At 73.1% G+C, this 113,171-nt stretch carries 96 protein-coding genes and 2 pseudogenes (1 of these 98 running past the window's edge); 41 read left to right on the top strand and 57 right to left on the bottom strand.

Annotated elements, in window-relative coordinates; translation table 11 throughout:
• The 4 genes from ACFC0G_RS32140 to ACFC0G_RS32125 form a co-directional block, all read right to left on the bottom strand.
• Nucleotides 1-191: the 5' end (the start) of a LacI family DNA-binding transcriptional regulator gene (locus ACFC0G_RS32140; RefSeq protein WP_376410082.1), read on the bottom strand. Its footprint begins 907 nt before the window's first position; the window shows 191 of its 1,098 coding nt (coding positions 1-191); it begins with the start codon at nucleotides 189-191; the stop codon falls past the left edge of the window.
• Between the two features lie 118 nt (nucleotides 192-309).
• Nucleotides 310-1,317 carry a hypothetical protein gene (locus ACFC0G_RS32135; RefSeq protein ID WP_376410080.1) on the bottom strand — a complete coding sequence of 336 codons (1,008 nt, stop codon included), beginning with the start codon at nucleotides 1,315-1,317 and terminating at the stop codon, nucleotides 310-312.
• A 126-nt stretch (nucleotides 1,318-1,443) separates the two neighbouring features.
• The gene (locus tag ACFC0G_RS32130; RefSeq protein WP_376410078.1) at nucleotides 1,444-2,514 is read right to left on the bottom strand and encodes a zinc-binding dehydrogenase; all 1,071 of its coding nucleotides are present in this window, start codon (nucleotides 2,512-2,514) and stop codon (nucleotides 1,444-1,446) included.
• Complete coding sequence (locus ACFC0G_RS32125) at nucleotides 2,511-3,665, bottom strand: mandelate racemase/muconate lactonizing enzyme family protein (RefSeq protein ID WP_376410075.1); 1,155 nt, start codon at nucleotides 3,663-3,665, stop codon at nucleotides 2,511-2,513. The genes ACFC0G_RS32130 and ACFC0G_RS32125 overlap by 4 nt, the downstream gene beginning before the upstream one ends.
• A gap of 161 nt (nucleotides 3,666-3,826) precedes the next feature.
• On the opposite strand from ACFC0G_RS32125, the gene ACFC0G_RS32120 reads away from it, so the two are divergent.
• Nucleotides 3,827-4,609, top strand: a complete 783-nt coding sequence (locus tag ACFC0G_RS32120) for an IclR family transcriptional regulator (protein WP_376410072.1) — start codon at nucleotides 3,827-3,829, stop codon at nucleotides 4,607-4,609.
• Nucleotides 4,610-4,736: 127 nt separating this feature from the next.
• Here the strand turns inward: ACFC0G_RS32120 and ACFC0G_RS32115 are convergent, their stop codons facing one another.
• Nucleotides 4,737-6,146: an ROK family protein gene (locus tag ACFC0G_RS32115; RefSeq protein WP_376410069.1), complete on the bottom strand. Its 1,410-nt coding sequence runs from the start codon at nucleotides 6,144-6,146 to the stop codon at nucleotides 4,737-4,739.
• 154 nt (nucleotides 6,147-6,300) lie between these two features.
• Here ACFC0G_RS32115 and ACFC0G_RS32110 point away from each other — a divergent pair, with 154 nt between their 5' ends.
• From ACFC0G_RS32110 to dgoD, 5 genes are all read left to right on the top strand, one after another.
• Nucleotides 6,301-7,206: an SMP-30/gluconolactonase/LRE family protein gene (locus tag ACFC0G_RS32110; protein ID WP_376410066.1), complete on the top strand. Its 906-nt coding sequence runs from the start codon at nucleotides 6,301-6,303 to the stop codon at nucleotides 7,204-7,206.
• Between the two features lie 128 nt (nucleotides 7,207-7,334).
• Nucleotides 7,335-8,036 (top strand): bifunctional 4-hydroxy-2-oxoglutarate aldolase/2-dehydro-3-deoxy-phosphogluconate aldolase, encoded by a 702-nt coding sequence (locus ACFC0G_RS32105; RefSeq protein ID WP_376410063.1) that lies wholly within the window; start codon nucleotides 7,335-7,337, stop codon nucleotides 8,034-8,036.
• Nucleotides 8,033-8,995, top strand: a complete 963-nt coding sequence (locus ACFC0G_RS32100) for a sugar kinase (protein WP_376410060.1) — start codon at nucleotides 8,033-8,035, stop codon at nucleotides 8,993-8,995. The genes ACFC0G_RS32105 and ACFC0G_RS32100 overlap by 4 nt, the downstream gene beginning before the upstream one ends.
• Before the next feature lie 52 nt (nucleotides 8,996-9,047).
• On the top strand, nucleotides 9,048-9,800 hold the full coding sequence (locus tag ACFC0G_RS32095) for an SDR family NAD(P)-dependent oxidoreductase (protein WP_376410057.1): 753 nt from the start codon (nucleotides 9,048-9,050) through the stop codon (nucleotides 9,798-9,800).
• On the top strand, nucleotides 9,797-10,942 hold the full coding sequence (dgoD, locus tag ACFC0G_RS32090) for a galactonate dehydratase (RefSeq protein WP_376410054.1): 1,146 nt from the start codon (nucleotides 9,797-9,799) through the stop codon (nucleotides 10,940-10,942). Before ACFC0G_RS32095 ends, dgoD begins: the two co-directional genes overlap by 4 nt.
• An 88-nt stretch (nucleotides 10,943-11,030) precedes the next feature.
• Here dgoD and ACFC0G_RS32085 read toward each other — a convergent pair.
• Nucleotides 11,031-12,608: pseudogene (locus ACFC0G_RS32085) on the bottom strand (arabinogalactan endo-beta-1,4-galactanase).
• Between the two features lie 186 nt (nucleotides 12,609-12,794).
• Entirely contained in the window at nucleotides 12,795-14,819 is a 2,025-nt protein-coding gene (locus ACFC0G_RS32080; protein ID WP_376410051.1) for a beta-galactosidase, read from the bottom strand.
• Nucleotides 14,820-15,025: 206 nt separating this feature from the next.
• Here ACFC0G_RS32080 and ACFC0G_RS32075 point away from each other — a divergent pair, with 206 nt between their 5' ends.
• The 4 genes from ACFC0G_RS32075 to ACFC0G_RS32060 are packed head-to-tail and all read left to right on the top strand — an operon-like array spanning nucleotide 15,026 to nucleotide 19,247.
• On the top strand, nucleotides 15,026-16,351 hold the full coding sequence (locus ACFC0G_RS32075) for an ABC transporter substrate-binding protein (protein ID WP_376410048.1): 1,326 nt from the start codon (nucleotides 15,026-15,028) through the stop codon (nucleotides 16,349-16,351).
• A complete protein-coding gene (locus ACFC0G_RS32070; protein WP_376410045.1) occupies nucleotides 16,348-17,280 on the top strand; it encodes a carbohydrate ABC transporter permease in 933 nt (310 codons plus the stop codon). Before ACFC0G_RS32075 ends, ACFC0G_RS32070 begins: the two co-directional genes overlap by 4 nt.
• Entirely contained in the window at nucleotides 17,277-18,191 is a 915-nt protein-coding gene (locus tag ACFC0G_RS32065; protein ID WP_376410042.1) for a carbohydrate ABC transporter permease, read from the top strand. The genes ACFC0G_RS32070 and ACFC0G_RS32065 overlap by 4 nt, the downstream gene beginning before the upstream one ends.
• Before the next feature lie 30 nt (nucleotides 18,192-18,221).
• Nucleotides 18,222-19,247, top strand: coding sequence for a LacI family DNA-binding transcriptional regulator (locus ACFC0G_RS32060; protein WP_361971654.1), 1,026 nt, complete (start codon nucleotides 18,222-18,224; stop codon nucleotides 19,245-19,247).
• A 136-nt stretch (nucleotides 19,248-19,383) separates the two neighbouring features.
• Here the strand turns inward: ACFC0G_RS32060 and ACFC0G_RS32055 are convergent, their stop codons facing one another.
• Genes ACFC0G_RS32055 through rhaI form a run of 3 tightly spaced genes read right to left on the bottom strand, consistent with a single transcriptional unit; the run spans nucleotide 19,384 to nucleotide 24,138 of the window.
• The gene (locus ACFC0G_RS32055; protein WP_376410037.1) at nucleotides 19,384-20,886 is read right to left on the bottom strand and encodes a rhamnulokinase family protein; all 1,503 of its coding nucleotides are present in this window, start codon (nucleotides 20,884-20,886) and stop codon (nucleotides 19,384-19,386) included.
• Nucleotides 20,883-22,928 (bottom strand): bifunctional aldolase/short-chain dehydrogenase, encoded by a 2,046-nt coding sequence (locus tag ACFC0G_RS32050; protein ID WP_376410034.1) that lies wholly within the window; start codon nucleotides 22,926-22,928, stop codon nucleotides 20,883-20,885. Before ACFC0G_RS32050 ends, ACFC0G_RS32055 begins: the two co-directional genes overlap by 4 nt.
• A 43-nt stretch (nucleotides 22,929-22,971) precedes the next feature.
• Nucleotides 22,972-24,138: an L-rhamnose isomerase gene (rhaI, locus tag ACFC0G_RS32045; protein ID WP_376410031.1), complete on the bottom strand. Its 1,167-nt coding sequence runs from the start codon at nucleotides 24,136-24,138 to the stop codon at nucleotides 22,972-22,974.
• A 161-nt stretch (nucleotides 24,139-24,299) separates the two neighbouring features.
• Between rhaI and ACFC0G_RS32040 the strand changes: the two genes are divergently transcribed.
• Complete coding sequence (locus ACFC0G_RS32040) at nucleotides 24,300-24,629, top strand: L-rhamnose mutarotase (protein ID WP_376410028.1); 330 nt, start codon at nucleotides 24,300-24,302, stop codon at nucleotides 24,627-24,629.
• Between the two features lie 228 nt (nucleotides 24,630-24,857).
• Nucleotides 24,858-25,895 (top strand): LacI family DNA-binding transcriptional regulator, encoded by a 1,038-nt coding sequence (locus ACFC0G_RS32035; RefSeq protein WP_376410216.1) that lies wholly within the window; start codon nucleotides 24,858-24,860, stop codon nucleotides 25,893-25,895.
• A gap of 21 nt (nucleotides 25,896-25,916) precedes the next feature.
• Here ACFC0G_RS32035 and xylA read toward each other — a convergent pair whose 3' ends face one another.
• Entirely contained in the window at nucleotides 25,917-27,086 is a 1,170-nt protein-coding gene (gene xylA / locus ACFC0G_RS32030; protein WP_376410025.1) for a xylose isomerase, read from the bottom strand.
• 152 nt (nucleotides 27,087-27,238) lie between these two features.
• Between xylA and ACFC0G_RS32025 the strand changes: the two genes are divergently transcribed.
• The 3 genes from ACFC0G_RS32025 (at nucleotide 27,239) to ACFC0G_RS32015 (ending at nucleotide 30,574) form a co-directional block, all read left to right on the top strand.
• Complete coding sequence (locus ACFC0G_RS32025; protein ID WP_376410022.1) at nucleotides 27,239-28,873, top strand: FGGY family carbohydrate kinase; 1,635 nt, start codon at nucleotides 27,239-27,241, stop codon at nucleotides 28,871-28,873.
• 83 nt (nucleotides 28,874-28,956) lie between these two features.
• Nucleotides 28,957-29,187 carry a hypothetical protein gene (locus ACFC0G_RS32020; RefSeq protein WP_376410020.1) on the top strand — a complete coding sequence of 77 codons (231 nt, stop codon included), beginning with the start codon at nucleotides 28,957-28,959 and terminating at the stop codon, nucleotides 29,185-29,187.
• A 202-nt stretch (nucleotides 29,188-29,389) separates the two neighbouring features.
• Nucleotides 29,390-30,574 carry an FG-GAP-like repeat-containing protein gene (locus ACFC0G_RS32015; RefSeq protein WP_376410017.1) on the top strand — a complete coding sequence of 395 codons (1,185 nt, stop codon included), beginning with the start codon at nucleotides 29,390-29,392 and terminating at the stop codon, nucleotides 30,572-30,574.
• Between the two features lie 190 nt (nucleotides 30,575-30,764).
• Here the strand turns inward: ACFC0G_RS32015 and ACFC0G_RS32010 are convergent, their stop codons facing one another.
• Entirely contained in the window at nucleotides 30,765-30,980 is a 216-nt protein-coding gene (locus ACFC0G_RS32010; RefSeq protein WP_376410014.1) for a DUF6243 family protein, read from the bottom strand.
• Nucleotides 30,981-31,258: 278 nt separating this feature from the next.
• On the opposite strand from ACFC0G_RS32010, the gene ACFC0G_RS32005 reads away from it, so the two are divergent.
• Nucleotides 31,259-31,639 carry a VOC family protein gene (locus ACFC0G_RS32005; RefSeq protein WP_376410010.1) on the top strand — a complete coding sequence of 127 codons (381 nt, stop codon included), beginning with the start codon at nucleotides 31,259-31,261 and terminating at the stop codon, nucleotides 31,637-31,639.
• Nucleotides 31,640-31,831: 192 nt separating this feature from the next.
• A complete protein-coding gene (locus tag ACFC0G_RS32000) occupies nucleotides 31,832-32,230 on the top strand; it encodes a VOC family protein (protein ID WP_376410006.1) in 399 nt (132 codons plus the stop codon).
• A 100-nt stretch (nucleotides 32,231-32,330) separates the two neighbouring features.
• On the opposite strand, the gene ACFC0G_RS31995 is transcribed toward ACFC0G_RS32000, so the two are convergent.
• Nucleotides 32,331-32,867, bottom strand: coding sequence for a hypothetical protein (locus ACFC0G_RS31995; RefSeq protein WP_376410004.1), 537 nt, complete (start codon nucleotides 32,865-32,867; stop codon nucleotides 32,331-32,333).
• A 67-nt stretch (nucleotides 32,868-32,934) separates the two neighbouring features.
• Complete coding sequence (locus ACFC0G_RS31990; RefSeq protein ID WP_376410000.1) at nucleotides 32,935-33,801, bottom strand: GNAT family N-acetyltransferase; 867 nt, start codon at nucleotides 33,799-33,801, stop codon at nucleotides 32,935-32,937.
• Nucleotides 33,802-34,035: 234 nt separating this feature from the next.
• Between ACFC0G_RS31990 and ACFC0G_RS31985 the strand changes: the two genes are divergently transcribed.
• Nucleotides 34,036-35,313, top strand: a complete 1,278-nt coding sequence (locus ACFC0G_RS31985; protein WP_376409997.1) for a serine hydrolase domain-containing protein — start codon at nucleotides 34,036-34,038, stop codon at nucleotides 35,311-35,313.
• 19 nt (nucleotides 35,314-35,332) lie between these two features.
• On the opposite strand, the gene ACFC0G_RS31980 is transcribed toward ACFC0G_RS31985, so the two are convergent.
• Nucleotides 35,333-36,256 (bottom strand): ketopantoate reductase family protein, encoded by a 924-nt coding sequence (locus ACFC0G_RS31980; protein ID WP_376409994.1) that lies wholly within the window; start codon nucleotides 36,254-36,256, stop codon nucleotides 35,333-35,335.
• Nucleotides 36,253-36,846, bottom strand: coding sequence for a winged helix-turn-helix transcriptional regulator (locus tag ACFC0G_RS31975; protein WP_376409991.1), 594 nt, complete (start codon nucleotides 36,844-36,846; stop codon nucleotides 36,253-36,255). Before ACFC0G_RS31975 ends, ACFC0G_RS31980 begins: the two co-directional genes overlap by 4 nt.
• A 90-nt stretch (nucleotides 36,847-36,936) precedes the next feature.
• Between ACFC0G_RS31975 and ACFC0G_RS31970 the strand changes: the two genes are divergently transcribed.
• Nucleotides 36,937-38,157, top strand: a complete 1,221-nt coding sequence (locus ACFC0G_RS31970; protein ID WP_376409988.1) for an ROK family protein — start codon at nucleotides 36,937-36,939, stop codon at nucleotides 38,155-38,157.
• A gap of 7 nt (nucleotides 38,158-38,164) precedes the next feature.
• Here ACFC0G_RS31970 and ACFC0G_RS31965 read toward each other — a convergent pair whose 3' ends face one another.
• Nucleotides 38,165-38,983 (bottom strand): MBL fold metallo-hydrolase, encoded by an 819-nt coding sequence (locus tag ACFC0G_RS31965; protein WP_376409985.1) that lies wholly within the window; start codon nucleotides 38,981-38,983, stop codon nucleotides 38,165-38,167.
• A 195-nt stretch (nucleotides 38,984-39,178) separates the two neighbouring features.
• Between ACFC0G_RS31965 and ACFC0G_RS31960 the strand changes: the two genes are divergently transcribed.
• From ACFC0G_RS31960 to ACFC0G_RS31950, 3 genes are all read left to right on the top strand, one after another.
• Nucleotides 39,179-40,708: an ABC transporter permease gene (locus ACFC0G_RS31960; RefSeq protein WP_376409983.1), complete on the top strand. Its 1,530-nt coding sequence runs from the start codon at nucleotides 39,179-39,181 to the stop codon at nucleotides 40,706-40,708.
• Nucleotides 40,709-40,752: 44 nt separating this feature from the next.
• A complete protein-coding gene (locus ACFC0G_RS31955) occupies nucleotides 40,753-41,451 on the top strand; it encodes an ABC transporter ATP-binding protein (protein ID WP_376409980.1) in 699 nt (232 codons plus the stop codon).
• Nucleotides 41,452-41,574: 123 nt separating this feature from the next.
• On the top strand, nucleotides 41,575-42,447 hold the full coding sequence (locus ACFC0G_RS31950) for an alpha/beta fold hydrolase (RefSeq protein ID WP_376409977.1): 873 nt from the start codon (nucleotides 41,575-41,577) through the stop codon (nucleotides 42,445-42,447).
• A gap of 13 nt (nucleotides 42,448-42,460) precedes the next feature.
• On the opposite strand, the gene ACFC0G_RS31945 is transcribed toward ACFC0G_RS31950, so the two are convergent.
• Nucleotides 42,461-43,441: a M23 family metallopeptidase gene (locus tag ACFC0G_RS31945; RefSeq protein ID WP_376409974.1), complete on the bottom strand. Its 981-nt coding sequence runs from the start codon at nucleotides 43,439-43,441 to the stop codon at nucleotides 42,461-42,463.
• Nucleotides 43,442-43,449: 8 nt separating this feature from the next.
• A complete protein-coding gene (locus tag ACFC0G_RS31940) occupies nucleotides 43,450-44,667 on the bottom strand; it encodes an SPFH domain-containing protein (RefSeq protein ID WP_376409971.1) in 1,218 nt (405 codons plus the stop codon).
• A gap of 174 nt (nucleotides 44,668-44,841) precedes the next feature.
• Here ACFC0G_RS31940 and ACFC0G_RS31935 point away from each other — a divergent pair, with 174 nt between their 5' ends.
• Nucleotides 44,842-45,318, top strand: coding sequence for a hypothetical protein (locus ACFC0G_RS31935; RefSeq protein ID WP_376409968.1), 477 nt, complete (start codon nucleotides 44,842-44,844; stop codon nucleotides 45,316-45,318).
• Between the two features lie 68 nt (nucleotides 45,319-45,386).
• Nucleotides 45,387-46,415 carry a S66 peptidase family protein gene (locus ACFC0G_RS31930; protein WP_376409966.1) on the top strand — a complete coding sequence of 343 codons (1,029 nt, stop codon included), beginning with the start codon at nucleotides 45,387-45,389 and terminating at the stop codon, nucleotides 46,413-46,415.
• 12 nt (nucleotides 46,416-46,427) lie between these two features.
• Here ACFC0G_RS31930 and ACFC0G_RS31925 read toward each other — a convergent pair whose 3' ends face one another.
• From ACFC0G_RS31925 to ACFC0G_RS31915, 3 genes are all read right to left on the bottom strand, one after another.
• The gene (locus ACFC0G_RS31925) at nucleotides 46,428-46,850 is read right to left on the bottom strand and encodes a DUF350 domain-containing protein (protein ID WP_317601289.1); all 423 of its coding nucleotides are present in this window, start codon (nucleotides 46,848-46,850) and stop codon (nucleotides 46,428-46,430) included.
• 156 nt (nucleotides 46,851-47,006) lie between these two features.
• Complete coding sequence (locus ACFC0G_RS31920; protein WP_376409962.1) at nucleotides 47,007-47,609, bottom strand: HdeD family acid-resistance protein; 603 nt, start codon at nucleotides 47,607-47,609, stop codon at nucleotides 47,007-47,009.
• A 42-nt stretch (nucleotides 47,610-47,651) separates the two neighbouring features.
• Nucleotides 47,652-49,028, bottom strand: a complete 1,377-nt coding sequence (locus tag ACFC0G_RS31915; protein ID WP_376409959.1) for a dipeptidase — start codon at nucleotides 49,026-49,028, stop codon at nucleotides 47,652-47,654.
• 176 nt (nucleotides 49,029-49,204) lie between these two features.
• Between ACFC0G_RS31915 and ACFC0G_RS31910 the strand changes: the two genes are divergently transcribed.
• Nucleotides 49,205-49,765, top strand: a complete 561-nt coding sequence (locus ACFC0G_RS31910; RefSeq protein ID WP_376409956.1) for a DoxX family membrane protein — start codon at nucleotides 49,205-49,207, stop codon at nucleotides 49,763-49,765.
• A 32-nt stretch (nucleotides 49,766-49,797) separates the two neighbouring features.
• Nucleotides 49,798-50,709: a glucose-6-phosphate dehydrogenase assembly protein OpcA gene (gene opcA, locus ACFC0G_RS31905; RefSeq protein ID WP_376409953.1), complete on the top strand. Its 912-nt coding sequence runs from the start codon at nucleotides 49,798-49,800 to the stop codon at nucleotides 50,707-50,709.
• 42 nt (nucleotides 50,710-50,751) lie between these two features.
• On the opposite strand, the gene ACFC0G_RS31900 is transcribed toward opcA, so the two are convergent.
• Nucleotides 50,752-51,978, bottom strand: a complete 1,227-nt coding sequence (locus tag ACFC0G_RS31900; protein WP_376409950.1) for a cytochrome P450 — start codon at nucleotides 51,976-51,978, stop codon at nucleotides 50,752-50,754.
• Nucleotides 51,979-52,226: 248 nt separating this feature from the next.
• On the opposite strand from ACFC0G_RS31900, the gene ACFC0G_RS31895 reads away from it, so the two are divergent.
• Nucleotides 52,227-53,417, top strand: coding sequence for a cytochrome P450 (locus ACFC0G_RS31895; RefSeq protein WP_376409948.1), 1,191 nt, complete (start codon nucleotides 52,227-52,229; stop codon nucleotides 53,415-53,417).
• A gap of 187 nt (nucleotides 53,418-53,604) precedes the next feature.
• On the opposite strand, the gene ACFC0G_RS31890 is transcribed toward ACFC0G_RS31895, so the two are convergent.
• The 3 genes from ACFC0G_RS31890 to ACFC0G_RS31880 all read right to left on the bottom strand — a co-directional run bounded on the left by ACFC0G_RS31890 (nucleotide 53,605) and on the right by ACFC0G_RS31880 (nucleotide 57,992).
• Nucleotides 53,605-54,435 (bottom strand): aldo/keto reductase, encoded by an 831-nt coding sequence (locus ACFC0G_RS31890; RefSeq protein ID WP_376409945.1) that lies wholly within the window; start codon nucleotides 54,433-54,435, stop codon nucleotides 53,605-53,607.
• 119 nt (nucleotides 54,436-54,554) lie between these two features.
• Nucleotides 54,555-55,757, bottom strand: a complete 1,203-nt coding sequence (locus tag ACFC0G_RS31885; protein ID WP_376409942.1) for an MFS transporter — start codon at nucleotides 55,755-55,757, stop codon at nucleotides 54,555-54,557.
• A gap of 345 nt (nucleotides 55,758-56,102) precedes the next feature.
• Nucleotides 56,103-57,992 carry a CAP domain-containing protein gene (locus tag ACFC0G_RS31880; protein ID WP_376409939.1) on the bottom strand — a complete coding sequence of 630 codons (1,890 nt, stop codon included), beginning with the start codon at nucleotides 57,990-57,992 and terminating at the stop codon, nucleotides 56,103-56,105.
• A 163-nt stretch (nucleotides 57,993-58,155) separates the two neighbouring features.
• Between ACFC0G_RS31880 and ACFC0G_RS31875 the strand changes: the two genes are divergently transcribed.
• A complete protein-coding gene (locus tag ACFC0G_RS31875; RefSeq protein WP_376409936.1) occupies nucleotides 58,156-58,848 on the top strand; it encodes a phosphatase PAP2 family protein in 693 nt (230 codons plus the stop codon).
• A gap of 57 nt (nucleotides 58,849-58,905) precedes the next feature.
• On the opposite strand, the gene ACFC0G_RS31870 is transcribed toward ACFC0G_RS31875, so the two are convergent.
• From ACFC0G_RS31870 to ACFC0G_RS31765, 22 genes are all read right to left on the bottom strand, one after another.
• The gene (locus ACFC0G_RS31870) at nucleotides 58,906-60,231 is read right to left on the bottom strand and encodes a glutamate-1-semialdehyde 2,1-aminomutase (RefSeq protein ID WP_376409933.1); all 1,326 of its coding nucleotides are present in this window, start codon (nucleotides 60,229-60,231) and stop codon (nucleotides 58,906-58,908) included.
• A gap of 7 nt (nucleotides 60,232-60,238) precedes the next feature.
• Nucleotides 60,239-60,790 (bottom strand): dTDP-4-dehydrorhamnose 3,5-epimerase, encoded by a 552-nt coding sequence (gene rfbC, locus ACFC0G_RS31865; protein ID WP_376409930.1) that lies wholly within the window; start codon nucleotides 60,788-60,790, stop codon nucleotides 60,239-60,241.
• Nucleotides 60,787-62,007, bottom strand: coding sequence for a polysaccharide pyruvyl transferase family protein (locus tag ACFC0G_RS31860; RefSeq protein ID WP_376409927.1), 1,221 nt, complete (start codon nucleotides 62,005-62,007; stop codon nucleotides 60,787-60,789). Before ACFC0G_RS31860 ends, rfbC begins: the two co-directional genes overlap by 4 nt.
• Complete coding sequence (locus tag ACFC0G_RS31855) at nucleotides 62,004-62,951, bottom strand: glycosyltransferase family 2 protein (RefSeq protein WP_376409924.1); 948 nt, start codon at nucleotides 62,949-62,951, stop codon at nucleotides 62,004-62,006. The genes ACFC0G_RS31860 and ACFC0G_RS31855 overlap by 4 nt, the downstream gene beginning before the upstream one ends.
• A complete protein-coding gene (locus ACFC0G_RS31850; protein ID WP_376409921.1) occupies nucleotides 62,948-64,330 on the bottom strand; it encodes a hypothetical protein in 1,383 nt (460 codons plus the stop codon). The genes ACFC0G_RS31855 and ACFC0G_RS31850 overlap by 4 nt, the downstream gene beginning before the upstream one ends.
• 5 nt (nucleotides 64,331-64,335) lie before the next feature.
• Complete coding sequence (locus tag ACFC0G_RS31845) at nucleotides 64,336-65,610, bottom strand: DUF4910 domain-containing protein (RefSeq protein WP_376410213.1); 1,275 nt, start codon at nucleotides 65,608-65,610, stop codon at nucleotides 64,336-64,338.
• Nucleotides 65,611-65,627: 17 nt separating this feature from the next.
• Nucleotides 65,628-66,653 carry an NAD-dependent epimerase/dehydratase family protein gene (locus ACFC0G_RS31840; RefSeq protein ID WP_376409918.1) on the bottom strand — a complete coding sequence of 342 codons (1,026 nt, stop codon included), beginning with the start codon at nucleotides 66,651-66,653 and terminating at the stop codon, nucleotides 65,628-65,630.
• Nucleotides 66,654-66,656: 3 nt separating this feature from the next.
• The gene (locus ACFC0G_RS31835; protein ID WP_376409915.1) at nucleotides 66,657-67,304 is read right to left on the bottom strand and encodes a PIG-L deacetylase family protein; all 648 of its coding nucleotides are present in this window, start codon (nucleotides 67,302-67,304) and stop codon (nucleotides 66,657-66,659) included.
• Complete coding sequence (locus ACFC0G_RS31830; protein WP_376409912.1) at nucleotides 67,301-68,110, bottom strand: glucose-1-phosphate cytidylyltransferase; 810 nt, start codon at nucleotides 68,108-68,110, stop codon at nucleotides 67,301-67,303. The genes ACFC0G_RS31835 and ACFC0G_RS31830 overlap by 4 nt, the downstream gene beginning before the upstream one ends.
• A complete protein-coding gene (locus tag ACFC0G_RS31825; RefSeq protein ID WP_376409909.1) occupies nucleotides 68,107-69,342 on the bottom strand; it encodes a class I SAM-dependent methyltransferase in 1,236 nt (411 codons plus the stop codon). The genes ACFC0G_RS31830 and ACFC0G_RS31825 overlap by 4 nt, the downstream gene beginning before the upstream one ends.
• Nucleotides 69,343-70,617 (bottom strand): glycosyltransferase, encoded by a 1,275-nt coding sequence (locus tag ACFC0G_RS31820; protein ID WP_376409906.1) that lies wholly within the window; start codon nucleotides 70,615-70,617, stop codon nucleotides 69,343-69,345.
• Nucleotides 70,618-70,624: 7 nt separating this feature from the next.
• Nucleotides 70,625-71,935, bottom strand: coding sequence for an O-antigen ligase domain-containing protein (locus ACFC0G_RS31815; protein ID WP_376409903.1), 1,311 nt, complete (start codon nucleotides 71,933-71,935; stop codon nucleotides 70,625-70,627).
• 1 nt (nucleotide 71,936) lies between these two features.
• Nucleotides 71,937-73,520 carry a right-handed parallel beta-helix repeat-containing protein gene (locus ACFC0G_RS31810; RefSeq protein WP_376409900.1) on the bottom strand — a complete coding sequence of 528 codons (1,584 nt, stop codon included), beginning with the start codon at nucleotides 73,518-73,520 and terminating at the stop codon, nucleotides 71,937-71,939.
• A 10-nt stretch (nucleotides 73,521-73,530) separates the two neighbouring features.
• Nucleotides 73,531-75,534 (bottom strand): alginate lyase family protein, encoded by a 2,004-nt coding sequence (locus tag ACFC0G_RS31805; RefSeq protein ID WP_376409897.1) that lies wholly within the window; start codon nucleotides 75,532-75,534, stop codon nucleotides 73,531-73,533.
• Nucleotides 75,531-77,738, bottom strand: a complete 2,208-nt coding sequence (locus ACFC0G_RS31800; protein WP_376409895.1) for a bi-domain-containing oxidoreductase — start codon at nucleotides 77,736-77,738, stop codon at nucleotides 75,531-75,533. Before ACFC0G_RS31800 ends, ACFC0G_RS31805 begins: the two co-directional genes overlap by 4 nt.
• Before the next feature lie 29 nt (nucleotides 77,739-77,767).
• The gene (gene asnB / locus ACFC0G_RS31795; protein WP_376409893.1) at nucleotides 77,768-79,702 is read right to left on the bottom strand and encodes an asparagine synthase (glutamine-hydrolyzing); all 1,935 of its coding nucleotides are present in this window, start codon (nucleotides 79,700-79,702) and stop codon (nucleotides 77,768-77,770) included.
• Nucleotides 79,703-79,704: 2 nt separating this feature from the next.
• Nucleotides 79,705-81,249, bottom strand: a complete 1,545-nt coding sequence (locus ACFC0G_RS31790) for a Wzz/FepE/Etk N-terminal domain-containing protein (protein ID WP_376409890.1) — start codon at nucleotides 81,247-81,249, stop codon at nucleotides 79,705-79,707.
• Nucleotides 81,246-82,643, bottom strand: a complete 1,398-nt coding sequence (locus tag ACFC0G_RS31785) for a Wzz/FepE/Etk N-terminal domain-containing protein (RefSeq protein ID WP_376409887.1) — start codon at nucleotides 82,641-82,643, stop codon at nucleotides 81,246-81,248. The genes ACFC0G_RS31790 and ACFC0G_RS31785 overlap by 4 nt, the downstream gene beginning before the upstream one ends.
• A complete protein-coding gene (locus ACFC0G_RS31780; RefSeq protein WP_376409884.1) occupies nucleotides 82,640-83,899 on the bottom strand; it encodes a glycosyltransferase family 4 protein in 1,260 nt (419 codons plus the stop codon). The genes ACFC0G_RS31785 and ACFC0G_RS31780 overlap by 4 nt, the downstream gene beginning before the upstream one ends.
• Nucleotides 83,889-85,205, bottom strand: a complete 1,317-nt coding sequence (locus ACFC0G_RS31775; protein WP_376409881.1) for a nucleotide sugar dehydrogenase — start codon at nucleotides 85,203-85,205, stop codon at nucleotides 83,889-83,891. Before ACFC0G_RS31775 ends, ACFC0G_RS31780 begins: the two co-directional genes overlap by 11 nt.
• A gap of 73 nt (nucleotides 85,206-85,278) precedes the next feature.
• Nucleotides 85,279-86,757, bottom strand: a complete 1,479-nt coding sequence (locus ACFC0G_RS31770) for a sugar transferase (protein WP_376409878.1) — start codon at nucleotides 86,755-86,757, stop codon at nucleotides 85,279-85,281.
• Nucleotides 86,758-87,224: 467 nt separating this feature from the next.
• Nucleotides 87,225-88,196, bottom strand: a complete 972-nt coding sequence (locus ACFC0G_RS31765) for an acetylxylan esterase (protein ID WP_376409875.1) — start codon at nucleotides 88,194-88,196, stop codon at nucleotides 87,225-87,227.
• Nucleotides 88,197-88,442: 246 nt separating this feature from the next.
• On the opposite strand from ACFC0G_RS31765, the gene ACFC0G_RS31760 reads away from it, so the two are divergent.
• Nucleotides 88,443-88,724, top strand: a complete 282-nt coding sequence (locus ACFC0G_RS31760) for a hypothetical protein (protein ID WP_376409872.1) — start codon at nucleotides 88,443-88,445, stop codon at nucleotides 88,722-88,724.
• 105 nt (nucleotides 88,725-88,829) lie between these two features.
• Here the strand turns inward: ACFC0G_RS31760 and ACFC0G_RS31755 are convergent, their stop codons facing one another.
• Nucleotides 88,830-90,059, bottom strand: a complete 1,230-nt coding sequence (locus ACFC0G_RS31755) for a PP2C family protein-serine/threonine phosphatase (protein WP_376409869.1) — start codon at nucleotides 90,057-90,059, stop codon at nucleotides 88,830-88,832.
• 365 nt (nucleotides 90,060-90,424) lie between these two features.
• Complete coding sequence (locus ACFC0G_RS31750) at nucleotides 90,425-90,979, bottom strand: helix-turn-helix domain-containing protein (RefSeq protein WP_376409866.1); 555 nt, start codon at nucleotides 90,977-90,979, stop codon at nucleotides 90,425-90,427.
• A 217-nt stretch (nucleotides 90,980-91,196) separates the two neighbouring features.
• Between ACFC0G_RS31750 and ACFC0G_RS31745 the strand changes: the two genes are divergently transcribed.
• The 6 genes and pseudogenes from ACFC0G_RS31745 (at nucleotide 91,197) to ACFC0G_RS31720 (ending at nucleotide 96,885) form a co-directional block, all read left to right on the top strand.
• The gene (locus tag ACFC0G_RS31745) at nucleotides 91,197-92,321 is read left to right on the top strand and encodes an aryl-sulfate sulfotransferase (RefSeq protein WP_376409862.1); all 1,125 of its coding nucleotides are present in this window, start codon (nucleotides 91,197-91,199) and stop codon (nucleotides 92,319-92,321) included.
• Nucleotides 92,318-93,742, top strand: a complete 1,425-nt coding sequence (locus ACFC0G_RS31740; protein WP_376409859.1) for a uracil-xanthine permease family protein — start codon at nucleotides 92,318-92,320, stop codon at nucleotides 93,740-93,742. Before ACFC0G_RS31745 ends, ACFC0G_RS31740 begins: the two co-directional genes overlap by 4 nt.
• A 25-nt stretch (nucleotides 93,743-93,767) precedes the next feature.
• Nucleotides 93,768-93,941, top strand: a pseudogene (locus tag ACFC0G_RS31735) (sulfite exporter TauE/SafE family protein); the annotation flags it as partial.
• Nucleotides 93,942-94,252: 311 nt separating this feature from the next.
• The gene (gene panD, locus ACFC0G_RS31730; protein WP_361971772.1) at nucleotides 94,253-94,678 is read left to right on the top strand and encodes an aspartate 1-decarboxylase; all 426 of its coding nucleotides are present in this window, start codon (nucleotides 94,253-94,255) and stop codon (nucleotides 94,676-94,678) included.
• Nucleotides 94,679-94,697: 19 nt separating this feature from the next.
• Nucleotides 94,698-95,042, top strand: coding sequence for a GNAT family N-acetyltransferase (locus ACFC0G_RS31725; protein ID WP_376409854.1), 345 nt, complete (start codon nucleotides 94,698-94,700; stop codon nucleotides 95,040-95,042).
• A gap of 409 nt (nucleotides 95,043-95,451) precedes the next feature.
• Nucleotides 95,452-96,885 (top strand): transglycosylase family protein, encoded by a 1,434-nt coding sequence (locus tag ACFC0G_RS31720; protein WP_376409851.1) that lies wholly within the window; start codon nucleotides 95,452-95,454, stop codon nucleotides 96,883-96,885.
• Here ACFC0G_RS31720 and ACFC0G_RS31715 read toward each other — a convergent pair.
• The gene (locus ACFC0G_RS31715; protein ID WP_376409848.1) at nucleotides 96,766-97,809 is read right to left on the bottom strand and encodes a DMT family transporter; all 1,044 of its coding nucleotides are present in this window, start codon (nucleotides 97,807-97,809) and stop codon (nucleotides 96,766-96,768) included. The two genes, ACFC0G_RS31720 and ACFC0G_RS31715, sit on opposite strands and share 120 nt — an antisense overlap.
• A gap of 251 nt (nucleotides 97,810-98,060) precedes the next feature.
• Here ACFC0G_RS31715 and ACFC0G_RS31710 point away from each other — a divergent pair, with 251 nt between their 5' ends.
• From ACFC0G_RS31710 to ACFC0G_RS31700, 3 genes are all read left to right on the top strand, one after another.
• The gene (locus ACFC0G_RS31710; RefSeq protein WP_376410210.1) at nucleotides 98,061-98,774 is read left to right on the top strand and encodes a (2Fe-2S)-binding protein; all 714 of its coding nucleotides are present in this window, start codon (nucleotides 98,061-98,063) and stop codon (nucleotides 98,772-98,774) included.
• A gap of 66 nt (nucleotides 98,775-98,840) precedes the next feature.
• Complete coding sequence (locus tag ACFC0G_RS31705; RefSeq protein WP_376409845.1) at nucleotides 98,841-100,325, top strand: SDR family NAD(P)-dependent oxidoreductase; 1,485 nt, start codon at nucleotides 98,841-98,843, stop codon at nucleotides 100,323-100,325.
• A gap of 279 nt (nucleotides 100,326-100,604) precedes the next feature.
• Nucleotides 100,605-100,775 carry a hypothetical protein gene (locus ACFC0G_RS31700; protein WP_376409843.1) on the top strand — a complete coding sequence of 57 codons (171 nt, stop codon included), beginning with the start codon at nucleotides 100,605-100,607 and terminating at the stop codon, nucleotides 100,773-100,775.
• Between the two features lie 189 nt (nucleotides 100,776-100,964).
• Here the strand turns inward: ACFC0G_RS31700 and ACFC0G_RS31695 are convergent, their stop codons facing one another.
• Genes ACFC0G_RS31695 through ACFC0G_RS31685 form a run of 3 tightly spaced genes read right to left on the bottom strand, consistent with a single transcriptional unit; the run spans nucleotide 100,965 to nucleotide 103,835 of the window.
• Entirely contained in the window at nucleotides 100,965-102,371 is a 1,407-nt protein-coding gene (locus tag ACFC0G_RS31695; protein WP_376409840.1) for a lipase maturation factor family protein, read from the bottom strand.
• Nucleotides 102,372-102,393: 22 nt separating this feature from the next.
• Nucleotides 102,394-102,945: a DUF1990 family protein gene (locus ACFC0G_RS31690; RefSeq protein WP_376409838.1), complete on the bottom strand. Its 552-nt coding sequence runs from the start codon at nucleotides 102,943-102,945 to the stop codon at nucleotides 102,394-102,396.
• Nucleotides 102,942-103,835 carry a YndJ family protein gene (locus tag ACFC0G_RS31685; RefSeq protein WP_376410207.1) on the bottom strand — a complete coding sequence of 298 codons (894 nt, stop codon included), beginning with the start codon at nucleotides 103,833-103,835 and terminating at the stop codon, nucleotides 102,942-102,944. The genes ACFC0G_RS31690 and ACFC0G_RS31685 overlap by 4 nt, the downstream gene beginning before the upstream one ends.
• A 240-nt stretch (nucleotides 103,836-104,075) precedes the next feature.
• On the opposite strand from ACFC0G_RS31685, the gene ACFC0G_RS31680 reads away from it, so the two are divergent.
• The 3 genes from ACFC0G_RS31680 to ACFC0G_RS31670 all read left to right on the top strand — a co-directional run bounded on the left by ACFC0G_RS31680 (nucleotide 104,076) and on the right by ACFC0G_RS31670 (nucleotide 109,298).
• Complete coding sequence (locus ACFC0G_RS31680) at nucleotides 104,076-105,323, top strand: DUF6777 domain-containing protein (RefSeq protein ID WP_376409836.1); 1,248 nt, start codon at nucleotides 104,076-104,078, stop codon at nucleotides 105,321-105,323.
• Nucleotides 105,324-105,694: 371 nt separating this feature from the next.
• Nucleotides 105,695-107,674, top strand: coding sequence for a SpoIIE family protein phosphatase (locus tag ACFC0G_RS31675; protein WP_376410204.1), 1,980 nt, complete (start codon nucleotides 105,695-105,697; stop codon nucleotides 107,672-107,674).
• Nucleotides 107,675-107,939: 265 nt separating this feature from the next.
• Entirely contained in the window at nucleotides 107,940-109,298 is a 1,359-nt protein-coding gene (locus tag ACFC0G_RS31670; RefSeq protein WP_376410201.1) for a wax ester/triacylglycerol synthase family O-acyltransferase, read from the top strand.
• Nucleotides 109,299-109,309: 11 nt separating this feature from the next.
• Here ACFC0G_RS31670 and ACFC0G_RS31665 read toward each other — a convergent pair whose 3' ends face one another.
• Genes ACFC0G_RS31665 through ACFC0G_RS31655 form a run of 3 tightly spaced genes read right to left on the bottom strand, consistent with a single transcriptional unit; the run spans nucleotide 109,310 to nucleotide 113,067 of the window.
• The gene (locus tag ACFC0G_RS31665; protein WP_376409834.1) at nucleotides 109,310-111,013 is read right to left on the bottom strand and encodes an alpha/beta hydrolase; all 1,704 of its coding nucleotides are present in this window, start codon (nucleotides 111,011-111,013) and stop codon (nucleotides 109,310-109,312) included.
• Between the two features lie 42 nt (nucleotides 111,014-111,055).
• Entirely contained in the window at nucleotides 111,056-112,399 is a 1,344-nt protein-coding gene (locus ACFC0G_RS31660) for a sensor histidine kinase (RefSeq protein ID WP_376409831.1), read from the bottom strand.
• The gene (locus ACFC0G_RS31655; protein WP_376409828.1) at nucleotides 112,396-113,067 is read right to left on the bottom strand and encodes a response regulator transcription factor; all 672 of its coding nucleotides are present in this window, start codon (nucleotides 113,065-113,067) and stop codon (nucleotides 112,396-112,398) included. Before ACFC0G_RS31655 ends, ACFC0G_RS31660 begins: the two co-directional genes overlap by 4 nt.
• Nucleotides 113,068-113,171 lie beyond the last annotated feature (104 nt).

Raw genomic sequence — 113,171 nt, 5'->3', positions numbered from 1 at the left:
AGCGCGATGATCCGCGAACGGCTGCTCGCCAACGCCCGTGCGCCCGCGTGTGGTTGGTAGCCGAGCTGCTCGATGCTGGCCCGTACCCGCAGCCGGGTCGGGCCGGAGATGGGACGCTTGCCGCTGAGCACGTAGCTGACCGTGCTCGCCGACACACCGGCGTGCCGGGCGACGTCGACAAGGGTGACCATCCGTTCTCCCCGCGGCCCGTGACAGTGGTGAAACGCTTCGACGAAGACCGTCGAGTGATCGCTTCGGCGACCCAGCGAGACCGTAACGTGACCGTGCTGACGTGTCCAGGGTGCAGGATCAGGAATATCGAAGCGCTTCGACATCGAGCCTGGCCGAGGGAGCGTCGTCGGTGACGGGGAAGCGGCGCAGCTCGCCGGGGTCCCGGGAGCCGAGCGGGGACATCCCGCCGTCCGCCCCGAGCCGGGCGAGCAGGTCGAGGACGAGCCGCCCGCGCCGTACCCGCTCGCGCGCGGTGGCGAGGGCCTGGTCCCGAAGGTGCGCGCCGTAGGGGTAGATCCCGGCCGCCCGGCTCAGCCCGAACTTCAGGTACAGCGGCGCGCCCCGCCGGATCAACTCGGCCGCCTCGTACATCCGGACGTACCCTCCGAGGTCGTCCGGGGCCTCGACGTAGAGGTCCATGGGTGCCCGGCTGACCCGGCGGATCTCCGTGAGGTGCGCGAGGGTCAGATCCGAGGGCACGTTGAGGGAGTCGGCGCCGAGCCGCTCGTGCACGGCGAACGCCGCTGGATTGACCGGGCCGATCAGCGCGGACACCTTGAAGGTCGTGTCGCCGGGCAACACCCCTTCGGTACGCAGCCGGTGCAGCGTCCACAGGACGCCCTCGTCGGCGACGAGCAGACAGCGGACGCCCAACTCGGCGGCGCGCAGGGCGTCTTCGACACAGCCGGCGAGTCCGTCATGGCCTCGGGCGCGGAGCCCGGCGCCGCCGGATTCGGTGCGGGTGGCGGCCCCGGTGTCCCAGGTGCCTCGCGGTCCGGTGAACAGGCAGAGCTCGACGGAGCGTTCGGCGCAGGCGTCGACCATCTCGGTGATCTCCGCGTCGGTGAGCATCCAGACGCCGCTGCCCTGGCTGACCCGGTGCACGGGAACGCCGAGCCGCTCGCTCTCCGCGAGGACGACGGCGAGGGCCTCGGGGCCCTCGACGGACGGCAGTTCGGTCCGCCACAGCCCGCCGTCGGGGAAGGCGTGCGGGGAGGTGGCGGCGAGGTCGTCCGCCGGTACGGGGTGGCCGATGCGGCGGAGCGCTTCGCCGCCGGGTCGTCGGGGTGCCGGTCGCGTGGTCATCGGGATCCTCTGATTCGGGAGGTCGGACGAGGTGCGGAGCGGGAAGGGCCGGCCGGGAGAGGCGGGAGAGGTAGGAGGGTGGGAGGGGCGGGATGGCCTGGCCGGGAGGGGCGGGCCGGGCGGTTCTCAGGGGAGCAGCAGGACCTTGCCGGTCCCCGCCGCGCCGCCGCCCATCAGGGCGAGCGCCTCGCCGAACCGCTCCAGCGGGAACGTGTGCGTGACGAGGGGCGCCGGGTCGAGGATCCCGGCCGAGAAGGCGCGCACCGCGTCCGCCCAGGCGGCGGAGGAGGCGCCGAAGACGGAGCGGAGCTCCAGTTGGCTCACCGACAGATGGACCGGGTCGATCCCGGTGGCGCCCGCCGTGAACATGCCGGTCAGCACCACCCGTCCGCCCCGCCGCGCGAGGAGGCAGGAGGACGCGGCCGTCGTGGGCGCCCCGGCGGTCTCCACGACCAGGTCGTAGCGCCCGGACACGCCGTCCGCCGCCGCCTCCGCCGGGGAGAGCGCACGGTCGGCGCCGAAGACCAGGGCCTGCGCGGCCCGCTCCGTCCGGGGGTCGACGACGGCGAGCTCGGCGGGGGAGGACGCGGCGAGCCACTGGACGGCGAGCAGGCCGAGCGTCCCGGCGCCGACGACGGCGATCCGCTCGCCAGGGCGCGGCCGCCCGGCCCGTACGGCTGCCGCGACGACGGCGGCGGGTTCGAGAAGGGCGGCGGCCCGCAGGTCCACGCCGTGGGGGAGCGGGTGCAGCAGGCGTGCCGGGACCAGCAGATGGTCGGCGAAGGCACCCGGTTCGGTGAAGCCGGTCTCCGCGTACCCGGCGGTGCAGAGGCTGGTCTCCCCGTACCGGCACCGCTCGCACGTGCCGCAGGCCCGGAAGCCCTCGGCGACGCACGGCCGGCCCACCAGCGCGGGGTCCACCCCGGAGCCGACGGCCTCCACGGTGCCGGACCACTCGTGCCCCGGCACCACCGGATAGCGGACGTACCCCGGGGCGCGGTGACCGTCGTACAGCTCGCGGTCGCTCAGACAGATCCCGGCGGCGGCGACCCGCACCCGGACCTCACCCGGTCCCGGCTCGGGCAACTCCTGCTCGACGAGGCGATGTTCGCCGGGGCGGTCGACGACGATCGCGCGACTGGGACTGGGACTGGGACTGGGACTTGCCGGTCCTCGGCTCGCGTGTCCTTCGCTCATCGGGGCCTCCTCTTCTCCCAGCCCTCGGCCCACAGGTCGAACCGGGCCCGCTGCTGCGGGAATTCGGCCGCCGCGTCCACGTCCAGCTCGACGCCGAGTCCCGGCTCGTGCGAGACCGTGAAGCAGCCCGTCTCCGGATCGACCTCCGGCGCCCCGCGCACCACCTTCTTGATCTCGGCGTCCGCGAAGTCGTTGAAGTGCTCCAGGACCTTGAAGTTCGGTGTGCAGGCGGCGAGCTGGAGGGAGGCGGCGGTGAGGACCGACCCTCCGACGTTGTGCGGGGCGACGAGCACGTAGTGGGTCTCGGCGGTGGCGGCGAGCTTCCTGGCCTCCAGGATGCCGCCGATGTGCCCGACGTCCGGCTGGACGATGTCGGCCGCCTGCGACTCGAACAGCTCCCGGAACTCGATCCGGTCGTGGATCCGTTCCCCGGTCGCGATCGGCAGGTCGACCTTCTCGGCCACCTTCCGCAGGGCCTTGAGGTTCTCCGGCGGCACCGGCTCCTCCAGCCACGCGGGCCGGAACGGGGCCAGGTCGCGGGCGAGCCGGACGGCCGTCGCGGGGGAGAAGCGGCCGTGCATCTCGACCATCAGCTCCGTGTCCGGGCCGATCGCGTCCCGCACGGCCTCGATGAGCGAGACCGCGTACCGCGAACGCTCGGCGTCCAGCTCGAACCGGCCGTTCCCGAACGGGTCGATCTTCAGCGCCCGGTAGCCGCGGGCCACGACCTCGCGGGCCGCCGCGTGGTAGGCCTCCGGGGTCCGCTCGGTCGTGTACCAGCCGTTCGCGTACGCCGGCACCCGGTCGGTCACCTGCCCGCCGAGCAGCTGCCACACCGGCACGCCGAGCGCCTTGCCCTTGATGTCCCAGCAGGCCGTCTCCACGACGGCGATGCCGGACATCACGATCTCCCCGGCCCGCCCGAAGTCGCCGTACTTCATGCGGCGTACGAGATCCTCGACCGCGAACGGGTCGGAACCGGCGATGTGACGGTCCTCCGCCTCGCGGAGATAGCCGATCAGGGCGTCGGTGTGCCCGAGCATCCGGGTCTCGCCGACCCCGGTCAGGCCCTCGTCGGTGTGGACCAGGACGTAGGTCAGATCGCGCCAGGGCGTTCCGACGACATGCGTGGTGATTCCCGTGATGCGCACGGTGGTTGCTCCCCGGGGACGCTGGCGTGATGTTCGAGATATCGAATACTGTTCGGTGGATCGGCGAGACCGTAGGCAGCGGCCCGCCGACGTGTCAATGGGAGCGCGTCCACGCGGACGCCTCCCGGAATCTCGCACGAGCAGAGGGTGGGGTGGGCCTCGTGGGACGACTCGTTCCGGCGGTGACCAGGGCTTTCGACATACTGGAGCTCTTCCTCCAGGGCGACGGGACGCTGTCCGCGCCCGAGATCACCCGCAGGCTCCAGCTGCCGCGCACGACCGTGCACGAGCTGGTCGCCACCCTGACCGCCCGCAACTACCTCGTCCCGGTGCCGGAGCAGCCCGGCCGCTACCGGCTCGGTGTCCGCACGTACCAGCTCGGCAGCCGGTACGCGGAGCAGCTCGACCTCGCCGCCGAAGGCCACCAGGTCGCCCGCGAGGTGGCCGACACCTGCGGGGAGACCGTCCACGTGGCCCTCCTGGAGGGCATGGACGTCATCTACATCGCCAAGGTCGACTCCACGCACGCGGTGCGGATGGTCTCCGCGACGGGCCGCCGGCTCCCCGCCCACTGCACCGCCGTCGGCAAGATGCTCCTCGCCTCCCTCCCCGCGGCCGAGCTCGAAGCGCGCCTCGAAGAGCGGCTCGAAGAAGGGCCGTTGGAGTCCATGACGCCGAACAGCCTCAGCGATCCGGACGTGCTGCGGGCCGCGCTCGCGGAGATCGGGATCCTCGGTGTCGCCGTCGAGCTCCAGGAGTCCAACCCGGACGTCAGCTGTGTCGCCGCGCCCGTACGGGACCGGTCGGGGCGCGTCGTCGCGGCGCTGTCCGTCTCGGTGCCGGTCCACCGCTGGAGCGAGGACCGGGAGAACGAACTGACCGCCCTCGCCGCGCGGGGAGCCGGCGACCTCTCGGCCAGGCTGGGGCACCGGGGCGGGCGCTGAAGCAGGCGCTGAAGAAGGTACTGAGTCGGGCGCTGAGTCGGGCGGTGAATCGGGCGGTGAGCCGGGAGCTGAGCCGGGAGCTGAGCCGGGCGGTGAGACCCGCCGGCCCGCTCCGGTCCGGGGCCCGTCAGGCCTCCGCATCGGCGGACCCGGCGCGCCGGCCGTCCCGGCGCTCCCGGGGCTGACGCATCCGGCTGACCGGCCCGAAGACCTCCCGGTCGTTGAGGAAGCCCTCCAGGGCGAAGGTGGCCGCCCCCCGGGTGACCGCGTTGTGCGGGACCGCGCTGCGCCGCAGGGTCGCGGCCCGGTACGGCAGCGGGAGCGCGTGCCGCGTCACCGCCTCGTACGTGGCGGTCAGCAGCCGCTCCCCGAGCAGGTCGACGACCTGATTGCCGAGGACGAGCACCCGGGGGTTGAAGAGGTTGACCAGATTGGCCACCGCCGCACCCAGATAGCGCCCGGTCCTGTCGATGACGGCGGCGGCCGTCGGGTCCTGCTCCGCCGCCGCGCGCGCCAGGGCGGCGACCGTGGCCGCGTCGTCCTGCCCGGGTCCCGGCCCCGTCCCCGGTCCCGGCCCTGTCCCCGGTCCCGGCTCTGTCCCCGGTCCCGGCTCTGTCCCAGAGCCTTCCCCCGGTCCCACCGCCGTCCCCGTGCTCGCGCCCGTCCCCGGCCCCGTCCCCGTCGCCCGCTCGTCGTCGGCCGCGAGTTCGCGCCAGGTCTGCGCGATCCCCCGGGTGCTCACGTACGCCTCCACACAGCCCCGGTTGCCGCAGGTGCACAGGCGGCCGTCGAGGGCGATGCAGGTGTGGCCCCACTCGCCCGCGCTGTTGGTGAAGCCCCGGTAGAGCTGCCCGTCGATCGCGATCCCGGCGCCGACACCGGCCCGCAGGGTGAGCACCACCAGGTCGTCCACCTCGCGCCCGGCGCCGAACCACAGCTCCGCGACCGTGCTGGCCCGCAGCGGGTTGTCGAGCCACAGGGGCAGCCCGAGGCGCTCGTCGAGCAGGGCGCGCAGGGGCACCTCGTGCCAGGACCAGTACGGGGAGAAGGACGAGACGCCGCCCTCGCGCTCCACCATGCCCGGCACGCTGACCCCGGCCCCGAGCACCCGCTCGCGGGGCACCCCGGAGGCGCTCAGCAGCTCCTCCACGCAGCCGGCGAGGACGTCGACGACGTCGGAGGGGCGGACGTCACCCGGCGGGAGCGGGCGCTCGACCGAGTGCCGGACCTCAAGGGCCAGGTCGAAGAGCTCGGCGTGCACCGAGGTCTCGGCGATGTCGACACCGATCAGCGCGCCCCGCTCGGCGTTGACGGCGAGGCGTGCGCGGGGCCGGCCGCCGCTGGAGTCCTCGTGGCCGGCCTCGACGAGGACGCCGGCCTCCAGGAGCTCGGCGGTGAGGTTGGCAACGGTGGCGAAGGAGAGCCCGGTCGCCGCCGCGATGTCCTGGCGGCTCATCGCGCCCGGGCCCGCGTAGACGCGCCGCAGGACCTCGAAGCGGTTGAGGCGTCGGATGTCCTGCGACGTCCGCTTGATCATCTGTGCTGTCCTCCGGTCGACGGGGCACGACGCGGCCGCGCTGTCCCGGCGATCTTATTCGAAGGGTTGGAAGAAGCGGTGCAGGGGTTATTTACAACCGTTAGACGAAGCCCTAGCTTTTGTGGAGCCAGCCGAGGACAACCGTGGAGGACAGATGCTGCACCTCAGGGCCGTGCCCTGCTCCCCCCTGCCCGGACGCCTGACGGAAGGACCCCTCTGGGACGACCGGCGCCAGGAAATGCTCTGGGTGGACATCCCGGACGGCCTGGTCCACCGCGCCGGCCTGACCGACGGAGAGGACGGGCCCGACCTGGAGCCCCTCGCCACCCTCCGCTTCGACCGCCCCGTCGGCGCCGTCGCCCTGTGCGCCTCCGGAGCCCTCCTCGCCGCCGCCGGCACCTCCGTCCTGCACCTCGCCGAGGGCCGCCCGGTCGCCGAGGCCGTCGAACTCGCCGCGCCCGTCCTCCCCGACGACGGCCTGCCGCGCCGCATGAACGACGCCGCCGTCGACCCCGCCGGCCGGCTCCTCGCCGGCACCATGGCGTACGACGAGAGCCCCGGCGCGGGCACCCTCTACCGCCTCGACGACGACGGACTCGCCCCCCTGCTCGACTCCGTCACCATCTCCAACGGCCTCGGCTGGAGCCCCGACGGCAGCCTCCTCTACTACGCCGACAGCCCCACCGGCCGCGTCGACGTCTTCGCCTACGACCCCGAGAACGGCGCCCTGAGCGACCGGCGCCCCTTCGCCGTCCTCGACCGGGGCGTCCCCGACGGACTCACCGTCGACAGCGCGGGCCGCGTCTGGGTCGCCGTGTGGGGAGGCGGCGAAGTCCTCGCCTTCACCCCCGACGGCACCCTCCACGCCCGCGTGGAGGTACCCGCCTCGCACGTGACGAGCTGCGCCTTCGCCGGCCCCGCACGCGACGTCCTGGTCATCACCACGGCGACCGAGGGCCTCGACGAGGAAGCCCGGCTCGCCGAGCCCCACGCCGGCCGCCTCTTCGTCTGCCGCCCCGGCGCCACCGGCCTGCCCACCACTCCGTACGCCGACCACTGACCCCCGGCACTCGGTACGCCGACCAATCACTCCCGGCATTCGGTACGCCGACCACTGCCCCCCGGCACTCGATACGCCGACCACTGACCCCGGCGGAACGCGCCCAGACCGCAAGGAAGCACCGCACCATGACCACCCCACACCACGACGCCACCCCGAGTGCCACCCGGACAGCCAACCCGCGTGCCACGCCGAGCGCCGCGCACGAAGGCCTGCGCGCCGCGCTGGCCGCCGCTCCCGTCATCGCGATCCTCCGCTCCGCCTCCGCCGCCCGCTTCGCCGAAGTCACCGACACCCTCCGGGCCTCCGGCGTCCGCGCCGCCGAGTTCACCCTCACCACCCCCGGAGTCCTCGACGCGCTCCGCGAGTACGCCGCCGACGCCCCGCCCGGGCTCGCGCTCGGCGCGGGCACGGTGACCACGCCCGCCGAGGCCCGGGCCGCCGTCGAGGCCGGAGCCACCTACCTCATCACCCCGACCACCTCCACCGAGGTCATCGCCGAGGCCGTCCGCCTGGACGTCCCGGTGCTCCCCGGCGCCTACACACCCACCGAGATCCTCACCGCCTGGCGCGCCGGCGCCACCATGGTGAAGCTCTTCCCCGCCGCGACCGGCGGACCGGAGTACCTCCGCGCCGTCCGCGCCCCGCTGCCCGACATCCCGCTCGTCCCGACCGGGGGCATCGGTGCCGCCGATGCCCCCGCCTACCTCGCCGCCGGCGCCACCGCCCTCGGCGTCGGCAGCCCCCTCGTCGGGGACGCCTGCGAGGGCGGCTCCCTCGCGGCCCTCGCCGACCGCGCGGCCGCCTTCCTCGACGGCATACGCCGATGACGCCGGCAGCGCCCGAACTGGTCACCCTCGGCGAGGTCATGGCGGTCGCCGCCGCCACCGCGCCCGGCCCGTTCGCCACGGGAGCACCCCTGCGGCTCGGCTGGGCGGGCGCGGAGGCGACCGTCGCCATCGGCGTCAGCCGGCTCGGTCACCGCGCGGCCTGGACCGGCCGCGTCGGGGACGACGCGACGGGCGCGATGGTCCTCGCCGGACTCCGCGCCGAGGGCGTCGACGTCTCCGGCGCCCGTACGGACCCGGCGGCCCCCACCGGCCTGATGCTCCGCGAACGCCGCACCGCCGACCGGCTCCGCGTCACGTACTACCGCGCCGGACTCGCCGGCTCCCGGCTCGCTCCCGCCGACCTCGACGAAGCACATCTCACCGGGGCCCGGATCCTCCATGTCACGGGCATCACCCCGGCGTTGAGCACCACGGCCCGCGCCGCCGTCGAGCACGCCGTCGCGGTCGCCCGGGCCGCCGGGGTCACCGTCTCCTTCGACGTCAACCACCGCGAACGCCTCTGGAGCCGCACCGAGGCCGCCAATGTCCTCGCCCGCCTCCTCCCGTACGCCGACATCGTCTTCGCCGGACCCGAGGAGGCCTCCCTCTTCGTGCCCGAGGTGCCCGAGGACGAGCCGGAACGGATGGCCCGCGCCCTGACCCGGCTCGGCCCCGCGCAGGCCGTGCTCAAGCTCGGCGCCGACGGGGCCCTCGCGGTCGCCGACGGCGAGCTCCACGTCCAACAGGCCGTACCCGTCACGGCCGTCGACCCCGTCGGTGCGGGCGACGCCTTCGTCTCCGGCTACCTCGCCGCCGTCCTCGACGGCTCCCCGGCACCGGAACGTCTCCGTCTCGCCGCGCTCTGCGGAGCCTTCGCGGTCTCCGTCCCCGGCGACTGGGAGGGCCTCCCGCGCCGCGCCGAACTCGGCCTGCTCGCCGCCCAGGACATCAGCCGCTGAGCCTCCGAACCCGACCGCCCCGCTCCGTACGACCACACAGGAACCCACCACCATGAACCGTTTCTCCGGACAGACCGCCGTCGTGACCGGCGCGGCCTCGGGCATCGGCGCCGCCAGCGCGGCCCGCCTCGCCGCCGAGGGCGCCGCGGTCCTCGTCTCCGACATCGCCGACGAGGCGGGCGAGGCCGTCGCCGCGGCGATCCGCGCCGACGGCGGCCGCGCCGCCTACGTACGCTGCGACGTCTCCTCCGAGGAGGACTGGACCGCACTGCGCGAGGAGGCCCACACCCGCTTCGGCCCGGTCGGCATCCTCCACAGCAACGCCTTCACCCACACCACGGCCGCCGCCCATGAACTCCCCGTCGCCCTCTGGGACCGGGAGATGGCGGTCAACCTGCGGGCCCTCTACCTCGCCACCCGCACCTTCCTCGACGACCTGCGCGCCGAGCGCGGCAGCGTCGTCGCCACCTCCAGCGTCCACGCCGACTTCGGACTCCCCGGCTACCCCGCGTACGCCGCCGCGAAGGGCGGAATGTGCGCGCTGGTACGGCAGTTCGCCGTCGAGTACGGGCCTGACGTGCGCTTCAACTCCGTCCTGCCGGGACCGATCCTCACCGACGTGTGGAACGACGTCGACGAGGAGGGCCGGCGGATGTCCGCCGCCGCCACGGCACTCGCCCGGCTCGGCCGCCCCGAGGAAGTGGCGTCCGCCGTCGCCTTCCTCGCCTCCGCCGACGCCGCCTACATCACCGGAACGAACCTGGTCGTCGACGGCGGCTGGACCGTGAAGAAGGACTCCAAGTGAAGATCACCTCCCTGCGCACCTACCTCGTCGCCCCGCGCTGGTGCTTCCTGCGCATCGAGACCGACGAGGGCATCACGGGCTGGGGCGAGCCCGTCGTCGAGGGCCGCGCGCACACCGTCGCCGCCGCCGTCGAGGAGCTCTCCGACTACCTGATCGGCCGGGACCCGATGAGGATCGAGGACCACTGGCAGGTCCTCACCAAGGGCGGCTTCTACCGCGGCGGCCCCGTCCTCTCCAGCGCCGTCGCCGGCATCGACCAGGCCCTCTGGGACATCACGGGCAAGGCCCTCGGCGTCCCCGTGTGGCAGCTCCTCGGCGGCAACGTCCGCGACCGCGCCCGGGTCTACAGCTGGATCGGCGGCGACCGGCCCGACGAGGTCGCCTCCGAGGCCCTCGCGCGGAAGAACGAGGGCTTCACCGCGATCAAGATGAACGCCTCCGCGCAGCTGCGGCTCATCGACACCCCGGCGGCCGTCCACGGCATCGTCGAGCGCGTCGCCTCCATTCGCGAGGCCGTCGGCGACGAGTTCGACATCGCGATCGACTTCCACGGCCGTCTCACCGCGCCCATGGCCCGCCGCGTCCTGCCGCTCCTGGAGCCGTACCTGCCCTTCTTCGTGGAGGAGCCGGTCGTCCCGGAGATGAGCGACCACATCGGCGACATCGTCCGCTCCACCTCGATCCCCATCGCCACCGGCGAACGCCTCTACTCCCGCTGGGACTTCAAGAAGGTCCTCGACCAAGGCATCGCGGTCGCGCAGCCGGACCTCTCGCACGCGGGCGGCATCTCGGAGGTGCGGAGGATCGCCGCGATGGCGGAGGCGTACGACGTCTCCCTCGCCCCGCACTGCCCGCTGGGTCCGATCGCGCTCGCCTCCTGCCTCCAGGTCGGCTTCGCCGCGCCGAACCTGCTGATCCAGGAGCAGAGCCTCGGCATCCACTACAACACCGGCTCGGACCTGCTCGACTACCTCGTGGACCCGTCGGTCTTCCGGTACGAGGACGGGCACGTGGGGCTGCCCACCGGCCCGGGGCTCGGCATCGAGGTCGACGAGAAGGCGGTCGAGCGGGCCGCCGAGGTCGGTCACCGCTGGCGCAACCCGGCGTGGCGGCGCGACGACGGCTCGCTGGCCGAGTGGTAGCAGGGCATGCCGAAGGGGCCGGACTCGCGGACGAGTCCGGCCCCTTCGGGGTCTGTGTGCGGTGCGTCAGCGGTACGACAATGGTGCGTCAGCGGTGGGCGAGCCAGCCGGCCGCCGGGAGCAGCTTGCTGTCGTAGTCGAACAGGGCCTGGTTCTCCCAGCCGTTGCCCGAGGTGGAGTCGGCGGGGTCCCAGCCGTTGCCGGTGACGGCGGTCCAGGCCGGTTCCCAGTAGACGGCCCCGAGACCGCGGCCGTTCGGCACGGCCTCGACGACGTTCATGACGTCCCGCAGCCAGGCCGACTGGCCGGCGCTGCTCGCCGGGTAGCCGGTGACCAGCTCGCTCGACAGGTCGATGATGTTCTCGTGGCCGTCCTCGCTGTCGAGGCGGAACGGGTACGCGGTCTCGGCGACCATGACCTTCTTGCCGTAACGGGCGGAGACGTCATCGAGGTTGGTCTGGAGCGCGGAGAGCGCGCCGTGCCAGTAGCCGTAGAAGGAGAGCGCGATGACGTCGTAACTCACGCCCTGTGCGGTCGCGTTGTCGAACCACGTCCGGTAGAGGGCGTTGTCGCCGCCGTGGGCGAGGTGCAGCGCGATCTGCGTGTTCGACGAGACCGCCTTGGCGGCGGAGATGCCGGACTTCAACAGCCCGCCGAGCTGCGACCAGTTCGACGTCGAGCCCTCGGGCCAGAGCATGCCGGTGTTGATCTCGTTGCCGATCTGCACCATGTCGGCCGTGGTGCCCTGTGCCTTGAGGGCGTTCAGGACGTCGTAGGTGTGGTTGTAGACGTCGGTCTTGAGCTGGCTGTACGAGTGGCCGGACCAGGCGGCGGGCTTGGTCTGGGCGCCGGGGTCGGCCCAGATGTCGGAGTAGTGGAAGTCGACGAGGAGCTTCATGCCCTGCGCCTTGATCTTCTGGGCGGTGGCGAGGACGCGGGCCTTGTCGTTGTAGCCGTCCGCCGGGTTCACCCACACCTTGAGGCGGCCGTAGTTCGCCCCCGCGTTCTTGAGGAGGGCGACCGCGTCGCCGGTGGCGCCGGTGCTCGACTTGTAGGTCCCGCCGAGGTCCTCGCTCTTCTTGAGCGCGGAGAGGTCGACGCCCCGGACCGTGAGCCCGGTAGTGCCGGACGTGAACGTCAGGTCGTCGACGTTGAGCCAGTTCCCGGCATTGGCATCGGAGTTGACGCTGACGGTGCACGCGCCGCCCGAGACGGTGACGGGGGTGACGATCCGTATCCAGGTGGACGTGACGGGCAGGTCGGTGCGCTGTTCGGCGGAGCCGCAGTTGCGCAGGGCCAGATAGGCGGAGTTCTGCCCGCCGCCGGAGCGGACCCAGGCGCTGAGCGTGTACGTGCCGTCGGCGAGGCCGGAGAGGTACTGGTACGTCTCGACCTTGTACGCGGACCCCGACCAGTGACTGAGGCGGTAACCGCCGCCGTGGCCCCCGGCCTCGGTGAACGAGGAGGCGTTCTGGCCGGCGGCGGAGTAGGTGGACTAGCCGGCCGGGGTGGCGGTGCCGGCCGCGTCGCTCTCGAACCCGGCGTTGGTGAGCGTGGCGGCTGCCTCGGCGTGCGGGGCGGCGGGCAGCGGGGCCAGGAGCAGAGCGGCGAGCGCCGCGGCGACGGCCGCGGCTCGCAGGCGGATGCGGCTTCGTACGGGGTGCATCGTCGAGTCCCTTCGACGGTGGCCAATGTGAGGTGTGGTGCGGGTGGTTCCTTACGGGTGGCACGGCTCACCCGGGGGCGGCGCAGCGGGTTCCGCCGCCCCCAGGGAGATCGGGGGCCCCGGCGGCAGGCCGGGGGAGGGGTGGGCCGGTGAAGCGGTGGGACGCCCGGTGGGGCTGTGGGGAGGTCAGGCGTTCAGGCGGACGACGCCGACCGCACCGGCGGGGACGGTGACCTTCCCGTCGACCGGCGTACCGGCGAGGAGTTCCACGCCGGAGCCGTCCAGCGGCACCACGGCGTCCTCGGCGGAGTGGTTGAGCGCGAAGAGGTACTGCTGCCCGCCCTCCCCGGCGCGGCGCACGACCTCCACGTCCCGCGGGAGCGCGGCCCGGGCCGCGACTCCGGCGTCCACGCAGGCGGCGGCGACGATCGCGTCCAGCGAGGCCGCGTCGAGCCGGGTGGAGACGTACCAGGCGGTGCCCCGGCCGAGCCGGTGCCGGGTGACCGCGGGCCCGCCGGCGGCCGGCCCGTCCGCGTACGTCCACACGGTCTCGGCGCCGCGCGGCCGGACGAACTCCGTCCACACGTCGCCGGTGAGGGAGCCGCCGTCCGGGCCCGCGATCCGGACGCGCTGGTCGTCGAGGAGCGGCGACCACTCCTCGACGGTGAGGCCGAGGACGTCGCGCAGGGCGCCCGGGTAGGCGCCGGGGTGCACGGCGTCGTGCTCGTCGACGATCCCGGAGAAGTACGAGACGACGAGCGTGCCGCCGTTCTCGACGTACTCGCGGAGGTTCTGCCCGGCCGCCTCGGTCATGAGGTAGAGCGCGGGGACGACGACCAGCGGGTGGGCGGACAGGTCGGCCTCGGGGTGGGCGAAGTCGACCGTGAGGTGCCGGTCGTAGAGGGTCTCGTAGAAGCTGTCGGCGCGCTCGCGGGCGTCGTGGGCCTCGTTCGGCCGCCACTCCAGGTTCTGCGCCCACCAGGAGTGCCAGTCCCAGAGCATGGCGACGTCCGGGACGGTCCGGGTGCCGCGTACCTCCTCCAGGGCCTCCAGACCGGCGCCGAGGGCGACGACCTCGCGCCAGACGCGGGTGTCGGTGCCGCCGTGCGGGACCATCGCGGAGTGGAACTTCTCGGCGCCGCGCCGGGACTGGCGCCACTGGAAGAACATGGCGCCCTCGGATCCGCGGGCGACGTGGGCGAGGGAGTTGCGGGCCATCTCGCCGGGGCGCTTGGCGGGGTTGCGGGCCTGCCAGTTCACGCCGGACGTGGAGTGCTCCAGGAGCAGCCAGGGCGCGCCGCCCGCGACGGAGCGGGTCAGGTCGGCGGCCATGGCGAGGTTGACGTGGGTGCGGCGGCCGTCGGTCATCAGGTAGTGGTCGTTGGTGACGAGGTCGACCTCGCGTCCCCAGGCCCAGTAGTCGATCGAGTCGCACTGGCTGAGCGCGGTCATGAAGTTGGTGGTGACGGGGATGCCGGGGGCCAGCTCGTGCAGGATGTCCCGTTCCGTCCGGAAGTTCTCGCGGATGGTGGTGTCGGCGAAGCGCCGGTAGTCGAGCTGCTGGGCGGGGTTGCCGACGGTGGGGGTGACGCGGGGCGGGTCGATCTCGTCGTACGAGGCGTAGCGCTGCCCCCAGAAGGCGGTGCCCCAGGCCTCGTTCACGGCCTCCACCGAGCCGTGGGTCTCGTGGAGCCAGCGGCGGAAGTGGGCGGCGCAGTGGTCGCAGTAGCAGGCGCTGACGGGCACGCCGTACTCGTTGTGGACGTGCCAGAGGGCGAGCGCGGGGTGGCTGCCGTAGCGGCGGGCCAGTTCGGTGGTGATGCCGGCGGCGGCCGCGCGGTAGGCGGGCGAACTGTGGCAGATCGCCCCGCGTGAGCCGTACGAGTAGCGGACGCCCTCGGCGGTGACGGGCAGGGCCTCGGGGTGGGCGCGGTAGAACCAGGCGGGCGGTGCCACGGTGGGCGTGCCCAGGTCGACGCGGATGCCGTGCGCGTGCAGCAGGTCGAGGAGCCGGTCGAGCCAGCCGAAGTCGTACCGGCCCCGCTCGGGCTCCAGGAGGGCCCAGGAGAAGATGCCGACGCTCACCATCGTGACGCCGGCCTCCCGCATCAGCCGGACGTCCTCCTGCCAGACGCTTTCCGGCCACTGCTCGGGGTTGTAGTCGCCACCGAACGCGAGCCGGTGCAGGCCCTTGGGAGTGGTCTGCGGCATGAGTCTCTCCTGAACCATCGGAAGATAAAAGCTTTGTTCGTTGGGAACGTGCACACACCCGATCTCGATGTGGCAACGCAACATAACCGCACACGAACAACCATTGACAAGTGTCCGGAACGTTTCTCTACTGTGAACGCTCACAGATGCATGGTCGGCCTCTCCGTCTGCGAGAGAGGCCCCTTTCGGTCAGGGAGAAGTACCCCATGCCCCACATCACGCGCCGCAGCCTCGCCGCCGCCACCGCCGTCCTGCTCGGCGCCACCGCACTCACCGCCTGCGGCTCCTCCGACTCCGGCTCCGGATCCGGCGGCACGACGGGCGCGGAGTCCGGCCCGGTCTCGCTCACCTACTGGGCCTGGGCGCCCGGCATGGACAAGGTCGCGGCCCTCTGGAACGCCAAGCACCCCGACATCAAGGTCACCGTGCAGAAGCAGGCCTCCGGCGACGACCTCGTCACGAAGATCATCACCGCGGCGAAGGCGCACAAGGCCCCCGACCTGGTGCAGGCCGAGTACCAGGCCCTGCCGACGCTCGTCAGCAACGACGCCCTCGCCGACATCGCCCAGGAGGTCCAGGGCGTCAAGGACCGGTTCGCGCCCGGCATCTGGCAGCAGACCACCTTCGGCGGCGAGGCCGTCTACGCCCTGCCGCAGGACTCCGGGCCGCTGATGTTCTTCTACCGCGAGGACCTCTTCAAGCAGTACGGCCTGACCGTACCCACCACCTGGGACGAGTTCGCCGAGACCGCCCGCGCGGTCAGGAAGAAGGCGCCGAAGAAGTCCCTGACCACCTTCTCCGCCAACGACTCCGGCCTCTTCGCCGGCCTCTCCCAGCAGGCCGGGGCCAAGTGGTGGACCTTCGAGGGCGACACCTGGAAGGTCGGCATCGACGACGCCGCCACCAAGAAGGTCTCCGACTTCTGGGGCGGCCTGGTCGCCGAGGGCGCCATCGACAACCAGCCGATGTACACCCCCGCCTGGAACAAGGCCCTCAACACCGGCGAGCAGATCGCCTGGGTCAGCGCCGTCTGGGCGCCCGGCACCCTCACCACCGCCGCCCCCGACACCAAGGGCAAGTGGGCGATGGCCCCGCTCCCGCAGTGGAACAAGGGCGAGAACACCACCGGCAGCTGGGGCGGTTCCTCCACCGCCGTCACCACCGACTCGAAGCACAAGGCGGCCGCCGCCGAGTTCGCCACCTGGCTGAACACCGACCCGGAGGCCCTCGCCGCCCTCGTCAAGGAGAGCGGCATCTACCCCGCCGCCACCGCCGCCCAGACCAGCGGCGCCCTCGCCAAGGCCCCCGACTACTTCGCCAACCAGCCCGACTTCTACACCCGCGCCGCCGAGATAGCGAAGACCACCGCCCCGGCCGCCTGGGGCCCCAACGTCAACGTCGCCTACACCTCCTTCAAGGACCGGTTCGGCGCGGCCGCCAAGGCCAAGAGCGGCTTCGCCGAAGCCCTCGCCGCGATGCAGGCCGCCACCGTCGCGGACCTCGCCAAGCAGGGCTTCGAGGTTGCCAAGTGACGCAGCCCCCCAAGGGCGTGCGCCGGTCGTACGGGGTCAAGGCGGCCCCGTACGGCTTCCTCCTCCCCGCGGCCGTCCTCTTCGCCCTCTTCTTCGCCCTGCCCATCGGCTACGCGGTCTGGCTCAGCTTCCACAAGGTCAAGATCAAGGGCCTCGGCCTCGGCAAGGGAGCCAAGTCCGAGGTCTGGGCCGGCCTGGAGAACTACACCTCCGCCCTCACCGACTCCGAACTCCTCGCGAGCGCCCTGCGCGTCCTCGGCTACGGCGCCATCGTCGTCCCCGTCATGCTCGGTCTCGCCCTCTTCTTCGCGCTCCTGCTCGACTCCGAGCGCGTCCGGGCCCGCTCCTTCGCCCGGCTCGCGATCTTCCTCCCGTACGCCGTCCCCGGCGTCATCGCGGCCGTCCTCTGGGGCTTCCTCTACCTCCCCGACGTCAGCCCCTTCCACTACCTCCTCGACAAGGCCGGCCTCCCGCAGCCCGACCTCATGGACGGCGGACCGCTCTACCTCGCGATGTCCAACATCGCCGTCTGGGGCGGCACCGGCTTCAACATGATCGTCATCTACACCGCACTGCGCGCCCTGCCCACCGAGGTGTACGAGGCGGCCAAGCTCGACGGCTGCTCCGAGCTCCAGATCGCGCTCCGCGTCAAGATCCCGATGGTGGTGCCCTCGCTGGTGCTCACCTTCTTCTTCTCGATCATCGCGACCCTCCAGGTCTTCAACGAGCCGATGACGCTCAAGCCGCTCACCAACGGCATCCCCTCCACCTGGAGCCCCCTCATGAAGGTCTACAGCGACGCCTTCACCGGCGGGAACATCCACGCCGCCTCGGCCACCGCCGTCGTCCTCGCCCTCGCCACCTTCGCGCTCTCCTTCGCGCTCCTCAGGATCTCCAACCGCCGCACCACACAAGGAGCAGGCCGATGACCGGGCTCGCCTCCCCGACGCTCCGCACGGCGGCCCCCGCCGCCGGGCCCACCCCCGGCACCTCCCAGCCGCCGCCGCGCCCCCGCCGCACCGCCCTGCTGCCGACGGCCGCCCTCGTCCTCGGCGCGCTCTACTGCCTGCTGCCCGTCGCCTGGGTCCTCGTCGCCGCCACCAAGGCCGACGACGAGCTCTTCTCCACCTTCACCTTCCTGCCCGGCAGCGGCTTCACCGACAACATCGGCGAGCTCACCGGATACCGCGACGGCATCTACTGGCGCTGGATGGCCAACTCGGTGCTGTACGCGGGCCTCGGCGGCATCCTGTCCACCGTCGTCTCCGCGTTCGCCGGCTACGCCCTCGCCGTCTACCGCTTCCGCGGCCGCGAGGCGTTCTTCAACATCATGCTCGCGGGCGTCCTCATGCCCCCGGTCATCCTCGCCATCCCGCAGTACCTGCTGATGGCCGAGGCCGACCTGACGGACACGTACGCCTCCGTCCTGCTGCCGCTGGTCCTCTCCCCGTACGGCGTCTACCTCGGCCGCATCTATGCCGAGGCCGCCGTCCCCATGGAGCTCGTCGAGGCCGGCCGCATGGACGGCGCCGGCGAGTGGCGGATCTTCCTCAGGATCGCCGTCCCGATGATGGCCCCGGGCCTGGTGACGATCTTCCTCTTCCAGTTCGTCGCCATCTGGAACAACTTCCTGCTGCCCTTCATCATGCTCGGCGACGACGAGAAGTTCCCCATGACCGTCGGCCTGTTCACCCTCCTCAAACAGGGTGCCAGCCAGCCCGCCCTCTACACCCTGGTCATCACGGGCGCCCTGCTCGCGGTCGTCCCGCTCATCGCCCTCTTCCTTCTCATCCAGCGCTTCTGGAGCCTCGATCTGCTCTCCGGCGCCGTAAAGTCCTGAAGCACAGGGGAGCGAGGGGAAACACACAGCATGAGCACAGCAGCGGCAAGGCGCCGTCCGGCGACCATCCACGACGTGGCCCGCGAGGCCGGGGTCTCGCGCGGCACCGTCTCCCGCGTCCTCAACGGCGGCCACTACGTCAGCCCGTCCGCGAAGGCCGCCGTCGACGCGGCGATCCGCAGAACGGGATACGTCGTCAACCGGCACGCCCGCTCGCTGATCACCGGCAAGTCCGACTCGGTCGCCTTCCTCCTGACCGAGCCGCAGGAGCGCTTCTTCGAGGACCCCAACTTCAACGTCCTGCTGCGGGCCTGCACCCAGGCACTCGCCGCCCAGGACATCCCGCTCCTCCTGATGATCGCGGGCACCGAGGACGAACGCCGCCGCAACCTCCGCTACATCGAGGCCGGCCACGTCGACGGCGTCCTCCTCGTCTCCAGCCACTCAGGCGACCCCGTGGTGGCCCGGCTGCACGAGGCCGGCGTGCCCGTCGTCGCCTGCGGCAAGCCCCTCGGCCAGACCGCCAAGATCGGCTACGTCGCCGCCGACGACCGCGACGGCGCCCGCGACATGGTGCGCCATCTGTACGCGTCGGGGCGGCGGCGGATCGCCACCGTCAGCGGCCCGCTCGACACCCCGGGCGGCGTCGAGCGGCTCGCCGGCTACCGCGAGACCCTCGCCGAGGTCGGACTCCCCGTCGACGAGACGCTCGTCGCGACCGGCGACTACAGCCGGGCGAGCGGCGAGGACGCGGCCGTCGCCCTCCTGGAGCGCGCCCCCGACATCGACGCGGTCTTCGTCGCCTCCGACCTGATGGCGCAGGGCGTCCTCGACGCCCTGGCCCGCGCGGGCCGCCGGGTCCCCGAGGACATCGCGGTGGGCGGCTTCGACGACTCCCCGGCGGCCCTCTCAAGCCGCCCCTCGCTCACCACGATCCGTCAGCCGTGGGACCGGATCAGCACCGAGATGGTGCGGACGCTGCTGGCCCGGATAGCGGGCGAGGAACCGGCGGCGGTCATCCTGCCCACGGAGCTCGTCCGCCGGGAATCGGCGTAAGGGTACGACCGGCCCGACTGACGGGCGGTCGGACCCCTCCGGACCCCGGGAAGACCCCGCCGGACCCCGCCGGAGTCTTCCCGGGGTCCGGCCGCTCCGTCGTCGCCGTCCCTGGTGGGGTGGCGGGTCCGCCGCGTCACGGGTTCCTCGGGGACGGTGCCGTGCGCGCGGCGGCCGCGTCCCAGGCGGCGCGCCCGGCGGGGTCCTGCCGGGGGGCGTAGTGCCGCAGCGGCTGGGTCCGCGCGACGAGCCGGCGCATCGAGGCGAGGTCGCCGACGAGCCCCGCCGCCCGCGCCTGTACGAGGACGTTGCCGAGGGCCGTGGCCTCGACAGGACCGGCGACCACGGGAAGCCCGGTGGCGTCCGCCGTCCACTGGCACAGCAGCTCGTTGCGGGCCCCGCCGCCCACGAGATGGACCCGCGCGATCTCCCGGCCGGCCAGCTCGGCGGCCTGCCGCAAGGTGCGCCGGTGCGCGAGTGCCAGGCTCTCCAGGACGCAGCGGACCACCGCCCCGGGGCTCTCGGGCGCGCGCTGCCCGGTCCCGCGGCAGTGGGCCCGTATCCGCTCCGGCATGTCGCCCGGGGCCAGGAACTCCGGCGCGTCCGGGTCGACGAGCGCCGCCAGCGGCTCCGCCCGCGCCGCCTGCGCGAGCAGCTCCGGCAGCCCGGCGGCCGACCCGTGCCCCGCCCAGGTCCTGCGGCACTCCTCCAGGAGCCACAGACCCATGATGTTGCGCAGGAAGCGGACGGTGCCGTCGACCCCGCGCTCGTTGGTGAAGTTGGCCGCCCGGGACTCCTCGGTGAGCACCGGGGCGTCCAGCTCCAGACCGGCAAGGGACCAGGTGCCGCAGGACAGGAAGGCGACGTCCGGGGCCGTGGCCGGGACGGCGACCACGGCCGACGCGGTGTCGTGCGAGGCGACCGCCGTCACCGGCGTCCGCGCGTCGAGGCGGGTGAACTCGGCGACGTACGGCAGGAGTTCGCCCGCCGGATCGCCGGGCGCGCGGAGCGGCGGCAGCAGCCCGGGATCCACCCCGAGCCTGCCGATCAGCTCCTTGGACCAGGTGCCCGCGCGGGCGTCGAAGAGACCCGTGGTGGAGGCGTGGGTCTCCTCGGCTCCGACCGTCCCGGTCAGCCAGTGGACCATCAGGTCCGGCAGGAGCAACAGCGTGCGTGCCGCGTCGAGTTGGGCGCTCCCGGCGGCTGCGGCGAGCTGGAAGACGGTGTTGAAGGGCAGGTGCTGGAGGCCGGTGATCCGGTAGAGCTCCGCCGGGCCGACGCGCGCCCACACGGACTCCGCGGCGCCGTCGGTGCGCGGGTCGCGGTAGTGGTGCGGGGCGCCGAGGAGGACGCCGTCCGCGTCGAGGAGGCCGTAGTCCACGCCCCAGGTGTCGACGCCGACGGAGGCGACCCCGCCGGAGCGGGCTGCCGCGCGCAACCCCTCCAGGACGCCCTGGAAGAGGGCGAGGACGTTCCAGCGCAGCCCGTCCGGCAGCGGGACAGGGGTGTTGGGGAAGCGGTGGGCCTCGGTGAGGTCGAGGCGGCCGGGGCCGACGCGGCCGAGCATCACCCGTCCGCTGGTGGCCCCCAGATCCGCCGCCGCGAAGACGTCGCGCGGCCCTGCCGTCGGCCCGCTCACCGGAGGAAGGCGGCCGCCACGCCCGCGTCCACCGGGACGTGGAGCCCGGTCGTGTGGGCGAGGTCGCCGCCCGTGAGCGCGAAGACCGCGTTGGCGACGTGCTCGGGAAGAACCTCCCGCTTCAGCAGGGTGCGCTGGGCGTAGAAGGCGCCCAACTCCTCCTCCGCGATGCCGTACGTGGCGGCCCGCTGCGCGCCCCAGCCGCCGGCGAAGATGCCCGAGCCGCGCACCACGCCGTCCGGATTGACGCCGTTGACGCGGATCCCGTTTTCACCCAACTCGGCTGCCAGAAGCCGCACTTGATGGGCCTGGTCGGCCTTCGTGGCGGAGTAGGCGATGTTGTTCGGGCCGGCGAAGACCGCGTTCTTGGAGGCGATGTAGACGATGTCGCCGCCGAGGCCCTGCGTCGTCATCACCCGCGCGGCCTCCCGGGACACGAGGAACGACCCCCGCGCCATGACGGCGTGCTGGACGTCCCAGTCCTCCGCCGTGGTGTCCAGGAGCGGCTTGGAGATCGACAGGCCCGCGTTGTTGACGACCAGGTCCACCCCGCCGAAGGCGAGCAGCGCCGACCGGAAAGCGGCGCCGATCCGCTCCTCCGACGTGACGTCCACGGCGACGGCCACCGCCGTGTCCGGTCCGCCCAACTCCGCTGCGACCGCCGCCGCGTTCGCCGCGTCGCGATCGGCGACCACCACACAGGCGCCCTCGGCGGCCAGCCGGTGCGCGATCGCCCGGCCGATGCCGCTGCCCGCGCCCGTCACGAGCGCCACCCGGGTCGCGAGCGGCCGTGGCGCGGGCATCCGCCGCAGTTTGGCCTCCTCCAGCTCCCAGTACTCGATGCGGAACTTCTCCGACTCCTCGATCGGCGCGTACGCGGAGACCGCCTCCGCCCCGCGCATCACATTGATCGCGTTGACGTAGAACTCGCCCGCCACCCGCGCCGTCTGCTTGCCGCGGCCGAACGAGAACATGCCGACGCCGGGGACGAGGACGATCGCCGGATCCGCGCCCCGCATCGCGGGGGAGCCGGCCGTCGCGTGCCGCGCGTAGTACGCCGCGTACTCCTCGCGATAGGCGGTGTGCAGCTCCCGCAGCCGGTCGACCGCCCGGTCGAGGGGCGCGTCGGCCGGCAGGTCGAGGACGAGCGGCCGGACCTTCGTCCGCAGGAAGTGGTCGGGGCAGGACGTGCCGAGGGCGGCGAGCCGCGGGTGCTCGGCGCGCGCGAGGAAGTCGAGCACCGCCGCGGAGTCCGTGAAGTGGCCGACCTGCGGCCGGTCCCGCGAGGCGAGCCCCCGGACGTACGGGGCGAGTGCGGCGGCTCGTTCCCGCCGCTCGGCCTCGGGCAGCGGCGCGTACCCCTCGACGACCGGGCCGAAGGGCTCCGGGCGGCCCCGCTCGACGAGGAAGGCCTCGGCGGTGCGGATGATGTGCAGGGAGTTGCGCTCGCACTCCTCGGAGGTCTCGCCCCAGGCCGTGATGCCGTGGCCGCCGAGGACGCAGCCGATCGCCGCCGGGTGGGCCGCCTTCACGGCGGCGATGTCCAGACCCAGCTGGAAGCCGGGGCGCCGCCACGGCACCCACACCACCGTGTCGCCGAAGCAGTCGGCGGTCAGCTTCTCGCCGTCGGCGGCGCAGGCGAGCGCGATGCCCGCGTCCGGGTGGAGGTGGTCGACGTGGGCCGCGGGCACCAGGCCGTGCAGGGCGGTGTCGATGGACGGCGCCGCGCCGCCCTTCCCGTACAGACAGTGGTCGAACGCGGCGACCATCTCGTCCTCGCGCTCGACGCCCGGGTAGACGTCGACGAGCGCGCGCAGCCGGTCGAGGCGCAGCACCGCGAGCCCGTCCTCGGTGAGCGTGCCCAGGTCGCCGCCGGAGCCCTTGACCCACATGAGGTCGGTGGGGCCGCCGGTCACGGGGTCGGTGACGGTGCCCTTCGCGGAGACGTTGCCACCGGCGTAGTTGGTGGTGCGGGGGTCGGAGCCGAGCCGGTGGGCCCGCTCTACGAGGGAGGTGACGACGGGGTGTGTGGCCGGGGTCATGTGGTCTTCTTTCGGACAGGATGCGAAGGGATGCCGAGAGGGGTCACGCGCCCCAGCCGGCCTGGTTCCCGCCGACGCGCTCGGCGGCGATCCGCTCCTGGCGCCCGGAGCGGAGGTAGGCGGCGACCGGGTCCGGGTCGAGGCCCCGCTCCTCGCGCAGCGCGCGCAGCAGGGGCCGTACGTCGGTGTCGTAGGCGTCCATCAGGACGGCGTGGGCGGCGAGCACGTCCCCGTCCCGCTGCGCGGCGGCGAGGGCGTCGGCGTCGACGAGCAGCGCCTTGGCGGTGGCCTCCTGGACGTTGGCCACGGAGCGGATCACGGCGGGGACCTTCGCCTCGATGTTGTGGCACTGGTCGAGCATGAAGGCGACGTTCGCGGCGGGCTCCAGGCCGCCGTTGCGGACGACCTCGTGCATGATCCGGAAGAGCTGGAAGGGGTCGGCGGCACCGGCCATCAGGTCGTCGTCCGCGTAGAACCGCGAGTTGAAGTCGAAGCCGCCGAGCCTCCCCTCCCGGAGCAGCAGGGCCACGATGAACTCGATGTTGGTGCCCGGCGCGTGGTGGCCGGTGTCCACGACCACCCGGGCCTTCGGGCCCAGCTTGAGGCAGTGCGCGTACGCGGTGCCCCAGTCCGGCACGTCGGTCGTGTAGAAGGCCGGCTCGAAGAACTTGTACTCCAGGAGCATCCGCTGCCCCTCGCCGAGCCGCTCGTACACCTCCGCGAGGGAGTCGGCGAGCCGCCCCTGCCGGGCGGTGACGTCGTCCTGCCCGGGGTAGTTCGTGCCGTCCGCGAACCACAGCTTCAGATCGGCCGAGCCGGTCGCGTCCATGATGTCGACGCAGTCGAGCAGGTGGTCCACGGCCCGGCGCCGCACGGCGGCGTCCGGGTGGCAGACGCTGCCGAGCCGGTACGTGTCGTCCTGGAAGGTGTTGGAGTTGATCGCGCCCAGTTCGAGCCCGCGCTCCTTCGCGTACGCGGCGAGGGCGGCGTAGTCGTCGACCCGGTCCCACGGGATGTGCAGCGACACCTTGGGGGCGACGCCCGTGTGGGCGTGGACCTGCGCCGCGTCGTCGAGCTTCTCGTACGGGGTCCGGGGCACGCCCGGCTGCGCGAAGACCTTGAACCGGGTCCCGGAGTTGCCGTAGCCCCAGGACGGCGTTTCGATCCGCTGGGCGGCGAGTGCGGCCTTGACGGCAGCGATGTCGGGCATGTCCACCTCAGAGTCTTCGTGAGCTGTGAAATGAATCGATTCAGTACGTGGGGGAAGCTAACCATCGCGCAGGGTGTCGTCAAGACTCTTGACCGACGGAGCGCCGCCGTCCTAGCGTCCTGACGCACGGAAATGAAACATTTCAGTGAAGGGAGTGGCGGATGGTGAACGCGCAGCGGGTCTGCTTCCTGCTGAAGGTCCGGGCCGAGCGGGTGGACGAGTACCGTGCGCGCCACGCACACGTCTGGGCCGACATGCTCACGGCCCTCTCCGCCGCCGGGTGGCACAACTACTCGCTCTTCCTCCGGGAGGACGGGCTGCTCGTCGGCTACCTGGAGACCCCGGACTTCGACCGGGCGCGCGCGGCGATGGAGGCGGCCGAGGTCAACGCCCGGTGGCAGGCCGAGATGGCGGAGTTCTTCGAAGAGCTCGACGGGCAGTCACCCGACGCCGCGATGCGCCCGCTGACCGAGGTCTTCCATCTCGCGTGAGGGGAGAGGGGAGAGGGGCGGATCCGGGCGGCCGCATAGGATGAAACGCGGGGCGGAAGCCCACCCGGACCGGGTGGCGGCAGGGGCAGGACGGACCAGGTGGGACGGATGACGGACACCGCGCGGACGGCCGCGAACACCGGTGGCAACGCCGGTACCGATGCCGGCGGCAATGCCGGTATCCATGCCGGCGCGAACCCCGGTGCGAACCCTGGCATGAACCCCGGCATGGACCCCGGCGTGAACCCCCGCATCAACGTCGGCATCAAGGACGTGGCGCGCGAGGCGGGCGTCTCCGTCGGCACCGTCTCCAACGTGATCAACCAGCCCGACCGGGTGTCGCCCGCGACGCTCCAGCACGTCCGGCGGGTCATCGCCCGCCTCGGCTACGTCCGCAGCGAGTCCGCCCGCCAGCTGCGCGCGGGCCGCAGCAGGATCATGGCCCTGCTCGTCCTCGACATGGGCAACCCCTTCTTCGTCGACATCGCCCGGGGAGCCGAGCGCGCCGCGCGGGCGGCAGGCCTGGTCGTCATGGTCTGCAACAGCGACCAGAACCCCGGCGACGAGGCCGACTACCTCTCCCTCTTCGCCGAGCAGCGCGTCCGCGGCGTCCTCGTCACCCCCGCCGACCCGAGCGGCGCGAACCTGCGGGAGTTCCGCCGCCACGGCATCCCCTCCGTGCTCGTCGACCGGGTCGCGGGCGACGGCGGCGGCTGCTCGGTCTCCGTCGACGACGTCGTCGGCGGCTCCCTCGCGATCCGCCACCTCGCGGCGGCCGGCCACCGGTCCTTCGCGTACGTGAGCGGCCCGCCCCACCTCCAGCAGATCCGCGACCGGCGCGAGGGCGCCCTCCTCGCGCTCGCCGAGGCCGGCCTGCCCGCCTCGGCCCTCCGCGAACTCCCGGCCGAGCGCCTCGACGTGGCCTCCGGACGCGACGCGGGCGCCCGCCTCCTCGGCCTCTCCGAGCGGCCGACCGCCGTCTTCTGCGCCAACGACCTGCTGGCCCTCGGGGTCCTCCAGGCGCTGTACGCGGCCGGAGTCCGGGTCCCGGAGGACATGGCCATCGTCGGCTACGACGACATCGAGTTCGCGGCGGCCGCGACCGTACCCCTCACATCCGTACGGCAGCCGGCGCTCACGCTCGGAGCCAGGGCCGCCGAGCTGCTCCTGGAGGAGACCGGCGAGCGGGCGGACGAGCACCGGCACGAACACGTCGTGCTCCAGCCGGAGCTGGTCGTCCGCCGCTCGTCGCTCGCCGCGCACTGACTCCTTCGTGCCGGGGCGTCGTCAGCGGACGCCGAGAAGGTGCTCCAGGGCCAGCTGGTCGAGGTGCTCGAAGGCCATGGAGCGGGCGGCGGCCGCGTCCGCGTCGAAGGTCTCGTACGCCGTGGGGTCGGCGAGCAGCGCGGCGAGGCCGTCGGCGGCCGTGGGGACGGCGAGCTCGGGCAGCCGGGAGGCGGCCAGCGCCCCCTGGACGTCCGGGTCGGCGCGGAAGGCCGCCGCGCGCTCCTTGAGGATCAGGTAGTTCCGCATGCAGTTCTTCGCGGACTCCCACACCCCGTCGAAGCCGTCCGTGCGCACCGGCTTGAAGTCGAAGTGGCGTGGACCCTCGTACCCGGCCGTCTCCAACAGGTCCACCAGCCAGAACGCCTGGCGCAGATCGCCCGCCCCGAAGCGGAAGTCCTGGTCGTACTTGATGCCCGACTGGCCGTTGAGGTCGATGTGGAAGAGCTTGCCCGCCCACAGGGCCTGCGCGATGCCGTGCGGGAAGTTGAGCCCGGCCATCTGCTCGTGACCCGTCTCGGGATTCACCCCGACGAGTTCGGGGCGCTCCAGGCGCTCGATGAAGGCGAGGGCGTGGCCGATGGTGGGCAGCAGGATGTCGCCGCGCGGCTCGTTCGGCTTGGGCTCGATGGCGAAGCGCAGGTCGTAGCCCTGCTCGGTGACGTACGCGCCGAGGAGGTCGAAGGCCTCCTTCATCCGGTCGAGCGCGACGCGCACGTCCTTGGCGGCGCCGGACTCGGCGCCCTCCCGGCCGCCCCAGGCCACGTACACGGTCGCGCCGAGCTCGACGGCCAGGTCGATGTTGCGGAGGGTCTTGCGCAGGGCGAAGCGGCGCACGTCCCGGTCGTTGGCGGTGAACGCGCCGTCCTTGAAGACGGGGTGGGTGAAGAGGTTGGTGGTGGCCATGGGCACCGCGAGCCCGGTGCGGTCCAGGGCGGCCCGGAAGCGCTTGACGATCGCGTCTCGCTCGCCGTCCGGAGCACCGAAGGGGATGAGGTCGTCGTCGTGGAAGGTGATGCCGTACGCGCCGAGGGCGGCGAGTCGCTCGACGGCCTCGACCGGGTCGAGGGCGGGGCGCGTGGCCTCGCCGAAGGGGTCGCGGCCCTGCCAGCCGACGGTCCAGAGGCCGAAGGTGAAGCGGTCCTCGGGGGTGGGGGAGAAGAGCTCCGGCACGATGTGTCCTTCCCTTGCACTCGGGATTTGTTATCTGACATAACTAATACGGGATGCGGGTGTGCCGGCGCCAGACCCACCCCCGATCCCGTGCGTGAGAGACGCAGAGAGACGACGTAGAGAGATGACGCAGAGAGAGATGAGGTGAGGGCGTGCGCACCAGCCGCTCCGTCGTGATCGGCGTCGACAGCTCGACGCAGTCCACCAAGGCCGTCGCGGTCGACGCCGGGACCGGCGAGCTCCTCGCCGTCGGCCGCGCCCCGCACACCGTCACCGGCACCGGAGGCGCGCGGGAGAGCGACCCCGAGGAGTGGTGGACCGCCCTCGTCACGGCGGTCCGCGCGGCGGTACGGGACGCGGGCGTCCCGGCCGCATCCGTCACCGGCATCGCGGTCGCCGGACAGCAGCACGGCCTCGTCACCCTCGGCGCCGACGGCCGGCCCCTGCGCCCGGCGCTGCTCTGGAACGACACGCGCTCGGCGCCGCAGGCCGCCGCCCTCGCGGCCGCGCTCGGCGGACCGACGTCCTGGCTGGAGCGCACGGGTTCCGTCCCCGTCGCCTCCATGACCGCGGCGAAGTGGCAGTGGCTGCGCGAGCACGAACCGGCGCACGCCGCGGCGACCACCGGGGTCCGCCTCCCGCACGACTACCTCACCGAGCGCCTCACGGGCCACGCCGTGACGGACCCGGGAGACGCCTCGGGCACGTGCTGGTACGGAAACGGGATCGCGACCGCGGAGGAAACAGCGGTCGCGAAGGAGGCAACGGAGAGCGCCGACGGAAGGGTGGGCGCCTCCGACGCCGCTGGCGCCTCCGACACCCCAGGCACCTACGACACCGCCGGCGCCTACGACACCCCCGACACCCCCGACACCCCCGGCGCCTACGACCCGGCGATCCTGGACCTCCTCGGCCTCGACCGCACCCTCCTGCCCGCCGTCGCCCCCACCGGCGCCACCCGTGTCGGCACCCTCACCGAGTCCGCCGCCGAGGCCCTCGGGCTGCCCCGTACGGTCGCCGTCGCCGCCGGCACCGGCGACAACATGGCCGCCGCCGTCGGCCTCGGCCTCGGCGGCGCGGGCCTGCTCGACCACCCGGTCGTCAGCCTCGGCACCTCCGGCACGGTCTTCGCCGCCACCCGCGCCCGGCCGGCCCGTCCCGGGCTCGCCGGGTTCGCCGCCACCGACGGCACGTACCTCCCGCTGGGCTGCACCCTCAACTGCACGCTCGCCGTCGACCGGTTCGCGACCCTCCTCGGCCTCGACCGCGAGGACGCCGTACCGGGCGCCGAAGGCGGAGTCGTCGTCCTGCCCTACCTCGACGGCGAACGGACCCCCGACCTCCCGCACGCCGCCGGCCTCGTCACCGGCCTGCGGCACACCACCGACCCGCGCGCGATCCTCGGTGCCGCCTACGAAGGCGCGGCCTTCACCGTGCTGCGCGCCCTCGACGAACTGCTCACCGCCTGCGGCCTCGACGTGACGGACTCCGCCGTCCGCGACCGTCCGCTGCGCCTGATCGGGGGCGGCGCGCGCGGCAGGGTCTGGACCGACACCGTGCGCAGGCTCTCCGGGCGCCCCCTGGTCGTCCCCGCCGCCGAGGAACTCGTCGCCCTCGGCGCGGCCGCCCTCGCCGCGGGCGCCGTCACGGGTGACGACCCCGTGGCCCTGGCCACCGCCTGGGGCACGGGCACGGGCGACGTCCTGCCGCCGGTGAAGCGCTCCACGGAGACCTGGGACCGGATCGCCGGAGTCCTCACGGCCGCGAGCCCGGAACTCCTGCGCTGAGAGGGGCCGCTCGCGTGGACGCGGGACCCGTGACGGGGACAGGAGACGCGGGTTACCGTGGCGGAAACGACGGGGGAGACACCATGGTCGCTGTAATAATCCTTTTCGGGGTGCTCGGCGGTATCGGGGCCTTGTTGACGGTCACGCTGATCAGGCGCGGAAGCAGCCGCACGGAGACGGCCGAGGGCCTCCTCCAGGAGCAGCTGGCCCTGCGCCAGGCCCAGCACGACCGGGTGTCCTTCGGCGCCGCCGCGGTCCACAACTCGGTACCCACCGCGAGCGACACGTACAGCCGCCGCAACGGCCGCCCCTAGGGGTTGTCCGGCAGGACAGGCCGGCAGCGTTCCCGGTCGTCGGTCCACGAGACAGGCAGCCGGTCCGGGCCCTTTTGCTGCCCTACCTGCCTGTGAGGGCCGGTGGGGCGGTGGAACCGCGTAGCAGCGGGCGGAGGCATGCGGATACGGTCCCTGCCGTGGCGCGTTGAATCATGCACGCGTCACATCAGGGAGGGAATTCATGCGTACACCCTTGTTCCGGCGTCTGGCCGCCACGGCCGCCGCGCTGGGACTCACTTCGCTCGGCCTGCTCGGCGCGGGCGCCGCGCCCGCACAGGCCGCGGTGAGCGACTGCCCCACGGGGTACTTCTGCGCGTGGGCGAACACCGACAGCACGGGCTCGATGTTCAAGACGCAGTCGAGCAAGGCGACACTGGGCACGTGGGACAACAAGTTCCGCCTGATCATCAACCGCACGCCGGGTTTCGCCTGCACCTTCGACGAGCCGAACTACGAGGACGGTGCCGGGCGGTACGGGAACGACGGCTACACCACCAGCATCGCCAGCAGGTCCGTCAGTTCGGTGAAGATCGTCCGCACGATCCGGGAGTGCGAGGGACCCGCGTACCCCTACTGGCTCACGGAGACCTCGCCCAAGGCCGCGGGCTTCGGCGACATGAACGGCGACCGGAGGGCGGACGTCCTCGTCCGTGACCTGGTCGGACGCCTGTGGTTCCTGCCCGGTGACGGCAGTGGCCGGCTGGTCGGCGCGGGCGGCTGGAACGCCTTCAACGCCATGGTCCGGCACGGCGACTTCAGCCGGGACAACCGCGAGGACGTGATCGTCCGCGAGGCGGCCACCGGCAGACTGTGGCTCTACCCCGGCACCGGGACCGGCGGCCTCGGCACGCGCAAGCTGATCGGCGCCGGCGGCTGGAACGCCATGAGCCGGATCGCCGCGTTCGGCGACCTGACCGGCGACGCGCGGGCCGACCTGCTCGCGGTGGAGAAGTCCACCGGCAGGCTGTGGCTGTACCCGGGCACCTCCACGGGCACCCTGGGCGCACGCAAGCTGCTCGGCACCGGCGGATGGAACGGCATGAACGCCCTGGCGGGCGTCGGTGACATGAACGGCGACGGCCGGGCCGACCTCTACGGCCGCGAGGCGTCGACCGGCAAGCTCTGGCTCTACCCGGGCAAGGCCGGCGCGCTCGGTTCGCGTGTGCTGGTCGGCAGCGGCGGCTGGAACGGCATGCCGACGATCATCGCCAACGGCGACTGGTCGGGCGACGGCCGACCGGACCTCATCGCGACGAATGCCGGCGACGGCATGCTGTACCGGTACGCGGGTACGGGCAGCGGCGGCCTCGGAGCCGGCGACTGGCTCGGCGGCGGCGACTGGCGGGACCTGAACGGCGCCTTCTGACCCTCGAAAGGGCCTCCGCCTCCGGGCGGGGGCCCTTTCACGCACCCGGCAAAGACCGTTGCAGTACCAGGCCCTGCCCGGCGGATCATGGCAGGGACCGGGGCCGCGCCCGGTAACGGCAGCGGGGCCCGGGCCGCGCGTCGCGGTCCGGGCCCCGGCCCGTGCGGTGCCGCCCTGCGGCGGAGGCGCGTCAGCTCTGCGCGGTGGTGTCGCCCGCCTGTGCGGTGCCCTCGGCCGTGCCGGTCTTCTCGCGCATCTTGCGCACCAGCTCCGCCTTGCGGTCGGCCGCACCCTGGCGGTCGAGGTTGCGGTGCGGACCGTTGTTCTGCCGTTCGGCGCGGGACAGCTTCTTGCGCTGGCCGCCGCCCTGGCCCACGGGGTTGTTGATGTTCTTGCTGTCGGTCACGGGTTCTCCCGGTAGTGAGGTGAAGTGATCTACGGATTCATCGGTGGGGGACGGGCGGCGACGTCGAAGGACGTCAGCAGAGGCCCATCACGCGCTCACTCGTGAACCGGCGTCTGGAAGAACATGACAAAGACGTTACCCGGTTCCGTCGGCCCCGCGGACCAAACGTTTCGCCGCCCGGCGGTCGGCGGGGCCTTCGGCGGGGCCTTCAGCGACCGCCCGGGGCACGTGCGCGCGGTGGCCGGTCGGCCCCGGGTCTTCTTCCTACACTGGCGGGCATGGCATGTCGCATCAGTGAACTGGTCATCGACTGCGTCGACCCCGTCCGGCTCGCCGCGTTCTGGAGCGAGGTCCTCGGCTACGTGGAGCTCGGCCGGGAGGACGGGAGCATCGAGATCGGGCCGCCCGGCGCCGGCTTCGGCGGCCCGCAGCCCACGCTCATCCTGAGCCCCAGCAGCGACCCGCGGGCCGGGAAGCTCCCGCTGCACATCGATGTCAACCCCACCGACCGCGACCAGGACGCCGAGCTGGAGCGGCTGCTCGCGCTCGGTGCCAGGCCCGCCGACATCGGCCAGGACGGCACCGAGAACTGGCACGTCCTGGCCGACCCGGAAGGCAACGAGTTCTGCCTCCTGCGGACCCGGCTCCAGCCCCTCTGACCCGCGCGTCCTGACACCGAGCCCCCGTCCGTACGCCCCACGGCCGGGGGCTTGCGCGCGTCGGGTGTAGCGCCCGGGCCCGCCCCCAGTTCCGCTCGCACCCTTGATCGTCGGCTCCGCGAACAGCATGATCATCTGCGTCCACGAGATCAGACGACGACATGCACGCAACTCCGGAACGGGGATCCCCTCATGCGAGTCAAAGCCTTCGACCACCTCGTACTCAACGTGACCGACGTCGACAAGGCGCTCGACTTCTACACCGGATCGCTGGGCCTCGTGCCCGAGCGGGTCGAGGAGTGGCGGGCCGGCAAGGTTCCCTTCCCGTCCGTGCGCATCGACGAGGGCACGGTCATCGACCTCTTCTCGCGCCCGCGAGGCGAGTCCAACGTCGACCACATATGCCTGGTCGTGGACCCCCTGGACTGGCAGGAGGTCATCGACTCCGGCACGTTCGACGTCCTTGAGGGCCCCGTCCCGCGCTGGGGTGCGCGCGGCTCGGCCCAGTCGGTCTACGTGAAGGACCCGGACGGCAACACGGTCGAACTGCGCTGGTACCCGCAGGACGCCGAGGCCCCGGCGGCCGGCTGACCGTCGGGCACGGGCCGAGCTGCCGGGCCCGGCCGATCTGCCGGGCCCCGGTCGACCCCGCCGGGCCCCGGCCGATCCGCCGGGGCCCGGCAGGTCTGCCTCAGGGCCGGTCGACGGCGTGCTCCTTCAGGAAGGCGCCGGCGTGGGCCGCCGCCTCCTCCTTCGTGGCGTACCGGGTGTCACCGTCGGCCGCGCCGCGCGTCCCGTCGGCGCCCGTGCCCTCCCACAGCCACCCGCCGGACGGCGTCTCCTGCACCAGTTCGGCCGTTCCGCCGCACAGGGCGAGGGGGGTGCTCGGTCCTGTTGCGCCAGGCACCGAACGGTTCACGGCGTCGGGCCACTTCTTGCGGGCTCCCTGCCGGGTGATGCCCCAGACGGCGCCCATCTGCTCGTAGCTCGCGCCGTAGGACCCGGCGGTACCTGCCGCGATCGCCGTCAACCGCTTGACCTCCGTGTCCACCACCTTCCAGGCGCCAAGCACGGAGAGCGCCACGTCGACCGGCTCCGCGTTCCACATGCGGTCCGCGGGCAGCCCCGACGCCCGGGAACGAAGCGCCGATGCGAGGGGATGGAGGGCGTCGTAGAGGGCCTTGTGGAGCTCCGCCTGCTCTTCGGGAGTCATCTCCGATGAAGTCATGCGGCAACTATAGTTAACGAGCACCGGAAACGGAAACAAAAGTTTCCGACTGTCGGCGTCCGCGGCGTCAGGCGTCCCGGTGCAGGTCCCGAGTCTCGGGGCGTGGCCGGAAGCCGGCCGACTCGTACGCGGCGACGGCGGCCGTGTTGGACGTCGGGGTGCCGACGAACGCGCTCGACGCGCCCAGATCCCGGAGGGCGGCCGCCGCGGCGAGGGTGATCGCCCTGCCGTGGCCCTGGCAGCGGTGGTCCCGGTGTACGCCCATCGGTTCGAGCACGCCGGGCCTGCCCGGGCCGGCCGACCACACCGTCACCGACGCCACCGCGTCGCCCCCGTCGTCGTACGCGACCAGGGACCGGGCCTCGGAGAACGGCAGTCCGGCCGCCATCGCGTGCCAGTGCCCACCTGTGAACCTCGACCCGTCGAACGCCGACCGATGCACCGCGGCGAACACGTCCGCCCGCTCCGGCCCGACCACCTCGATCCGCAGGCCCGGGTCGTCCACCCGCTCCGTGAGGTCCCGGTGCAGCGGTGTCCACGACTCGCCGGCAGTCCAGCCGTGCTCCGCCAGCAGGTCCTGGACCAGCGCGCCCGCCGGCGCCTCGACGTCCGCCTCGCCCCCGGGCAGTACCCCGCGCTCCGGATCGGTCACGTCCTCGACCACCCGCCGCGCCAGCTCCTCCTCCCGCCGTGCGTCCGGCGCGACCGTCAGCCGTACCAGCCCGGGACCGTCCAGCAACCCCACCGCGAGGATCCGTCCGTCCCGGCGCCAGGTCCTGACCGCCGCGGCGGTCGCCTCCGCACCCGACCGCCAGAACCAGCCCACGTCCCCCGGATGCAGCTGCATCGGCGCCCCCTCGTCCTGCCACTCCCGCAGGACGCCCACCACCTCGCCCAGCCCGTCGACTTCCGGCGTGCCCGATTCGATTGCCATGTCCCCGATCACACACCAGCGCACCGACGGCCGGCACCGGGTTTTCGACCTGCCGACCTCGTGGGCCCGGGGAGCGTCCTCGGAACCGGCGCGCTGCCCGGCCGGGAGGCGCGCCCCCGGAACCGGCGCGCTGCGTCCGAACGGCGTCAGGCGTCTGCCCCGCACGAGCGCGTCCGGCCCCGCGTGCGGAGTGTTCGGCGGGGTGCCGCCGGTCTTCCGGCCATAGTGCGGCCCATGACACGCACCCCCTCCCGTACGCGTCCCCGCGCGGGCGCCCGCAGGGCCCTCCTCTGCGCCGCCCTCCTCGCCGTCACGGTCCAGACGACGGCCGCCGCACCCGTGTCCGCCGTGTCCCCCGAATCCGCCGTGTCCGCCGAGTCCGGCGGCCCGGGCGGACACGGCGGACGCGACTGCGTGCGGACCGAGGGCCCCCGCGACGACCGCGCCCGTCAGATCCTGGCCATCACCCGCAAGGCCAAGAAGGACCTCCGGCTGAAGTCCGTGCAACTGCGGGTCACCGTCGACGGACGCGAGGTCGTCACCGACGCGCTCGGCGAGTCCATGACGAACGTCCCGGCCCGGCCGGACATGCACTTCCGCGCCGGCTCCGTCGCGTTCGCCCACATCGGCACCGCCCTCCTCCAGCTCGTCGAGGAGCGGAAGGTCCGGCTCGACGACACCGTGGAACGCTGGCTGCCCGATCTGCCGAAGGCCGACAAGATCACCCTGCGCATGCTCGCGACCAACACCACCGGTCTCCACGACTACGTCACCGACCCGGCCTTCCTCGCCGAGCTGGAGGCCCACCCGTTCCGCGCGTGGACCCCGGAGCAGCTCGTCGCCTACCCCCTCCGCCACTCGTTCTGGTACGAGCCGGGGGCCAGCTGGAGCTACTCCCACGCCAACTACGTGCTTCTCGTCGCCGCACTCGAGAAGATCACCGGCGTCCCGATCGACCGGCTGGTGGAGGAGCGGGTCACAGGGCCGCTCCGCCTGCGCGACACGCAGAGCAACCTCACCCCCGAGATCCCGCGACCCGCCCTGCACGCCTTCACCTCCGACCGCGGCCTCTACGAGGAGTCCACCTTCTGGAACCCCTCGTGGACCACCGCGCCCGGCGCCGTCATCACCACCCACATCTGTGACCTCGCCCGGTCCGCCGAGGCCATCGGCAGCGGCGAACTCCTCTCGCCCCGCTCCTACCGGACCCTGCTCGACCCCGGCACGGTCGGCCTCGGCGGGGCGACCGAGAAGTGCCCCGCCACGATCTGCCTGAAGCAGACCGAGGCCAAGCACTTCGGCTTCGGCGTCATCGTGGTCAACGGCTGGGTGCTCCAGAACCCGTCCTTCTCCGGGTACGCGGCGATCCAGGCGTACCTGCCGTCCGAGCGGCTCGCCATCGCGGTCTCCGCCACGAAGACGGCGACCACACCCGACGGCAACACGGCCGAGGTGGTCGCCCAGCGCATCGCGGCCGAACTCGCCCCGGGTACGCCCCTGGCCGTCGGCTGACACCCGAGGCGCCCGACGCCTACGCCGACAGGACCCGGCGCTGGTGGACCCGCAGGTGCAGGGTCGCGAGGTCGAGCAGCGGAGTCGCCACCCCGAGGGCGCGCGCACGATCGGTCAGGTCGCCGAAGAGGTGCTCGACCTCGGTGGGCTGCCCCGCCGCCAGATCGCGGTACAAGGACGGCACCATCGGCGAGCCGGACGCCGACACCACGGCCAGCGTCGCCGCCCGCTCCGCCTCCGGTACGGGGTGGCCCGCCGCGGCGGCGACGGCGGCGGCCTCGTCGAGGACCGCCGGGCCGAGGGCCGGACCGCCCGGTGCGTCGTACACGTCGCCGACGGTGCCGCGCATCAGGCTCGTCACGGCGCCGAACGTCGTGATGAACACCCACTTGTGCCACATCGCGGTCATGACCTGATCCGGCACCGGCGCGTCGATCCCCGACGCGTCGAGGACGGCCCGGATCCTCTCCACGCGCGGGGTGACCGTCCCGTCCTGCTCGCCGAACGCCAGGTGGGCGAGCGGGGCCAGCCGGAGGATGTCACCGGAATCGTCGAGGGTCGTGACCACCTTGGCCACCCCGCCGAGGACCGCGGACGCGCCGAAACGGGCGTTGAGGACGTCGATGTGGGCGAGGCCGTTGAGGAGCGGGACGACGGCGGTGTCCGGGCCGACGGCCGGCGCGATGTCCTCGACGGCCCGGTCGAGGCCGGTGGACTTCACCGAGAGCAGGACGAGGTCGTACGGGCCGGTCAGCTCGTCGGCCGTCACGAGCGGCGGCGTGAGCATCCACTGCTCGCCGGGGGCGAGGACCCGCAGCCCGCGCTCGCGCAGCGCTGCGGCGCGGGCCGGACGGACCAGGAAGGTGACGTCCTGTCCGGACCGGGCGAGCAGGGCGCCGAAGTAGCCACCGGTGGCACCGGCGCCGACGACCAGGATCTTCATCGTTGGGGACCTCTCGTGGGGCGCCCCTGGGGCGCGGTGGTGAGCAGGGGGGTGAGCAGCCGGTGCGGGCGGGCGAGCGCCGCCGTCACCGGGTCGGCGTCCACGGCCGGGGGCCCGGTCGGGTCCCCGGGCGCGGGAGCCAGCCCCGGTCCGGGGGTGACCAGGACGTCTCCTACGGGTACGGCCGCGCCGCAGCCCGTACACCGTCCGTCGGCGTCGAGAGGGGCCTCGTCGGTGACGTGCCGGAAGACACGGCGCGGGCCGCCCTCCGCCGCGTAGAACTCCTCGCCCCAGGCGGTGAGCGCGCGGACCGCCGGCCAGAGGGCGATCCCCTTGGGCGTCAGGACGTAGACCTCGCGGCGGCCGGTGCCCGTCTCGGGCCGGCGGTCCAGGACGCCGGCGTCGACGAGGGTGGCGAGCCGGTCGGTGAGGACGGCCCGGGGGACCGTCAGATGCGCCGCGAACTCCCCGAACCTGCGGACCCCGTAGAAGGCGTCGCGCAGGATGAGCAGCGTCCAGCGCTCGCCGATGATCTCCATCGAGCGGGAGAGGGCACAGGTCTGGCCGCGGTAGTCGCGCGGAAGCGTCATGGGGTGACCCTAACCCGAAACAGCCCGAAAGAGTTCGGTCACCGAACTGTTTTCAGGTGAGCGAAAGGGACGACTAGGCTCTCGCTCACCATGAACCAGCCCACGGAACCCAAGGCCGACAAGTCGGGAGTGCGCCGGCACAACCTGAGCCTCGTCCTGCGGACCGTCCACGAGGCGGGCGAGACGACGCGGGCCGCGGTCGCCGCCCGTGTCGGACTCACCCGGCCCGCCGTCTCCTCGCTCGTCGAGCAACTCCTCGACCTCGGCTTCCTCGTCGAGTCGGGCAAGACGTTCAGCGGGCAGGCGGGGCGGCCGGGCACCGTGCTGAAACCGGCCGACACCGGCCCCGCGGGGCTCGGCGTCGAGATCAACATCGACTACGTGTCGGTCTGCGTCGTCGACCTGACCGGCGCCGACCGGGTCCGGCGCACCGAGCGCCTCGACAACCGCGCCGCCGGCGCCGCCGAGGTCCTGGACCGGGCCGCCCGCATCGCCGCGGAGGCCCTCGACACGGCGGCCGGACGGGGGCTGACCCCGGCCGGAGCCGGGCTCGCCCTCCCCGGGCTCGTCACCGGCGGGACCGTCCGGCAGGCGCCCAACCTCGGCTGGAACGAGGTCGACGCCGAACGCCTCTTCGGCGAGGCCCTCGCCGCACGGCGCCCCGGCACGGGCGGACCGGCCGGCCTCGCCCTGACCTCCGACAACGAGGCCAACATGGCGGCCCTCGCCGAGCTGTGGTTCGGCGCGCTCGGCGACCTCCGCACCTTCCTGCACCTGACCGGCGAGATCGGGGTCGGCGGCGCGATCGTCGTCCACGGCGAACTCCTGCGCGGCGCCCACGGCTTCGCCGGCGAGATCGGCCATCTGGTCGTCGACGCCGAGGGGCCCCGCTGCCGCTGCGGATCGCGCGGCTGCCTGGAGCAGTACGCGGGCCAGGCGGCGCTGCTGCGGGCGGCGGCGGCCTCCGACGTCGCGGAGCTCGTACGCCGTGCCGGGGCGGGGGACCCCCGCGCCCTCGCCGCGCTCTCCGAAGCGGGCCGCATGCTCGGCCGCGCCCTGTCGGGCGCCGTGAACCTCCTCGACCCCGAGGCCGTCGTCCTCGGCGGCATCTATCCGCGCCTCATGCCCTGGCTCGCCCCGGCCGTCGCCGAGGAGCTCGCCGCCCGGGTCGTCTCCGGCCTGTGGACGGCGGACGCGGACCGCCTCCGCCCCGCCTCCCCGGCGACCGACGCGGCCCGCGGCGCGGCGGCCCTCGTCCTCCACGACGTCCTGACCGACCCGTTGGCCTACGCCACGACGGGAAGCGGCTGAACACCCCTCAGGGGGTGGGTGGTTCGACGAACGGGCGGGTCAGGTGGGCCGTGGCCAGGAGCGCGCCGCGTTCGGCGGCCCGCGCGAGCTGCTGCTCTCGGGAGGCGCGGGCCACGGCCGGGTCGCGTTCGTGGGCGTAGGCGACCGCCGGATCGGCGAGCTGGACGGCGTGCACGAGGAGGTCGCCGGTGACCAGGACGTCCCGGCCGCCGGGGTGCTCGACGAGGACCGACTGATGGCCCGGCGTGTGCCCCGGCGTGGGCAGCAGCGTGACACCCGGGCGGAGCCGGTGCGTGCCCTCGATCTCGTACAACTGCCCGGTGGCCCGCAGGGGTTCCACGACCCAGGACCACACCGGGTCGCCCCGGTCGAGCGCGGCGGTCTCCGCGCCCTGGACGACGTACCGGGCCTGCGGGAAGACGGGCTGCCCGGCCGCGTCGGCGGACCAGCCCGTGTGGTCCTCGTGCAGATGCGTCAGGACCACGGTGTGGACGTCCGCCCGGTCGATCCCGGCCTCCGTGAGCAGGTCCGGCAGCCGGCCGGGGACGGGACACCAGGGTGCCCCCGGTCCCTCGGCGGGGCCCACCCCGGCATCGATCAGGATCCAGCCCGTACCGCCCGGGTCGGCGACGGCGAAGCAGCGGAAGTCCAGCCGCCAGGCTCCGTCGGGCCCCACCGCCCCCGGGTCCAGGGCGGCCGCCGCGGCCCAGTCCGCGGCGCGCGCCCCGGGGAACGCCTCCCGCGCCGGTGCGAAGAACATCCCCGTCGCGTCGAGCAGGGCCGTCACCGATCCCCGCCGCGCCGTTCCCCCACTGTCCGGTGACATGGCGCCGACTCTGCCACCGCGAGGCTCCGCCTGCCCAGGGGAACAGGGACAGGGAACGGGGGATGGGGAACGGGGATGGGGAACGGGGATGGGCAATGGGGTGATTCCCGGGCCCGGCCGCCGAGGTGACGTGCTCTCATCCCGCTCTCACGCGGGCCTTATCCCGCCATCACGAGCCGCGCCTACCTTCGCGCCATGTTCTTCACCTACCTCCGGCGCGAGCTGCGCCGCCGCAGAAAGGCGGCGCTCGTCGTCGCCTCCGGGCTCGCGCTCGGGATCGCGCTGGTCATCGTCGTCAACTCCGTCTCCTCCGGCATGAAGGTCGCCCAGGGCAAGGTGCTCGAGTCCTTGTACGGGCTCGGTACGGACCTGACGGTGACCAAGGCCCAGGAGCAGCCCGAGGCGGGCGCGCGGCCGCAGCGGCCCCGGTTCGAGTTCCAGGGCAAGGAGGACGGCGGGAAGGAGCAGAGCAGCGACCGGCTGATGGTCCAGGGCTTCCAGACCCTCGCGGACTCCACCGTCGCCACGGTCGCGAAGCAGCAGGGCGTCGACCGGGCCGTGGGCGGTCTGAGCCTCGTCAACCTCAAGATCAACGGCGAGTTCACGCGCGGCCGGATCCAGCGCGGCGAGGCCCAGCCGGCGCAGCCGGCGCAGCCGGGCGGCGGGACGGGAGGGGCCGGGGACGGCTCCGGCGGGGCCGGGGAAGGCTCCGGGGGCGGCTCCGGCCCCAGCGACACCGTCACCGGCGGCGGCGCCGCCTTCGACGTCAACTCCTTCACGCTCTACGGCACCGACGTCACCGCCCCCGACCTCGGGCCCCTCACCACCTCCACCGTCTCCAAGGGCCGCACCTTCACGACCACCGAGACCGACGCGAAGGTCGCCGTCCTCGACAGCGCCTACGCCCAGCAGGAGGGGCTCGCGGTCGGCGGCAAGCTGACGGTCAAGGGCGTGTCGTTCGAGATCATCGGGATCGCGACCGCCGACAGCGGCCAGTCCGCCGCCCAGGTCTACCTGCCCCTGAAGCAGGCGCAGTCGCTCTCCGACTCCGCCGGCAAGATCACCACGATCTATGTGAAGGCCACCGACTCGACGAAGATCGAGAAGGTCAAGACCGCCATCCAGAAGAACGTCACCGGCACCACCGTCACCACCTCGGCCGACCTCGCCCAGACGGTCTCCGGCTCCCTGGACACCGCCGCGAACCTCGCCTCCACCATGGGCACCTGGCTCTCGTACGCGGTGCTCGTCGCCGCCGTCCTCGTCGCCGGTCTCCTCACCTCCTCGGCGGTCGGCCGGCGCGTCCGCGAGTTCGGCACGCTCAAGGCGCTCGGCTGGACGAGCGGCCGGGTCACCCGCCAGGTCGTCGGCGAGGCCCTCGTCAACGGTGTCGTCGGCGGCGCCCTCGGCATCGCGGTCGGCCTCGCCGGAGCGTACGCGGTGACCGCCGTCAGCCCGAACCTCACCGCCGAACTCGGCGCGAGCGCGGGCGGCTTCGGCGGGCGCGGCGGCGGCATGGTCTTCGGCGGCGGAGCGGGCGGCCCCGGCGGAGCCCGTACGGCCGTCGGCAAGACCGTCGACATCGCCCTGACCGCCCCGGTCGGCATCACCACCGTCGGTCTCGCCGTGCTCCTCGCCCTCGGCGGCGGCCTCGTCGCCGGCGGCTTCGGCGCGTGGCGCGCCTCGCGCCTGCGTCCCGCCGACGCGCTGCGCCGCGTCGAGTAGCCGAGCGGCCGACCGCCCGCACCACCTCACACAGGAGTCGCACCATGTACGAACTCACCGGCGTCACCAAGCAGTACCGGCGCGGCCGGACCAGAGTGGACGCCCTCGCCGGCGTCGACCTCACCATCGGTCAGGGCGACCGGCTGGTCATCCAGGGCCCCACGGGCGGCGGCAAGTCCACGCTGCTCCAGATGCTCGGCGGCCTCGACCGGCCCACCTCCGGCAGCGTCCTCCTCGACGGCACCGACCTGGCGAAGCTCTCGGAGAGCCGACTGACGGCCGTACGCGGCCAGAACATCGGCTTCGTCTTCCAGAGCTTCAACCTCATCCCCACCCTCACCGCCCTGGAGAACGTGGAGACCGCCCTCGTCCCGCTCGGGGTCAGAACCGCCGACCGCCGGAACAGGGCGGCCGAGGCACTGGATTCGGTCGGGCTCGGCGAACGAGTCGGGCACCTGCCGTCCGAGCTCTCCGGCGGCCAGCAGCAGCGCGTGGCCATCGCCCGCGCGCTGGTGAAGCGACCGAAGGTGCTGCTCGCCGACGAGCCCACCGGAAATCTCGACGAGTCGATGCGCGACGAGATCGTGGACCTGCTCGAAGGGCTCTGCGAGGAGCACGGGCTGACCTTCGTCATGGTCACCCACGACAGCGCCGTCGCCCGCCGCGCACCCCGCCTGGCCACGATCCGCAAGGGCCGGATCACCGTGAAGGAGAACCGTCCGGTCGACCGTCCGGTCGGCTGAGACGGGGCCGGAGCGGGGCCGGAGCGGGGCTGAGACGGGGATCACTCCACCGTAACGGTGTTCGGCATTGTCGAACGCCGTTACGGTGGCCGGGCATCAGGAGTCCGGAGTCAGGGAGCCACCATGTTCACCTTCACGTCCCAGGACGGCGTCGTCATCCACGTCCACACGTGGCTCCCCGAGGGGGACGCGCGGGGCGTCGTCCAGATCGCGCACGGCATGGGCGAGCACGCCGCCCGCTACGCCCCGCTGGCCGAGCACCTCACCGGCCTCGGCTTCGCCGTCTACGCGGGCGACCACCGCGGGCACGGACTCTCCATGCACGCGGGCGCGGGCCACTTCGGCGAGAACGGCTGGAACCTCCTCGTCGAGGACGTCGCCGCCCTCACCCGGATCGCCCGCGACCGCCACCCCGGGGTCCCGGTGATCCTGCTGGGGCACAGCATGGGCTCCTTCGCCGCCCAGCAGTACCTCCTCGACCACGCCGCCCTGGTCGACGGCGTCGCCCTCTCCGGCACCACGGCCGTGGACGGGCTCCTCGCCGGACTCGTGGAGGCCGCCCGGCAGGCGGCGGAGGCGGGCATCGAGGGCGGCGGGATCTTCGACGCCTTCAACGCCGCCTTCACGCCGCACCGTACGGACGCCGACTGGCTCAGCCGCGACGAGAAGCAGGTCGACGCCTACCTCGCCGACCCGCTCTGCGGCTTCGCCGCCGACGACCGGGGGATGGCCGACATGGGCGCGGCCGCCGGCCGGCTCGCCGCGCCCGAGGGCATCCCGGCCGACCTGCCGGTCTACGTCCTCGTCGGCGACCACGACCCGCTCAACGCCCGCCTCGCCCTCTCCGACCTGCTGGTCGCCCGCTACCGCGAGGCCGGGCTGACCGACCTCACGTACCGCAGCTACGAGGGCGCCCGCCACGAGCTCCTCAACGAGACCAACCGGGACGAGGTCGTCGCCGACCTCACCGCCTGGATCGCACGCGTGGCGGGCTGACTCCGCACCCTCCCTACACGCGCACGCCGTGGCCGCGCAGATAGGCCAGCGGGTTGACGTCCGAGCCGAAGTACGGCGTGGTCCGCACCTCGAAGTGGAGGTGCGGACCCGTCACCCGGCCCGACCTCCCCGACCGCGCGATCCGCTGGCCGGCCGAGACGCTCTGCCCGGGGGACACGTCGATCTGCGAGAGGTGGGCGTACTGCGTGTAGCGGCCGTCAGGGTGACGGATCACCACCTCGTAGCCGTACGAGCGGCCGTACCCGGCCGTGACCACGCGCCCCGGACCGACCGACCGGACCGTCGTCCCCGTCGGCACCGCGAAGTCCTGGCCCGTGTGATAGCCCCGTGACCAGGCGCCGGGCTGCCCGTAGTACCCCGTGAAGACGTACGAGGAGACCGGCACCGTCCAGCCCCGCGAGGAGGGCGTGGACGGGGCCGTGGGGCCGGTCGGCTTCGAGGTGTTCCCCGAGGTGTTCCCGGAGGTGCCCGTCCGCTGCTCGTACTTCCACTGGTGGCTGGTCCAGTACCAGTGGCCGCGGTACTTGTACCAGTAGACGCGGTCCTGGGCGTCCCAGCCCTGCCGTCCCCGGAAGACGGGCTCGCCGCTGCGGCCCCCGCCCGCCGCGGCCTGCCGGCTCACCTCGCCGGTGCCGCTGCCGGTGCCGGTGCGCTGGACGTACGTGGACTGGTGACTGGTCCAGCGCCACTCGCCGGCGGCGTTCCGGAACCAGTACTTCGAGCCGTCCCAGCCCGCGTGCGCCGGGGCGGGTTCGGCGAGCGCCGTTCCGGTCCCCGCCCCCACCAGGGCGACCGCGCCGACGGTCGCGACGACGGCACGGCGCACCCCGTGCAGGGTCGCCCCGCCCCGTGCGCCGGCCGCGCCGCCGTTCCGGGCGGCCTCGGCGCAGCCCGCGCAGGGGCAGTCCAGCGCTATCTCGTCGGTGAATTCGGGTGCGGTGAGTTCGGGTGCGGTGAATTCGGGGGTGTCCACGATCCTCGTCACTCCTGATTCTGTGGGGCCGGCCCGCCACGCCGGGTGTAGAAGGCCACGGTCAAGTCCTTGACCAGGGCCTGGCGTTCGAAGTCGTCGAGTTCGACGAGTCCGCGTGTGGTCAGCCGTGTCACCGTGTCGTCCACGGCGTCGATGACACCGGTCAGGACGGAGTCCCGGTGCTTGGCGTCGAGCGCGGCGATCTGCCGCCGCTGCATCGCGGCGGCCACCTCGGGGGCGTACTCGATGCGGGTCGGCTGGGCGGAGAAGACCGCGATGCCGACCGGCCGGCACTCGGCCGCGAGCATGCGGGTGAGGGCGTCGCCGACGGCCTCCGCGTCCCGGAGGGTCGGCGCGTCGCCCCGGAAGGCGTCGGCGGGCAGCTGGGAGAGCACCCGCGCGACGGCCGCCTCCACCTGCTCCCGCAGATAGCCGAGATGGTCGTCGACGGCGAACAGCGCCCGGGCCGTGTCCCGCACCGACCAGACCACCAGGACCACGACGCGCAGCGCCGAACCCTCGGCGTCGACGACGGCGATCGGCTCGCTGCGCCAGTGCCGCAGCCTGACGTCGATCCGGCGGCGCAGGACGAAGGGGCTGACCCAGGCGAGGCCGGTCCGCCGTACGGTTCCCCGGTAGCGGCCGAAGAGCGAGAGCACCCAGGCGGAGCCCGTACGGCCGCGGGTCAGGCCGCCGAAGGCGACGACGGCGACGACGGCGCAGCCGGCGAGCGCCGCCCACTGCCAGGGCAGCAGGTGCACGGCGCTCAGGGGGCGGGCCCGCCAGAGCGTCGCGGCCGCCCCGCCGAGCGCGGTCAGGGCGACGAGCACGGCGAGCCAGCCGGGGACTGCGGGTCCGGGGCGCTCGACGAGGTCGGGGTCGGGGTCGGAGGGCGGCGGGCGCCGGGAGACGGCGATCGCGGGGACGGTCTGCGGGGACTGAGGGGACTGCGGGGATTGAGGGGATTGAGGGGACTGCGAGGTCGGCACGGACCGCGCGGACTTCAGGGACGGCAGGGACTGCGTCGAGGGTGTCGACTGCGTCGACCGCACCGGCGCTGTCGGTCCGTCGAGTCCTGTCGGTTCCGTCTCCTCGGGCCGGTCGCCCGGCCTGGGCAGGGTGGCGGTCGGTCGCGCGGGATCCGACCGGAAGAGGTCGTCCATCGGTATGCCGTCAGGATGACGACGCACGCGGACGGGCAGGGGCCGCTTCTGTGGCTCGGTCATGAGGCCCTTCCGGCCATCAGGAGATGACGGCACGTCGGATGATCTTCAAAGACCATCGTCACAGGGGTGAATGTCCGGAATGCCGCGACGAAAGTCCCGAATGTCCGGGACTTTGGTCCCTTGGCCAAGGCTTCACGGCGAGCATGTGTCAGTGGGGGCGCCTACCGTTTTCGTATGACGAAGACGAGCGGTGGGGGAACGTTCGAGGCGGCCACGGGCGACGGTCCGCCGCTGCCCGGGGCCGAGGCCGAGCAGCGGTCGCGGGAGGTGCGGGCGGCCCGGGACGGGCTGCTCCAGATCAGGCGCCTGACGAACGGTCGGGGCGGCGACCCGGCGGCGGTGCCCGCCGAGTGGGAGCGCGGGAGACCGGTCCGCGCGGTGGCCCTGGCCCTGGAGCACGGCGGGCTCACCCCCTCGTCCGTGGACGCCTCGGGCGTACGGGTCGCCACCGGCTACCGGGTCCGGGCGGGGGACCGGCCGGCGACCGCCGTGGTGGAGTGGCTGGGCCCGCCGGGCTCGGGAGCCGCTCAGGAGGAGGCGGAGGCGCTGGCCGCGTGCGTACCCGTACTCGCGCGACTGGGCTGGGAGGCGCTGCTCTACCGGGGGCCGCGCGGGCGTCGCTTCCTGGAGGTGGAGCCCATGAATCCGTGACGGGAACGGGCGGACCGCCATCGAAATTCGATGCCGCTCGACGGTGACGTCATGTCAGGATCCAGCGCATGTCGATGCGATACCCGAACCCCTTGCGCCCCGGTGACCGGATAGGCGTCACCTCGCCGTCGAGCGGAGTGCCCAAGGAGATGCGTGCGCGCCTCGACGTCGCGATCCGCGACGTGGAGGCCCGGGGGTACGAGGTGGTGGTCGGCGCCTGCATGGACGGCGCGGGGCACGTCAGCGCCCCCGCCGCCGAGCGTGCGAGCGAGCTGACGGCGATGCTGACGGACCCCGGCATCAGGGCCGTCGTGCCGCCGTGGGGCGGTGAGACCGCGATCGACCTGCTTCCGCTGCTCGACTGGGACCGGCTGCGGGAGGCCGAGCCGACCTGGCTCGTCGGCTACTCCGACATGGCGACCGTACTGACGCCGCTGACGCTCCTCACGGGGACGGCGACCGTGCACGGGAACAACCTCATGGACACGCCCTACCGCGTGCCCGAAGGCCTGCTGTCCTGGCTCGACATCGTCGCCGCCCCACGGGGACACGCGTTCACCCAGGTCCCGCCGGACCACCACCGGGCCGCGGGCTGGGACGACTACCGAACCCATCCCGGCGTACGCGAGTTCACGCTCGACACCCCCGGCAGGTGGACCAGGCTGGACGGCGACGGAGACGTGGACGTCGAGGGACGGCTGATCGGAGGCTGCGTCGAGATGCTGTGCAACCTCACGGGCACGCCCTACCTCGACGCCTCCGCCTTCGCGCGGGCCGAGGCACCGGAAGGACTCCTCGTCTACGTCGAGGCCGGGGGCGACGACGCCTTCGCCATCTGCCGGTACCTGCACGGCATGCGGCTCGCGGGCTTCTTCGACGCGGCGAACGCGGTCCTCGTCGGCCGGACCTCGGCGCCCGGCCGCGACTCGCTGAGCCAGCACCAGGCCGTGCTCGACGCCCTCGGACCGCTGAACGTGCCGATCGTCGCCGACGTCGAGTGCGGGCACGTCGCGCCCTACCTGCCGATCGTCAACGGAGCGCGCGGCCGCGTCGTCCACACCGCGGCGCGCAGCGAACTGACCCAGACGCTGGACTGACGCGCAGGGGCGTCAGGCGATCGAGGCCGAGACGATCGCCGAGACCGCGAGGTTGCAGGAGGCCGTCACCCACACCGCCGGGTGCGGCTCGGGGTCGACCAGCGTGGCGCCGAGCTTGCCCGGCGTCACCAGGTCGACGACGAGGAAGGCGACCGCCATCATCACCAGGCCGAGCAGGCCGAACGCGGCGGTGGAGACGAGCCCCTTGCCGAAGTCGTGGTACGTGGTCCAGATCGAGGTGAAGACGATGCCGCCTATGCCGAGGAGCGCGGAGCTCAGCAGGATCGCGGCGTTGCGGTTGCGCTCTTCCCAGATCTGCCGGCCGAGCTTCCCCGGCGTCAGCAGATCCACGAGCACGATGCCGAGGATCAGCAGGACCACGCCGAGGGCGCCGTACGCGCCCGCCCGGCCCAGGCCGTTGACGATGTCGCTCATGGGTTGCCGACTCCGGAAGGGTTGCGATCGCGGGGGATCGGTGGTCAAGGACCGGCAAAATGTAGCGCACAGGTCAACCGCGCCCGCCGTCCGCCCGGAAATCGGGCGGACGGCGGGCGGTACACGCGGATTACCGGGGGCGGTGGGGCCGTTCCGTCAGGCCCCCGCCGGCAGGTCCTTGGCGCGCGAGCGGATCACGAACGCCGTGACGGCCTCGACCACGCCGACCACGAGCAGCCAGACACCGACGAGGACGGTGAGGACCGCCGCCGACTCCAGCGGCGACACGATCAGCACCACGCCGGCGACCGCGCTCACGACGCCGAGGAAGATCTGCCAGCCGCGCGCGGGCATCGCGGGGTCGGAGGCCGCGGCCACCGTCTGCGTGATGCCCCGGAACAGCCAGCCGATGCCGATCCAGAGCGCGAGCAGCAGGGTCGACTGCATCGCGCCCCGGAAGCAGAACAGACCGAGCAGGATCGAGAGTGCGCCGCTGATGAACGCCATGACCCGCAGCGCCGTCGTCGCGTGCGTACCGAAGGCCGCGACCAGCTGCATCACACCGCTGAAGAGCAGATAGAGGCCGAAGAGCACACCGGCCACCCTCAGGGAGGCGTCCGGCCAGGCGAGCACCATGATGCCCAGGACCACCGAGACGAGCCCGGCGACGAGCAGCGCCTGCCAGGCCGCGCCCGCCAGCACACCGAGCGGACCGGGCGGTACGTCGTGCGGCGAGGGTCTGTCATGAGTCTGTGTCATGGAATCTTCGGTCCCTTTCCATTCGGGGGGGGGGGGCAGCGGTCAGCGTGCGGTCGCGTAGCCGCTGAGGAAGAGCGCCTCGGCCAGCGCCATGTGCTCGATCTCGGAGGGGTCCACGCTCTCGTTGGGCGCGTGGATGAGACAGCCGGGCTCCTCGACGCCGATCAACGCGATCTCCGCCTCGGGGAACCGGTCGGCGAGCACGTTGCACAGCGGGATCGACCCGCCCTGCCCCGACTGGACCATCTCCTTCCCGTACGCCTCGCGGAGTGCCGACGCGAGCGCCCGGTAGGCCGGACCGTCGGTCCGCGCCCGGAAGGGCTGCCCGGCGCTCTCCGCCTCCACCTCGACCAGGGCGCCCCAGGGCGCGGCCGCGGTCAGATGGTCGGTGAGCGCACGGAGCGCGTCGTCCGCGTCGATGCCGGGCGGGACCCGGAGGCTGACCCTGGCCCGTACCTTCGCCTGGATCGCGGCCGAGGAGCCCACGACCGGCGGGCAGTCGATGCCGAGGACGGTGACGGCGGGCCGGGCCCAGAGCTCGTCGGCGACCGAGCCCGTACCGACGAGGGACACGCCGTCCAGGACGCCCACGTCGGTCCGGAACTGTTCGGCCGGATAGTCCACGCCGTCCCAGGAACCGTCGCCCGGCAGCCCCTTGATCGCGGTGTTGCCGTGCTCGTCGCGCAGGCCGTCGAGGATCCGTACCAGCGCGGCCAGCGCGTCGGGCGCGGGGCCGCCGAACATCCCCGAGTGCATCTCGCCCTTGAGCGTGGAGACGGTCACCACCACGTTGGTGAGCCCGCGCAGCGACGTCGTCGCGGTGGGCAGTCCGCGCGCGAAGTTGCCGGTGTCGCAGATCAGCAGGGCGTCGGCGGCGAACAGGTCGGGCTGGAGCGGTACGAGCTGTTCCATGCCGCCCGTGCCCTGCTCCTCCGAACCCTCCGCGACGAATTTGATGTGTACGGGGAAGTCCTTGCCCTCCGGCCCGCCCAGTGCGCGCAGGGCCGTCAGATGCATGGCGATGTTGCCCTTGCAGTCGGCGGAGCCGCGCCCGTACCAGCGGCCGTCGCGTTCGGTGAGCTCGAAGGGCGGTGTCTGCCAGGCGTCGTCGTCGAGCGGCGGCTGGACGTCGTAGTGGCAGTAGAGGAGGACCGTGGGCGCCCCCTCGGGGCCGGGCGCGTGGCCGACCACCGCGTCCGTGCCGTCCGGGGTCGTCACCCGCCGCATGTCGCGGAGACCGGCCTCGGTGAAGGCGCGTACGAGGAAGTCGGCGGCCTTGGCGCACTCCTCCGGCGGGAACTGCCGGGCATCGGCGACGGACCGCATCGCCACGAGCGCGGTGAGGTCCTCCTTCGCCCGGGGCATCAGCGTGCGGACCCTCTCCCGCAGGGCGGCGGTCTCGGGGGACTCGGCGGTCATGCGTACCCACTCTCTTCGGGTCGGCCACAGCTCCCTCACTAAAGCAACGGAGGACAATTGCCGCAAAAGATGACTCCGATGGAGCAGGGGGCGGCCCTCCCGGGCGGCGCGTCCGGAGGAAGGGGCCGAGAGTGGACGGCGTACGAGTCCGCCTTCCCGCACGTTACGGAGCCCTCATGTCCCATTCCCGGCTCAACCGACGCGACCTCGGACTCCTCGTGCTGCGGGTCGGCACCGGAGCCGTACTCGCCGCGCACGGCACGCAGAAGCTCTTCGGCTGGTTCGGCGGCGGCGGCATCGAAGGCACTGCCAAGGGCATGGAGGCCATGGGCTTCTCGCCCGGCCGGGAGAGCGCGATCGCCGCCGGTCTCGGCGAGGCGGGCGGCGGTGTCCTCCTCGCCCTCGGCCTCGCCACCCCGGCGGCCGGCGCCGCCGCGGCCGGCGCCATGACGGGCGCCGTCGCCGTCCACGCCCCGGCCGGCTTCTTCGCCCAGGGCGGCGGGTACGAGTACCCGGCCTTCCTCGGCTTCACCGCCGCCGCGATCGGCATCGCGGGCGCGGGCCGGTACTCCCTCGACCACGCCACCTGCCACGTCCTCGACCGGCCGTGGGTGGTGGCGACCGCCTTCCTCGGCACCGCGATCGCGGCCGCGGCCGTCGTCGGCCGCCGCAGCCAGGACCAGGCGTCCCCGGACGACGGGGAACCGGTGGACGCCGCACCCGGCGAGGAGCGTTAGGCTCGCCACCGAGGAAGGGACGGGCGCCGCGCATGAAGATCGATCTGACGGACACCAACTCCAGCAAGATCAACAAGGCGATCCTGGAGGGCCGCCGGGCGGTCGGGACCCCCGCCGTGGGCGTCGTGCTCACGATGCTCGTCGTCACGGACGAGGAGAACGCCTACGACGCGGTCCGGGCCGCCAGCGAAGCCTCGCGGGAGCACCCCTCCCGCATCCTCGTCGTCATCAAGCGCCACGCCCGCTCGCCCCGCGAGCGGCACGAGACCCGGCTCGACGCCGAGGTCAGGCTCGGCAGCGACGCCGGTTCGGGCGAGACGGTCCTGCTCCGTCTCCACGGCGAACTCGGCGCCCGCGCCGACTCCGTGGTCCTGCCGCTGCTCCTGCCGGACGCGCCGGTCGTCGTCTGGTGGCCCGTGGACGCCCCCGAGGTCCCCTCCCGGGATCCCCTGGGCGTGCTCGCGCAGCGCCGCATCACCGACATGTACGCCGTCGAGGACCCGCTCGCCGCCCTGGAGGCACGGGCCGCGTCCTACGCCCCCGGCGACACGGACCTCGCCTGGACCCGGCTCACCCCGTGGCGCTCGATGCTCGCCGCCGCGCTCGACCAGGCCCGGGCGACCGTGACCTCCGCCGCCGTCGAGAGCGAGGCGGAGAACCCCAGCGCCGAACTCCTCGCCCGCTGGTTCGAGGTCCGGCTCGGCGTCCCCGTCGACCGGATCGTGTCCGACGGCCCGGTCGTCACGGCCGTCCGCATGGGCACGCCCGACGGGGAGATCCGCATCGACCGGCCGGAGGGCCCGGTGGCCCGCCTGGCCATCCCCGGCCAGCCCAGCCGGGTCCTCGCCCTCAAGGTCCGGACCACCGCCGAGCTGATCGCCGAGGAACTGCGCCGTCTCGACCCCGACGAGGCCTACGCGGCCGCCCTGCGCGGCCGCGCCTGACCCACCCGGTGCGGGCTCGGCCCGTCGGCCGAGTCCGCGGGCTCAGCCCTCCGGGGTGAAGCTCACCGGCAGCGTCGCCATGCCCCGCAGGATGCCCTCGCGCCGCGTCAGATCGGCGTCCGGGTCCGTCAGGCGCAGGTCCGGGAAGCGGCGGAGCAGGGTCCCGATGGCGATCCGGGCCTCGGCCCGGGCCAGCGGCGCGCCCAGGCAGAAATGCACACCATGGCCGAAAGCGAGCTGTTGCGGGACCTCGCGGCGTGCCACGTCGAGGATGTCGGCCCGGTCGTAACGGGCCGGGTCGCGGTTGGCCGCCGCGAGCCCGATGATGATCATCTCGCCCGCCGGGATGGTGACGCCGCCGATCTCGTACGTGTCGACGGTGAAGCGCGCGACGCCCCGGCTCACCGGGCCCTCGTAGCGCAGCAGTTCCTCGATCGCGCCGGGCAGCAGCGAGGGGTCGTCGCGGAGCGCCGCGAACTGCTCGGGGTGGCGCAGGAGCGCGTGGACGCCGTTGGCGATGAGGCTCGCCGTCGTCTCGTGACCGGCCAGCGTGAGCAGGATGGTCATGGCCGTCAGCTCGCGGTCGCTGATCCGCTCCTCGGCCTGCGCGGCACAGAGCGCGCTCAGCAGGTCGTCCTTCGGGTCGGCCTTGCGCTGCGCGATCAACGGCTCGAAGAACTCCGTGAGTTCGGCACGCGCCTGCGCCCCCTTGGCGAGCCGCTCGGGCGTGTTCGGGGGCATGATGAGACCGACCGCGAGGCGGGCGAAGTCGGGCTGGTCCTCGGCCGGGATGCCGATGAGTTCGCTGAGGACGGCCATGGGCAGCGGAAGCGCGAACTCGGAGACCAGATCGGCGGATCCGCGTGCCGCGAAGGCGTCGATGAAGGCGTCGGTGTGCGCCTGGACGCGGGGTGCCAGCTGCTCGACGCGGCGGAAGGTGAAGGCCTTCGAGACGAGGTTGCGCAGCCGGGTGTGGTCCTCGCCGTTGGCGACGAGCATGCTGGCCATCAGGACGTTGGTGCGTTCCTGATGGGCCATCTCCTCCTCAAGTCCGTTGACGCCGACGGGACTGCTGCTGAGCCGGGGGTCGGTGAGCGCGGCCACCGCCTCGTCGTAACCGGTGACCATCCAGACTTCAAGGGTGGGATTCAGCCGGACGCGCTGGACGACTCCGTGTTCGCGGATGCGCTCGAAGAGCGGGTACGGGTTGGGCTGTTGGGCGACGTTTACCGGGACATCGTGAACAATCGTCTGGTCTTTGCCGGTCATCTTCCGTAACTCCCCGAAGCTTTGTGAAAGATCTCTGGCAGGTAGTCATACCAGCCACCTCAGTTGCGTGGTAGCGTCACCGGCGCTCGGCTCGCATGATGTTCGAAAGTTGCACGGGGAAGGACCGGCGAACCGCCGGTGGCACGACGGCGAGACGCTCCGCCCACCGGCGGATCCACGTCTCGCACTGTTCGACTCGGAAGCACTCAAGGCCACAACCAGGCCGTATGCGAAGGGGGAGACGTTTCGTGGAGCAAGCGGCAGCTGTGGACCCGATCCTGGATCTGATCCGTCCGTCGAACCTGCGGAACCCGTACCCCGCGTACGCCCGGATGCGTGAGTCCACTCCCGTCTTCTGGCACGAACTGCTCGGTTCCTGGGTCCTGACCCGGCACGCCGACTGCCTCGCCGTCCTCACCGACAGTCACCGATTCGCCTCCGACTGGCGCCGCGCCGGGGAGGACATCCCCGCGCCGCTGCTGAGCGTGCAGACCCTCGATCCGCCGGAGCACACGGCCATCCGGCACCTGCTCCTCGACGGATTCCGGGCACAGGACCGGCGGGCGCTGCACGACGGTCTGGAGCTCCAGATCGCGGACCTGCTCGCGGAGTTGGCCGAGCGGCCCTCCTTCGACTTCGTCGGAGAACTGGCCGAACCGGTCGCGCTGCGCTTCGTGACCGCCTTCCTCGGCGTCCCGGCCCCCGAGCTCGACTGGTTCGTGCCCATGTCCCGTACCGTCGTCGACGGCATGGACGCGGGCCTGTGGCCGGAGAAGCACGAGCCCGCCGTCGCGGCCCGCGCCCGGCTCGCCGAGTACGCCGGCGGGTGGCTCGCGGATCCGCCCAAGGAAGGGCTCATCGCCCATGTCGCCGAGCACGCGGCGGACAGCGGCGTAGAGGAAACGATTCTTCGGAACAGTCTGCGCGCGGTCCTCCACGCCGGCTACGAATCCGCCTCGCGGCTCCTCGGCAACGCGGCGGCCGCCCTCCTCACCACCCCCGGCGCGATGGCCGCCTTCCCGGCGACTCCGGCCTCCGCCGTGGACGAACTCATCCGGTACGACGCACCCGTCCAGGCGGACGCCCGGGTCTGCGTCACCGACACCGAACTGGGTGGCGTCACGATGAGAGCGGGTGATCCGGTCACGCTCTTCCTGGGCGCGGCCAACCACGACCCGCTCCGCTTCGACCACCCCACAGACCTGCGACTCGACCGCGCCCCGAACCCTCACCTCGGGTTCGGCCGCGGAGCCCATGCCTGTCTGGGCGCGTCCATGGCGATCCGGCTCGCCGGATCGGTCCTCGGGGCCCTGGCCAGGGACTACCCGGACGCACGGGGAGTCGCGGAACCGGTACACCGGCGCAATCTGACCCTCCGCGGTCTCGACCGCTTCGAGGTCACTCTGCGCCCACGAGCGGGGGAGGGGGTACGACCATGAAGTACTGGCACTGACACCAGTGAGCGGGGCGCCCGTCCGGGAGGCGCGCGCCACGCCTCGTGCACGCCTGTGCACGACCTGAAGCCCGAGCCGCTTGTACGGCTCGGGCTTCAGCCCTGTCCGGGCCCGGACGGAACGGGCCGACGGGCGGAACGGCCCGACGGACGGAACGGGCGGGCCGGGCGGCTCAGTTGAGGGTGTCGGGGTCCGGTCCCGTGCGCAGTCCGCGGTCGAGGGCCGCGACCGACCGCATCTCGTCGTCGGAAAGGACGAAGCCGGGGCCGAAGACGTCGATGTTCTCGCGGATGCGGCCGGGGGTCACGGACTTCGGGATGACGACGTTCCCGAGCTGGAGGTGCCAGCGCAGCACCACCTGGGCCGGGGACTTCCCGTGCCGGGCGGCGATCGCGGCGATCGCCGGGTCGGCGAGCACCGCGCCCTGCGCGAGCGGGCTCCACGCCTCGGTGACGATCGCGTGCTCGGCGTGCAGCTCGCGCAACTCCCGCTGCTGGAGCGCCGGGTGGAGCTCGATCTGGTTGACGGCGGGCACCAGGTCGCTGCTGTCCAGGAGCCGACGGAGGTGCGCGGGCCGGAAGTTGGAGACTCCCGCGGTGCGGACCCGCCCGTCGGCGACCAGCGTCTCGATGGCCTTCCAGGTGTCGACGTACAGGTCACGGGCCGGGGTGGGCCAGTGGATCAGGTACAGGTCGACGTGGTCGAGGCCGAGCTTGGCGAGGCTGTCGTCGAAGGCCCGCAGGGTGGAGTCGTACCCCTGGTCGGCGTTCCACAGCTTCGTGGTGACGAAGAGCTCCTCGCGGGGGACACCGGAGGCGGCGAGCGCGCGGCCCACCCCGGCCTCGTTGCCGTAGATCGCGGCGGTGTCGACGGAGCGGTAGCCGGCTTCGAGGGCGTGGGCCACGGCGGTGGTGGTCTCGTCGTCCGGGACCTGGAAGACGCCGAAGCCGAGCTGGGGGATCTCCGTGCCGTTGTTGAGGGTGACGGTGGGGACGTGGGACATGGGTGTACTGCCTTCTCTGCGATTCCGGGTGATGTGAGGTCGAGGGCGCCGGCGACGGAGGCGGAGGCGAGAGCCGGGGACGCGGACGCCTGGTCGAGGACGGTCGTCGCCCGGAGTGATCAGTGGTGGACGGGGGTGCGGGTGTCGGTGGTGGCGGTGTCGGCGGCTTCGGCCGTGGGAGTCCGGCGCTCCAGGGCCGCGGACCAGAAGGCGAGGCCGAGAGCGGCGGCGGCGAGGGCGGCGCCGACCCAGTTCGGGGCGGTGTAGCCGAAGCCGGCGGCGATGACGATGCCGCCGAGCCAGGCGGCGAGCGCGTTGCCGAGGTTGAAGGCGCCGATGTTGACGGCGGAGGCCAGGGTCGGCGCGCCGTGCGCCTGGTCCAGGACGCGCTTCTGCAGCGGCGGCACCGTGGCGAAGCCGAGCGCCCCGACGAGGAGGATGGCGATCGCGGCGAGGACCTTGTGGTGGGCGGCCACGGTGAACAGGGCGAGGACGATCGCGAGCCCGCCGAGGGCGGCGTACAGCAGGGGCATCAGCGCACGGTCGGCGTACCGGCCGCCGATCAGGTTGCCGAGGAACATGCCGACGCCGAAGAGGACGAGAAGCCAGGTGACCGCGCCGTCGGAGTAGCCGGCGACCTCGGTCATCATCGGTGCGATGTAGGTGATCGCGGCGAAGACGCCGCCGAAGCCGAGCACCGTCATCGCCATCGCGAGCAGCACCTGCGGATTGCGGAACGCCTTCAGCTCCTGGCGCAGGTGGGTGCCTTCCGGGCGGGGCATGGCGGGCACGAGCCTGGCGATGCCGAGCAGCCCGATCACGCCGAGCACGGCGACGAGCGCGAAGGTGGTGCGCCACCCGACCGCCTGCCCGATGAAGGTGCCGAGCGGTACGCCGACGATGTTGGCGACCGTGAGGCCGGTGAACATGGTGGCGATGGCGCCGGCCTTCTTGTCCGGCGCGACGAGCTCGGCGGCGACGACGGAACCGATGCCGAAGAACGAGCCGTGGGCGAGCGAGGCGATCACGCGGCCCGTCAGCATCATCCCGAAGCTCGGGGCGACGGCGGAGAGCGTGTTGCCGAGGACGAACAGGCCCATCAGCAGCATGAGCATCCGCTTGCGGCTCACGTTGCCGCCGAGGACGGTCAGCAGGGGCGCGCCGACGACGACGCCGAGCGCGTAGCCGGTGACCAGCAGGCCCGCGGTGGGGATGGAGACGCCGTAGTCGCCGGCGATGTCGGGCAGTAGCCCCATGACGACGAACTCGGTCGTTCCGACCCCGAAGGCCCCGACTGCCAGGGCGAGGAGCGCGAGCGGCATGGCTCCGTCCTTCCGTGTTTGCTTGAGTAGGCTGCTTACGTGCTGCAACAATAATTGCAGACGCGCCATAAGCGCAAACGCGGATTACGTGCCTCTGGTGGGGGTGGGGGTGGGGGTCCTCTCAGGGATGTCGCGCTGCGTGGCCGCGTCGCCACGCGCGATCTGTGCCTGGCCGTGATCGCCCGGGATCAGGCACGGTGGAGGTGCCGGAGCGGCCGGCGGCGGAGGGGGTGCCCGGCTACGACGTGGCCATGGGAGCGAGCCGGAGCGGGAGGGCATCCCGTGCGGGCGCTGCCCCTGCTGTGGGTGGGCAGCGCCGCGGCGAACGCGTGCGGGGCGGCGGTGTCAGCGGGCGCCGAAGACCTGTGTCCAGTAAGGGCCGCCCGCGGAGTGGATACCGATGCCTATCTCCTTGAACGAGCAGTTGAGGATGTTCGCGCGGTGCCCCGGGCTGTTCATCCAGGAGTCCATGACCTGTTCCGGCGTGCTCTGGCCCATGGCGATGTTCTCGCCGTACGTCGACCAGGGGTAGCCGGCTGCCGTCACCCTTTCCCCCGGGCCGTCGCCGTCGGGGTTGGTGTGGTCGAAGAAGTCACGCGCCGCCATGTCGTCGGAGTGGCCCTGAGCCGCCCTGGTCAGGGTCGAGTTCAGCGACAGCGGGCCACAACCCGCCTTGGAGCGCTCCGCGTTGACGAGGGCCACGACCTGGTCGGCGGCCGAGCTCTGGCCCTGGTCGTTCTGCGCACCGGCTCCGGTACCGGTGCCGGTACTGGGTCCGGTACCCGCGCCCGAGTCCGTGCCCGTGTCGGTGCCGGAGTTCGAGCCGGTGCCGGTGCCGGTGCCGGTGCCGGTGCCGGTGCCGGTTGACTGTGGGCCGCCCGTGGGGGCCGTGGTGCGGGGCGGGGTCGTCCTCACCTGGGGCGGCGGGGTGGTGCGGGCGGGACGGGTCGGCTCGGTGGTGGTCCGCGCGGTGGGCGATGCCGACGTGGAGGGGCGTGCGGCGGCGGACTTGGAGGTGGACGGCGAGGCGGAGGGGGTCACCGATTCCGTCACCGGGGCCCCGGAGCGGGCGGACGGGTCGTGGGCGAGTGGCAGGTCCGGGCCCGAGGCTGCCAGCCGGTTCGCTTCGAGGAGCTCGTCGTCCCCTCCACGCCCCCCGTACAGCGAGAAGGCTCCGCCCGTGACCGCCATGACCACGACACCAGCGGCGATGACGGCCCGGCGCCGGTTCCGTTCCTGCGTCTGTCGACGGCGACGGAGCGCCGCACGCGAGCCGCGCCGGCCCGGTATCGAGGAGGCCGAGGCCGTCCCGTGGCGGGATATCAGTGCGGGCAGTTCGGTCGTACCGTACGGGCTTGCGGCCGTGAACGGCTGCTCGGTGCTTTCGTACGAGACGGAGGCGCCGTGTGAGCCGGGGGCGTACGAAGGCGCAGGCAGTGGTGTGACGTCTTCCCGGGCGGCCGCACTCGCCTGGGCCGCACTCGCCTCGGCCGAACGCGCGGGGCGCGTGGCCGTCAGGAGGATCGCCGCGGGGACCAGGCCGTTCCAGCGCGTCGCGCAGTGCGCGCAGGCGAGCGTGTGCTGGGCCAGGTGGTCGCGCCACGGGGCGGAGGGCCGGCCGTCCCATCCCGCCGCCTCTCGGCTCAGGCCGCGGCAGGGCGCGTTCTCGGTCAGTGCGCCCGCCACGACCCGGGCCGCGTCGAGCCGGGCCTGTAGCCCCTCGACGCGGACCGTCGTGTCTTCGACGGACCACCGCAGCGCGGCCGCGGTCTCGAAGCGGGTCAGCTCACCCGTGCACTCCAGCCGCCACAGGGCCAACAGTTCGCCGTCGTCCGGGTCCAGCCAGCGCGCCGCCGTGGTGATCTCGTACGCCTGACCCCTCGGGTGCTGCCACTCGGCGGCCGGCGTCGCGGCGTCCCCCTGCGCGAAACCGGCCGGCTGCGCGTGCCGGTGCCTACGGATCCCGTCCACGGCGATCGCGACCAGCCACGGCCTGAAGGTGGCGGGATCGGACACGGCGGCCAGCCCGTCGAGGGCGCGCAGCATCGTCTCCCGTACGACGTGTTCGACATGCTCGCCGTGCTCGGCGCCCCCACGGCCGCTCATGGCGAGTGCCACGGTGGTGCGGATCAGGGGCAGGTGGGCGGTGACCAGCTGCTCCCGCGCCCATGGGTCACCGTTCCGTGCCGCCATGACCAGCTCGGTGTCCCGCTCGGTTCCTGTGCTCTGCCGCACGCCGACTGTCCCGTCTGTTGGAGATGGTTGCGCACGGGAGAGCCTGGGGCCCGGGCATGGATAACGGAAAGCGGAAGGACGGTGAAAGTGATGTGGGTCACGCGGGGTGGTGGGGTGTGCAGGGTCGACGGTCGGGTCGGAAGCCGCCGCCTATCGTGAGGACATGGACGTGGATCGCCTGGCCGGAGCGGAGCGGGAAGTCGGGGCAGACCGTGGCGCGGTGCTGCCCCCGTTGCTGCGCGTGTGGGTCGGGCTGGTCGCGGCCCTTGCCGCGCTCGTGGCCGTCGTGCTCGGGGTCCTCTACAGCGGCCGGGGCGACCCCGGCGCGGTCGACGCGTGGCTCTGGTCGACGGCGGACGGCGTGCCGCCGCCGTGGCGGACGGTCGCGCTCGCCACGGACTTCCTGGGGGAGCCCGTGGGGGCGGCGATGCTGGTCGTGGCCCTCGTGGCGGGCTGCCTGCTCCTTCGGCGCCCTCGCGCGGCGGTGCTCGTCGTCGCCGGTGCCGGTCTGACCGTGGCGACGACGAGGCTGCTGAAGCACCTGGTGGGACGCACCATCCACGGCGACGAGAACCTGTCCTACCCGAGCGGGCACACCGCCTTCCTCACCGCGCTCGCCCTCGCCGTCGCGCTGCTCGCGACCGGCCGGCTCGGGCTCGGCAGGGCGGCCGGCACCTCGCTCGTGCTCGTCGCGGCGCTGGTCGCCGGCGCCGCCATGGGATGGGCGCAGGTCGTCCTGGGCGCGCACTACCCGACCGACGTCCTCGGCGGCTGGTGCACCGCGCTGGTGGTGGTGCCGGCGACCGCGTGGCTGGTCGACCGGATCGCCGACGAGGGCCGGTGGCAGCACCGCTGACGTCACGTCACGTCATGCCATGCCATGTCGCGGCGCGGTGCTGCGCCGCACCGCGCGTCAAGCCAAGCGGCGGAATACCGGCTTCACCGGCCGCCCGGCCAGCCACGGCGTGGGGTCGGCGGCGTCCAGTGCCTTCCGGTACACCGCGCACGCCTGGGTCACCACGTCGACGGTGCGGTCGATGTCGGCCTCGTCGAGCGCGCTGCTCACCACGAACGACGGGGCGAGCACCCCGCCCGCGAGGAGCCGGCGCAGGAACAGGGTGCGGTACTCCTGCGACGGCCGGAGGTTCTCGTCGAGGGTGGCGAAGACCAGGTTGCTGGCCCGCCCCCGGACGACGACGTGCTCGCCGACGCCCATCGCGGCCGCCGCCTCGCGGACACCGGCGGCCAGCCGCTCGCCGAGGGCGTGCAGCCGCGCGGTGATGCCCTCCTCGGCGTACGTGGTCTGCACGGCCATCGCCGCCGCCAGCGAGTGCGTCTCCGCGCCATGGGTGGTGGACAGCAGGAACACCCGGTCGCCGGAGTGGCGCAGCCCGCCCCACTCCATCAGGTCGCGGCGCCCGGCCAGCGCGGAGACGGCGAACCCGTTGCCCAGCGCCTTGCCGAACGTGGAGAGGTCGGGGACGACGCCGTACAGACCCTGGGCGCCCGCCTCCGACCAGCGCAGGCCGGTGATCATCTCGTCGAAGACCAGGACGCAGCCGTGCCGGTCGGCCAGCTCGCGCAGTCCTGCGAGGTACCCGGGCGGCGGCTCGGCATGGCCGGCGGGTTCGAGGATCAGACAGGCGACCTCGCCCTCGTACCGGCTGAGCAGCTCCTCGGTGGCGGCCAGGTCCCCGTACGGGAACGCCACGGTGAGCTCGGTGGTCGCCGCCGGAATGCCGGCGTTCATCGGCGTGGTGCCGATGAACCAGTCGTCGACGGAGAAGAACGGGTGGTCGCCGCAGATCGCCACCCGGGGGCGCCCGGTGACGGCGCGGGCGAGGCGGACGGCGGCGGTGGTGACGTCGGAGCCGTTCTTCGCGAACTTCACCATCTCGGCGGTCGGCACCGTGGCCAGGAAGCGTTCCGCGGCCTCGACCTCCACGATGGAGGGCCGGACGAAGTTGCTGCCGCGGTCGATCTCCCGGCGCACCGCCTCGTTAACGCGGGGGTGGGCGTGGCCGAGGCTGACCGACCGCAGCCCCGACCCGTACTCGATGTAGCGGTTGCCGTCGACGTCCCAGACGTGGGCGCCGCGGCCGTGGCTGATGACCGGGGCGAGGTTCTCGGGGTACTGGTCGTCGCCCTTGGCGTAGGTGTGCGCGCCCCCGGGGACCAGGGCGTGCAGCCGCTCGTTCGCCTGCCGCGACCGGGGCAGGCGGAACTCTTCGCTGTCCATGCTGACGTCACTTCTCCGTTTGCTCGAGGGCCTCGGCGAGGCTCGGCGCCTTCCGGTCCCGTTCGGACATCGATACGGGCGGCAGCGGCCAGGGGACGGCGAGTTCCGGGTCGTCGAAGGCGATCGTCACGTCCTCGGCAGGATCGTGCGGCCGGTCGATCCGGTACGACGTGTCGGCGGTCTCGCTCAGCGCCTGGAAGCCGTGCGCGCATCCCGCCGGGATGTACAGGGTGGCCTGCGTCTCGCCGGACAGCTCGAAGAAGGCCCGGTTGCGGTACGTCGGCGAGTCGGGCCGCAGGTCGACGACGACGTCGAAGATCCTCCCGTACGAGCAGCGCACGAGCTTGGCCTCGCCGGCGCCCGAGCGCAGGTGCAGGCCGCGCAGCACGCCCCGGACCGAGCGGGACACGCTGTCCTGGACGAAGGAGTTCGGGTCGAGGCCGACCGAGCGGACCACATCGGCGTCGAACGTGCGGCAGAAGAAGCCGCGTTCGTCGGCGTACGGCGTCGGCTCGAAGAGGTACGCGCCGTCGATCTCCGGGACTTCGGTCGCTTTCATGGGGTCTCCCGCAGGGCGTGGGCGTGGGTGGGGGCGTGGTCGGTCGTCGGGAACAGGGCCGCGGTCAGGGCGGTGAACTGCTCCTCCAGGCGCCGGGCGGCGACCTGGTTCCGCTCGGCGAGGGTCACCCGCAGCTCCGCCGCGGCCTTCTCCAACTCCCGGAACTGCTCCAGGAGTCGGTCGGCGTCGACCTCGCGGGCAGGGTGGCGGTACGCGGCGAGTCCCCGCTGGGCCATCAGCGCGTCGCTCTTCGCCGCGTAGCTGAGGGCGAGCGTCGGCGTTCCGACCTTCAGGGCGCAGACCAGGTTGTGGTAGCGAGTCGCCACCACGGCCTCGGCCGCGGCCGTCTCCTTCATCAGGTCGGCCAGCGAGGCCGCGTCGGCGGCGGTGACCAGCGGCGAGTCCACGGCGTCGAGGATCGAGGCGACCACCGTCCTGTCGACCTCGTCGCCGGTGAGCAGCCGGACCGGTCTGCCGTCCCGAACCAGCGCGCGGACGAAGGCGGTTACTCCGTCCACGTAGCGCCGGTGGATCTCCTCGGCCCGGTCGCGGTCGTCGTCGCCGCCGTGGAAGTCCATGACGCCGACGCAGACCAGGCCCGGTGTCGCGGGCTCCGAGGGCGTCGGCAGGGCGAAGGCGAGGTCCGGGTAGACCTCGTCGCGCGCGGTGTCCACGCCCATCGTCCGCATCGCGTCGCGGGACAGGCCGTCCCGGTACGAGCGGTACGTGGCGAGCCGCGCCGACCAGCGCACCAGGGCCCGGGTCGAGCGGTTGCCGATCGCGTCGGCGCCGACGCCGGCCAGCGCGACCCGGGTGCCGAACAGGCGGCCGGACGCGCAGAGCAGGAACAGCGCGTACGGGAATCCCCACGGCCGCAGCGGCAGCGTGGCCTCCAGGACGCCCATGCCCGGCACGATCACCACGTCGTGCCGGCGCACCCAGGCGGCCGTACGGAAGGCGTCGACGAGCTTGCCCAGGCCCTTCCCCGCGATCGCGCCCGCACGCGACGCGGTCCGGTACTCCCCGCGGTACCAGTGCAGCCGCGTCGCGGGGATCCGGTACCGGGCGGAGACGACCTCGGGTCCGCCGCACAGCGCGTCCACGACCGCCTCCGGGTGCTCGGCGCGGAGGTACCCGAGCAGGGCCTCCAGCGAGCCGTCGTTGCCGAGGTTGCCGGAGCCGAGCAGGCCGAACACCCCGACGCGGGAGGCGGTCACGCCCGCCGCCTCTCGCGGCCCGCGACGAGTGCGTCGACGGAGACGGTGAGCTTCGCCGGGTCGACCGGGGCCCGGTCCTCGACCCGCTCGCCCGCGCCCGGCCGGGCCCTGCTGGTCGCCCACGCGGCCAGGTGGCGGTAGCACGCGCGCCGGTCGGCCGTGGACAGCGGCGCCCGCCGGATCGCCGCGACGAAGCCCCAGACGTACTCGGCGAGCAGCCGGGGCGTCGGGTGCAGGAGGCCGGCCCGGCGCGGGTCCAGGTTGACGCACCGGGACCGCTTGGAGGGGTTGGCCCGCTCGGCGCGGGTGGGGTGGTCGCGGCGGAAGTACAACAGCTCCGGCACCTGGTGGAAGGGCCCGTGCAGGCCGATCTCGGAGACGAACGTGCGGTCCGCGTGGTGGTAGCTGTCGTGCGGCTTCACCCGGCGCAGTACATCGGCCCGCATCACCCCGTAGAAGTCGTCGCCGCCGGGCTCGAACAGCATGCTGCGGAAGCGCTCCGGCGCGTGTGGCGAGGCGGTGGCCAGCGTGTACTCGTACGGGACCTTCACCTGCCCGTCCTCGTCGATGACCGCCTGGTCGGCGTGGGCCAGGATCACGTCCGGCCGCTCGTCCAGCGCCTCCACGCAGCGCCGCAGCAGGTCCCGGGCGTACAGGTCGTCGTGCGAGGCCCACTTGAAGAGCTCGCCGCGGCACTCGGTGAACACGTAGTTGTGGTTCGGCGCGGCGCCGATGTTCCGGGGGAGCCGGATGTACCGGATGCGTGAGTCCTTCTCGGCGTACCGGCGGCAGATGTCCCCCGTACCGTCGGTCGAGGCGTTGTCGGAGACGACCAGCTCGAAGTCCTCGTACGTCTGGCCGAGCAGGGCGTCGAACGACTCGGCCAGGTACTCCTCGCCGTTGTACACGGGCAGGCCGATGCTCAGTCGGGGTCGGGCGGTCATGAGGTCCTCGCTTCGGGAACATCGGCAACATCGGGAACAGCGGGAACGGCGGGCACGGCATCAGTGGGCACGGGAACATCGGGAACAGGAGCATCGGGAACGCCGGGAAGGGGCTTCCGGTGGTGCTCCCGCAGGGCCGAGCGCAGTTGCAGCCACCACACCGCCGAGCTGCAGACGGTCGCGGCGGCCACGCCCCAGGCCGAGCCGACCGTGCCGGCCGCGGCCGCGCCGCCGAGCCCGCCGGCGACGTAACAGGCGGAGGCGATCAGCTGGCTGCGCAGGCTGCGCCGGGCCGCGCCGAGCGCGCGCAGCCCGGCCGCCGCGCCGGTGCCGAGGCCGGCGCCCGCGACGCCGAGCGTGACCGGCACGATGAGCTCCGAGGCGCCGCTCCAGACGCCGCCGAGCACGAGCTCGCCGACCCGGTCCGGCACGAGCAGCAGCGCCCCGCCCCAGAGCAGCGCGGCGGCGGCCTGCCCTCCGCCCAGCAGGAGACAGAACGCGCCGAGGCGGTGCGGCGCCCGCCGCAGCACCCGTGCCGCCTCCGCGACGGTGACCAGGGAAAGACCCATCAGGACGGCGAGGAACGGGCCGAGCAGGAGCTCGGCGCCCCGGACCACCCCCACGGCGCCGACCCCGACGATCGCGCCGAGCCCGTACGCCCGCAGCTGGCTCGCGCCGCTGTTGGTGACGTTCTCGACGAGGTACCGCGAGCCGAGGTCGCGGTGCTCGCGCATCCACGCGCGGGCCCCGGCCGGCCGGGGCCGGATCCCGGACTGAAGCAGGCCGTACGCCGCGGCCACCGCGGCGGACGCGCCCCAGGCGAGCACGAAAGCGGCCACGCTGCCCACCCGGGCCGCCACCACCATGGCCGGGACGAGCGCGACGGCCCACACCATGTCGTTGACGAACGCCTTCCGCCCGGCGCCGGCGGCGAAGAACGCGAACCGCCACGCGTCCTGCAACAGCAGCCCCGGCAGGACGACGCCGAGGCAGGCGAACGCGGTCCCCACCGGGCCGCCGAGCGCGAGGCCGACCACGAGGGACACCGCGCCGAGCGCGGCGCCGACACCGAGCGCCGTACCCGACGACCTGGCCACCGCCGCACGCCAGGACGCGTCCGGCACGCCGCTGAACCGCACCACCAGCGGATCGGTGGCCAGCCCCCGGGAGACGTTGAGCACCACGCCGTAGGTCACCCAGGCCAGGCTGAACACGCCGAACGCGGTCAGCCCCAGCGAGCGCGCCACATAGATCCCCACCGCGAAGTTGGAGATGCTGGACGCCGCCTGGTCGGCCAGTCCCCAGGACAGCCGGCCCGCGACGGCCCGCTTGGCGGTCCGCCGGTCCGCCGGTGTCGTCGTCTCTCCCTCGGTGGTCATCGGCGTCATGCCTTGATCAGCCCGGCGGCGCCCAGGGCGTCGGCCGCGGCGGCGACCGTGTCGAACGGCAGCCCGGACCGCTCGGCGACGTCCAGCAGACCGTGCTCGCCGTCGGAGAGACTCAGCACCCAGAGCATGGCCATCTGGGCCTGCTTCGCGTCGCTGCGCCCGCCGAGCGACTCGTACAACCCCCGTCGTCCCAGCTGCGGTTCGCCGTACGGGCTGAGGTTGACGTACCGCCGGTTGCGGTCGAGCACCTCGAACGCCTCGCGGCAGACGGCGAGGGTGTCCTCCATCGCCTCCGGGGAGACGAAGTCCGGGTTGTCCGCCGAGGTGTGGTACTCGGGATAGCCGGCGTACGGGGTCCGGCTGAGCGAGCCCACGCCGAGATCGAACCCGGGGGAGCAGTACTGCCGCTCGTCGTAGCCGTACGGCGTGAACTCGGCGACACGGTGCGGGCGTTCGGACGCGGTGAGGACGTGCCGCATCACCCGGTCGATCTCCGCGTCGCCGCGCCTGCTCTGCTTGTACGTCAGCTGTCCGGTGTCCCCGGCGCAGGCCAGCACCAGGCCGTGCTTGACCCGCTCGATCCGCTCCGCGTTGCGGGCCAGCCAGGTGATCGCCCCGATGGTGCCGGGCGCGAAGATGAACCGGTAGGTGTAGTACGGCGTCCGCTCGGCCAGCGCCCGGGCCAGGAACGTCGCCACCGCGACGCCGGCCAGGTTGTCGTTGGCCAGCGACGGGTGGCAGACGTGACAGGAGACGATCACCTCGTCGGCGACCTGCCCGGGGACCACGTGCTCGGCGTAGGTGAGATGGCCGTCCGCGAGCGTGGAGTCGACGCACACCTCGTACTCGCCGTCCGGCAGCGCGTCCAAGGTCTCCTGCGCCAGGCAGAACCCCCACTCCGGCGTGTAGTAACTGGTGCGGTACGGCACCCAGGTCGGATGGTCCGGCAGGGTGTGCAGGTGCTCGCGCAGCTCGGCCAGCGGCATCGTCCGCGACACCGGCACGCTGTAGCCGAGCACGTGCAGGCTGGACGCGGCGAAGTCCACGACGCGGTTGCCGGCGGCGTCGGCGACGTACGCGTCCCGGATGTTCCACTCCTGCGGCACCGTCCAGTCGAGGACCTGCGTCCCGGTCGGCACCTCGTGCACCTGGAGCGGAAGGTACTCGCCGACGATGTCCAGGGTGGCGCGCACCCCGTCGCCGGTGATGCTCCGGCACAGCGGGTACAACCGCTCCACCAGCTCGTGCATCCGCTCGCCCGCCGTCCTCATCCGCTCGCCGGCCGTCCTCATCGGCGCCACCGCAGGGTGTCGTCGACGGAGCCGGCCTCGGACGCCGCGCGCAGCACGGCGAGACGGGTGAAGCGGCGCTCGAAGTCCTCCCGGATCAGCCCGTGTTCGCGGTACGCGTCGGCGAGTTCGAGCGCGCCCCGCTTCACCGTCCACTCGCAGTCGAAGCCGGGTATCGCGGCCCGGAACCGGGAGAAGTCCACCCGGTACGAGCGCGGATCGGCACCGGTCTCCCCGGTGATCACCACCTTCGAGCCGGACACCGCCTCGGCGACCTGGTCGGCGATCTCGGCGACCGTGACGTTGTTGACCTCGCTGCCGATGTTGAACGCCCGGTCGTGCACCGCCTCGCGCGGCGCGGTCAGCGCCGCCTCGAAGGCCCGGGCGATGTCGGCGGCGTGCACCAGCGGGCGCCAGGGCGTGCCGTCGGACATCACGAGCACCTCGCCGGACAGGAGCGCGTGGCCCACCAGGTTGTTCAGCACGATGTCGGCGCGCAGCCGCGGCGAGAAGCCGAAGGCGGTGGCGTTGCGCATGTACACCGGGGTGAAGTCGTCGTCGGCCAGCGCGTGCAGGTCGTCCTCGACGCGGACCTTGGACTCCGCGTACGGCGTCACCGGGCGCAGCGGGGCGTCCTCGCCGACCAGGCCGTCACCGCCCGCGGCGCCGTACACCGAGCAGGTCGACGCGTACAGGAAGCGCGTCACTCCGGCGTCGCGGGCCAGCCGGGCCAGCCGTACGGAGGCGTGGTGGTTGATGTCGTAGGTGAGGTCCGGCGCCAGCGATCCCAGCGGGTCGTTGGAGAGCGCGGCCAGATGGATCACGGCGTCCACCCCGGCCACGTGCTCGGCCGTGACGTCCCGCAGGTCCACCCGGTGCCCGGACGGGTCGGCGGGCCGCGGGCCGAGGACGCAGTCGGCGAACAGGCCGGCGTCGAGACCGACGACCTCGTGTCCGGCAGCCGTGAGGACCGGGGCCATCACGGTGCCCAAGTAGCCCTGGTGTCCGGTCAGCAGTACGCGCAAGGTTCATTCCCCCAGGTCGAGAGTGAGTTTGGTGACGGCGAACGCCTCGGCGTACCGCGCGTGGCATTCGATGCCGCGGATCCGTGCGAGACCGAGGAAGGCCTCGCGGTCGTACCAGGGCCGGTGCCGCTGCGAGGGGTAGTGCTCCTGCAGCAGCCGGACCTTCTCCTCGGCGACCTCCGGCGACAGCGGCTGGTACGCCGTGGGACGGCCGAGATCGCCGTCCCACTTGACGATCTCGTAGCCGAGGACGAGATGGTCGCGGAACGCGGTCGGCAGCAGCCGCGCCAGGCCGCGGTGGTCCTGGTGCGCGTCGTCGGTCCGCGGGGCGAGGATCAGGTCCGGCTCGGTCCGCTCGCGCAGCTCCTCGACGGCGGCCTTGGCCTCCTCCCAGTGCGCGGGCATCCTGCCGTCCGGCAGCTTGAGCACGGTCAGCCGCAGGTCGGCGCCCGGGCAGAAGGCGGCGAGCGCCGCCCGCTCCTCCTGCTCCCGCTCGCCGCCACCGCCGGAGAGGACCAGGGCGTCGACGCGGACGCCCGGCCGCGCGAGGCACAGCGTCAGCAGCGTGCCGCCCGCGCCGATGGCGATGTCGTCGCAGTGCGCCCCCACCGCGACGATCCGGTCCAGACGCCCGGAGCCGAGCCGGATCACGCGGTCCTCACCCCCTCGCGCGCCCCCGCGCCGTCCCGTTCCCACACGGCCCACGGGCGGTCGCCCCGGGCGTAGGCGTCGTCGAGCGCGGCCCGTTCCTTCACGGTGTCGGTCGGCTTCCAGAAACCGCGGTGCTGGTACGCCACCAGCCGTCCCTGCTTGGCGAGTTGGGCGCATCCGTCGGCGACCAGGTCCCCGTTCTCCGGGATGTGGTCGAACACCTCCTGGCGGAGCACGAAGTACCCGCCGTTCTCCCACAGCGGCATGTCGCTCACGGCGGTGATGCCCCCCACCAGGCCGTCCTCGCCCAGGTCCACGCAGTGGAACGACGACTGCGGCGGCACCACCATCATCGACGCACCCGCGTCGCGCCGGGCGAACCGGTCGATCATCTCCGGCAGCGGGGCGTCGGTGAGCACGTCGGCGTAGTTGGCGAGGAACATCTCGTCGCCGTCCAGGTGCTGCCGGACGCGGCGCAGCCGCTCCCCGATCGGCGACTCGATGCCGGTCTGCGCGAACGTGATCGTCCAGTCGGCTATGTCGGTGGACAGCAGCTCGGTCCGCCCGCCCCGCAGGACGAAGTCGTTGGACGTCGTCTCCTCGTACGTGAGGAAGAAGTTCTTGATGTGGTGGGCCCCGTACCCGAGGCACAGGATGAACTCCGTGTGCCCGAAGGACGCGTAGTAGCGCATGACGTGCCAGATCAGCGGCCGCGGGCCGACCATCGCCATCGGCTTGGGCACGTCGTCGGAGGCTCCGCTGCGCATGCGCAGCCCGTAACCGCCGCAGAACAGGACGACCTTCATGACTTGACCTCGACAATGCTCAGTTCCGGGATGGGGAAGACCAGCCGGCCGCCCCACTCGTGCACGAAGGACAGCTGCTCGACGAGCTCGGCCCGCAGGTTCCACGGGAGGACGAGCACGTAGTCGGGTCGGTCGGCGGCGATCTGCTCGGGCGCCAGGATCGGAATGCGGGTGCCCGGGGTGAACCTGCCGTGCTTGTACGGGTTGCGGTCGACCGTGTACGCGAGCAGGTCGGGCCGGATGCCGCAGTGGTTGAGCAGGGTGTTGCCCTTGCCCGGGGCGCCGTAGCCGACGACCGTCTCGCCGCGCTCCGCCGCCTCGATGAGGAACCGCAGGAGGTCCCGGCGCACCTTGGCCACCCGGGCGGAGAACTCGGCGTACCCGGAGAGCTCCTGGAGCCCGGCCGCCTTCTCCCGGTCCAGCACCTCGGCCACCCGCCGGGACGGCTCGCCGGCCACCGCCGCCGGCCGGGCCCACAGCCGGATGGAGCCGCCGTGCGTCGGCAGCAGCTCGACGTCCACGAGCGTGAGGCCGCCGCTCGCGAGCGCCCGCGCGGCCGACGCCACCGTGTAGTACTGGAAGTGCTCGTGGTAGATCGTGTCGTACTGGTTCTCCTCGATCAGGGTCAGCAGGTGCTGCACCTCGATGGAGACCCAGCCGTCGTCGGCGACCAGGGCGCGCAGCCCCTGGGTGAACCCGACGACGTCGGGGATGTGCGCGTACACGTTGTTGGCCACGACGAGGTCCGCCGGGCCGTGCTCGGCGCGGACGGCCGCGCCGGTGTCCGGGGACAGGAACTCCGTGAGCGTCGGCACACCCGCCTCCCGCGCCGCGGCGCCGACGTTCACCGACGGCTCGACGCCGAGGCAGCGGATCCCCCGGTCCACCATGTGCCGCAGCAGGTACCCGTCGTTGCTCGCGACCTCCACCACGAAGGAGTCGGGGCCGAGGGCGAGGCGCTCCACGGCGTCCGCGACGTACCCGCGCGCGTGCTCCACCCAGGAGGTCGAGTACGAGGAGAAGTACGCGTACTCCTTGAACGTCTCCTCGGGCGTGATCAGCGGAGGTATCTGTGCGAGCCAGCAGTCCGTGCAGACCCGCAGGTGCAGCGGGTACGCCGGTTCCGGCCGGTCCAGTTGGTCCGCGGCGAGAAAACTCTCGCACGGCGGGGTCGCCCCCAGATCGACGACGCTGGCCAGCGCCTCCGAGCCGCAGAGTCGGCATCGAGTCATCTACTTCCCCCCATTTCCGCCCGCGCGGGTACCCCGCCGCGAGCCCGCGTGTACGTTCCTTGCCGGCGGCGTACCGTCCCCGCCGCCGGACCACTCCGCGATCGCGGAGCGGTACCCCTCCAGCAGGCGCTCCAGCCCGACGGCCGGGCTGAACCCCTGCTCGTAACGGCGCCGTGCCGCTTCCCCCATCTCCCGGTTGCGCTCCGGATCGGCCGTGATCCGGCGGATGCGGGACGCGAGCGAGGCGGGCTCGCCCGGCCGGTGGAGCAGCCCGGTCACCCCCTCCTCGACGAGTTCGACGAAGGCGCCGTGACCGGCGGCGACGGCCGGGACTCCCGCCGCCATCGCCTCCGCGACCACCAGGCCGAACGTCTCCTGGGCCATCGAGGGAGCCACGACGGCGACCGACCGCGCGGCGGCGCGCCGGCACTCCTCCGGGTCCCACAGGCCGGCGTACCGCACGTCGTCCCGGCCCGCCGCCCAGGCGGTCACCTCTCCCTCCAGCGGCCCCGCGCCGGCGATCACCAGCGGCACGCCCACACCGCCGTCCGCGGCGAGCTCGTCCCACGCGGCCATGAGCAGCCGCACGCCCTTGGCCTCCGCGAGCCGGCCGAGGAAGAGCAGATGCTCCCCGGCGCCCGTGCGGCGGGCACCCGGATCGGGCACGAAGTTGTGCTTCACCGCGAGCCGTTCGGCCGGCATGCCGGACCGTACGAGGATGTCGCGCTGCGCCGCGGAGATGCAGAAGAACCGCTCCACGCCGGACCACCACCGCCGCCGGTTGACCGTCAGGCTGACCGCGAGCGGAACCGTCGCGAGGCGCGAGTTCCGATAGCAGCCGTGCCGGACGGCGGGCAGCGAAGCCGTCGACCCCACGCACTCGGTGCACGCCCGGCCGTCCCGGTGCAGCGTGCCGGGCGGGCAGACCTGGGTGTAGTTGTGCAGCGTGGCGACGACGGGCACACCGGCGTCGGCACAGGCGGCCAGCACCGCGGGGGACAGGAGCGGGAAGACGTTGTGGACGTGCACCACGTCCGGCCGCTCGGCGCGGAGCCGGGCGGCGAGCTCCGTACGGACCGCCGGGTTCCACGGCACCAGCAGGGGCACCGCGACCTTGCCGAGCAGGGACCGGGCGGCGATGTCGTCGCTGCGCCGCTCGAAGACGTCGACCCGGTGGCCGGCCGCGCGCAGCAGCCCCACCTCCTCGTCGACGACTCTGTTCTCCCCACTCGGCTGCGCCGAGGAATAGCGGTTGTGCACGACAAGGACATGCATGCTCAGATCACCTCCGGGCCCATCGCGGGATACGCGGCCGAGGGATCTCGACCGTCGGCAGGGGCGGGGCCGCCGCGGGTGCCACGAGCAGCGAGGCGGCCAGGGTCAGATGCAGCAGATACGCCGAGGCGTCACCGAGACCGACCTCGGTGTACGAGGAGAGCGCGCAGTAGCTGATCAGGAAGATCGCGCAGGCCCTCGGCAGCGACGGCGGCCGCAGCAGGGCCACGCCGCCCAGCACGATGATCATCGCCGCCACGAGGGTGACGCCGATCAGACCCTGCTCGTCGTAGACGGCCAGCCAGCTGTTGTCGATCGGCAGCCCGTCGAACGACTTGTCGCCCAGGCCCGTGCCGAAGATCTTCTCCCCGGTCGTCCGGGGCGCCGCCAGCAGGGCGTCCCAGACCTTGGCCCGGCCGGTGAGGTTGGCGAAGTTCTCCTGGCTCTGCCCGCGCAGGAACCAGGACCGCAGCGCGGAGCTGAACACGACGGCGGCCACCGCGGCGCACAGCACCGCCCAGGCGAAGAACCGGCGGGCGGCGGCGCTGGTCAGGACGAGCGAGCCGATCGCCAGCGCCAGGCCGATGAGCAGGCCGAGCGTGGCCGTCCGGGTATGGGTCATCGCCAGCAGGACGGCCGACGGCACGATGACCGCCGCCGCGGCGGCCCCGGTCGTCCGGCGGCCCAGCAGGAGCAGCACGGCCAGCCCGATGATCACGGCGGCGTACTGGCCGATCTGCGGCGGGGTCAGCGGCCACAGCGCGCCGACGAGCCGCCCGCCGTAGTACTCGGGCATGGCCGTGCCCGGTGCGACGACCAGGCCGACGGCGACCAGGGCGAGCACCGCGAAGTACATCCGAATGTGGTAGCGGACGAAGGTCAGGGTGCCGTCCCACCAGCGGCTGAGCAGCCACAGCGTGCCGACGAACAGCGCCAGCCGGGCGCAGCGGAACAGCGAGCCGAACCCGACGTCCGGCTGCACGCTGGCGATCACGCTCGGCACCAGGAGCAGGGTCAGCAGGAACACGAAGGCGCTGGGCCGGATGCGCAGCCGGAGATTGAGCGCGAGCGCCAGCCCGAACGCCACGACCAGCGCGCCCATGGTGGCCATCTGGATGAGGGAGCGGGGGAGCGGGACGACGGTCTTCGCCCCGGCGGAGCCCAGCGTGTTGAGGGCCAGCAGCGCCCAGGCGATACCGACGGCCTTCGGGGTGCCGGCGGGGCCCGGTGCGGCACCGGGCCGCCTGTCCGCCGTGCTCGCCGAGTCCGCCGTGTCCTGGCCGCCCGGCAGGGCGAAGCGCCGGAAGTCTCCGTTCATCTCAACCACCGGCCCGTGGGGCGAAGGTGCTGCCGGCGTCCTGCCGGTACGGCGGGCCCTGCCACTGCCGGGAGTCGAGCTTCCCGCCCGGGTCGCCGGCGGCGAAGCTCCACGGTCCGTTGTAGACGTTGTCGTACCAGCGGTTGCCCTGCCGGCGGGTGATCGCCTCGGGCACCCGCTCGCCCCGGTACGGAGACCAGTCCGGCGAGGAACCGGAGTTGGCGATCACCGCCATGCGGCCGCACTCCGCCGCGCACCCGGCGACGGACGCGTCCAGGACGAAGCGGTTGTGGTGGATCTCCACCCGCTGGGTCTTCCACCGGCAGTCGGCGTAGAGCGGCGCCGTGGCGATGGCCGGAGGCGCGCAGCGGGCGGTGTCCTTCACGAGCAGCGTGCAGTAGTCCGTGGAGGTGTTGGCCGGGCTGTTGCAGAACCGGTCGGCGTTCTCCCACAGGGTGATCCCGTTCCAGTTGTTCTCCAGCGTGTTCCGGTAGATCTCGATCTTGTCCGTGCGGGCCGGGACCCGGGGTTCGCCGCCGGCCTCGGAGACGTAGACGGTCGCGTACGGGAAGTCGTCGCCACGGGCGGACTCGCGGCCCTCGACCCGGTTGTTCCCCCGGATCGTGTTGTTCCGGATGATCGCGTTGTAGCTGGTCTCGTACATCAGCGCGGCACCGTCGTTGGCCTCCAGGACGTTGCCCTCGAAGAGGAAGTCGTTGTTGTTGGTGTCCGCCCACAACCCGGCACCGCGGTTGTCGTGCACCCAGTTGCCGCGTACGTCGGCGCCGTCGACGGCCCAGAACTTGATGCCTCCGGTGCAGCCGCAGCCCGGCTCCCGCCGCTCCCAGTCGTCGGTGTTGTTGCCCACGACCTCGTTGCCCTCGACGACCAGGCCGCGGATCGAGTCACCGGTCTTGTACGCGTTCATGCCGTACTGCCCGTTGCCGCGCAGGCAGCTCGCGCGGAGCCGCTGGCGGGCACCGGCCATCAGCCCGGCCCCGGAGTTGTACTGGATCGTCGCGTGCTCGATCACCCACCCGTCGGCCATGTCGTGGTTGACCACGCCCTCGTTGTTCGGCGCGACGAACCCCTGCACGGTCAGAAAGCGGATCGTGACGTCACGGGCGGTGCCGCCGAACGCGTACTGGTTGGTCTTCCGGCCGTCGAGCACCGCGCCCGGCGCGCCGAGGTAGCGGTTCCCCTCCTTGGCCATGACCTGGGCGTAGGCGTCCGGTTCGAGCCGGTGCGTGCCCGGCCGAAGCCAGAACGTGGTGTGCGGGGGGCTGCTCTCGGTCTTCGCGGCCAGGTCACCGACGACCGCGGGGTCGACCGTCACCGCGCCCGCCGGCGCCGTCGCCGGCCCGGGCGCCGCCTTGTCGCACACGCGGGCCACGGACGCGGCGGGCGCCCCGGCGCTTCCGGAAGGCGCCCCGGAGGTGGCGGGCGCCCCCGACACGGAAGGCGCGCCGGACGCGGCGGACGTGCCGGACGGCTCCGCGCCCGACGTGCTCGTACAGCCGGTCGCCGCCGCCAGGACCAGCGCCAGCGCCGCCACCGGCGATGCCCGGCGCCGCCTCGTGAACACCCCGCGCCCCCTAGCCGTGGAACCTGAGTACGGTGGTGAACTCCCCGGACGACACCGCGCCGTCGGCGAAGCCCGTACCGACCAGCGTGGTGGCGGGCTCCTTGCGCCCGAAGCCGGCGGAGTACCAGCCCAGCGGCGGATCGGTCTCCCCGCGATGCGCCCGCCAGGACAGCTGCCCGGGCAGGTCGAGCACCGCGGAGCGCTCCTCGCCGTCCCGGGTCCAGGTGAGCGCGGCCCGGTCGCCCACCAGGTCCGCGGAGATCGCCGGACCGAGGTGGAACGCCAGACGTACGGGCCCGCGCTCGCCGCGGACCTCGTCGACCACCCGCAGCTCCCGGCTCGCGGCGGTCAGTTCCACCCTGCGGCGGTGCACGGAGCGCTGGTAGCCGTCGTGCTCGGCAGACCAGCGGGCCGTCCCCCCGGCGGAGGCGCCGGACGCGTCGGACGCGTCCGGCGCGTCGGACGTCTCAGCGAAGAGGACGCGGCTGCGGGCATGCCGGGTCCACAGGAACGGCCCACCGGAGACGGACTGGTCACCGCCGTCCCATTGCAGGGTGTTGTGGCCGATGGTCGACCGGAAGTACTGCCGCCACTCGGGCTGCCCGTGGTAGCAGTACGTCCCCGGGTCGGCGAGCACGTCGACCCCGTCGTGCCGGACCTCCACGGACAGCGCGTCCGCGTGGGCGTGCGCGGCGATGGACAGGAACCCGTGCGGGCCGCCGTCGCAGCGGCACCAGATCTCCGCGGGACCCCGCAGGATGGTCATGCCCGCGTCGGCGAAATGGGCCGGTCGGCTTGCCGGGCGGGTCACGGCCGGTGCGGTCCCGCTCTTCGCGTACGGCGCGACGAGCGCGGCGAGGAGCGGGGTGCGCACGTCGGTGCCGGTCACCGCCGGCCACCAGGCGAGCCGCCCGAACACGGCGTCCCCGGTGGCGAGGAGCGAGGCCCAGCGGTCGGTGCCCTCGCCGTCCACGATCAGACCGTGCCCGTCGTCCGCGTCCCCCTGGCGCGGCGGCCGCAACCGGCCGTCCACGACGGCCGCGAGCGCGTCGGTCATCCGCAGCAGCACCTGCCGGACCGACGCCGGGACCGGCACACCGGCGGCGTCCGCCTCGGCCACCGCGGCCAGACCGAGTTCGAGGACGAGTCCGTGGTACTCGGTGGCCAGCTCGCGGTTGAGGCCGGAGTCGAAGGTGTTGCCGCGCAGATGCCGCTCCAGCGACCGCAGCGCGCCGGCCCGCCAGCGCGCCGAGGAGGGGAACCACCCGAAAGCGCAGGCCGCGGCGAACTGCCCGGCGGCCTCGGCGATGACGTGGTTGTTCGCCGAGGACCCCCGGCTGGGGAAGGCGGCCAGCCACCGCTGGTGGTGCCAGATCTGGTTCCGGGCCACCGGGTTGTCCTCGAACAGCCCGGCCGCGCCCGGCCAGCCGTCGAGGAGCCGCCGGATCCACACCCAGGAGATCAGCCGGATCCCCAGCTCGATGCCGCTGATCCAGTGCACACCGCGCAGGGGCGCGTTGGCCGCCCACCACAACCGCAGGTGCTTGGCCACGCGCTCGGCGTACCGCTCGTCCCCGGTGATCGCGTAGGCGGCGGCGAGCACGGTGAGGTACTGGTGCCGGGACGGCTCCCAGATCTGCTTGATGTCCCCGACCACCTCCTCGTCCCGGTACGGCACGTCGAAGGCGTACCCCCACGGGGCCCGGCGCCCGGTCTTCGGGTCGTACCACCAGTTCGGGTCGACCAGGTCGTCGCGGACCACCCCGAAGAACTCGGCGTGCCCGGCCATCAGCCGGTCCGCCTCGGCGACGAGCCGTTTCGCGGCGTCCGGCGGCACCGCGGCGAGCGTCCCCGGAGGCAGTACGGCGGTGAACCGGGCGCCGGTGACGGGCGGGCAGTCCGGCGGCGTCGCCCGCCACCGCCGCCTGCGCACCGTGTCGCCCAGCCGGCCGCCGACCTCCCGCGGCCCCATCCGGGACAGCCGCCGCAGGTACCAGCCCGCGCTCATGGTCATCGCGCGCCCGCCAGCGTCACCGGCGCGCCGGAGGCCAGCCCGGTCTGCACGGCGAGGGTGGCCGCCGTGGTGGCGACCAGCGACTCCAGCGACACCGGCATCGGCCCGCCGGTCCGTACGGCCCTGACGAACGCGGCCAGTTCGGCGGACTGGCCCTTGTCCCGGGCCTTGGGCAGCCGTGAGCTGACCCACCGCTTGGGGCCGGCCGTGCCGTCCGCGTGGACCGAGGCACGGACGAAGTCGTCGAGCTTCAGCACCTTGCCGTCCGCGACGAGGTCCAGCGTCTCCTTGGGGAAGCCGGGCGCGCCGGTGGTGACGTAGCTGAGGGTGGCGGTGGACCCGTCCGGGTAGCGCAGCACGACCTGCACGTCGTCGTTGCCGGGGGTGGCGACCGCGTACACCGAGACGGGGTCGGCCTGGAGCAGCCAGCTCGCCGTGTCGATGAAGTGCCCGCCCTCGCCGGCGAACCGCGAGCCCTCGGTGCCCTGCCGCAGGTACCAGCTGCCGTGCTGGAGCCGGCCCGCGTTGACCAGGTAACGGAGGCTCGCCGGACCGGTCCGGGTGCCGAACCGCTTCCTGGCCTCCTGGAGCAGCGGCGCGAAGCGGCGGTTGAAGCCCACCTGCAGCCGGTCGTTGCCGGACTTCTCCACCGCCGCGAGCACACCGGCCAGCTCGTCCTCGGTGAGCGCCAGCGGCTTCTCCACGAACACCGCCTTGCCCGCGAGCAGCGCCCGCTGGGTCAGTTCGGCGTGCGAGCTGTGGCGGGTGACCACGAACACCGCGTCGACGGCCGGGTCGCCGAGCACGGCGTCGAGGTCGGTGGTCGCCCGGGCGAAGCCGAACTTCCGCTGGGCGTTGGCCGCGGACAGCGCCGTCGTGGTGACGACCGTGGACAGCTCGACGCCGTCGCGCCCGGTCAGGTGCGGCAGCAGCATCGACGTCGCGTAGTTCCCCGCGCCGACGAACGCCAGCCGCACCGGCCCCTTCGCGGACCGGGCCGGGGCGGGAGCTCCGCCGCCGCGTCGCACCGCGGGCACCGTCACCGCCGGGGCCTCCGCTTCCCCCGCCCCTTCCTCCGCGTGTTCGGGGTACCGGAACAGCACGGCCACGGCCTTCAACTCGCCGTCCTTCAGGCGCCGGTACGTCTCGACGGCGTCGTCGAAGGCGGCGATGTGGGAGATCAGGGGCTCCACGTCGACGCTGCCGTGGGCGAGGAGATCGAGGAAGCACGCCAGGTTGCGGCGCTCGGTCCACCGCACGTAGCCGATCGGGTAGTCCCGCCCGTCGAGCTCGTACTCCGGGTCGTACCGGCCGGGACCGTACGAGCGGGAGAACCGGACGTCGAGTTCCTTCTCGTAGTACGCGTTCCACGGCAGGTCCAGGCGGCACTTGCCGATGTCGACGACCCGGCCGCGGTCCCGGCTCAACCGGGCGGCCAGCTCGACCGGCTGGTTGCTGCCGCCGCCGGCGGCCAGGTACACCTGGTCCACGCCGTGACCGCCGGTGAGTTCGGCGACGGCGGCCTCCACGGCCGTGGACGCGGGATCGCCGCAGGCCACGGCGCCCAGGCGCTCGGCGAGCTCGCAGCGCACCGGGTCGGGGTCGGCCCCGACGACCCGGACACCCGCGGCGGTGAGCAGCTGCACCACCAGCTGCCCGATCAGCCCGAGGCCGATGACCAGCGCCACCTCGCCGAGCTGCGGCTCGCCCTGGCGGACGCCCTGCAACGCGATCGACCCGACGGTGCCGAAGGCCGCGTGCCGGGGCTGGAGGCCGTCCGGCACCGGGGAGTAGAGGTTCTTCGGCACCCAGTTCAGCTCGGCGTGCAGCGCGTGCTCGTTGCCGGCGCAGGCCACGAGGTCGCCGACCTTCACGTCGTCGATCCCGGCGCCGACCTGCTCGACGACCCCGCACAGCGAGTAGCCCAGCGGCGTGTACGAGTCCAGCTTGCCCATCACCTTGCGGTAGGTGGCGGGCACCCCGTTGGTGGCCACGCTCTGCATGACCTTGGCCACCTGGTCCGGGCGGGAGCGGGCCTTGCCCAGCATCGACATGCCGGCCTCGGACACCTTCATGAGCTCGGTCCCGGTGGATATCAGCGAGTAGGCGCTGCGGACCAGCACACCCCCCGGCTTGCACCCCGGCACCGGCACGTCGAGCACCGCCAGCTCGCCGCTCTTGTAGTTCTGCACAACCTGCTTCACCCGAAGTCCCCTTGTTTCTCAGCTGTCTTCTACGCCGTCGAGTGAGTGCTCCGGTCGGACGCGGAGGTCGCGCCGCGATACCAGTACTCGAGGGTCAGCACATGCCACAGATGCTTGGAGAAGTCCCGCTGCCCGGCGGCGTCCTCGGCGACCATGCGGGCCAGCGCGTCGCGGCGCAGGATCCCGGAGTTGACGAGGACGCCGTCGTTCACCACCTCGCGCACCAGCGGTGCCAGGTCCCGGCTCATCCAGGCGCGCAGCGGCGCGCTGAACAGGCCCTTGGGCCGGTACACGATCTCCCGGGGCAGGATCGACGTGGCCGCCTCCTTGAGGACGGCCTTGCCCTGCCGTCCGACGATCTTGCGATCGCCGGGCACGGCGAACGCCGCCTTGACCACCTCGACGTCCACGTACGGCACGCGCACCTCGGTCGACGCGGCCATGCTCGACCGGTCCGTGTACGCGAGGTTCAGACCCGGCAGGAACATCCGGGCGTCGCCCAGGCACATGCGGTTCACGAAGTCGTCGAGGTCGTTGTCCTGGTAGACGTCCGCGTGCTCGGTCAGCACGTCGTCGACCGTCCCGGCCAGGTCCGGGTCGACCAGGGCGAGCAGCTCGTCCTGGTCGTACATGGTGTAGCTGCGCCGGAAGGCCGTCTCCTCCGGCAGATCGGCGAAGGACAGGAACCGCTTCGCGAACCGCACCGACCGGTATCCCCGGCGGGCGGTGGCGACCGGCAGCCGGTCCACGGCCCGGGACAGTCCGCTCCGCAGGGGTCGCGGGACGCGCTGGTAGCGCAGGGCGATGAGGTTGGCCAGGTGCTTGCGGTACCCGGCGAACAGCTCGTCGGCGCCCATCCCCGAGAGCATCACCTTGACCCCGGCCTCCCGGGCGGCCGAGCAGATCAGGAACGTGTTGATCGCGGCGGGGTCGCCGATCGGCTCGTCCAGGTGGTACGTCATCTGCGGCAGCAGGTCGAGGACGTTCGGAGCGATCTCGATCTCGTGCAGGTCGACGCCGAACCGCTCGGCCACCTGCCGGGCGTACCGCAGGTCGTCCGGCATCGCCTCGAACTTGGCGTCCTCGGCTCGGAACCCGATCGTGTAGGCGGAGATCCCGGGCTGGTCGCGGGCGGCCAGCGCGGTCAGATAGCTGGAGTCGAGCCCGCCGGAGAGGAAGGTCGCCACGGGCACGTCGGACAGCAGATGGCGCCGCGTCGACTCCTCGACGATCGCGCCGATGTCCGGCCGCTCCCCGGCCAGGGCCCGCTCCCGGCCCTCGGCGGCGACGTCCCGCAGGTTCCAGAACCGGCCGCGGTCCACCCGTCCGTCGGGCCGGCACCGGAGCCAGCTCCCCGGCGGCAGCTTCTCCGCCTCGCGGAACGCGCACCGCGAGTCCGGCACCCAGTAGTACAGCAGCGAGGCCACCAGGGCCCCGTGGTCCACCTCCAGCGAACCGCCGGTGGCGGCGGCGAGCGCCTTGAGCTCGGACGCGAACACCAGGCCCTCGCCGCGCCGGAGCAGGAACAGCGGCTTGATGCCGAGCTGGTCGCGGGCGAGCACCAGCTCACCGGTCCGCTCGTCGAAGATCCCGAACGCGAACATGCCGCGCAGCCGGGGCAGGCAGTCCGTGCCCCAGCGCCGCCAGGCCTCCAGGAGGACCTCGGTGTCGGACGTACCGCGGAAGCGCACCCCGGCGGCCGCCAGTTCGGCACGCAGCTCGGGCGCGTTGTACAGCTCGCCGTTGTACGTCAGGACGAGGCCGCCCGACACCATCGGCTGGGCGCCCGTCTCGGACAGGTCGACGATGGCCAGCCGCCGGTGCCCGAGCTGCACGTCGCCGTCACCGACGGGGTGGCCGTACCGGCCCGCCCCGTCCGGACCGCGGTGGGCGAGGGTATCGGTGAGCCGGTCCGTGACGGCCTTCCCGTCCGGCCATCGGTACGTGCCTGCGATGCCACACATCTCTACCGCACCTCCTGGTCGTTGTCCGGGATCCGCGGGGCGTCGTCGTCCGGGATCCGCGCGGCCCACATCGGCACCCGCTCCGGCCGCCGCGGGCCCGTCCCGCTCTGCCGGGCGGGCCGGTCGATCCGTCCGCGCGGCGCCGTGTGCGGCCCGTCCCACAGCGTGCCGTCGGTCCGGTCGCGCGCGTCGGGGTCGCTCAGCACCACCCCGATCACCGCGATGCGCTGCTCGGCGAGCTGCCGCGCCACGGTGTGCAGCCATGCGGTGCTGCCGTGCCCGGCACGCACGACGAGCACGGTCCGTGTGCCGAGGTACGGGAGGTCGGCCCACGCCGTACCGGGCGCCACCGAGCCGACACCGAGGCGGAGTTGCCGGCGGGACACGGTCGCGCCGAGCTCGGCGCCCACCACGGTCGGGTCTCCGGCCTTCGGGCGGCGGTGGGTCAGCGGCTGTCCGGGCAGACCGTCGACGACGACCATGGGCCCGTCCGCGGCCAGTTCCCGGGCGAGGTCCAGGGCGAGCGCGCTCGTGCCGCGCGCACAGCCCAGTTCCAGCAGCGACAGCGGTTCAGGGGAGTCGCGCACGGTACGGGCCAGGGACGCCGTGAGCCGGGTCCGTGCCGCCCGGATCCGCCGGCGCCGCCACGGCCGGGGCGACCGGCGGGGCAGCTCGGCGACGACCGAGGCGCCGAGGTGCGCCGCGATCTCGCGGCGCAGCACGGGGCGGTCCGCCACGACCGAGCCGACGGCGGCCACCGCGAGCCCGAGGGCGAGTCCGAGGGCGAGCCCGATCGCGGCCTGGGTGGCGGCGGTCTTGGGCAGGGAGTGCCGCACCGGGCGCGGGGCGTCCACGATCTGGGTGCCTGCGATGAGGTGGGGCGTGCCGATACGCGCCTCCGCGGCGCGCTGGTCGAGATCGGCGATCCGCGAGTTGAGCTCGGCCCGGCGGGCGAAGAGCGACTCCATGTTCGCCGACGTCTTCGGACCGCTCTCCGAGGACGCGTCTCCGATCGCCTTGTTGACCTGGGTGAGCTCCTCCCGCAGCCGGTCGCGCTGATCGGTCAGCGCCTTGGCCTCGGAGTTCGCCGCCTCCTCTATCCGCCGCACATGGTCCGCGATGAACGCGTCGGCCAGCGCCTGGGTGCGGGCCACCGCCTCCGCGTCGCTCTCACCCGTCACCTCTATCTGCAGCACGTTGTTCGTCAGCCCGATCCCCGTGTAGTCCTTCATGAAGTCCTCCGGTTTGTCCGGGGACTTGAGGGCCGCCAGTGCATGGCCGGCGATCCGGGTGGTCTGCAGCAGCGCGACATCGGTGCGGATGAGCGTGCCGGGGTCGTTCGGCTGGTCCTCCTGATGCGCGACCAGCACCTTGGTCACCGCGGTCGGCGGCGTCGGCAGCAGGACGGCCAGCGCCACGCCGAGGAGCAGCCCGAGCAGCCCGAGGGAGCCCCAGAGCCGGCGGCGCCTGCGCACCGCCACCACCAGTACTTGCAAGTCGAGGAGCGGAGCGGCGGCCGACGGCTCCGATGTCGTATGCGTCGTCACCGCGTACCTCCCGTGGTGTCGGCGCCGACCGCGACCGCCGGTTCGGCGGGATCGCGGCGACGGCCGGCGGGACGCGGCGGACGGGCCCGGACCGGGCCGGCGAGGACGATGCCGACGAGCTCGTGCCGGGCGTCGGCACATGCCTCGGCGATCCCGGCGAGCTCCGGCGCGGTCCAGCTGCCCGCGCTGAGCACGACCAGGGCACCGGACTCCGGGCCGTGGTCCGGCACCATCGGCCGGGACACGGAGACCCCCACCACCCGCAGCAGGGGGGACTCCCCGCTCGACGAGTCCGGGGACGGATCGTTTCCGGCCTCGGCGACGAGCCGCCCGGCGGCCCGGCGGGCGATCTCGTCGCCGTCCGGGACGACGACGAGCAGTCGCCGGGGGGCCGGATGCCGGTCCCGGAGGCGGGCGCACACCCGCCGGTAGCGGATCTGCCGGGCCTCCTCGTCGTCGGAGGCCCGCGGCGTCGGCAGGTCCCACCGGGTGTCGACGCCGAGGAGCCGGCGGAGCAGGGCCCGCGGGCCACGGCCTCCCGGCCGGTGCGCGGACCGTTCACCGGATACGTCGACGCTGCCGAGCAGCGTCGAGCCCAGTGCCGCGGCGATCTCCGGCTGGGTCCGCAGCCGGCGGCTCATCCGCGCGGCGGCGAGATGGCCGATGACCGTGAGCAGGAAGAACAGCAGCGCCCCGGCGACGACGAGCTGCGTCCGCGTCGGCGGTGCCTCGCCGGTGGGCCGGGCCGCCGGTCCCATGACGACCAGGTTGGCCTTGCTGTCGGCCGGCTCGGCCTTGTCCAGCTTGTCCACGGACTCCTGCAGCGCGGTCCGCAGCTTCGCGAGCTCGGTGCGGGTCTGCACGCTCTCCACGGTCCGTCCCGTACCGGCCGCGTCGGCCAGTTCGGTGATGCGGCGGCTGGTCTGCGCCACCAGTTTCCGCAGTGCCTCGGGTTGCCCCGCCGCCTTGGGGTCGGTGTCGTTGCCCACGATCTGCGCGGCGTAGGTGACGAACTCCCCGGCCACCCGGTCGGAGAGACGCTGCGCGCGCTCCGCGGTGTCGGCCGTGCCCGAGATCGTGATGATGTTCCCGTCGGCGACCTCCGCGCTCACCCGGTCGCGGAGCTCGGTGCCGTCGACCCCGGCCCAGCCGAGCGCGGCGGCCGCCCGGTCGACCACCACCGAACTGGTCGCGATCTCCGCCTGCGTCAGCAGCTCGCGCTCCTCCCACGCCCCCGGCAGCAGGACCGACGCCGAGGTCGTGTAGCGCGGCGGAAGCAGCAAGGAGGTGCCGTGGCCGACGAGCGCACCCACCAGGGTGAGGAGGGTGAGAAGCCGCCAGCGCCGACGGATGATCCGCCCGATCGTGACCAGGCGTATGGTGTCATCGCTCAACGGCGGGGCCTTTTCCCTGTCTTGACCGGGCCGCTCGCCGACACGGGGGTGTGGTCGCGGCAGGCGGCGGCGTAGGCGGCCAGCAGCGCTTGCTGGGAGTGCCGCCAGGAGAGCTGCCCGCCGATCCGCTCCTGGCCGGTCTTGCCCATCCGGGCCCGCTCCTCCGGGTCGTCGAGGAGCCGCGCGATCAGCCCGGCGAACGCGGCCTCGTCGTTCGCGGGCGCGTAGACGGCGGCGTCACCGGCGGAGACGCGCGCCTCCCGCAGGTCGAACGAGACGATCGGCCGGCCCATCACCATGTATTCCAGGACCTTGTTCATGGTCGACACGTCGTTGAGCGGATTGCGCGGGTCGGGGGAGAGGCACACGTCCGCCGTGGACAGGTAGCGCACCAGGTCGGCGTCCGGAATGCGCCCGGTGAACTGGACCTGCTCCGAGAGCCCGAGCCGCCGGGACAGCTCGACCATCGCGTCGAAGGCGTCGCCGGCGCCGACGAACACCGCGTGCCAGTCGGTACGTCCTTGCTCGTCGCGCAGCTTCGCGAGGGCCCGCAGGGCGTAGTCGACACCGTCCTGCGGTCCCATGACGCCGAGGTAGCACAGCAGATGGGGCTTGCCGCGCTTCAACTCCGGCTCGGGCGGCACCGGGTGGAAGCGGTCGATGTCGGGTGCGCTGCGCACCACGAACACGTCCTCCGGCCGCCGGCCGCCGCGGCGGACCGCGACGTCCCGGTAGCTCTCGTTCGTGGCGAGCACGATGTCCGCGGCCCGGTAGGTCCGCCGTTCCAGCGCGCACACGGCGCGGTAGAGCAGGTCCTCGCCGCGGTCGAAGCGGGAGAGGTACAGCTCGGGTACCAGGTCGTGCTGGTCGAAGACGAACCGCGCGCCGTGCCGCTTCAGCCACAGGGCCGGCAGGAACAGCAGGTCCGGCGGATTGCAGGCGTGGACCACGTCGACCGGGCCGACCCTGCGGGCCAGCCGGAGCGTGTGCCACAACGCCGTTCCGTACTCCCGCAGGTAGCCGGCGGGCCCTCCGGTGGCCGCGCGCAACGGGTAGCGGTGGATCCGCACCCCGTCGATCTCCGCCTCCGGCTCGGTGTCCCGCTTCTCCCCCCGGGGGCAGATGACGTGCACCTCCCAGCCCGCGTCGCGCAACGTCGTGCACTCCTGCCACACCCGTCGGTCGAACGGCACCGACAGGTTCTCCACCAGGATCAGCGCGCGCCGGCCGGCGCCACTGGTCGCTTTACCAAGCAAGGCCCACGTACCCCGGTTCGGTCCGGCGCACGGCGGCGTCGGGAAGGTGGATGAGGTCGACGATCACCGGGCTGCCGTCATGGGGCAGCGCCGACAGCACGGCCGGGTCCTTGGTCCCGACCAGGGCCACCTCGGCATGGTCGAGCACCTCGCCGACGGAGTCCGAGAGCAGCTGCGCGAGGTGCGGCAGCCGGGTCTCGATGTACTCGCGGTTCGCGCCGAGCAGCCGGGAGAGGTTGACGTTGGGGTCGTAGATCCGCAGGTCGTACCCCTTGCCGAAGAGCCTCTCCGCCAGTTCGACGAGGGGGCTCTCGCGGAGGTCGTCGGTGCCGGGTTTGAACGACAGCCCGAACAGGCCCACCCGGCGTTTGCCGGTGCGTTCGACCAACTCCACCGCGCGCTGCAAGTGGTCGGCGTTGGAGGGCAGTACGTGGGAGAGGATGGGCACCGACACGTCGGCCCGCTGCGCCGCGTGGACCAGGCTGCGCAGGTCCTTGGGCAGGCAGGAGCCGCCGAAGGCGAAGCCGGGCCGCAGGTAGGCGGAGCTGATGTTCAGCTTGCGGTCGGCCAGGAACACGTCGATCACCTGGTGCGAGTCCACCCCGAGCGCCCGGCACACCGCGCCCAGTTCGTTCGCGAAGCCGATCTTGAGGCCGTGGAAGGCGTTGTCCGCGTACTTGATCGCCTCGGCCGTCGGGACCGGCACCCGGAACACCTCGCCGGGCAGTCCCTCGTACAGCGCCGCCACCACGTCGCCGCTCTCCCGGTCGAGCTCGCCGATGACGGTCTTGGGCGGGTCGAAGAAGTCCCGCACGCTCGTGCCCTCGCGCAGGAACTCCGGGTTGACCGCGACCCCGAAGTCCACCCCGGCCGTGCCGCCGGCGTACTTCTCCAGGATCGGCACCAGCAGGTTCAGGCAGGTGCCGGGGAGCATGGTGCTGCGGAACACGACGGTCTGCCGCCCGCCCCGCTCGGCCACCGCGGCACCGATCTGCTCGGTGACCCGCTCCAGATATGTGGTGCACAGACTGCCGTTGGCCTCCGACGGCGTGCCCACGCAGATCAGCGACACGTCGCTGCCCATGATCGCCTCACGGACGTCGTCGGTGGCGCGGAGCGCTCCGGTCCGTACGACCTCGGCGATGAGTTCGCCGATCCGCTCCTCGACCACCGGGGCCTTGCCGTCGTTGACCAGGTCGACCTTCACCTGGTTCACGTCCACCCCGATGACCTCGTGCCCCATGCCGGCCAGGCACGCGGCCGACACGCAGCCCACGTAGCCGAGCCCGAAAACGCTGATTCTCATGACGCGTTCCTCCCCCCATGCAGGCACCCATGGCCTGCGCTCCCCGTGCCTGCCGGACGACGCCCCCCGCGCATCAGTAGGCCCCCTGCCCGTAGAGCACCGCCCGCAGCGTCTTCCACAAGATCACCGTGTCCAGCGCGAGCGACCAGTCCTCCACGTACCGCAGGTCCAGCCGGACCGCCTCCTCCCACGACAGGTCGCTGCGTCCGCTGATCTGCCACAGGCCGGTGAGGCCCGGTTTGACCAGCAGCCGCCGCCGGATGTCCGGGCCGTACGCGGCGGACTCCTCCGGCAGCGGAGGCCGCGGGCCGACGAGCGACATCGACCCGGTGAGCACGTTGAAGAGCTGTGGCAGCTCGTCGATCGAGTACCGGCGAAGCACCGATCCCACCCGGGTCACCCGCGGATCCCGGCGGAGCTTGAACAGCAGGCCGGCGCCTTCGTTGCGGTCGGTCAGCGCGGCCCGTGCCCGGTCGGCGTCGGCGACCATGGTGCGGAACTTGAGAATGGTGAACTCGCGGCCGTCCTTGCCGACCCTGCGCTGGCGGTAGACCGGACCGCCCCGGCTGTCCACCATCACGAGCAGCCCGACGACCACCATCAGCGGCGCGAACAGCATCAGCAGGACCGCCGCGCCCAGCCGGTCGACGACCTCCTTGACCGCCCGGGGGCCGCCGCTGAAGGTCGGCATGCTGACCCGCAGCAGGGGGATCCCGAGCACCGCGTCGACGTGCAGCCGCGGGCCGGCCACCTCCATGAGCACGGGGGCCACGACCATCTCCGCGTCGCTGCCTTCGAGGTTCCAGGCCAGCCGCTGCAGCCGGTCCGGTGACCAGTGCGGGTCCGGTGTGACCGCGACGACACGGTAGCCGTCGCGGCGGACGTGGCCCGCGACGTCGGCCAGCCGGCCGACGACCGGCACGCCGTCCAGGTGGTCACCGTCGCGCCCGGGACGATCCGCCGTGCACACCGCCTCCACCCGCCAGCCGAGGTGCGGGAACTTGCGGGTCCGGTTGATCAGATCGCGCACGGTGGCCAGGCTCCCGGCAGCGAGCACCGGGCGCAGACACCGTCCTTCCTTCCGCTGTTTGTGCAGCCAGAGACGCAGCAGATACCGCTCGGTCATGGTGACGAGCGCGATGGCCGGGATCGCGACGAAGATCCAGAGCTTGATGTTGGTCGAGGTGAGGGCGATCCCGCCGAGCGCCAGGACGACGACCGCCGCGAACAGCGAGCGCCCGAGCCGACGGAACTCCTCGGCACCCTGGCCGAGCACGGCCGGGGACCACGCCCGGCTCACCGCCAGCGCTCCCAGCACCAGCAGCTCGGTGCCGAAGGCGAGGATCCTCCACTTCTCGTGCCAGTTGGCCGCGTCCCGGGCCCCGAAGAAGCCGCCGATCGCCGCGACGACGAAGGCGGTGGCGACGGTGTCGCTGGTGATCACGGCACGGCGGTACCGCTGCTCCCAGTCGATCGTGGTCCGGCTGAACTCCCCGTTCTCCAGACGCCCGAGGGGCGAGGGAAACGGGCTGACTAATTCACCCTGCTGCACAGACCCCCCCAGGGCGTCAGTGGGCTCGACGTGTTGGCTCCACACGGTTCCTCCCCCCGGGAGACCCCCGCCTCCCGCGCTGTTCCTCCCCTCGGGAGGCCCCCGCCTCCCGCGCCGCGCCGATCCTCGCTCCGGGAGGCCCCCGCCCCGCCCGCGCATCACGTACTGGCTGTTGCAGCGCTACTGGAACATTCCGCTCCGGCGGCGGTGGACGCGACCTCGTGCCGTCCATGGCGCCGGTTCGAAAGATCATCATTTGTTACGTCGTGTCAGATCATGTGAAGCACGGTCAATCTAGACCATGAGGACTCGTCTGGTGAGGGAATGTACGCAACTTGTGGGCAACCTTTGAAGGTTGATCCACCGTCAGATAGTGACCCGCCGGTGCCGTGACGACCCGGTCACACCGTGCGACCTGTGGTGAAGGGCTTTCTCCTGCCCCGCCGGTCAGCGGCGGGGCAGGGGCCTCAGCCGCGGAGTCTCCCGGGCAGCCAGCGGAGCTGGGCCGCCTGCTGGAAGGCGCCGCCGCCCTCGTGGTCGTTGAAGTCGTAGACCTCGATCTCCTTGTCCTCCTCCGCGTACGCGTTGAAGGCCGCGAACACCGTCGACGGGGGGCACGTCAGATCCTCCAGGGCCGTCGAGAACAGGGCCGGTGCGGTGGCGCGCGCCGCGAAGTGGACGCCGTCGAAGTACGCGAGGGTCTCCCGCGCCTGCCGGACGCGGCCCCGGTGGGTCTTGAGGTAGTTGCCGATCTCGCGGTAGGGCGTCCGGTCCGTGACCGTCGTCGCCCGCGGGAAGTCGCAGAGGAACGGGACGTCCGGGGCCACCGCCACCAGGTCCCGCACCAGCCCCGCCACGGCCAGGGTGATGCCGCCGCCCTGGCTCCCCCCGGTCACCGCCGTGCGGCCCGCGTCCACCAGCGGGTGCGAGCGCGCCGCCTCCACGGCGCGGACCGCGTCCGTGAACAGCCGCCGGTAGTAGTACGTCGCCGGGTTCTCGATGCCCCGGGTCATGAAGCCCGGGAAGGAGGGCGCGCTGCCGACCGGGTCGGGGGTGTCGCCGGTGGCCCACCCGCTGCCCTGCCCCCGGGTGTCCATCACGAAGTGCGCGAACCCGGCGGAGGCCCAGAGCAGATGCGTGTGCGGCAGGCCGCGCCCGCCTCCGTACCCGAGGAACTCGACCACGACCGGCAGCGGTTCGGACGTGCCCGCCGGCAGCACGAACCAGCCCTTGACCGGCTGTCCGTCGAATCCGGCGAACGTCACGTCGTACGTCTCCACCGTGGCGAGGCCCGTCGCGACGGGCTCGAAGCGCGCGTCGAGCGGATGCGCGCGGGTCTCGTCGAGGGTCTTCGCCCAGAAGGCGTCGAAGTCCTCAGGCTCCACGGACGCGCTGCGGTAGGTGCGGAGTCGGTCGAGGGGCAGGTCGAACTGGCTCATGAAGACCACCTGGTGGGTGAGGGTCGCGTTCGAGATCTCGACCGGTCACGCCGGTCTTCCCCACCCTAGTCAGCGACCCCGGCCGATTCATATACGTGAATCGGCCGGGGCTCAGGAGAACCGGCCACCGACACTCCACGCCGAGCGCGCCACGAGAACGCTCCCGGACGCATCCCCGTGGCATCCTCGGACGATGCCCCACCGCGTCCGGCTGCGGGCCCTCGTCGTCCTGCGCGGAGGGACACCATGCTCATCAGCCACACCATTCGCCACGACGTCCTGCACGTGACGCTCCACCGCGACCTGGACGTCACCAACAGGGCCGCGGCCGCCCTCCAGATCCAGGCCCTCGTCCAGAGCCACCGGCCGGCCCGCGTGGTCATCGCGGTCCCGGCCGCCGACCCCACCCCCGCCACCCTCAGCGCCCTCGCCCGCGCGCACCGCATGTGCGGAAGCCTCGGCATCCCCCTCGCCCTGACCGGCGCGAGCACCCGCACGAGCCGCCTCCTGGACGTGAACACCGCGTAGGCGGTGTCCGGGGCGTCACTCACGACGCCGGCAAGGTGCCGCCGACGTCCGAGGTGACCGACACGCGGTACCCGGAGGTGGACTGGGCCGCCGGTGGGGCGGTCGTCACAGACGGATGATGACGAGTGCCGTGTCGTCGGTGTTGCCGCTGGTGGGCAGGAGGTCCGCGAGGAGGGCGTCGGCCAGGGCTTCGGGGTCGGCTTTCCTGCGCCGCTCCAGGGAGTCGGCGAGGCGGGCGAGGCCGTCGTAGATGTCCTCGGCGCGACGCTCGATCAGGCCGTCGGTGTACATCACCAGTGTCGTGCCTTCGGTGAAGGCGGCGGTCGCTTGGGGGCGGGGAACGTGTTCGGGGCGGGCGCCGAGCGGTGGGTCGGTCGCCTGGTCGAGGAAGGTCACGCCCCCGTCGGGGTCGAGCAGCGCGGGCGGAGGATGGCCGGCGCTGCTGTAGGTGAGGGTGTGGGTGTTCCAGTCGATGAAGGCCGTCGCCGCTGTGGTCGATTCCGCGCCCTCGACGGAGCGGGCGTACAGCCCGAGGGCATCGAGGGCCTGGGCCGGGCCATCGGCGACAAGCGTGGCCGCGCTCAGCGCGCTGCGCAGTTGACCCATGACGCAGGCAGCGGCGAGGCCGTGGCCCACGACGTCTCCGACGGCCACCGCCATGCGGTCTCCGGGGAGGTCGACCAGGTCGTACCAGTCGCCACACACGTTGAGTCCGCTGATCGAGGGGTGGTAGCGCACAGCCGCCTCGTGGTGCCCGACGGGGCTGGGGGAGGGCAGCATCGCCTCCTGGAGGGCCACCGCCACTTCCCGCTCCCGGGCGTGCGCCTGGCGCAAGCGCTCGTTGACCTCTTGCAGTTCACGGGAGCGTGCGTAGAGCTCACCCTCCAGGACCCCGGACCGGGAGGTGTCGTCCGAGGGGTCCCGAGAGTGGATGAGCTGAGTGACCTCCTCCACGCGGTGCACGATCAGCACCACCTGGCCGTCGGGACCGAGCACGGGTGCGTTGACGGGGCTCCAGAAGTGCTCCTGCCAGTGGCCCGGCCGCTGGGGATCCTCGATGTCGTAGCGGAGCAATGCCATGGTGTCGCGCTCGCCGGTGGCCACCACACGCAGCATCGACGCCTCGGTCTCCCGCATCCCGGCGGCCGCCGGGTCGTGCGGATTCTCGGGGAAGGCGTCGAAGACGTAGCGGCCCACCAGCTGCGTGCGGGAGCGTCCGGAGAAGCGTGTGAAGTCTTCGTTGACATCGACGTACACCAGGTCGGGCGTGAGCAGGGCGACCATGCCGGGAAGGTCCTGGAACACCGCCGCGTAGTCGACTCGCTGCCCGTCCATGCCGCTGTCCACCCCACCTCGTCGCCAACCGTCAACGTCTGCTTCCACGATAGGAGTGAGCGTGTCACGAAGGCCGAGGCCCTACTCCTTCCGGCTCCGGTCCGTCACCCGGGCGGCGCTCAGGCGGGACGTCCCTCTTCGGGGCATCGCCGGGAGCCGTGTCGAACGCCGCCCGGAGCGATCACCGCGCACCACGCCCCGCATACCTCGGTCGGCCCGCCGGCCGGCGGTAGCAGGGCGGGGCGACGCCCCGGTCCGCCGCCGCCTCGGTCAGTTGCTTCCGGACTCCGGCGGCGACGGGGATTCGGTCGGCTGTGCGGTCGGTGGCGGTCGCGGCGCTGCGTTCACCGGGATGCCCCGCTCCCTCAGGACCCCAGTACCTCCACGTGGTCGCCGATCGCGACCACCAGGACCCGCGAGCCCGGTTCGGTGGTGCGCCAGCGGTGCCGGACACCGCCGGACAGCAGCAGGGTGTCCCCGCGCGACAGCCGGTGGATACGGCCGTCGGCCTCCACCTCCGCCGTGCCGTCCGCCACGTACATCAACTCGTCGTTGCGGTGCCGGAACTCGCGGTCCGCCTCGTGCTCGCCGACGAACTCCAGGGCGTGCAGCTGATGGCGGCCGCGTACCACCGGCCGGACGCGTGCCTCACGGTCGAGGCCGCTGTCGTCGCCGGCGCGCACCACGTCGATCGTGCGGGTCTCGTCCGAAGCCGCGAGCAGATGTACCGCCGTCGTGCCGAGCGCGTCCGCGATCCGTTGCAGGGACCGCATGCTGGGGCGCGCCCGGTCGTTCTCGATCTGGCTGAGGAACGGGGAGGAGAGTCCGCTGCGTTCGGCCACGTCGGCGAGCGTCAGGTCGAGTGCCCGCCGCCGTCGGCGTACGGCGGCACCCACCCGCGGTGTGTTCACGGCCTCCATGGACGTCCCGTCCTTCCCCACCCCACGGTGCCGTTCTCCCTGGTCGACGGCGCCTGACGGCACCCTACGCGGCACGCGCCGGAAACCCGGAGACGGTTTCGTACTGCCGACACACGCCCGTCACACAACGTCTCTACCGTCAAAGTCGATTGATCTCATCAAAGAAACTTTGATGACCGGCAACTGACGACTGACGACTGACGACTGGACTTCCGACATGCCCCCGATCGACCAGAACTCGCGCCGCCGACGCCCCACCGGCCTCATCGCCTGCGACGAGGCAGCCGTGTACGACGGCTACACCCTCTACGCGCCGCTCACCGGCACGGGAGAGGTCCACCTCGTCGACATCCGCGGCCGTGCCGTCCACCGCTGGGACCTTCCCTACCGGCCCGGCCGCCATGCCCGGCTGCTCGCCGACGGAACCCTCGCCTACAACGGCGTACTCCCGGGCGAGCGCGCCCTTTTCCCCATGTGGCACAAGTACCGGGGCGGCGTCATGCTCCGGGCGGCACCCGACGGATCCGTCCTCCGGGAGCACCGGGATCCCCTCCAGCACCATGACGCCCACCATCTCGAGGACGGCCGCATCCTCTACACCGCCCTGGAACCCCTGACCGGTTCCGAAGCCGCGACGGTACGCGGCGGGGTGCCCGGTTCCGAAGCCGCGGACGGCGTGGTCTGGGCCGACACCATCAGGGAAGTCGGCCCGGACGGCGAACTCCTGTGGTCCTGGCGCGCCGCGGAGCACCTCGACCGCGAGTCCTTCGCGCTCCACGAGGCGTACGCCCGCGAGCACTGGCCCCTGATCAACAGTGTCACGCCCCTACGGGACGGCAACATCCTCGCCAGCCTGCGCAGCGTCTCGGCGGTCGTCGTCATCAGCCGCGACACCGGCGAGATCCTCTGGCGCAGCCGCCCCGGCACGGTCAGCCAGCAGCACGCGCCCACCGAACTGGACGACGGGCGGCTACTGGTCTTCGACAACGGCGTCTTCCGCCCCGGTCACGACGTGCCCTACTCCCGGGTCATCGAGATCGACCGGGCCGGCGGCGACGTCGTATGGGAGTACCACGACCCGGCCCGCGAGTTCTTCTTCGCGCCCTTCATGGGCTCTGCGCAGCGCCTGCCCAACGGGAACACACTCGTCACCGACTCCCCGTCCGGGCGGCTCTTCGAGGTGACGAAGGACGGCTATCTCTGCTGGGAGTACGTCGTCCCCCACTTCGCCGGATACGACGAGAGCGAGGTCCGGGGCCTCTTCCCGTCCGAACCCAACGCCGTTTTCCGCGCCTACCGTTACGCCGCGGCCGACATCCCGTGGCTGGAGGCGACGGCATGACGACCACCCGAGACACGGACTCCGCCTCTGACTCTGCCTCCGCCTCCGACTCGCCCCGGCCCGCCACGGCCGCCACGGCCGCCAAGGCCGTCGAGCCCGTGCAGGCGCGGGTTCCGCTGCGGCGACTGGCACCGCTGGCGGCCCAGCACGTCCTGGCGATGATCGCCGCGCCGGTCTCCACCGTCTTCCTCGTCGCCGGCACCCTGAAGATGCCCCCGGGAGCCACGGCCTCGCTGCTCAGCGCCGTCCTGCTGCTGTGCGGCGCGGGCGCCCTGCTCCAGTCCCTCGGCGTGTGGCGGATCGGCGGCCGCCTGCCGTTCGTCATGCTGCCCGGCGGCGCCGCGACCGCGCTGTTCCTCCAGATCGCCCAGGAACACGGCGCGCCGACCGCCACCGGTGCCGTCCTCCTGGCAGCGGCGCTCCTGCTCTCCGTACTGCCCCTGTACGCCCGGGTCGTACGCCTCTTTCCGCCCCTGGTCATGGGCGTGACCGTGCTGCTCATCGGGATCGCGATGATCCGGGTCGCCGCCCGGCTCATCACCGGCCCGGACGGCACCGGGGAACCGCGCGCGGTGCTCCTCGCCGCGCTGACGGTCGCGGCGACCGTCGCCGCGTACGTGTTCCTGCGCGGCGTCTGGCGCCAGACCTCCGTCCTCATCGGGATGGCGACCGGCACCGTCGTGGCGGTGACGACCGGCCTCGGGACCTTCGGTCCGGCGGCCGGCAGCGGCTTCGCCCTGCCGGACCTCCTGCCGTTCGGGTCACCCCGGTTCGATCTCGTGGCCGCCCTGCCGCTGCTCGTGTTCAGCCTCACCACCCTCGCCGAGATCACCGGACAGACCGTGCTCAACAGCGAGACCGTCGGCCGGACTCCCGCCCCCGAGCGGGACGTTCCGCGCGTCGCCCGCGCCGACGCCCTCGTCTCGATGGTGGGCGGACTGTTCGGCACGTCGCTCATGGTCACCAGCGCGGAGAACATCGGCATCGGCCGACTCACCGGAGTCCGCAGCCGCTTCGTGACCGCCGGGGCAGGCGTCCTCCTCATCGGCCTCGGGCTCGCCACCCCGGTGTCGCGCGCCCTGGCCGGCATACCGGAGGCCGTCGTCGGCGGCTCGTCCCTCGTCGTCTACGCCGTCATCGCCGTGATGGGCGTCGAGATGCTTCGCCGGGCCGACCTGTCCGGCACGGGCCAGGGCAGTCTGACGGCCGCGCTCGCACTCACCGCGGGGCTGCTGCCGCTGCTCACCCCGGACCTGTACGCGGGATTCCCCTCCTGGGCCCGTACGATCCTGGGCAGCGGCGTCGTCGCCGGCACACTGACGGCCGTCCTCCTCACCGCGCTCCTGCGACCCGTCCGCGGCCTTCGTGAGCAGGACGAGGACGCCGACGCGGGAAAGGGCGCCGACCCACCGGAGGCGTGACGAACCGGCGACGGCCCCGGCCGGGGTGTCCGGCGCGGTATTCCTGCTGCCGGTGCAGGTCAGCGTCCTGGGCGTGCCGTCCCCCGCGGTGACACCCACGAATCTGCTCTGCAACGTCGTCGCCGGTCCCGGCGCCCTGATCCGGCATGCCCGCGCGGGCCGTCTCGGCGGTCCGCTGACCCGCCTCCTCCCGGCCGGCCCCTGCCGGTGCCCTTCACCGGTAGTCGCGGGGGCGTGCAACCGCTGTCAGCTCGTCGGGGTGACGGTGATCACGGATACCCGCGAGGGAGAGCTGCGTAGGCTTGGGGAGTCGTCGCGGTGGAGCCCGGGAGGGCGAGTGGAACTCTCCCGGTGTCACCTGGCGGAGTGTCGGGAAAGTCGGCAAGTGGTCAGCGTGAGTCCTGAAAAACCTGGGGACAGCTGACCGGACATGCGACTCGTTGTAGGGTGAGCAAACAGCCCTTGACCTGCAAAAACGCAGGCAGGGAGCCTATGTCCAGGAGTGCCTCGATGATACGTACGATGTTCAAGTCCAAGATCCACCGGGCGACCGTGACCCAGGCCGATCTGCACTACGTCGGGTCGGTCACCGTCGACGCGGAGCTGATGGAGGCGGCCGATCTGCTGCCCGGCGAGCTCGTGCACATCGTCGACATCGACAACGGCGCCCGGCTGGAGACCTATGTCATCGAGGGCGAGCGCGGCTCCGGTGTCATCGGGATCAACGGCGCCGCCGCGCACCTCGTGCACCCCGGCGACCTCGTCATCCTCATCAGCTACGCGCAGGTCGAGGACGCCGAGGCGCGCGCGTTCCGGCCGCGTGTCGTGCACGTCGACGCGGACAACCGCATCGTGGAGCTCGGGGAGGACGCCTCCGCTCCCGTTCCCGGGAGCGACACGGTCCGTGCCCCGCACGCCGTACCCGCCCAGATCTGAGCCGAGGGAGAGCCACCGCATGGCCGAGCTGAAGATCCGCGACGACCGGACGAACGGACGTCTGGAGGCTTTCGAGGAGGACACCTTCGTCGGTGTCGTCGTCTACTTCGTCCTCGACGCCGAACCCCATGCCCTCGTGGCGGTCCACACCATCGTCGAGGACGGGCACGAGGGGAAGGGGATCGCCGGAGCGCTCGTTCGCGAGTTCTACACGATCGCCGCCGGCGAGGGCGTGCCCGTCGTGCCGCTCTGCCCGTACGCCGCCAAGTGGGCCGAGCGTCACCCGGACGAGGCCCCTGTCCCCCCGTCGGACGTCGTCCGCGCGGCGAAGCTCCAGCTCAAGGCCACCCCCGGCCTCTGGTGATCCCGGGCGGGGGGGCCGGAGAGGCCCCCCGAAGGGCGGGATCCGGCGGGCGCGAGCCGGTCCGCCGGGTCACCCTGGGGAGCGAGGATCCCGACGACCGAGAGGTCCGTGATGACGCACCCGTTCCCCGATCCGCTGCCCCCGACCGTCCCGCCCCCGGTGCCCTCCCCGCCGCCGGTACCCCCGCCCAACCCCGTACCGACGCCGCCGGATCCCGTGCCCAGCCCGGTGCCCGAGCCCGGCGGACCCGTACCGGAACCCGAGCCTCAGCCCCAGCCTGGCCCCGCCGGGCACTGCCGGCCGTCAACGGGAAGGTGACGAACAGCGGTTGAGGTTCCGCGTAGGCCCTTGTCACGGAGCGTGCGCCACCCCTAACTTGGACGGCTGTTGCTGTGTTCAAGGGGGGCCCATGGCCGTACGCGGACGTCACCGCCGGCACCAGCCGAGCAGGATCAACCGTGCCTCGCTCACCGTCACCGCGGGAAGCGCCGGAATGGCGCTGCCGCTGATCGGCGCGGGAGCCGTACAGGCCGCCTCGCTGGACGTCTGGGAGAAGGTCGCGTCCTGCGAGTCCTCCTCCAACTGGCGCATCAACACCGGGAACGGCTACTTCGGCGGCCTCCAGTTCAGCCAGTCCACCTGGGAGAGTTACGGCGGCACGCACTACGCGCCGCGCGCCGACCTCGCCTCCAAGGACCAGCAGATCGCGATCGCCGAGCGCGTCCTCAAGGGACAGGGGCCCGGCGCCTGGCCGGCGTGCGGCCCGAGCGCGGGCCTCGCCCGGGGCGGCGAGTCCCCGTCCACCGGGGGGAACGCGCCGACGACCGCGTCCCTGCCGGGGCAGCGCGTCTTACCCGAGCGGGTCACCCCGCGCGCCGCCGGTCCGACCACCGTGCCCACGGTCCGCGAGATGTACACGGTGACGCCCGGCGACTCCCTCTCGAAGATCGCCCGCGACGAGCGGGTCCAGGGCGGCTGGAAGCGGCTGTACGAGTCGAACCGGCCCGTCGTCGGCGACGACCCCGACCTGATCCACCCCGGCCAGCGGCTGACCCTGCGCATCGCCGCACCGAGGAAGCCGAAGAAGCCGGCCGAGGCGGCGCAGACGGCTCCTCCGCGGGTCGTGACGCCCCCGCCGGCGAAGGCCGCTCCTCCGGTGAAGGCCGCCCTTCCGGTGAAGGCCGCCCCGTCGAAGCACCCGGCCACGAAGGCGCCCGCGCCGAAGACACCTGCGGCGAAGGCCCCTGCCACCAAGGCCCCTGCCACCAAGGCGCCGGCTCCTCGGACCACTCCCGCGGCCAAACCGGCCACCAAGCCCGCGGCCAAGCCATCCGCGCAGTCCAAGCCCAAGCCGAAGCCGAAGCCGAAGACGCACACGCAGGCGAAGCCCGTCCCTCGGCCCGCGCCCAAGCCCCGTCCCGCCGCCGAGCCGGACAAGGACCGCTTCTCCGCCCCCGTCTCCGCCGACATCGGCACCCGCTACGGCACCCGCGGATCCTCCTGGTCCAGCGGCTACCACACCGGGGTCGACTTCCCCGTCCCCACCGGCACCTCCGTCAAGGCCGTCGCCGACGCCCGGGTCGTCTCCGCCGGGTGGGGCGGGGCGTACGGCTACCAGGTCGTCCTGCGCCACGAGGACGGCCGCTACAGCCAGTACGCGCACCTGTCCGCGCTCACCGTCCGTGAGGGCCAGCGGGTCCAGAGCGGTCAGCGCATCGGGCGCTCAGGATCGACCGGCAACAGCTCGGGACCGCATCTCCACTTCGAGGTGCGGACGGGTCCCGGGTACGGCTCCGACATCGACCCGCTGGCCTACCTCAGGGCACGGGGCGTCTCCATCTGACGCCGACGGCGCCGACGACCCCGTGGACCCCGCAGGCCCCGACGTGCGGTCCGGCCGGGCCTTCCCGGCCGGATCTGACACCGACAGGGCCTCCGGCGGGGCCGACATGCGGTCCAGGGTGAGCTGGACGAGCCCGCCCGCCGCGACCGCGCCGCAGATCAGCGCGGCGACGGTGCCCGCCGTGCCGTAACGGAAGCTCTCACCGAAGAGCGTGAGGCCCACGGCCGCCGCGACCACCGGGTTCACCACCGTGACCGTGGCGAGCGGGGCGGCAAGGCCGGCACCCCGGTACGAGGCCTGCGAGAGGAGCAGCCCCGTCACGGCGAGCGCCGAGAGCACGAGCAGTCCCGTCCACTCGGCGAGCGGGGCGCCGGAGGTCCACTCCTCGGCCACGGACTTCGTGAAGACCGAGGCCATGCCGAAGGAGACGCCGGCCGCCGCGGCCAGGATCACGCTGCGCAGCACGGACCGGCCCACCAGGTGCGCCACCGTGAACAGGACGGCCACCACGGCGGAGGTGCCCGCCGCGAGCAGCCACCGCTCCCCGTCGGCGAGCGACTGCGCGTCCGTGCCGTTGGTGAGGCTCAGCAGGCCGGCGAGGCCGACCGTGGCCATGAGGGCGCCGCGCCAGGCCCGCCGCCCGGCCTTGCGGCCGACGAAGAGGGCCGCCATGGGCAGCGCGAACACGATCGTGAGGGCGCCCAGCGGCTGGACCAGGCTGAGCGGACCGAGCGCGAGGGCGACCACGTGCAGGGTCGCCCCGAGACCGTTGAGCAGGACGGACCCCCACCAGGCCGGGCTGCGCAGCGGCGCGTAGCGGGGACCGGCGGCGGAGGCCGCGACCCGCTCCTGCACGATCGCCGCGGCCGCGTAGGCGACCGCCGAGACCAGGGACAGGAGCACGGACAGCAGGAGGGGGCTCATACCCTCCACGATCTCTCTTCCGGGCGATTTCGGCGTCGTACCAGGGAAGGTCTTGCCGGGTACCGCCGTCGCAGTACACGGCTCGCGCGTACGACCGGAGATGTACACCCTCGCAGGTCGGAACGGGTGGAACGGGATCTTTCCGGCGCCCGGTCCCGGCGCGGAAGGAATCGCGGAAGAATCATGAAGCGCGGGCCGGGAGGCCTCGCCACGGCAACGGGGAAAGTGGGGGTCGACGCGTGGGACCGGACCTGGATCTCGTCGAGAGCGGATCGGTGGGCGGATTCTTCGCGCTGCGGACCACCGCGCCGGAGGCCGGAGGGGCCCACCGCCCCCTCGCCCTGCTGTACGCGGGGGAGGACGGCCCCCTCACCGCGCGCGTGGACCGGGTCGCCGCCCGGCTCCGCGCTCCCGAGCGCCGGGTCGGGGCCTCCGTCGCCCACCTCGGGCTCGCGGCCAGGCTCTGGTCGACCGCGCTCGGACCGGCCGCGCTGTACGGGCGCTTCCCCGACCTCGCCCCCGGCGAGCTGTACTGGGACGGGGCGCTGACCTCCCCCGACGACCTGTGGTGGGCCGGCTCCGCGACCCGTCCGGCCACCGTGGAGGCCCTCCGCGCGGCCGTCCAGGAGGCCCACCTCGTCCCGCTCCACGCGGCGCTGCGCCGCGACGGCCGGATCTCGCCCCGGCTGCTCTGGGGCAATGCCGGCTCCGCCCTCGCCGGAGCCCTGCGCGAGCTCACCCGCTGGGCCCGCGCGCGGGACCGGCCGGAGGTCGCCGAGCGGGCCGCCGCCCTCGTCTCCGGGCTCCTCGACCACCCGGACCTCGCCGGTACGGTCCGCGGCCCCCGGCTGCGCCGCGCCAGCTGCTGCCTCTACTACCGCTGTCCCGGCGGCGGCCTGTGCGGGGACTGTGTCTTCGACCACGCCCCCCGAACGGGTTTGGAGGGGCGGCCCCCCGCTCCGTAAAGTTGCTTCTTCGAGAGCCCGCAAGCGGCGGCGACGACGGACGAGCGAACGAGGAACCCGAAGGCCATGACGGTGACCGAAGAAAACCAGGACTACGGGCCGGGCGTCGACCCCGAGCGCCTGGCCGTCTGCCTGAGCGTCCTCGACGAGCTCGACGAGCTGGACGTCGACCACCCGGACGCGATCGTCGTCCGGCGCGCCACCGCCGGGATCTACCGGACCGTGAAGCAGCGCCGCCGCCAGGAGCGCCGGGCCGCCAAGACCGCCAACGACAAGGCGGTCACCGAGGCCACGGCCACCGGATCCGCGCAGCGCATCGACGACGAGACCGAGGGCATCCTGCCCTCCTCGGTGACGGAGGAAGGGCGGATCGCGGGGATACTCCAGCGTCCGCGCTCCTGCTACGTCTGCAAGACGCGCTTCGTCGAGGTCGACTACTTCTACCACCAGCTCTGCCAGCCCTGCGCGGCGCTGAACCGGACCAAGCGGGACGCGAGCGCCGACCTCTCCGGCAAGCGTGCGCTGCTCACCGGCGGCCGGGCCAAGATCGGCATGTACATCGCGCTGCGGCTGCTCCGCGACGGCGCCCACACGACGATCACCACGCGCTTCCCCAAGGACGCCATCCGCCGCTTCAAGGCGATGGACGACTCCGCGGACTGGATGCACCGCCTGGAGGTCGTCGGCATCGACCTGCGCGACCCGGCCCAGGCCGTGGCCCTCGCCGACCAGATGGCCGAGGCCGGGCCGCTGGACATCCTCATCAACAACGCGACGCAGACCGTGCGCCGCCTGCCCTCCGCCTACGCCGCCCTGGTCGACGGCGAGGCAGCCCCGCTGCCCGCCGGAGAGCTCCCGGCGCACCACGTCATCGGCGCGTTCAACTCCGGCGCGGTCGGCGAGCTCGGGACGGCCGCCGCGCTGCCCGTCGGGGCGAGCGGCCTGGAGGCACAGCAGGTCGCCGACCTCGCCCTGGTCGCCGGCAACGCCAGCATCGCCCGGCACCTCGACGGCACCGCCATCGACGCGGGCGGCCTGGTGCCGGACGTCGTCGAGTCCAACACCTGGGTGCAGAGCATCGAGCAGATCTCCCCGGTGGAGCTCCTCGAAACCCAGCTGTGCAACTACACGGCGCCGTTCATCCTGATCAGCAAGCTGCGCCCGGCGATGGCCGACGCGGCGAAGAAGGCGGCCAGCGGGCGCGCCTACGTCGTCAACGTCTCGGCGATGGAGGGCGTCTTCAGCCGCGGCTACAAGGGCGCGGGGCACCCGAACACCAACGCCGCGAAGGCCGCGATGAACATGGTGACGCGGACCAGCGGCCAGGAGATGTTCGAGACCGACGGCATCCTCATGACCTCGGTCGACACCGGCTGGATCACCGACGAGCGTCCGCACTTCGACAAGCTGCGCCTCGCCGAGGAGGGCTTCCACGCCCCGCTCGACCTGGTCGACGGCGCGGCCCGCGTGTACGACCCCGTCGTGCGCGGCGAGGCCGGCGAGGACCTGTACGGCTGCTTCCTGAAGGACTACGCCCCCGCCAACTGGTAGGCGGCGGATCCACGGCCGGAAAAGGGCGCTCTACCTGCTGGTAGGGCGCCCTTTTCGGCTTCATTCACTCGATCGCATCACACTTCTGAGCCCGGTAGAGCGCAGGCGCGCTCATTTGGTTACTCTGATGTCCACGGTCGGCCACCGAGGAGACACACCATCCTCACGGCCGGTCCGGGGACTGGCCTGCCACCAAGGCCGCGGTCCCGCCCGATGAACGGCGCCACCGCGACCGACGGCACCAAGGCCCCATTGGTACGCGACACAAAGGAGTGCGCGGTGACACCCGAACTGACGAAGCAGGAACCGAAGCCGGCCGAATCCCACGACCGGCCCCGCCGGAACGGCGAGCTGGGAAGCCTGGAAGTGTGGGCCCATGCGGCCCCGATCCGGCTGGCGGGCTACGAGGACGACCTCGCGGAGCCCCACATCCTGCCCGGCATCGACTGAGTCGTCGACCGAGTGACCGGCCCGGCCGTCGACCGGGTCGTCGGCCCAGCCATCGACCGAACCGGTGCCCTGAGCTAACCCTTGCCGCACGCCGCTGCCCCCGTCCGCCTTCCGGCCGGGGGCAGCGGCATGTCCCCTACGCCGGGGCACGTCCTCCACTGGTGTACGTCCCCCACCGGGGCGTGTCCCTCACCGGAGCCGGATCGGCGGCAGGTACTCCCGCAGCAGCGTGCGGTGCCACCAGGCCCCGGTCTCGCGCAGCTCGCGCCAGGTCGTGTACCGGTAGCGGTACAGCCGGGCGCGGACGTGCGTCGGCGGCGCGTCGGGGAACGGGTTGTGGGCGAGCAGCCGCAGCGTGTCGCGGTCGCCGTCGAGCAGCCGCTCCACGAAGGGCCCGAACCAGTCGCGCGCGTACCCGGGGGAGAGCGCGGCGAACCACATCAGCCAGTCGAGGCGGAGGTGGTACGGGGCGAACTGGCGCGGCAGCCGCCGCGGATCGCCCGGCTTGCCCCGGAAGCCGTACTCCCGCCACACCGTGCCCGCGTGCGGGGCCGGGTCGTCGGTGCCCTCGACGACGATCTCGTCCCGCACCCGGCCGACGGTGCCGAACGCGCCGTACGTGTTGACCAGGTGGTACGGGTCGTACGAGCGGTTCATCGCCTGGTCGCGGGAGAGCAGATTGCGCACCGGGCGGTAGCTCCGGAACAGGACGAAGGCCGTCACCGCGACGACCACGGCCACGTACCAGAGCGGCGGGTCCGGCCGCGGGTGGTCCCCGGTGAGCGCGGAGGCGTCCACGACCGACACGGCGAGCACGACGGTGAGCCAGTTCAGCCAGGCGAAGTTCCCGGAGAGCACCAGCCACAGCTGCGTCGCGATCATGAGGCAGGCGGCGACCGTGGCGACCGGCTGCGGGGTGAAGAGGAGGAACGGCACGAACAGCTGGACGACGTGGTTGGCCGCGGCCTCGACCCGGTGCAGCGGGCGCGGGAGGTGGTGGAAGAACCAGCTCAGCGGGCCGGGCATCGGCTGTGTCTCGTGGTGGTGGTAGAGGCAGGTGAGGTTCCGCCAGCAGCGGTCGCCCCGGATCTTGATGAGACCGGCGCCGAACTCGACCCGGAAGAGCAGCCAGCGCAGCAGGAAGAGGACGAGGACGGGTGGTCCCGTGTCGTCGTTGCCGAGGAAGACCGCGAGGAAGCCGGTCTCCAGGAGCAGCGACTCCCAGCCGAAGGCGTACCAGGTCTGCCCCACGTTCACGATCGACAGGTACAGGCCCCAGAGCACGAGCCACAGGAGCATCGACACCGGGAGCGGCACCGCGTCACCGGCGCCCGCCACGAGCGCCAGGGCGATCGCGGCCCCGGTCCACGCGACGGTCGCGAACAGCCGGTCGGAGTACCGCCAGTGGAAGAGCGAGGGGGTGCGGCGGGGCCGGGTCCCGCGTACGTACTCCGGTACCGGGAGCATGCCGCGCTCGCCGATCAGCGCCCGGAACTGGAGGGCGGCCGACAGGAAGGCCACGCAGTACAGCCCGGCGAGGCCCCGCTGGAACGCGATCCGGCTCAGCCAGAGGTCGGGCGCGGTGAACCACTCCATCGCTTCCAGTATCGGCCCGGGATCACGCCCTGACGAGACGCCGGAGGGTCCGGCCCAGACGGCGGGCGTACGCCTTCTGGAGCACGGGGATCAGCGGGCCGGCGAGCCGGGTGTACCAGGCGGCGGGCCGGCTGAACGCGGTGACCGTGAACCGGACCGTGCCGTCGGGCGCCAGCTCGACGACGAAGGACTCCTCGCCGCACTCCGGGTGCCCGGTCACGGTGCCGTAGGCGAAGCCGGTCCGGCACTCCTCGTACGCCGTCCAGACCACCGCGCAGGGAGCGCCGAGCCTGACCTGGCCGACCCCCACCGACACCTCCAGGCGGACACCGGGCTCGGCGCGGACGGCCTCGCTGCGGACGGTCGCCCCGGAGGCGCGGTGCATGCGCCAGGTGGTGACGGCGGTGCCGGCGGTCTCGAAGGCGGCGCGGCCGTGGCCGACGACCGTGCTGTGCCGCAGGTGGTGGTAGTCCGCGGGGAGCTCCTGCGGGGAGCGGGTGGCGCCGATCTCGCGGTAGGTGAGGCTCGGGCGGGGACGGGCGGGGTGGGAGAGGCTGGTCGTGAGGCGGGTCATGCCGGGAGCTCCGTTCGCTGGTGAGCCGGGGTGGTGAGGGGAAGGGACGGCTGCGGCGGCGATGCCGCCCGGTCCGTCCGGAGGCGGCGTCGGGCGAGCAGGGCGCAGACGGCGAAGCCGAGGGCGTTGCCCAGGCCGTGCGTCGCGGCCGTCCACGTCAGGCTGAGATGAGGCAGGCCGGTGGCCTCGCCGAGTGCCCAGCTCAGCGCGAGCACCATGGTGACGACGAGGACCAGGGCCGAGACGGCGAGCAGCGCGCGCGTGAGCCGGCCGGCCGCGAGCTCGCGGCGCTCGCGCAGCGTCAGGGCCGCGACCGCCGCCATGCCGGCGGTCAGGACGACCGCCCCGGCGAGCTCGGCCCAGTCGTCGACGAAGTAGCCGGCCAGGACCAGCAGCGTGCCCGCCGGGACGCTGAGCGCGGCGAAGCGGGCCGTGGGGCCGTCGTCGGCGCGGCAGACGAGACCGGCGACCAGGGCGGCGGCGAAGCCCGCGAAGTGGAAGTGGGGGACGGTCAGCGCGAGCAGGTCCAGGTCGAAGCCGAAGAGCGGGTACGAGGCCCGCTCGGCGACGAGCGCGAGTCCTGCCACGGAAGGCGCGGCCAGCGCGGTGAGGACGGCGATCTCCCGGGGCCGCAGGGACCGGGTGAGGGCGAGGCGGGCCGGGGCCTGGAGCGCGAGCGCCAGCGTGGCGAGGGCGTAGACGGCGGCGAGCGCCGCCGCGAGGCCGGAGCGGGGCAGCCACAGGGCCAGTGCCCCGGGAGCGGCGAGCAGTGGCCAGGCCCGCCGGAGCGGCACCAGGCCCGGTGGCCTGGGCCCGTCCAGGAGCGCGAGCCCCGTCGGTACGACCCAGAACATGCCGATCATCACGACCGGGTTCACCAGTAGCGGCAGCGCGGTCACGAGACACCCCCCGATGCGAACGAACTTGAACGCGTTCAACTGACGAGCCGAGCGTAGGGCTTTTCTTGAACGCGTTCAAGTGGGGTGCTTCCGGGCGTTCGGCCGGCCGGGTGTCGGCCGACCCGGTCGGCCTTCCTCCGCTTGCGGGGGCCGGTGCGCTGCGACAGACATGGGGGACTGGCCGGAAGGAACCGGGCGCCGGGCCCCGGAGAGAGAAAGCGGGAGAACCAGGTGCGCACACCACCGCGCCGGACGCGGCGAACCCCCACCGCGATCACGGCGACGCTCGCCTCCGCTCTCTTCGTCGCCGGCTGCTCCTCCGGCGGACAGGGCGGCAACCACGGCGAGCAGCCCGAGGCCGCCGTCCAGGAGATCCACCTCCAGCCGGTCGGTGCTCGGGGCCCCGACCCCTTCACTGCGTCCACCGCCCGGATCACCGGCCGGACGGTCGCCCCGGAGCGTGACCCGGAGGCCGCCTCCGTCCAGCAGGGCCGCGAGATCACCGGCTCCACCCCCGGCCTCTACGGCGGCACCCGGTCGGAGGCCAGCTGCGACGTCGAGCAGCAGGTCACCTTCCTCTCCGCCGACCAGGGCAGGACGCGCGCCTTCGCCGAGGCCGCCGGCATCCCCGAGGCGAACGTCCCCGGCTGGCTGCGCGGGCTGACCCCCGTCGTCCTGCGCGCCGACACCCGGGTCACCAACCACGGCTACCGGGGCGGCCACGGCACCGCCTTCCAGTCCGTCCTCCAGTCCGGTACGGCGGTCCTCGTCGACCAGTACGGCTCCCCGCGCGTCCGCTGCGCCTGCGGCAACCCGCTCCGCAGCCCGGTCCAGGCCCGGGGCGGCGTCCACCAGGGCGAGCCCTGGGACGGCTTCGACCCCGAGCACGTGATCGTCGTCCGGCCGACCAGCACCGTCGTCACCAGCCTCGTCATCGTGAACGCCGCCGACAGCAGCTGGATCGAGCGGCGGACCGGCAGCGACGGGGCCGAGGACCGGAAGCCCGCCGTGGAGCCGGCCTGCGACCCGGACACGTGCCACCTGACCGGGACCGTCACACCGGAGCCCCCGAGCCCCGACCCCGTGACCCCCGACCCCGCGCGGCCCGAACCCGCGCGTCCCGACGCCTCCCGCCCGGAAGCGGCCACGCCGGCCGTGCCGGATCCGACGGGTCCCGCGCCCGCGACCCCGGACCCGTCCGGGAGCGGCGGCACGGGGACCGACCCGACGCCCGCGCACCCCGACCCGTACCAGGACCCGACCTCGGAGCCGTACCCCGACCCGAACGCGGACCCGTTCGCCGAACCTCCCATGCAGCCGCCCTCGGCCCCGTACACGGACCCCTATGCGGATCCGTACGCCGACCCGTACGCCGAGCCTCCCGTCTACCCGCCCGACGCCCCGGAGGGGGAGATGCCGCCCGAGGAGCTCTTCCCGCCCGACCCGGGGCAGCAGCAGCCCGAGACCTTCGAAGGCTGAGAGGGCGCAGGGGTGAAAGGGATCTTCGTGGTGCGCAGGGGCGGAGCTGCGCCTAGCGTGGCCCCATGAGCGCGGGCAGAGGGGGCGGGGAGGCGGCCGAGCGGCTTCGCCATGGGCCGGGGGAGCCGGAGGCGCCGGACGCACCGCGGGTGCCGGACGAATCGCGAGGCTCGGACGAGTCGCGGGGCTCGGACGAATCGCGGGGCTCGGATCGACCACGGGCCTCGGATCGACCACGGGCCGCGGTCGAACCGCGGGCCTCGGATGAACCACAGGTCTCGGAGGCGCCGCGGGCCTCGGGCGCACCTCGGGCCTCGCAGGCGCCGGGTGCCGTGGCCCGGATCCTCCACGACTACGGCTCGGCCTTCCGTATGGGCGGTTTCGACTGGGACCTGGTCACCGGAACGATGATCATGGACGACACCGCCCTCGACGTCTTCGACATGGACCGCGCGGAGTACGACGGCCGTCCCGAGAGCCTCGGCCCCCGTGTCCTGCCCGACGAGGGGCGCCGCCTCGACACCCTGGTGGCGCAGGCCCTCAAGGAGGGCAGCGACCAGTACGGCGCGTACTTCCGCATCCGCCGCCGCGACGGCAGCCACCAGTGGACCCACACCCAGGGCCTGGTCGAGCGCGACGACACGGGTCGTCCCGTGCGCATCGTGGGCATCCTCCGCGACGCCACCCACGAGCTGAGCGAGTCGGCCGCCCGGCTCGGACTCGACGAGGGGCGCCGCCGGCGCGCCGGTGTCGTCGAGGGCACGACGGCCGCCCTCGCCTACGCCCGTACCGTCCAGGACGTCATCGACCTGCTCAACGACTCGCACGCCCTCGAACACTTCGGCGCCGCCAGCCTCGTCATGGGACTCCTCGAAGCCGGCCGCATCCACCTGGTCGCCGAAGGGCCCGACGGCGCCTTCGTGCCGGGCACCCGCTTCACCCGGGTGGACGAGCCGTACCCGATGAGCGAGGTGATCCGGACCCTGCGGCCCCGGTTCATCGACTCGCCCCGGGACTTCGCCGAGTCCTTCCCGGTGCTCTGGCCGCACATCAGCGGACTCGGCATCACCGCCGCCGCCTATCTGCCGCTCATCGCCCAGGCCCGGCCCATCGGCGCGCTCGGCCTGCTCTACAGCGACAAGAACGGCTTCAGCGAGGACGAGCGGACGCTGCTCGTCGCGCTCGGCAGCAGCATCGCCCAGAGTCTCCAGCGGGCCGTGCTGTACGAGCAGGAGCACGACCTCGCCGAGGGGCTCCAGCAGGCGATGCTGCCGCGCCGCATCCCCGAGGTGCCCGGCGCGCAGACGGCCGTCCGCTACCGCTCGGCCCGCCTCGGCCAGGACATCGGCGGCGACTGGTACGACATCATCCCGCTCCCCGGGGGACGGGTCGGCGCCGTCATCGGCGACGTCCAGGGCCATGACACCCACGCGGCGGCGGTCATGGGCCAGCTGCGGATCGTGCTGCGCGCCTACGCCGCCGAGGGGCATCCCCCGGCGACCGTCATGGCCAGGGCCTCCGTCTTCCTGCACGAGCTCGACACCGAACGCTTCGCCACCTGCACCTACGCGGAGGTGGACCTCGGCACCGGCGTCGTCCAGATCGTCCGCGCCGGCCATGTCGACCCGCTCGTCAGGGAGACCGACGGGAGCTGCCGCAGGCTCCCGGTGGAGGGTGGGCTGCCGCTCGGGCTCTCCGCCGAGTTCGGCCGCCTCGACTACCCCGTGACCGCCCTGGAGCTCGACTCCGGGCAGACCCTGATGCTGTACACCGACGGTCTGGTGGAGAAGCCGGGCGCCGACCTCGACGAGGGGTTCCAGTGGCTCACCTCCCTCGTCCGCCGCGGACCCGCCGACCTCCAGCAGCTCGCCGACCACCTCTGCGACGTGGTCGCCGACCGGGGCGGCGAGGACGACGTGGCGATCCTGCTCCTGCGCCGCCAGGCCGCCTTCGCGCCCCACGGAGCCGGCCGGCTCCAGCAGCACGTGGCCCAGAGCGACCCGGAGGCGCTGAGCTCGGCCCGGCACATGATCAGGGCCGCGGTCCGGGCCTGGGGCGGAGGGGAGCGCGCGGACGAGATCGAGCTGGTCGCCGACGAACTGATGACCAACGCGCTGATGCACACCGACGGCGGCGCGATCGTGACCCTGCGGGTTCTGAGCGGGCCCGAGCGGCGGCTGCGCGTGGAGGTCGAGGACCGGTCCAGCGCACTGCCCCGGCGTCGTGAGGCGGGGGAGGCCGGGGTCTCCGGCCGGGGACTGCTCCTGGTCGAGCAGATCTCCGATTCCTGGGGCGTCGAGTCGCGGGGCGGCGGCAAGTGTGTGTGGTGTGAATTCACCGTGCCGAACTGATGTCCTCCGTGTCTGTTAACTGAGCGTGAACTGATCGTACTTGACCGTAACTGTCGGTACGCGATTGACTTCGAGTTCCTACCCCTCAGCGCTGGACGTGAGGACACCCGTGAGCAGCAGCAGCGAGCTACTGGCACCCGAGCAACAGGCACCCGAGCAACAGGCACCCGAGCAACAGGCACCCGAGCAACAGGCACCCGAGCAACAGGCACCCGAGCAACAGGCACCTGAGCCACAGGAACCCGAGCTACCGGCACCCGAGCTCCTGGCACCCCTGGACCTGGCCTTCTGGCACCTGGAATCCCCCACCCACCCCCTGCACCTCGGGGCCCTCGCCCACTTCGGGCCCGTCCCCACGGCCCCGGACCACCCGGACCACGAGCCACCGCCGGACGTCCTGGAACTGCTCGCCCGCCGCGCCGCGGCCGTCCCCCGACTCCGGATGCGCGTCCGCGACGTCCTGATCCCCGTCGGCGGCGCCGCCTGGAGCGCCGACCCGGACTTCGACGTACGCCGGCACGTCCGGGAGATCGCCCTCCCCGGCGCGGACTTCCCCGCCGAGACCACCGGGCTCGCCGCCGAACTCATGGAACGCCCCGTCGAGCGCGGCCTGCCGCCCTGGGAGATGTACCTGTTCACCGGCGCCCCCGACGGCTCCTTCGCCGTCCTCGTCAAGCTCCACCACGCCCTCGCCGACGGCATGCGCGCCGTCGCCATCGGCGCCGGGATCTTCGACGAGATCGCCGCCGGCCGCCGCCCCGCGCGCCGCCCCCGACCCGTACCCCCGCGCTCCTGGCTCCCCGGCCCCGGCCGCCTCCTCGACCTCGCCCGGGACCGGCTCGGCGACCTCGGACGGGCCGTCGAGGTCAGCGCCTCGGTCGTCGGCGCCTCCGTCGTCCGCGCCGGCCGCCTCGACGGGCGCCCGGCCGCCGCCCTCGCCGCCGAATCCAGCGGTACGCGCCGGCTCGCCACCGCGACCCTGCCCCTCGACCGCGTCCACCGGATCCGCCGCGCCACGGGCGGCACCGCCAACGACGTCCTGCTCGCCGTCGCCGCCGGAGCCCTGCGCCGCTGGTTCGACGGGCGCGGCCTGCCGCTCCCCGGCACCGACCTCCGGGCCCTCGTCCCCGTCTCCCGCCGCCGCCCAGGCGCGGCGCCCGGCCCCGGCAACAGCCTCTCCGGCTACCTCCTCGACCTGCCGGTCACCGAACCCGACCCGGCGGCCCGGCTCGCCGCCGTACGGCACGCCATGGACCGGAACAAGGCCGCCGGTCCCTCCAAGGGCGCGGGTGCCGTCGCCCTCCTCGCCGACCAGCTCCCTCCGCTCGCCCACCGCTTCGGCGCCCCGTTCGCCGCCGGCGCCGCCCGGCTCCTCTTCGACCTCCTCGTCACCCAGGTCCCGCTGCCCCGCTCCGCGCTCTCCCTCGGCGGCGCCCCGCTGCGCGCCCTCTTCCCGATGGCACCGCTCGCCCGGGGCCAGTCCCTGGCCGTCGCCATGTCCCCCTACGGGGGACGGGTCCACATCGGTCTCGTCGCCGACGGCGAGGCGGTCCCCGACCTCGACGCGCTCGCCGCCGCGTTCACCGCCGAACTCGACCTGCTGGACCCGCCGGACACCCCCTAGGGGGTGTCCTGTCATGCCGTGCACGTCGTGCCGGGGCCGACCTTCGTCAGGGCGATCAGGTACGCCTCGACCTTCCGGTCGACGCAGGCGCTGCGGCCGTATCCGGTGTGCCCGGGGGCGTCGAGCGACAGCAGCATCCCGCCGGGGAACTGGCGCGCCAGGCTCACGGCCTCCGCGTACGGCGTGGCCGGGTCGCCCGCCGTCCCCACGACGAGCACCGGCGGAACGCCCGCGGCCCGCACCCGGTGCGGGCGCTGGGCACCGGCCGGCAGGTCCTTGCAGACCAGCTCGTTCGCCACGCCGGTCGTGCCGTAGACCCCCGCGGCCTTGTCGGCGGGGCCGAGCGCGTCCCAGTAGGCCTGGGCGTCGCGCGGGTGGGGGACGTCGAGACAGTTGATCGCGATCAGGGCGGCCTCGGCGTTGTCCTCGGGAACGTCGTCCTCGGGCCGGTCGCCCGCAGACCCGTCCTCCGTAGGTCCCTCGGAGGCGTCGTCGTCCGCGGGTCCCTCGGAGGCTTCCGCGTCGGGGTCCTGCGGCTGCTCGTCCCCCGCCGCCAGGGCCGCCAGCCGCGTCCCGTTCCCTCCGTCCGCCGCGACCAGCGCCTCGGACAGGGCCTGCCACTGCGCCTCCGGTGTGTACATGGACAGGCTGAGTGCCGAGACCAGGGTCGGAGCGTCGAGCCCGTACGCGGAGTCGTCGACGGGCAGCGGCTCGCGCGCGGTCCGTTCGAGGAGCCGGTCGATCAGCGCGCGTATCTCCTCGGGCGTCGCGCCGGGACAGCCGTCGCCGACCGTGTCGGCGCAGGTGTCGGCGTACTCCTCCACCGCCTTCCTGAACCCGGTGGACTGGCCGAGCATGCGCTGCCGCCAGTCGAGCGACGGGTCGACGGCCCCGTCCAGGACCATCGCCCGTACGCGGCGCGGGAACTGCTCGGCGTACGAGGTGCCCAGGCTCGTGCCGTACGACCAGCCGACGTACGTCAGCCGCCGCTCGCCGAGGGCCGCCCGCAGCACGTCGAGGTCGCGGGCGGCGTCGTCCGTCCCGACGTGCGGGAGCAGCGGGCCGCCGGCCGCCCGGCAGTCGGCCGCCGTCGCCCGGGCGACCGCGAGGACGTCGGCACGCTCGGACGCGGTCCGGGGGTGGAGGGGCGCGGCGGCGCTGTCCGGGGACTCCGCCCCGCCCTGCCCGGCGGGCTCCTCGGGGGTGCAGGTCAGGGCGGGCTCGCTGCCGCCGACTCCGCGCGGGTCGAACGACACGATGTCGAACCGCTCCCGCACGCCCGGGCCGATGTCGTCGGCGACGCCGTCCCGGACGAGCCGCACCCCGCGCTCGCCCGGGCCTCCGGGGTTGAGGACGAGCGAGCCGACGCGCTTCCCCGGGACCGCGGTGACGGCCTTCGCCACCGGCAGGACGAAGGTCTTGCCGTCGCCGGGGCGGGAGTAGTCCATCGGGACGGTGAGCGAGGCGCACCGGTGGTCGCCGCAGGGCCGCCAGTCGAGCTTCTGGCCGTAGAAGCGCCGCAGGTCGGGGCGGGAGGCGGGGTCGGCGGGGGCGGCCGAGGTCCTCGGCCGGTCTCCGTCCGAGCCGGTGCCGGCCGTGCAGGCCGCCAGGGAGGTGGCGCCGAGGACGGCGAGGGCGAGGACGAGGGCCTGACGGCGGCGTGGGGCGGTGATCACGAAGTACTCCCGTGGGTGGTCGGTCCAGGGAAGGATCACGCGCGGATGCTGAGGATTCGCTGAGGGCGGGCCCCCGCCCGTTCAGTCCGTCGTGGGCAGCCGCAGCACGAACCTGGCCCCGCCGTGTTCCCCGGGCCCCGCCGTGAGCGTGCCGCCGTGGGCGTGGGCGACCCAGGAGGCGATGGACAGGCCGAGGCCCGTCGACCCGGAACCGCTGCGGAAACGCTCGAACAGGGCGTCCGCGACCTCCGGCGGCAGCCCCGGACCGGCGTCCTCGACCGTCAGCGTGCCGTCCCGGACCACGGTGATCAGCACGTCCGCCGGAAGGCCCGGCGCGTGGCCGTGCGCGAGCGCGTTGCCCAGCAGATTGCCGACGGCCCGGCGTACGAGATCGGGATCGGCGACCACGACCGTCTCCTCGGCCTCGACCCGGACGCGGTGGCCCTCCGCGGGACCCTCGGCGGCTTCCTCGGCGACCGCCTCCGCCAACTGGTCCAGACGCAGGGGCTGGCGCGCCACCGTCGCCGTACCGGACATGAGCCGCGCCCGGGTGAGCAGCCCGTCGACCAGCCGGCCCATGCCCTCCGCCAGGCGCAGCGTGCGCCGGTGCACGTCCGTGCTGTCGGTCTCGCCGCGCAGCGCCGTCTCCGCGAGGATCCGGAGCGAGGCGGCCGGGGTCCGCAGATCGTGCGCCGCGTCCGCGAGGAACGCCTCCTGTTGGCCGAGCGCGGAGAGCGCGGGCCGGACCGCCCGGCCCGACAGCACGTGCCCGACGGCCGCGGACAGCAGCACGAGCACCGCGCAGCCGCCCGTCACCACCCACACGAGCCGCCGGTGGTCGTCCCGCTGGGCCGCCGCGTCGGCCATCGTCACCAGGACGCCCTGCGGGCCCTCGTCCTCCGCCGCCTCCGGCGCGTAGAAGGGCAGCGCGAACACCCGTACCGGCGCGCCGCCCGTCGTACGCCGGTCGAAGCCCCGCGCCTCCCCGGTCCGCGCCGCCGCCCGCCCGGCCTCCAGAACGACCCCGGGACTCACCGCCAGGCAGGGCGCGGCCGGCGCGTGCTGGACGGTCAGGCCGCCCGGATCGCTCGCGTCGCCCGGACGACCGCCCCGCTCGTCGTCCGTCACGAGGAGGACGGTCAGCGGCGGGCAGCCGGTGTTCACCGTGTCCGCCAGGACGTCCGTGGCCAGCCGCCCGTTCTCGTCGGTCTCCAGGAGACCGAGGGCCCAGCTGCTGTCCGCGTCCATCGCGTGGTCGAGCTGCTCCCGCCAGCGGGCGCTGTCGCTCCGTACGGCGAGCACGGCCATCGCGATCAGCCCCACGGCGCTGGTCAGCGCGAAGAGGAGGCTGATCCGCCGGCGGAGCCGCAGCACCCGTGCGGTCGGCGTGAGAGTCCGCGTCCGGCGGGGGAGCGCGGGCCTCACCGCACGTCGTCGGGCGCGAGCCGGTAGCCGACCCCGCGCACGGTGTGGATCAGCGGCGGCGACCCGAGTTTGCGGCGGAGCTGGGAGACGAGCACCTCCAGGACGTTCGACTGCGGCTCGGCCATCTCGTCCCAGCAGCTCTCGATCAGCTCGGCGCGGGGGACCGCCTGGTCCGCGCGGGCGGCGAGGACCTCAAGAACGGCGAACTCCCTGGTGGTGAGGGAGAGCAGGACCCCGGCCCGGCGGACGTGCCGGCGGGCGGTGTCGATCTCCAGATCGCCGACACGGTGCACCGGCGGGCGCACCACGGCGGAGCGGCGGCACAGGCTGCGCACCCGGGCGACCAGCTCGGGCACGGCGAACGGCTTGACGAGATAGTCGTCGCCGCCGCTCGCGAAGCCCTCCACCCGGTCCGCGACGGTGTCGCGCGCCGTGAGGAACAGCACGGGCACGTCGCGACCGCCGCGCCGCAGCCCCTCGACGTAGGCGGCGGCGTCCCCCGAGGGCAGCATCCGGTCGAAGACCGCGCAGTCGTACGCGGTGACGAACAGTGCCTCGTCGGCCCGCGGCAGGTCGGCCGCCTCGTCGACGGCGAGCCCGGCGGCCCGCAGAGCGGCGGCCACCCCGAACCGGAGGTCTTCGTCGTCCTCGACGAGCAGTACGCGCACGTCACCCACCCTAGGGGGTGTCCGCAATGTCAGTTGGGGAGCCATAGCCGCAGGCAGGCGAGGGTGACCAGGGCTTTGTAGTGGCGGGCTCGTTTGTCGTAGCG

This window comes from Streptomyces sp. NPDC056169 (assembly GCF_042268445.1).
Taxonomy (GTDB): domain Bacteria; phylum Actinomycetota; class Actinomycetes; order Streptomycetales; family Streptomycetaceae; genus Streptomyces.
This window is presented reverse-complemented; position numbering and strand designations above follow the sequence as displayed.

Excerpts from the sequence above, each read along its gene's own strand:
- ACFC0G_RS32135 (WP_376410080.1), bottom strand. The coding sequence starts at position 1,317 with ATGACCACGCGACCGGCACCCCGACGACCCGGCGGCGAAGCGCTCCGC.
- ACFC0G_RS32130 (WP_376410078.1), bottom strand. The coding sequence starts at position 2,514 with ATGAGCGAAGGACACGCGAGCCGAGGACCGGCAAGTCCCAGTCCCAGT.
- ACFC0G_RS32115 (WP_376410069.1), bottom strand. The coding sequence starts at position 6,146 with ATGATCAAGCGGACGTCGCAGGACATCCGACGCCTCAACCGCTTCGAG.
- ACFC0G_RS32110 (WP_376410066.1), top strand. The coding sequence starts at position 6,301 with ATGCTGCACCTCAGGGCCGTGCCCTGCTCCCCCCTGCCCGGACGCCTG.
- ACFC0G_RS32105 (WP_376410063.1), top strand. The coding sequence starts at position 7,335 with ATGACCACCCCACACCACGACGCCACCCCGAGTGCCACCCGGACAGCC.
- ACFC0G_RS32100 (WP_376410060.1), top strand. The coding sequence starts at position 8,033 with ATGACGCCGGCAGCGCCCGAACTGGTCACCCTCGGCGAGGTCATGGCG.
- ACFC0G_RS32095 (WP_376410057.1), top strand. The coding sequence starts at position 9,048 with ATGAACCGTTTCTCCGGACAGACCGCCGTCGTGACCGGCGCGGCCTCG.
- ACFC0G_RS32080 (WP_376410051.1), bottom strand. The coding sequence starts at position 14,819 with ATGCCGCAGACCACTCCCAAGGGCCTGCACCGGCTCGCGTTCGGTGGC.
- ACFC0G_RS32075 (WP_376410048.1), top strand. The coding sequence starts at position 15,026 with ATGCCCCACATCACGCGCCGCAGCCTCGCCGCCGCCACCGCCGTCCTG.
- ACFC0G_RS32065 (WP_376410042.1), top strand. The coding sequence starts at position 17,277 with ATGACCGGGCTCGCCTCCCCGACGCTCCGCACGGCGGCCCCCGCCGCC.
- ACFC0G_RS32060 (WP_361971654.1), top strand. The coding sequence starts at position 18,222 with ATGAGCACAGCAGCGGCAAGGCGCCGTCCGGCGACCATCCACGACGTG.
- ACFC0G_RS32050 (WP_376410034.1), bottom strand. The coding sequence starts at position 22,928 with ATGACCCCGGCCACACACCCCGTCGTCACCTCCCTCGTAGAGCGGGCC.
- rhaI (WP_376410031.1), bottom strand. The coding sequence starts at position 24,138 with ATGCCCGACATCGCTGCCGTCAAGGCCGCACTCGCCGCCCAGCGGATC.
- ACFC0G_RS32040 (WP_376410028.1), top strand. The coding sequence starts at position 24,300 with ATGGTGAACGCGCAGCGGGTCTGCTTCCTGCTGAAGGTCCGGGCCGAG.
- ACFC0G_RS32035 (WP_376410216.1), top strand. The coding sequence starts at position 24,858 with ATGGACCCCGGCGTGAACCCCCGCATCAACGTCGGCATCAAGGACGTG.
- ACFC0G_RS32020 (WP_376410020.1), top strand. The coding sequence starts at position 28,957 with ATGGTCGCTGTAATAATCCTTTTCGGGGTGCTCGGCGGTATCGGGGCC.
- ACFC0G_RS32015 (WP_376410017.1), top strand. The coding sequence starts at position 29,390 with ATGCGTACACCCTTGTTCCGGCGTCTGGCCGCCACGGCCGCCGCGCTG.
- ACFC0G_RS32005 (WP_376410010.1), top strand. The coding sequence starts at position 31,259 with ATGGCATGTCGCATCAGTGAACTGGTCATCGACTGCGTCGACCCCGTC.
- ACFC0G_RS32000 (WP_376410006.1), top strand. The coding sequence starts at position 31,832 with ATGCGAGTCAAAGCCTTCGACCACCTCGTACTCAACGTGACCGACGTC.
- ACFC0G_RS31995 (WP_376410004.1), bottom strand. The coding sequence starts at position 32,867 with ATGACTTCATCGGAGATGACTCCCGAAGAGCAGGCGGAGCTCCACAAG.
- ACFC0G_RS31990 (WP_376410000.1), bottom strand. The coding sequence starts at position 33,801 with ATGGCAATCGAATCGGGCACGCCGGAAGTCGACGGGCTGGGCGAGGTG.
- ACFC0G_RS31985 (WP_376409997.1), top strand. The coding sequence starts at position 34,036 with ATGACACGCACCCCCTCCCGTACGCGTCCCCGCGCGGGCGCCCGCAGG.
- ACFC0G_RS31980 (WP_376409994.1), bottom strand. The coding sequence starts at position 36,256 with ATGAAGATCCTGGTCGTCGGCGCCGGTGCCACCGGTGGCTACTTCGGC.
- ACFC0G_RS31975 (WP_376409991.1), bottom strand. The coding sequence starts at position 36,846 with ATGACGCTTCCGCGCGACTACCGCGGCCAGACCTGTGCCCTCTCCCGC.
- ACFC0G_RS31970 (WP_376409988.1), top strand. The coding sequence starts at position 36,937 with ATGAACCAGCCCACGGAACCCAAGGCCGACAAGTCGGGAGTGCGCCGG.
- ACFC0G_RS31965 (WP_376409985.1), bottom strand. The coding sequence starts at position 38,983 with ATGTCACCGGACAGTGGGGGAACGGCGCGGCGGGGATCGGTGACGGCC.
- ACFC0G_RS31960 (WP_376409983.1), top strand. The coding sequence starts at position 39,179 with ATGTTCTTCACCTACCTCCGGCGCGAGCTGCGCCGCCGCAGAAAGGCG.
- ACFC0G_RS31955 (WP_376409980.1), top strand. The coding sequence starts at position 40,753 with ATGTACGAACTCACCGGCGTCACCAAGCAGTACCGGCGCGGCCGGACC.
- ACFC0G_RS31950 (WP_376409977.1), top strand. The coding sequence starts at position 41,575 with ATGTTCACCTTCACGTCCCAGGACGGCGTCGTCATCCACGTCCACACG.
- ACFC0G_RS31940 (WP_376409971.1), bottom strand. The coding sequence starts at position 44,667 with ATGACCGAGCCACAGAAGCGGCCCCTGCCCGTCCGCGTGCGTCGTCAT.
- ACFC0G_RS31935 (WP_376409968.1), top strand. The coding sequence starts at position 44,842 with ATGACGAAGACGAGCGGTGGGGGAACGTTCGAGGCGGCCACGGGCGAC.
- ACFC0G_RS31930 (WP_376409966.1), top strand. The coding sequence starts at position 45,387 with ATGTCGATGCGATACCCGAACCCCTTGCGCCCCGGTGACCGGATAGGC.
- ACFC0G_RS31925 (WP_317601289.1), bottom strand. The coding sequence starts at position 46,850 with ATGAGCGACATCGTCAACGGCCTGGGCCGGGCGGGCGCGTACGGCGCC.
- ACFC0G_RS31920 (WP_376409962.1), bottom strand. The coding sequence starts at position 47,609 with ATGACACAGACTCATGACAGACCCTCGCCGCACGACGTACCGCCCGGT.
- ACFC0G_RS31915 (WP_376409959.1), bottom strand. The coding sequence starts at position 49,028 with ATGACCGCCGAGTCCCCCGAGACCGCCGCCCTGCGGGAGAGGGTCCGC.
- ACFC0G_RS31910 (WP_376409956.1), top strand. The coding sequence starts at position 49,205 with ATGTCCCATTCCCGGCTCAACCGACGCGACCTCGGACTCCTCGTGCTG.
- opcA (WP_376409953.1), top strand. The coding sequence starts at position 49,798 with ATGAAGATCGATCTGACGGACACCAACTCCAGCAAGATCAACAAGGCG.
- ACFC0G_RS31900 (WP_376409950.1), bottom strand. The coding sequence starts at position 51,978 with ATGACCGGCAAAGACCAGACGATTGTTCACGATGTCCCGGTAAACGTC.
- ACFC0G_RS31890 (WP_376409945.1), bottom strand. The coding sequence starts at position 54,435 with ATGTCCCACGTCCCCACCGTCACCCTCAACAACGGCACGGAGATCCCC.
- ACFC0G_RS31885 (WP_376409942.1), bottom strand. The coding sequence starts at position 55,757 with ATGCCGCTCGCGCTCCTCGCCCTGGCAGTCGGGGCCTTCGGGGTCGGA.
- ACFC0G_RS31875 (WP_376409936.1), top strand. The coding sequence starts at position 58,156 with ATGGACGTGGATCGCCTGGCCGGAGCGGAGCGGGAAGTCGGGGCAGAC.
- ACFC0G_RS31870 (WP_376409933.1), bottom strand. The coding sequence starts at position 60,231 with ATGGACAGCGAAGAGTTCCGCCTGCCCCGGTCGCGGCAGGCGAACGAG.
- rfbC (WP_376409930.1), bottom strand. The coding sequence starts at position 60,790 with ATGAAAGCGACCGAAGTCCCGGAGATCGACGGCGCGTACCTCTTCGAG.
- ACFC0G_RS31855 (WP_376409924.1), bottom strand. The coding sequence starts at position 62,951 with ATGACCGCCCGACCCCGACTGAGCATCGGCCTGCCCGTGTACAACGGC.
- ACFC0G_RS31850 (WP_376409921.1), bottom strand. The coding sequence starts at position 64,330 with ATGACCACCGAGGGAGAGACGACGACACCGGCGGACCGGCGGACCGCC.
- ACFC0G_RS31845 (WP_376410213.1), bottom strand. The coding sequence starts at position 65,610 with ATGAGGACGGCGGGCGAGCGGATGCACGAGCTGGTGGAGCGGTTGTAC.
- ACFC0G_RS31830 (WP_376409912.1), bottom strand. The coding sequence starts at position 68,110 with ATGAAGGTCGTCCTGTTCTGCGGCGGTTACGGGCTGCGCATGCGCAGC.
- ACFC0G_RS31825 (WP_376409909.1), bottom strand. The coding sequence starts at position 69,342 with ATGACTCGATGCCGACTCTGCGGCTCGGAGGCGCTGGCCAGCGTCGTC.
- ACFC0G_RS31820 (WP_376409906.1), bottom strand. The coding sequence starts at position 70,617 with ATGCATGTCCTTGTCGTGCACAACCGCTATTCCTCGGCGCAGCCGAGT.
- ACFC0G_RS31815 (WP_376409903.1), bottom strand. The coding sequence starts at position 71,935 with ATGAACGGAGACTTCCGGCGCTTCGCCCTGCCGGGCGGCCAGGACACG.
- ACFC0G_RS31805 (WP_376409897.1), bottom strand. The coding sequence starts at position 75,534 with ATGACCATGAGCGCGGGCTGGTACCTGCGGCGGCTGTCCCGGATGGGG.
- asnB (WP_376409893.1), bottom strand. The coding sequence starts at position 79,702 with ATGTGTGGCATCGCAGGCACGTACCGATGGCCGGACGGGAAGGCCGTC.
- ACFC0G_RS31775 (WP_376409881.1), bottom strand. The coding sequence starts at position 85,205 with ATGAGAATCAGCGTTTTCGGGCTCGGCTACGTGGGCTGCGTGTCGGCC.
- ACFC0G_RS31765 (WP_376409875.1), bottom strand. The coding sequence starts at position 88,196 with ATGAGCCAGTTCGACCTGCCCCTCGACCGACTCCGCACCTACCGCAGC.
- ACFC0G_RS31760 (WP_376409872.1), top strand. The coding sequence starts at position 88,443 with ATGCTCATCAGCCACACCATTCGCCACGACGTCCTGCACGTGACGCTC.
- ACFC0G_RS31755 (WP_376409869.1), bottom strand. The coding sequence starts at position 90,059 with ATGGACGGGCAGCGAGTCGACTACGCGGCGGTGTTCCAGGACCTTCCC.
- ACFC0G_RS31750 (WP_376409866.1), bottom strand. The coding sequence starts at position 90,979 with ATGGAGGCCGTGAACACACCGCGGGTGGGTGCCGCCGTACGCCGACGG.
- ACFC0G_RS31745 (WP_376409862.1), top strand. The coding sequence starts at position 91,197 with ATGCCCCCGATCGACCAGAACTCGCGCCGCCGACGCCCCACCGGCCTC.
- ACFC0G_RS31740 (WP_376409859.1), top strand. The coding sequence starts at position 92,318 with ATGACGACCACCCGAGACACGGACTCCGCCTCTGACTCTGCCTCCGCC.
- panD (WP_361971772.1), top strand. The coding sequence starts at position 94,253 with ATGATACGTACGATGTTCAAGTCCAAGATCCACCGGGCGACCGTGACC.
- ACFC0G_RS31725 (WP_376409854.1), top strand. The coding sequence starts at position 94,698 with ATGGCCGAGCTGAAGATCCGCGACGACCGGACGAACGGACGTCTGGAG.
- ACFC0G_RS31720 (WP_376409851.1), top strand. The coding sequence starts at position 95,452 with ATGGCCGTACGCGGACGTCACCGCCGGCACCAGCCGAGCAGGATCAAC.
- ACFC0G_RS31715 (WP_376409848.1), bottom strand. The coding sequence starts at position 97,809 with ATGAGCCCCCTCCTGCTGTCCGTGCTCCTGTCCCTGGTCTCGGCGGTC.
- ACFC0G_RS31705 (WP_376409845.1), top strand. The coding sequence starts at position 98,841 with ATGACGGTGACCGAAGAAAACCAGGACTACGGGCCGGGCGTCGACCCC.
- ACFC0G_RS31695 (WP_376409840.1), bottom strand. The coding sequence starts at position 102,371 with ATGGAGTGGTTCACCGCGCCCGACCTCTGGCTGAGCCGGATCGCGTTC.
- ACFC0G_RS31690 (WP_376409838.1), bottom strand. The coding sequence starts at position 102,945 with ATGACCCGCCTCACGACCAGCCTCTCCCACCCCGCCCGTCCCCGCCCG.
- ACFC0G_RS31675 (WP_376410204.1), top strand. The coding sequence starts at position 105,695 with ATGGGCGGTTTCGACTGGGACCTGGTCACCGGAACGATGATCATGGAC.